Origin of the sequence: Chromobacterium sp. Beijing (genome assembly GCF_021496765.1) — a bacterium.
In the GTDB taxonomy this organism is placed as follows: domain Bacteria; phylum Pseudomonadota; class Gammaproteobacteria; order Burkholderiales; family Chromobacteriaceae; genus Chromobacterium.
The window spans coordinates 3,445,971-3,556,954 of sequence record NZ_CP053750.1 but is presented as its reverse complement, the minus strand read 5'-3'; the positions used below and the strand labels follow the sequence as shown (position 1 = coordinate 3,556,954).

The 110,984-nt window shown below is 64.3% G+C and carries 107 protein-coding genes, 3 tRNA genes and 1 riboswitch (2 of these 111 cut by a window edge); of the genes, 61 read left to right on the top strand and 49 right to left on the bottom strand.

Features of this window, described 5'->3' with window-relative positions; translation table 11 throughout:
* The 9 genes from murG to moaC all read left to right on the top strand — a co-directional run.
* Positions 1-338, top strand: the final stretch of a protein-coding gene (murG, locus tag HQN78_RS16505; RefSeq protein WP_235084969.1) for an undecaprenyldiphospho-muramoylpentapeptide beta-N-acetylglucosaminyltransferase. The gene continues 745 nt to the left of window position 1, outside the view; the window shows 338 of its 1,083 coding nt (coding positions 746-1,083); the start codon falls outside the window, past its left edge; it ends in the stop codon at positions 336-338.
* Between the two features lie 37 nt (positions 339-375).
* Positions 376-1,767 (top strand): UDP-N-acetylmuramate--L-alanine ligase, encoded by a 1,392-nt coding sequence (gene murC, locus HQN78_RS16500; protein ID WP_235084966.1) that lies wholly within the window; start codon positions 376-378, stop codon positions 1,765-1,767.
* Between the two features lie 23 nt (positions 1,768-1,790).
* Complete coding sequence (locus tag HQN78_RS16495) at positions 1,791-2,702, top strand: D-alanine--D-alanine ligase (RefSeq protein ID WP_235089845.1); 912 nt, start codon at positions 1,791-1,793, stop codon at positions 2,700-2,702.
* Positions 2,692-3,417: a cell division protein FtsQ/DivIB gene (locus HQN78_RS16490; protein WP_019102324.1), complete on the top strand. Its 726-nt coding sequence runs from the start codon at positions 2,692-2,694 to the stop codon at positions 3,415-3,417. The genes HQN78_RS16495 and HQN78_RS16490 overlap by 11 nt, the downstream gene beginning before the upstream one ends.
* Before the next feature lie 46 nt (positions 3,418-3,463).
* Positions 3,464-4,675: a cell division protein FtsA gene (gene ftsA, locus HQN78_RS16485; RefSeq protein ID WP_197081372.1), complete on the top strand. Its 1,212-nt coding sequence runs from the start codon at positions 3,464-3,466 to the stop codon at positions 4,673-4,675.
* 90 nt (positions 4,676-4,765) lie between these two features.
* Positions 4,766-5,956 carry a cell division protein FtsZ gene (gene ftsZ / locus HQN78_RS16480; protein WP_039755403.1) on the top strand — a complete coding sequence of 397 codons (1,191 nt, stop codon included), beginning with the start codon at positions 4,766-4,768 and terminating at the stop codon, positions 5,954-5,956.
* Between the two features lie 111 nt (positions 5,957-6,067).
* Positions 6,068-6,979 carry a UDP-3-O-acyl-N-acetylglucosamine deacetylase gene (gene lpxC / locus HQN78_RS16475; protein WP_199225982.1) on the top strand — a complete coding sequence of 304 codons (912 nt, stop codon included), beginning with the start codon at positions 6,068-6,070 and terminating at the stop codon, positions 6,977-6,979.
* Positions 6,980-6,981: 2 nt separating this feature from the next.
* Complete coding sequence (locus HQN78_RS16470; RefSeq protein ID WP_019102328.1) at positions 6,982-7,164, top strand: hypothetical protein; 183 nt, start codon at positions 6,982-6,984, stop codon at positions 7,162-7,164.
* Positions 7,165-7,331: 167 nt separating this feature from the next.
* Complete coding sequence (gene moaC / locus HQN78_RS16465; protein ID WP_107797824.1) at positions 7,332-7,811, top strand: cyclic pyranopterin monophosphate synthase MoaC; 480 nt, start codon at positions 7,332-7,334, stop codon at positions 7,809-7,811.
* A 34-nt stretch (positions 7,812-7,845) separates the two neighbouring features.
* Here the strand turns inward: moaC and HQN78_RS16460 are convergent, their stop codons facing one another.
* Positions 7,846-8,799 (bottom strand): bile acid:sodium symporter family protein, encoded by a 954-nt coding sequence (locus HQN78_RS16460; protein ID WP_235084964.1) that lies wholly within the window; start codon positions 8,797-8,799, stop codon positions 7,846-7,848.
* A 169-nt stretch (positions 8,800-8,968) separates the two neighbouring features.
* Between HQN78_RS16460 and dsdA the strand changes: the two genes are divergently transcribed.
* From dsdA to HQN78_RS16440, 4 genes are all read left to right on the top strand, one after another.
* Positions 8,969-10,327 carry a D-serine ammonia-lyase gene (dsdA, locus tag HQN78_RS16455; protein WP_235084961.1) on the top strand — a complete coding sequence of 453 codons (1,359 nt, stop codon included), beginning with the start codon at positions 8,969-8,971 and terminating at the stop codon, positions 10,325-10,327.
* Between the two features lie 14 nt (positions 10,328-10,341).
* Positions 10,342-11,268, top strand: coding sequence for a DNA-binding transcriptional regulator DsdC (dsdC, locus tag HQN78_RS16450; RefSeq protein WP_235084958.1), 927 nt, complete (start codon positions 10,342-10,344; stop codon positions 11,266-11,268).
* 98 nt (positions 11,269-11,366) lie between these two features.
* Positions 11,367-12,068, top strand: coding sequence for a glutathione S-transferase family protein (locus HQN78_RS16445; protein ID WP_235084954.1), 702 nt, complete (start codon positions 11,367-11,369; stop codon positions 12,066-12,068).
* A 195-nt stretch (positions 12,069-12,263) separates the two neighbouring features.
* The gene (locus HQN78_RS16440; RefSeq protein ID WP_235084952.1) at positions 12,264-14,282 is read left to right on the top strand and encodes a M13 family metallopeptidase; all 2,019 of its coding nucleotides are present in this window, start codon (positions 12,264-12,266) and stop codon (positions 14,280-14,282) included.
* Positions 14,283-14,308: 26 nt separating this feature from the next.
* Here the strand turns inward: HQN78_RS16440 and HQN78_RS16435 are convergent, their stop codons facing one another.
* The gene (locus HQN78_RS16435) at positions 14,309-15,085 is read right to left on the bottom strand and encodes a helix-turn-helix domain-containing protein (RefSeq protein ID WP_235084949.1); all 777 of its coding nucleotides are present in this window, start codon (positions 15,083-15,085) and stop codon (positions 14,309-14,311) included.
* 94 nt (positions 15,086-15,179) lie between these two features.
* Between HQN78_RS16435 and HQN78_RS16430 the strand changes: the two genes are divergently transcribed.
* Both HQN78_RS16430 and HQN78_RS16425 read left to right on the top strand, forming a co-directional pair.
* Entirely contained in the window at positions 15,180-16,352 is a 1,173-nt protein-coding gene (locus HQN78_RS16430) for an MFS transporter (protein WP_235084946.1), read from the top strand.
* Between the two features lie 69 nt (positions 16,353-16,421).
* Positions 16,422-16,793, top strand: coding sequence for a cupin domain-containing protein (locus tag HQN78_RS16425; protein WP_235084944.1), 372 nt, complete (start codon positions 16,422-16,424; stop codon positions 16,791-16,793).
* Positions 16,794-16,851: 58 nt separating this feature from the next.
* Here HQN78_RS16425 and HQN78_RS16420 read toward each other — a convergent pair whose 3' ends face one another.
* Both HQN78_RS16420 and HQN78_RS16415 read right to left on the bottom strand, forming a co-directional pair.
* Positions 16,852-17,388 carry a YfaZ family outer membrane protein gene (locus HQN78_RS16420; protein ID WP_107797835.1) on the bottom strand — a complete coding sequence of 179 codons (537 nt, stop codon included), beginning with the start codon at positions 17,386-17,388 and terminating at the stop codon, positions 16,852-16,854.
* 91 nt (positions 17,389-17,479) lie between these two features.
* On the bottom strand, positions 17,480-18,121 hold the full coding sequence (locus HQN78_RS16415) for a YceH family protein (protein WP_107797836.1): 642 nt from the start codon (positions 18,119-18,121) through the stop codon (positions 17,480-17,482).
* 173 nt (positions 18,122-18,294) lie between these two features.
* On the opposite strand from HQN78_RS16415, the gene HQN78_RS16410 reads away from it, so the two are divergent.
* Positions 18,295-19,041, top strand: coding sequence for a TlyA family RNA methyltransferase (locus HQN78_RS16410; RefSeq protein ID WP_107797837.1), 747 nt, complete (start codon positions 18,295-18,297; stop codon positions 19,039-19,041).
* Between the two features lie 60 nt (positions 19,042-19,101).
* On the opposite strand, the gene HQN78_RS16405 is transcribed toward HQN78_RS16410, so the two are convergent.
* Entirely contained in the window at positions 19,102-19,578 is a 477-nt protein-coding gene (locus HQN78_RS16405; protein ID WP_107797838.1) for a universal stress protein, read from the bottom strand.
* A 169-nt stretch (positions 19,579-19,747) separates the two neighbouring features.
* On the opposite strand from HQN78_RS16405, the gene HQN78_RS16400 reads away from it, so the two are divergent.
* The gene (locus tag HQN78_RS16400) at positions 19,748-20,068 is read left to right on the top strand and encodes a hypothetical protein (protein ID WP_146176546.1); all 321 of its coding nucleotides are present in this window, start codon (positions 19,748-19,750) and stop codon (positions 20,066-20,068) included.
* A 68-nt stretch (positions 20,069-20,136) separates the two neighbouring features.
* On the opposite strand, the gene HQN78_RS16395 is transcribed toward HQN78_RS16400, so the two are convergent.
* The 7 genes from HQN78_RS16395 to HQN78_RS16365 form a co-directional block, all read right to left on the bottom strand.
* A complete protein-coding gene (locus HQN78_RS16395) occupies positions 20,137-21,486 on the bottom strand; it encodes a glutamine synthetase family protein (RefSeq protein ID WP_235084942.1) in 1,350 nt (449 codons plus the stop codon).
* Positions 21,487-21,789: 303 nt separating this feature from the next.
* Entirely contained in the window at positions 21,790-23,397 is a 1,608-nt protein-coding gene (locus HQN78_RS16390; protein WP_235084938.1) for a methyl-accepting chemotaxis protein, read from the bottom strand.
* Between the two features lie 188 nt (positions 23,398-23,585).
* Entirely contained in the window at positions 23,586-24,977 is a 1,392-nt protein-coding gene (locus tag HQN78_RS16385; RefSeq protein WP_235084936.1) for a DUF2252 domain-containing protein, read from the bottom strand.
* Positions 24,978-25,280: 303 nt separating this feature from the next.
* Positions 25,281-25,664, bottom strand: a complete 384-nt coding sequence (locus HQN78_RS16380) for a hypothetical protein (RefSeq protein ID WP_107797843.1) — start codon at positions 25,662-25,664, stop codon at positions 25,281-25,283.
* A 127-nt stretch (positions 25,665-25,791) separates the two neighbouring features.
* Positions 25,792-26,214, bottom strand: coding sequence for a DUF2214 family protein (locus tag HQN78_RS16375; protein WP_235084933.1), 423 nt, complete (start codon positions 26,212-26,214; stop codon positions 25,792-25,794).
* Between the two features lie 95 nt (positions 26,215-26,309).
* Positions 26,310-26,786 carry a WbuC family cupin fold metalloprotein gene (locus HQN78_RS16370; RefSeq protein WP_235084931.1) on the bottom strand — a complete coding sequence of 159 codons (477 nt, stop codon included), beginning with the start codon at positions 26,784-26,786 and terminating at the stop codon, positions 26,310-26,312.
* A 112-nt stretch (positions 26,787-26,898) separates the two neighbouring features.
* The gene (locus HQN78_RS16365) at positions 26,899-28,158 is read right to left on the bottom strand and encodes a glutamate-5-semialdehyde dehydrogenase (protein WP_235084927.1); all 1,260 of its coding nucleotides are present in this window, start codon (positions 28,156-28,158) and stop codon (positions 26,899-26,901) included.
* Positions 28,159-28,402: 244 nt separating this feature from the next.
* Here HQN78_RS16365 and HQN78_RS16360 point away from each other — a divergent pair, with 244 nt between their 5' ends.
* Genes HQN78_RS16360 through HQN78_RS16345 form a run of 4 tightly spaced genes read left to right on the top strand, consistent with a single transcriptional unit; the run spans position 28,403 to position 32,228 of the window.
* Positions 28,403-29,395, top strand: a complete 993-nt coding sequence (locus HQN78_RS16360) for a sulfate ABC transporter substrate-binding protein (RefSeq protein ID WP_235084925.1) — start codon at positions 28,403-28,405, stop codon at positions 29,393-29,395.
* 7 nt (positions 29,396-29,402) lie between these two features.
* Positions 29,403-30,257, top strand: coding sequence for a sulfate ABC transporter permease subunit CysT (cysT, locus tag HQN78_RS16355; protein WP_048408327.1), 855 nt, complete (start codon positions 29,403-29,405; stop codon positions 30,255-30,257).
* Position 30,258: 1 nt separating this feature from the next.
* Positions 30,259-31,155, top strand: a complete 897-nt coding sequence (gene cysW, locus HQN78_RS16350; RefSeq protein ID WP_048408326.1) for a sulfate ABC transporter permease subunit CysW — start codon at positions 30,259-30,261, stop codon at positions 31,153-31,155.
* Entirely contained in the window at positions 31,152-32,228 is a 1,077-nt protein-coding gene (locus HQN78_RS16345) for a sulfate/molybdate ABC transporter ATP-binding protein (RefSeq protein WP_107797848.1), read from the top strand. The genes cysW and HQN78_RS16345 overlap by 4 nt, the downstream gene beginning before the upstream one ends.
* Positions 32,229-32,390: 162 nt before the next feature.
* Here the strand turns inward: HQN78_RS16345 and HQN78_RS16340 are convergent, their stop codons facing one another.
* From HQN78_RS16340 to HQN78_RS16330, 3 genes are all read right to left on the bottom strand, one after another.
* A complete protein-coding gene (locus HQN78_RS16340) occupies positions 32,391-32,840 on the bottom strand; it encodes a hypothetical protein (RefSeq protein WP_235084922.1) in 450 nt (149 codons plus the stop codon).
* A 927-nt stretch (positions 32,841-33,767) separates the two neighbouring features.
* Entirely contained in the window at positions 33,768-35,426 is a 1,659-nt protein-coding gene (gene acpA / locus HQN78_RS16335; protein ID WP_235084920.1) for an acid phosphatase, read from the bottom strand.
* 72 nt (positions 35,427-35,498) lie between these two features.
* Positions 35,499-36,386 carry a phytanoyl-CoA dioxygenase family protein gene (locus tag HQN78_RS16330; RefSeq protein ID WP_235084918.1) on the bottom strand — a complete coding sequence of 296 codons (888 nt, stop codon included), beginning with the start codon at positions 36,384-36,386 and terminating at the stop codon, positions 35,499-35,501.
* Positions 36,387-36,624: 238 nt separating this feature from the next.
* Between HQN78_RS16330 and HQN78_RS16325 the strand changes: the two genes are divergently transcribed.
* Positions 36,625-38,235 (top strand): FMN-binding glutamate synthase family protein, encoded by a 1,611-nt coding sequence (locus HQN78_RS16325; protein ID WP_107797853.1) that lies wholly within the window; start codon positions 36,625-36,627, stop codon positions 38,233-38,235.
* A 2-nt stretch (positions 38,236-38,237) separates the two neighbouring features.
* On the opposite strand, the gene HQN78_RS16320 is transcribed toward HQN78_RS16325, so the two are convergent.
* From HQN78_RS16320 to HQN78_RS16300, 5 genes are all read right to left on the bottom strand, one after another.
* The gene (locus tag HQN78_RS16320; RefSeq protein ID WP_235084915.1) at positions 38,238-38,642 is read right to left on the bottom strand and encodes a hypothetical protein; all 405 of its coding nucleotides are present in this window, start codon (positions 38,640-38,642) and stop codon (positions 38,238-38,240) included.
* A gap of 57 nt (positions 38,643-38,699) precedes the next feature.
* The gene (locus tag HQN78_RS16315; RefSeq protein ID WP_048413534.1) at positions 38,700-39,125 is read right to left on the bottom strand and encodes a DUF721 domain-containing protein; all 426 of its coding nucleotides are present in this window, start codon (positions 39,123-39,125) and stop codon (positions 38,700-38,702) included.
* A gap of 83 nt (positions 39,126-39,208) precedes the next feature.
* A complete protein-coding gene (locus HQN78_RS16310; protein WP_235084913.1) occupies positions 39,209-40,432 on the bottom strand; it encodes an AAA-associated domain-containing protein in 1,224 nt (407 codons plus the stop codon).
* A 99-nt stretch (positions 40,433-40,531) separates the two neighbouring features.
* Positions 40,532-42,271 carry an ABC transporter permease subunit gene (locus HQN78_RS16305; RefSeq protein WP_235084911.1) on the bottom strand — a complete coding sequence of 580 codons (1,740 nt, stop codon included), beginning with the start codon at positions 42,269-42,271 and terminating at the stop codon, positions 40,532-40,534.
* A gap of 357 nt (positions 42,272-42,628) precedes the next feature.
* Entirely contained in the window at positions 42,629-44,668 is a 2,040-nt protein-coding gene (locus tag HQN78_RS16300; protein WP_235084909.1) for an alkaline phosphatase, read from the bottom strand.
* A gap of 435 nt (positions 44,669-45,103) precedes the next feature.
* Here HQN78_RS16300 and secA point away from each other — a divergent pair, with 435 nt between their 5' ends.
* Positions 45,104-47,815: a preprotein translocase subunit SecA gene (secA, locus tag HQN78_RS16295; RefSeq protein WP_227106503.1), complete on the top strand. Its 2,712-nt coding sequence runs from the start codon at positions 45,104-45,106 to the stop codon at positions 47,813-47,815.
* A gap of 247 nt (positions 47,816-48,062) precedes the next feature.
* Complete coding sequence (locus HQN78_RS16290) at positions 48,063-48,587, top strand: DUF2087 domain-containing protein (protein ID WP_107797859.1); 525 nt, start codon at positions 48,063-48,065, stop codon at positions 48,585-48,587.
* A 45-nt stretch (positions 48,588-48,632) separates the two neighbouring features.
* Here the strand turns inward: HQN78_RS16290 and HQN78_RS16285 are convergent, their stop codons facing one another.
* Positions 48,633-49,109, bottom strand: a complete 477-nt coding sequence (locus HQN78_RS16285) for a TlpA disulfide reductase family protein (RefSeq protein WP_107801581.1) — start codon at positions 49,107-49,109, stop codon at positions 48,633-48,635.
* 122 nt (positions 49,110-49,231) lie between these two features.
* Between HQN78_RS16285 and HQN78_RS16280 the strand changes: the two genes are divergently transcribed.
* The 7 genes from HQN78_RS16280 to HQN78_RS16250 all read left to right on the top strand — a co-directional run bounded on the left by HQN78_RS16280 (position 49,232) and on the right by HQN78_RS16250 (position 55,653).
* Positions 49,232-50,176 (top strand): carbohydrate kinase family protein, encoded by a 945-nt coding sequence (locus HQN78_RS16280; protein ID WP_107797860.1) that lies wholly within the window; start codon positions 49,232-49,234, stop codon positions 50,174-50,176.
* Between the two features lie 139 nt (positions 50,177-50,315).
* Positions 50,316-51,605, top strand: a complete 1,290-nt coding sequence (gene gshA, locus HQN78_RS16275) for a glutamate--cysteine ligase (protein ID WP_107797861.1) — start codon at positions 50,316-50,318, stop codon at positions 51,603-51,605.
* The gene (locus HQN78_RS16270) at positions 51,602-52,222 is read left to right on the top strand and encodes a hypothetical protein (protein WP_235084907.1); all 621 of its coding nucleotides are present in this window, start codon (positions 51,602-51,604) and stop codon (positions 52,220-52,222) included. Before gshA ends, HQN78_RS16270 begins: the two co-directional genes overlap by 4 nt.
* Positions 52,223-52,224: 2 nt before the next feature.
* The gene (gene gshB / locus HQN78_RS16265) at positions 52,225-53,184 is read left to right on the top strand and encodes a glutathione synthase (protein ID WP_107797863.1); all 960 of its coding nucleotides are present in this window, start codon (positions 52,225-52,227) and stop codon (positions 53,182-53,184) included.
* A gap of 122 nt (positions 53,185-53,306) precedes the next feature.
* Complete coding sequence (locus HQN78_RS16260; RefSeq protein ID WP_043635597.1) at positions 53,307-53,678, top strand: diacylglycerol kinase; 372 nt, start codon at positions 53,307-53,309, stop codon at positions 53,676-53,678.
* Positions 53,679-53,722: 44 nt separating this feature from the next.
* Positions 53,723-54,103, top strand: coding sequence for a DUF1622 domain-containing protein (locus tag HQN78_RS16255; protein WP_235084904.1), 381 nt, complete (start codon positions 53,723-53,725; stop codon positions 54,101-54,103).
* Between the two features lie 263 nt (positions 54,104-54,366).
* The gene (locus HQN78_RS16250; protein WP_235084902.1) at positions 54,367-55,653 is read left to right on the top strand and encodes a hypothetical protein; all 1,287 of its coding nucleotides are present in this window, start codon (positions 54,367-54,369) and stop codon (positions 55,651-55,653) included.
* Positions 55,654-55,721: 68 nt separating this feature from the next.
* Here HQN78_RS16250 and topA read toward each other — a convergent pair whose 3' ends face one another.
* From topA to HQN78_RS16230, 4 genes are all read right to left on the bottom strand, one after another.
* Entirely contained in the window at positions 55,722-58,022 is a 2,301-nt protein-coding gene (gene topA, locus HQN78_RS16245) for a type I DNA topoisomerase (RefSeq protein WP_235084899.1), read from the bottom strand.
* A 265-nt stretch (positions 58,023-58,287) separates the two neighbouring features.
* Positions 58,288-58,746, bottom strand: a complete 459-nt coding sequence (locus HQN78_RS16240; RefSeq protein ID WP_048413521.1) for a DUF494 family protein — start codon at positions 58,744-58,746, stop codon at positions 58,288-58,290.
* A gap of 34 nt (positions 58,747-58,780) precedes the next feature.
* On the bottom strand, positions 58,781-59,860 hold the full coding sequence (gene dprA, locus HQN78_RS16235) for a DNA-processing protein DprA (protein WP_235084897.1): 1,080 nt from the start codon (positions 59,858-59,860) through the stop codon (positions 58,781-58,783).
* Positions 59,857-60,891, bottom strand: a complete 1,035-nt coding sequence (locus HQN78_RS16230) for a LysM peptidoglycan-binding domain-containing protein (RefSeq protein ID WP_235084894.1) — start codon at positions 60,889-60,891, stop codon at positions 59,857-59,859. The genes dprA and HQN78_RS16230 overlap by 4 nt, the downstream gene beginning before the upstream one ends.
* 149 nt (positions 60,892-61,040) lie before the next feature.
* Between HQN78_RS16230 and def the strand changes: the two genes are divergently transcribed.
* The 8 genes from def to HQN78_RS16190 all read left to right on the top strand — a co-directional run bounded on the left by def (position 61,041) and on the right by HQN78_RS16190 (position 69,660).
* Positions 61,041-61,544 (top strand): peptide deformylase, encoded by a 504-nt coding sequence (def, locus tag HQN78_RS16225; RefSeq protein WP_107797869.1) that lies wholly within the window; start codon positions 61,041-61,043, stop codon positions 61,542-61,544.
* A gap of 37 nt (positions 61,545-61,581) precedes the next feature.
* Positions 61,582-62,502 (top strand): methionyl-tRNA formyltransferase, encoded by a 921-nt coding sequence (fmt, locus tag HQN78_RS16220; RefSeq protein WP_235084891.1) that lies wholly within the window; start codon positions 61,582-61,584, stop codon positions 62,500-62,502.
* Between the two features lie 35 nt (positions 62,503-62,537).
* Positions 62,538-63,395, top strand: a complete 858-nt coding sequence (gene htpX, locus HQN78_RS16215) for a zinc metalloprotease HtpX (RefSeq protein WP_227106518.1) — start codon at positions 62,538-62,540, stop codon at positions 63,393-63,395.
* A 95-nt stretch (positions 63,396-63,490) separates the two neighbouring features.
* On the top strand, positions 63,491-64,741 hold the full coding sequence (gene rsmB, locus HQN78_RS16210; RefSeq protein WP_235084889.1) for a 16S rRNA (cytosine(967)-C(5))-methyltransferase RsmB: 1,251 nt from the start codon (positions 63,491-63,493) through the stop codon (positions 64,739-64,741).
* Positions 64,728-65,300 carry a DUF4390 domain-containing protein gene (locus HQN78_RS16205; RefSeq protein ID WP_233246632.1) on the top strand — a complete coding sequence of 191 codons (573 nt, stop codon included), beginning with the start codon at positions 64,728-64,730 and terminating at the stop codon, positions 65,298-65,300. Before rsmB ends, HQN78_RS16205 begins: the two co-directional genes overlap by 14 nt.
* Positions 65,300-67,408: an ATP-binding protein gene (locus HQN78_RS16200; RefSeq protein WP_107797874.1), complete on the top strand. Its 2,109-nt coding sequence runs from the start codon at positions 65,300-65,302 to the stop codon at positions 67,406-67,408. Before HQN78_RS16205 ends, HQN78_RS16200 begins: the two co-directional genes overlap by 1 nt.
* Positions 67,408-68,676, top strand: a complete 1,269-nt coding sequence (locus HQN78_RS16195) for a sigma-54 dependent transcriptional regulator (protein WP_019100015.1) — start codon at positions 67,408-67,410, stop codon at positions 68,674-68,676. The genes HQN78_RS16200 and HQN78_RS16195 overlap by 1 nt, the downstream gene beginning before the upstream one ends.
* Positions 68,677-68,904: 228 nt before the next feature.
* Positions 68,905-69,660 carry a molybdopterin-synthase adenylyltransferase MoeB gene (locus HQN78_RS16190; protein WP_235084887.1) on the top strand — a complete coding sequence of 252 codons (756 nt, stop codon included), beginning with the start codon at positions 68,905-68,907 and terminating at the stop codon, positions 69,658-69,660.
* 49 nt (positions 69,661-69,709) lie between these two features.
* Here HQN78_RS16190 and HQN78_RS16185 read toward each other — a convergent pair whose 3' ends face one another.
* The 5 genes from HQN78_RS16185 to HQN78_RS16165 form a co-directional block, all read right to left on the bottom strand.
* On the bottom strand, positions 69,710-70,195 hold the full coding sequence (locus tag HQN78_RS16185; RefSeq protein WP_235084885.1) for a TlpA disulfide reductase family protein: 486 nt from the start codon (positions 70,193-70,195) through the stop codon (positions 69,710-69,712).
* A gap of 55 nt (positions 70,196-70,250) precedes the next feature.
* The gene (locus tag HQN78_RS16180) at positions 70,251-70,664 is read right to left on the bottom strand and encodes a thioesterase family protein (RefSeq protein WP_107801583.1); all 414 of its coding nucleotides are present in this window, start codon (positions 70,662-70,664) and stop codon (positions 70,251-70,253) included.
* Between the two features lie 70 nt (positions 70,665-70,734).
* Positions 70,735-71,103 (bottom strand): VacJ, encoded by a 369-nt coding sequence (locus HQN78_RS16175; protein WP_107797877.1) that lies wholly within the window; start codon positions 71,101-71,103, stop codon positions 70,735-70,737.
* A 20-nt stretch (positions 71,104-71,123) separates the two neighbouring features.
* Positions 71,124-71,984: an energy transducer TonB gene (locus tag HQN78_RS16170; RefSeq protein WP_107797878.1), complete on the bottom strand. Its 861-nt coding sequence runs from the start codon at positions 71,982-71,984 to the stop codon at positions 71,124-71,126.
* Positions 71,985-72,124: 140 nt separating this feature from the next.
* On the bottom strand, positions 72,125-72,592 hold the full coding sequence (locus HQN78_RS16165) for a Dps family protein (RefSeq protein ID WP_107797879.1): 468 nt from the start codon (positions 72,590-72,592) through the stop codon (positions 72,125-72,127).
* A 101-nt stretch (positions 72,593-72,693) separates the two neighbouring features.
* Here HQN78_RS16165 and HQN78_RS16160 point away from each other — a divergent pair, with 101 nt between their 5' ends.
* Positions 72,694-72,990, top strand: coding sequence for a DUF167 domain-containing protein (locus HQN78_RS16160; protein ID WP_107797880.1), 297 nt, complete (start codon positions 72,694-72,696; stop codon positions 72,988-72,990).
* Here the strand turns inward: HQN78_RS16160 and HQN78_RS16155 are convergent.
* Complete coding sequence (locus tag HQN78_RS16155) at positions 72,984-73,421, bottom strand: FxsA family protein (protein ID WP_107797881.1); 438 nt, start codon at positions 73,419-73,421, stop codon at positions 72,984-72,986. The genes HQN78_RS16160 and HQN78_RS16155 overlap by 7 nt on opposite strands.
* 257 nt (positions 73,422-73,678) lie before the next feature.
* On the opposite strand from HQN78_RS16155, the gene HQN78_RS16150 reads away from it, so the two are divergent.
* The 6 genes from HQN78_RS16150 to HQN78_RS16125 all read left to right on the top strand — a co-directional run bounded on the left by HQN78_RS16150 (position 73,679) and on the right by HQN78_RS16125 (position 75,604).
* Positions 73,679-73,754: transfer RNA gene (locus HQN78_RS16150), tRNA-Lys, on the top strand.
* Positions 73,755-73,791: 37 nt separating this feature from the next.
* A tRNA-Lys gene (locus HQN78_RS16145) sits at positions 73,792-73,867 on the top strand.
* 25 nt (positions 73,868-73,892) lie between these two features.
* Positions 73,893-73,968 (top strand) — tRNA-Lys (locus tag HQN78_RS16140).
* A gap of 246 nt (positions 73,969-74,214) precedes the next feature.
* Positions 74,215-74,796, top strand: coding sequence for a biliverdin-producing heme oxygenase (locus HQN78_RS16135; RefSeq protein WP_235084882.1), 582 nt, complete (start codon positions 74,215-74,217; stop codon positions 74,794-74,796).
* Positions 74,793-75,239, top strand: a complete 447-nt coding sequence (locus tag HQN78_RS16130; protein WP_199225783.1) for a YbaN family protein — start codon at positions 74,793-74,795, stop codon at positions 75,237-75,239. Before HQN78_RS16135 ends, HQN78_RS16130 begins: the two co-directional genes overlap by 4 nt.
* Positions 75,240-75,274: 35 nt before the next feature.
* Entirely contained in the window at positions 75,275-75,604 is a 330-nt protein-coding gene (locus HQN78_RS16125; protein ID WP_227106531.1) for a hypothetical protein, read from the top strand.
* Here the strand turns inward: HQN78_RS16125 and HQN78_RS16120 are convergent, their stop codons facing one another.
* Positions 75,605-76,198: a DUF4124 domain-containing protein gene (locus tag HQN78_RS16120; RefSeq protein WP_235084879.1), complete on the bottom strand. Its 594-nt coding sequence runs from the start codon at positions 76,196-76,198 to the stop codon at positions 75,605-75,607.
* On the bottom strand, positions 76,198-76,842 hold the full coding sequence (gene pyrE, locus HQN78_RS16115; RefSeq protein ID WP_235084877.1) for an orotate phosphoribosyltransferase: 645 nt from the start codon (positions 76,840-76,842) through the stop codon (positions 76,198-76,200). The genes HQN78_RS16120 and pyrE overlap by 1 nt, the downstream gene beginning before the upstream one ends.
* A 74-nt stretch (positions 76,843-76,916) precedes the next feature.
* Here pyrE and HQN78_RS16110 point away from each other — a divergent pair, with 74 nt between their 5' ends.
* Together HQN78_RS16110 and HQN78_RS16105 are read left to right on the top strand one after the other, a co-directional pair.
* On the top strand, positions 76,917-77,693 hold the full coding sequence (locus tag HQN78_RS16110; RefSeq protein WP_235084874.1) for an exodeoxyribonuclease III: 777 nt from the start codon (positions 76,917-76,919) through the stop codon (positions 77,691-77,693).
* A complete protein-coding gene (locus tag HQN78_RS16105; protein WP_235084872.1) occupies positions 77,693-78,286 on the top strand; it encodes an alpha/beta hydrolase in 594 nt (197 codons plus the stop codon). Before HQN78_RS16110 ends, HQN78_RS16105 begins: the two co-directional genes overlap by 1 nt.
* A gap of 2 nt (positions 78,287-78,288) precedes the next feature.
* Here the strand turns inward: HQN78_RS16105 and HQN78_RS16100 are convergent, their stop codons facing one another.
* Together HQN78_RS16100 and HQN78_RS25895 are read right to left on the bottom strand one after the other, a co-directional pair.
* Positions 78,289-79,125: a sulfurtransferase gene (locus tag HQN78_RS16100; RefSeq protein WP_227106539.1), complete on the bottom strand. Its 837-nt coding sequence runs from the start codon at positions 79,123-79,125 to the stop codon at positions 78,289-78,291.
* A 39-nt stretch (positions 79,126-79,164) separates the two neighbouring features.
* On the bottom strand, positions 79,165-79,830 hold the full coding sequence (locus HQN78_RS25895; RefSeq protein ID WP_370646562.1) for an HIT family protein: 666 nt from the start codon (positions 79,828-79,830) through the stop codon (positions 79,165-79,167).
* Between the two features lie 178 nt (positions 79,831-80,008).
* On the opposite strand from HQN78_RS25895, the gene HQN78_RS16090 reads away from it, so the two are divergent.
* From HQN78_RS16090 to HQN78_RS16075, 3 genes are all read left to right on the top strand, one after another.
* Positions 80,009-81,307, top strand: a complete 1,299-nt coding sequence (locus tag HQN78_RS16090) for a hemolysin family protein (RefSeq protein WP_235084870.1) — start codon at positions 80,009-80,011, stop codon at positions 81,305-81,307.
* Between the two features lie 174 nt (positions 81,308-81,481).
* Positions 81,482-81,739: an acid-shock protein gene (locus HQN78_RS16085; protein ID WP_107797890.1), complete on the top strand. Its 258-nt coding sequence runs from the start codon at positions 81,482-81,484 to the stop codon at positions 81,737-81,739.
* A 574-nt stretch (positions 81,740-82,313) separates the two neighbouring features.
* A complete protein-coding gene (locus HQN78_RS16075) occupies positions 82,314-83,876 on the top strand; it encodes a glycosyl hydrolase family 18 protein (RefSeq protein WP_304502820.1) in 1,563 nt (520 codons plus the stop codon).
* A gap of 48 nt (positions 83,877-83,924) precedes the next feature.
* On the opposite strand, the gene HQN78_RS16070 is transcribed toward HQN78_RS16075, so the two are convergent.
* On the bottom strand, positions 83,925-84,473 hold the full coding sequence (locus HQN78_RS16070; RefSeq protein WP_235084868.1) for a cysteine hydrolase family protein: 549 nt from the start codon (positions 84,471-84,473) through the stop codon (positions 83,925-83,927).
* Positions 84,474-84,641: 168 nt separating this feature from the next.
* Entirely contained in the window at positions 84,642-88,493 is a 3,852-nt protein-coding gene (locus HQN78_RS16065) for a DUF3683 domain-containing protein (RefSeq protein ID WP_235084866.1), read from the bottom strand.
* Positions 88,494-88,810: 317 nt separating this feature from the next.
* On the opposite strand from HQN78_RS16065, the gene HQN78_RS16060 reads away from it, so the two are divergent.
* Genes HQN78_RS16060 through HQN78_RS16050 form a run of 3 tightly spaced genes read left to right on the top strand, consistent with a single transcriptional unit; the run spans position 88,811 to position 90,760 of the window.
* Positions 88,811-89,413, top strand: a complete 603-nt coding sequence (locus HQN78_RS16060) for a LemA family protein (protein WP_235089840.1) — start codon at positions 88,811-88,813, stop codon at positions 89,411-89,413.
* Position 89,414: 1 nt separating this feature from the next.
* Positions 89,415-90,254: a YgcG family protein gene (locus HQN78_RS16055; protein ID WP_235084864.1), complete on the top strand. Its 840-nt coding sequence runs from the start codon at positions 89,415-89,417 to the stop codon at positions 90,252-90,254.
* Positions 90,254-90,760 carry a TPM domain-containing protein gene (locus HQN78_RS16050; RefSeq protein ID WP_227106546.1) on the top strand — a complete coding sequence of 169 codons (507 nt, stop codon included), beginning with the start codon at positions 90,254-90,256 and terminating at the stop codon, positions 90,758-90,760. Before HQN78_RS16055 ends, HQN78_RS16050 begins: the two co-directional genes overlap by 1 nt.
* A gap of 1 nt (position 90,761) precedes the next feature.
* Here HQN78_RS16050 and pdxA read toward each other — a convergent pair whose 3' ends face one another.
* From pdxA to HQN78_RS16035, 3 genes are read right to left on the bottom strand one after another with little or no spacing between them, the layout of a single operon-like run.
* The gene (gene pdxA, locus HQN78_RS16045; RefSeq protein WP_235084862.1) at positions 90,762-91,742 is read right to left on the bottom strand and encodes a 4-hydroxythreonine-4-phosphate dehydrogenase PdxA; all 981 of its coding nucleotides are present in this window, start codon (positions 91,740-91,742) and stop codon (positions 90,762-90,764) included.
* 1 nt (position 91,743) lies between these two features.
* Complete coding sequence (locus HQN78_RS16040) at positions 91,744-93,033, bottom strand: peptidylprolyl isomerase (RefSeq protein WP_235084859.1); 1,290 nt, start codon at positions 93,031-93,033, stop codon at positions 91,744-91,746.
* 9 nt (positions 93,034-93,042) lie between these two features.
* Positions 93,043-95,316, bottom strand: a complete 2,274-nt coding sequence (locus HQN78_RS16035) for an LPS-assembly protein LptD (RefSeq protein WP_235084856.1) — start codon at positions 95,314-95,316, stop codon at positions 93,043-93,045.
* A 74-nt stretch (positions 95,317-95,390) separates the two neighbouring features.
* Between HQN78_RS16035 and amgK the strand changes: the two genes are divergently transcribed.
* The 5 genes from amgK to HQN78_RS16010 all read left to right on the top strand — a co-directional run bounded on the left by amgK (position 95,391) and on the right by HQN78_RS16010 (position 99,234).
* Entirely contained in the window at positions 95,391-96,422 is a 1,032-nt protein-coding gene (amgK, locus tag HQN78_RS16030) for an N-acetylmuramate/N-acetylglucosamine kinase AmgK (protein WP_235084854.1), read from the top strand.
* A gap of 2 nt (positions 96,423-96,424) precedes the next feature.
* Entirely contained in the window at positions 96,425-97,132 is a 708-nt protein-coding gene (gene murU / locus HQN78_RS16025; RefSeq protein ID WP_235084852.1) for an N-acetylmuramate alpha-1-phosphate uridylyltransferase MurU, read from the top strand.
* A gap of 4 nt (positions 97,133-97,136) precedes the next feature.
* Positions 97,137-97,688 carry a crossover junction endodeoxyribonuclease RuvC gene (ruvC, locus tag HQN78_RS16020; protein WP_227106553.1) on the top strand — a complete coding sequence of 184 codons (552 nt, stop codon included), beginning with the start codon at positions 97,137-97,139 and terminating at the stop codon, positions 97,686-97,688.
* 38 nt (positions 97,689-97,726) lie between these two features.
* Complete coding sequence (gene ruvA / locus HQN78_RS16015) at positions 97,727-98,320, top strand: Holliday junction branch migration protein RuvA (protein WP_107797902.1); 594 nt, start codon at positions 97,727-97,729, stop codon at positions 98,318-98,320.
* A 104-nt stretch (positions 98,321-98,424) separates the two neighbouring features.
* A complete protein-coding gene (locus HQN78_RS16010) occupies positions 98,425-99,234 on the top strand; it encodes an ABC transporter substrate-binding protein (protein ID WP_227106555.1) in 810 nt (269 codons plus the stop codon).
* A 158-nt stretch (positions 99,235-99,392) separates the two neighbouring features.
* Here the strand turns inward: HQN78_RS16010 and HQN78_RS16005 are convergent, their stop codons facing one another.
* The 5 genes from HQN78_RS16005 to ribB form a co-directional block, all read right to left on the bottom strand.
* Positions 99,393-100,028, bottom strand: a complete 636-nt coding sequence (locus HQN78_RS16005) for a BON domain-containing protein (RefSeq protein ID WP_235084849.1) — start codon at positions 100,026-100,028, stop codon at positions 99,393-99,395.
* Positions 100,029-100,328: 300 nt separating this feature from the next.
* On the bottom strand, positions 100,329-101,678 hold the full coding sequence (locus HQN78_RS16000) for a sigma 54-interacting transcriptional regulator (RefSeq protein ID WP_107797910.1): 1,350 nt from the start codon (positions 101,676-101,678) through the stop codon (positions 100,329-100,331).
* Positions 101,675-102,205: a hypothetical protein gene (locus HQN78_RS15995; RefSeq protein ID WP_235084847.1), complete on the bottom strand. Its 531-nt coding sequence runs from the start codon at positions 102,203-102,205 to the stop codon at positions 101,675-101,677. Before HQN78_RS15995 ends, HQN78_RS16000 begins: the two co-directional genes overlap by 4 nt.
* On the bottom strand, positions 102,202-103,611 hold the full coding sequence (locus HQN78_RS15990) for a HAMP domain-containing sensor histidine kinase (protein WP_235084845.1): 1,410 nt from the start codon (positions 103,609-103,611) through the stop codon (positions 102,202-102,204). Before HQN78_RS15990 ends, HQN78_RS15995 begins: the two co-directional genes overlap by 4 nt.
* A 52-nt stretch (positions 103,612-103,663) precedes the next feature.
* A complete protein-coding gene (gene ribB, locus HQN78_RS15985; protein ID WP_227106561.1) occupies positions 103,664-104,323 on the bottom strand; it encodes a 3,4-dihydroxy-2-butanone-4-phosphate synthase in 660 nt (219 codons plus the stop codon).
* Positions 104,324-104,448: 125 nt separating this feature from the next.
* A riboswitch (FMN riboswitch) is annotated at positions 104,449-104,595 on the bottom strand.
* Positions 104,596-104,683: 88 nt separating this feature from the next.
* Here ribB and ruvB point away from each other — a divergent pair.
* Positions 104,684-105,718: a Holliday junction branch migration DNA helicase RuvB gene (gene ruvB, locus HQN78_RS15980; protein WP_107797913.1), complete on the top strand. Its 1,035-nt coding sequence runs from the start codon at positions 104,684-104,686 to the stop codon at positions 105,716-105,718.
* 117 nt (positions 105,719-105,835) lie between these two features.
* Positions 105,836-106,243, top strand: coding sequence for a hypothetical protein (locus HQN78_RS15975; RefSeq protein WP_107797914.1), 408 nt, complete (start codon positions 105,836-105,838; stop codon positions 106,241-106,243).
* A 48-nt stretch (positions 106,244-106,291) separates the two neighbouring features.
* On the opposite strand, the gene HQN78_RS15970 is transcribed toward HQN78_RS15975, so the two are convergent.
* The 4 genes from HQN78_RS15970 to HQN78_RS15955 form a co-directional block, all read right to left on the bottom strand.
* Positions 106,292-107,230 carry a PotD/PotF family extracellular solute-binding protein gene (locus tag HQN78_RS15970; RefSeq protein WP_235089838.1) on the bottom strand — a complete coding sequence of 313 codons (939 nt, stop codon included), beginning with the start codon at positions 107,228-107,230 and terminating at the stop codon, positions 106,292-106,294.
* 213 nt (positions 107,231-107,443) lie between these two features.
* Positions 107,444-108,562, bottom strand: a complete 1,119-nt coding sequence (proB, locus tag HQN78_RS15965; RefSeq protein WP_107797916.1) for a glutamate 5-kinase — start codon at positions 108,560-108,562, stop codon at positions 107,444-107,446.
* A 189-nt stretch (positions 108,563-108,751) separates the two neighbouring features.
* Positions 108,752-110,254 carry a hypothetical protein gene (locus HQN78_RS15960; RefSeq protein ID WP_235084843.1) on the bottom strand — a complete coding sequence of 501 codons (1,503 nt, stop codon included), beginning with the start codon at positions 110,252-110,254 and terminating at the stop codon, positions 108,752-108,754.
* Between the two features lie 102 nt (positions 110,255-110,356).
* Positions 110,357-110,984: the end of an adenosylmethionine--8-amino-7-oxononanoate transaminase gene (locus HQN78_RS15955; RefSeq protein ID WP_235084841.1), read on the bottom strand. The gene runs 725 nt beyond the window's last position; only the last 628 of its 1,353 coding nucleotides appear in the window; its start codon lies beyond the right edge, outside the window; it ends in the stop codon at positions 110,357-110,359.

The window sequence follows — 110,984 nt, the reverse complement described above, 5'->3', positions numbered from 1 at the left end:
ACGATATGCCGCAGCGCCTGGCCGAATGCGATCTGGTGATCTGCCGCGCCGGCGCGATCACGGTCAGCGAATTGTGCGCGGCCGGCGTGCCCAGCGTGCTGGTGCCGCTGGTGGTGTCCACCACCGGCCATCAGCGCGACAACGCTGAGTGGATGGCGCAGGCCGGCGCGGCCTGGCATCTGCCGCAGAAAGAATTGAACGCCGACGGGCTTGCGGGCCTGCTGGCGGGTTTGGATAGAGAGCAGTTGCAGGACAAGGCCGAACGCGCGCGCGCGCTGGCGCGTTCCGGCGCGGCCGGCCGGGTGGCCGACCTGTGCCAGCAGCTGGCCCGGGAATGACAGAGCGTCATACGAGCGCTCAAGCAGAGACACAGACATGAAACACAGGGTCAAACACATACATTTCGTCGGCATCGGCGGCGTGGGCATGTGCGGCATCGCCGAGGTGCTGCACGGCCTGGGCTTTACCGTGTCCGGCTCCGACATGGCGGAAAGCGCCACCAGCAAGCGGCTGATCGATCAGGGCATCCGCGTGTTCTACGGCCACGACGCCACCTATATGCACGGCGCCGACGTGGTGGTGACCTCCACCGCGGTCAAGGCCGACAATCCGGAAGTGCTGGAAGCGCGCGCCAACAAGATCCCGGTGATCCCGCGCGCGCTGATGCTGGCGGAACTGATGCGCTTTAAGCAGGGCATCGCCATCGCCGGCACCCACGGCAAGACCACCACCACCAGCCTGACCGCTTCGGTGCTGGGCGCGGCCGGCCTGGACCCCACCTTCGTTATCGGCGGCAAGCTGACCGCGGCCGGCACCAACGCGCGCCTGGGCTCCGGCGAGTTCCTGGTGGCCGAGGCCGATGAATCGGACGCCTCCTTCCTGCATCTGACTCCGGTGATGGCGGTGGTGACCAATATCGACGCCGACCACATGGACACCTACGACCACAGCTTCGACAAGCTCAAGCAGGCTTTCGTCGACTTCCTGCAGCGGCTGCCGTTCTACGGCCGCGCGGTGCTGTGCGTGGACGATCCCCATGTGCGCGAGATCCGCGGCCGCATCACCAAGCCGGTGACCACCTACGGCCTGGACGACTCCGCCGACATCTACGCCGAGAACGTCCGCGCCGCGGCCGGACAGATGCATTTCGACGTGGTGGTGAAGAACGGCAAGGAAGTGCGTTTCCCGGTGGTGTTGAACATGCCGGGCCGCCACAACGTGCTCAACGCGCTGTCCGCCATCGCCATCGGCCTGGAGTGCGGCGCCAGCGTGGAAGCGATCCAGCAAGGCCTGGCCGAGTTCGCCGGCGTCGGCCGCCGCTTCCAGCGTTACGGCGAAGTGCCGGCCAAGGACGGCGGCAGCTTCACCCTGGTGGACGATTACGGCCATCACCCGGTGGAAATGGCCGCCACGCTGGCCGCGGTGCGCGGCGCCTTCCCGGACAAGCGTCTGGTGCTGGCCTTCCAGCCGCACCGCTACACCCGCACTCGGGACCTGTTTGAAGACTTCGTCAAAGTGCTGTCCAGCGTGGACGCCCTGCTGCTGTCCGAAGTCTACGCCGCCGGCGAAGCGCCCATCGTGGCCGCCGACGGCCGCGCCTTGGCGCGTGCGGTGCGTGTGCAGGGCAAGGTGGAGCCGGTGTTCGTCGAGGACATCGCCGAGATGCAGCAGACCATTTTCGATCAAGCTCGCGACGGCGACGTGGTGGTGACCATGGGCGCGGGCTCCATCGGCGCGGTGCCGGCCAAAGTGGCGGCGGGCGCGTGATGATGAATGACAAGGACAAGGCAATGAAGCAGTACGGCAAGGTGGCGGTGATGATGGGCGGCAGTTCCTCCGAGCGCGAAGTGTCGCTGATGAGCGGCGCCGGCGTGCTCAAAGCCCTGCAATCCCGTGGCGTGGACGCTTACAAGTTCGATCCGTCGGAACAGCCGCTGAGCGCGCTGAAGGACGAGGGTTTCGACCGCGTGTTCAACATCCTGCATGGGCCCTTCGGCGAAGACGGCACCCTGCAGGGCGTGCTGGAAAGCATGGGCCTGCCGTATACCGGTTGCGGCGTGATGGCGTCGGCGATCTGCATGGACAAATGGCGCACCAAGCTGCTGTGGCAGGGCGCCGGCCTGCCGATCCCGGCCTTCGAACTGCTGGACGAGAACAGCGACTTCGCCGCGGTGGAAGCCAAGCTGGGCCTGCCCATCTTCGTCAAGCCGGCCACCGAGGGCTCCAGCATCGGCGTGACCAAGGTCAAGCAGCCGGGCGAACTGAAGGCGGCGTTTGAAGAGGCGCGCAAATACGACAGCATCGTGATCGCCGAGCGTTTCATCGGCGGCGGCGAATACACCTGCGCGGTGATCGGCGACACGGCGTATCCGACCATCAAGATCGAACCGGCGACCGAGTTTTACGACTACGACGCCAAGTATTTCCGCGACGACACCGTCTACCGTTGCCCGTCCGGCCTGAGCGAAGACGTGGAGACGCGCGCGCGCGAACTGTCGCTGGCGGCTTTCCGCGTATTGGGCGGCCGCGGCTGGGGCCGGGTGGATTTCCTGATGGACGAAGCCGGCGGCATTTACCTGTTGGAAGCCAACACCAATCCGGGCATGACCAGCCACAGCCTGGTGCCGATGGCGGCGCGGGCGATGGGCATCAGTTACGAGGATTTGTGCCTCAAGGTGCTGGATATGGTGCATGTGGGATAACCATCGGCTGCTTAGAGGCCTGGCCAATCTGATGCTGGCCGCCGCAGCGCTGATGTTGCTGTATGCAGGAGGGTTCTGGTTGACGCACGCTCCGGTGTTTCCGGTGAAGAAGATCCAGATTCGCGGCGACATGAAACGCGTGACGCCGGAACAGCTGAAGTTCATTGCCGAGCATGAGCTGTCCGGCACCTTCTTCACGCTGGACATCGACAAGACGCGGGCGGCCTTCGGCAAATTGCCGTGGGTGCGGGATGCCCAGGTGCGGCGGCGCTGGCCGGACGCGCTGGACATCTCGGTGGAAGAGCATGTGGCGCTTGCGCGCTGGGGAGAGAACGGCCTGGTCAATACCCGAGGAGAGCGGTTCGACGCCGCCAGCGACCAGGACCTGCCGGTGTTTTACGGGCCGGCGGGGGCAGAGAAGGACATGAGCGAAATGCTGGGAGGGCTGCGGCAGGATCTGGCCCCGGCGGGCGTCAAGCCGGCGGCGCTGTGGCTGTCCAGCCGCCGCGCCTGGAAAGTGGGGCTGGACAACCAGGTGCAGCTGGAGCTGGGACGCAACGACGTGAGTCCGCGCGCCCGCCGCTTCGCCCAGTACTGGAAGAGCAAATTGGCGGCGTTGCCGTATCACGTGGAATACGTGGATATGCGCTACCCGAATGGATTCGCCGTGCGGATGCCCGATTACAAGGCGCCGCCGGCCAAGGGAAACAAGTAATTAGCAGTTGGAGCGACAGGTGAGCAAACCAAAGGAAAGCAAGAACATGCTGGTTGGCCTCGACATCGGCACATCCAAGATCGTGGCGATCGTCGCAGAAGTCCTGGAGGACGGCCAACTCAATATCGTCGGCATGGGCCACACCCCGTCGCGCGGTTTGAAGCGCGGCATGGTGGTGAACATCGAATCCACGGTGCAGGCCATCCAGCGCGCGCTGGAAGAGGCGGAACTGATGGCCGACTGCAAGATTCACGAAGTGTTCGCCGGCATCGCCGGCAGCCACATCAAGAGCGTGAACTCGCACGGCATGGTGGCGATCAAGGATCGCGAAGTCACCAAGATGGACATCGACCGCGTGATTGAAACCGCGCGCGCGGTGACCATTCCGCCGGACCATCAGGTGCTGCACATCCTGACCCAGGAATACAGCATCGACGGTCAGGAAGGCGTGCGCGAACCGCTGGGCATGAGCGGCGTGCGGCTGGAAGCCAAGGTGCACATCGTCACCGGCGCGGTGTCCGCCGCCCAGAACGTGACCAAGTGCGTGCGCCGCTGCGGTCTGGAAGTGTCCGACCTGGTGCTGCAACCGATGGCCTCCGCCATCGCGGTGCTGTCGGAAGACGAAAAAGATCTGGGCGTGTGCCTGATCGACATCGGCGGCGGCACCACCGATATCGCGGTCTACGCCAACGGCGCGATCCGCCACACCGCGGTGATTCCGATCGCAGGCGATCAGATCACCAACGACATCGCCATGGCCTTGCGCACCCCGACCAAGGAAGCCGAGGACATCAAAATCCAGCACGCGGTGGCGCTGGTGGCGATGGCGGACCCGAGCCAGATGATAGAAGTGCCGGGCGTGGGCGAGCGCGGGCCGCGGCAGATGTCGCGCGCCACGCTGGCCGAAGTGGTGGAGCCGCGGGTGGAAGAGCTGTTCCAACTGGTGCAGCAGGAGCTGCGCCGCAGCGGCTTCGAGGATTTGCTGTCCTCCGGCATCGTGCTGACCGGCGGCGCCAGCCTGATGCCCGGTATGGTGGAGCTGGCGGAGGAAGTGTTCCACATGCCGGTGCGCGTCGGCGTGCCCAAGTATGTGGGCGGCCTGGCGGAAGTGGTGAAGACCCCGCGCTTCTCCACCGGCGTCGGCCTGCTGTTGTACGGCAAGGATCAGATTCAAACGCATGCCGGCCCCAAGGTGGAGACGGCGGGTGTGGGCCAGATGTTCACGCGCATGAAGGCGTGGTTCGCTGGCAATTTCTAAGCGCTACGCGGCCGGCGCACTCGCTGGCCACGATAGCGATCGGGCAGATGTATATGAAGTCGGTAGCTCATCTTTATTGAGGAGAGGAAAATGAGCGGAATGGTCTTTGAAGTTATGCAAGAAACCGCCAATGTGGCGATCATCAAAGTCATCGGCGTCGGCGGCGGCGGTTGCAACGCCATCGACAATATGATCGACGGCAATGTGCACGGCGTGGAGTTCATCTGCGCCAACACCGACGCTCAGTCGCTGCTGCGCAACAAATCGCCGCAGAAGCTGCAGCTGGGCAACAATCTGACCCGCGGCCTGGGCGCGGGCGCCAATCCGGAAGTGGGCCGCAGCGCGGCGCTGGAAGACCGCGAACGCATCGCCGAGATGCTGCGCGGCTCCAATATGGTGTTCGTCACCGCCGGCATGGGCGGCGGCACCGGCACCGGCGCGGCGCCCGTGGTGGCCGAAGTGGCCAAGGAAATGGGCATCCTGACCGTGGGCGTGGTCACCCGGCCGTTCGAGCACGAAGGCAAGCGCATGAAAGTGGCGCAGAACGGCATCGAGGATCTGAAAAAGCACGTCGATTCGCTGATCGTGATCCCCAATGAAAAACTGATGGAAGTGCTGGGCGACGATGTGACCATGCGCGAAGCCTTCCGCGCCGCCGACGATGTGCTCAAGGGCGCGGTGGCCGGCATCGCCGAGGTGATCACTTGCCCGGGCCTGATCAACGTCGACTTTGCCGACGTGCGCACCGTGATGAGCGAAATGGGCCTGGCGATGATGGGTTCCGCCTACGCCTCCGGCATCGACCGCGCTCGCGTGGCCGCCGAACAGGCCGTGGCCAGCCCGTTGCTGGACAACATCACGCTGGAAGGCGCGCGCGGCGTGCTGGTCAACATCTCCACCGCGCCTGGCTGCCTGAAGATGAGCGAGTATCGCGAAATCATGGGCATCGTGCGTCAGTACGCGGACGAAGACGCGCAGATCAAGTTCGGCACCGCCGAAGTGGAAGACATGCCGGAAGACACCATCCGCGTGACCTTGATCGCCACCGGCCTGGGTCAGAAAAAGACCGCGCGCAATACCGAGGAGCGTCCGGAATACATCAAGATCGTCAAGACCGGCACCGACGACCGCGCGGTGGAAGTGGTCAGCTACGACGACTTCGACACCCCGGCCATCATGCGCCAGGGCCGTCGCCGCGCCGCGCCGTCCATGGACTTCTCCAACCCGGAAGTGAGCGAAAGCTACGACATCCCGGCCTTCCTGCGCAAGCAGGCGGACTGAGGCGGAGCCGCTATAGAAGAAAGCTATTTAATACTGCAAATCAATCAATAAAGTGCGGTTTTTGACTGTGCTAGAATCGGGCATTCCCATTCGTTCGAGAAGCCCGACATGATATTGCAGCGCACGCTGAAACAAGCGATAAGCGCCACGGGTGTGGGTTTGCACTCCGGCGAGCGGGTGAAGCTCACCCTGCTGCCGGCCGCGCCCGACACCGGGATCGTCTTTCGCCGCACCGACTTGCCCGAGCCGGTGACGGTGAAAGTGGATCCATCGCTCGTCAACGACACGCGACTCTCCTCCACGCTGGTGACAGACACCGGCGTGCGTGTCGGCACGATCGAGCATTTGATGTCGGCCCTGGCGGGCTTTGGCATCGACAACCTCGTGATTGAGGTCACGGCGGCGGAGATCCCCATCATGGACGGATCCGCCGCCCCTTTCATTTACCTGTTGCAGACCGCGGGCGTGGTCGAGCAGCACGCCAAGAAGCGCTTCATCCGCGTCACCCAGACGGTGGCCGTGGAAGAGCGCGGCGTGTGGGTGAAGCTGGAGCCGCACGAGGGCTTCAAGGTCACCCTGTCCATCGACTTCAACCATCCGGCCTTCAATCTGGCGCCGCAGACGGTGGCGGTGGATTTCGCGCGTCATTCCTATACCGACGAGATCAGCCGCGCGCGCACCTTCGGCTTCATGCACGAGGTGGAGTACATGCGCAACCATGGCCTGGGCCGCGGCGGCAGCCTGGACAACGCCATCGTCATCGACGACGAATACGTGCTGAACCCGGAAGGCCTGCGTTTCCCGGACGAATTCGTTCGCCACAAAATCCTGGACGCCATCGGCGACCTCTACATCATCGGCCACCCGTTGATCGCCGCCTTCTCCGGCCACAAGTCCGGCCACGCGATGAACAACAAGCTGTTGCGCAAGCTGCTGGAGACGCCGGAAGCCTGGGAATACGTCAGCTACGACGACCCGCTGGACGCGCCGTCCAGCTTCCACCGGCTGCCGGAGGTGGCCTAGCGGTGTTTGGTTTCTGGCGCCTGTGGCTGCTCGTCACCATCCTGCTGCTGGGCTGGGCAGGCGTCTGTTACCTATTGACCCGCAATCCGCTCTACCTGCGCTATCTCGGCCGCATCGCCCGCTGGAGCGGCGGCCTGGTGGTGCTGGTCAGCGCCTTCTGGCTGATTTACCGGCTGCTGTCCTAAGAGCCTGTTCAAGGTCTTGCGAGCAAGGGCGAGACAAGGCGAAAACGAGCGAAAAAGCGGAATGTACGAGTGGTACATGAGCATTTTGAGCTGGTTTTTAACGCCGTATCGCTGAAGCGCAGCAGACTTCGAACAGGTTCTAAGCGGGCCGGAGGAGTAATGAACCCATGTCAAAATTGACTCATTTCGACGCCGGCGGCCAGGCCCATATGGTCGACGTCGGCGCCAAGGCGCACAGCCGCCGCCGCGCGGTGGCCGAAGGCCGCATCCGCATGTTGCCCGCCACCTTCGCGCTGGTGAAGGACGGCGGCCATAAAAAAGGCGATGTGCTCGGTATCGCCCGCATCGCCGCCATCATGGCGTCCAAGAAGGCCGCGGACCTGATCCCGCTCTGCCACCCGATCGCGCTGACCCGGGTGGCGGTGGACTTCGAACTGCTGGAGGCCGACAACGCCGTGCGCATCGAGGTCACCGCCGAATGCAGCGGCCAGACAGGGGTGGAGATGGAGGCGCTGACCGCGGCCAACGTCGGCCTGCTGACCATTTACGATATGTGCAAGGCGGTGGACCGCGGCATGGTCATCGACGGTGTGCGGCTGCTGGAGAAAGAGGGCGGCAAGAGCGGGCATTGGCGGGTGGAAGGCTGATCCTGCTCGGTTTTGCAAGCCGCGTCATGCGTCGTTACAAGCTTTGCTGCGTGCCGGCCCGCGACGTTTGACGCCTCCGCTCGGCGGGCTTGTCCCGCCAATAGCCGGCCAAGAGCGAGCCGGAAATATTGTGCCAGACCGAGAACAGCGCGCCGGGCAAGGCCGCGAGCGGGCTGAAGTAGGCCTTGCCCAGCTGGGCGGCCAGGCCGGAGTTCTGCATGCCCACCTCGATCGCCAGCGTGCGGCACACCGATTCGTCGAAGCCCAGCAAGCGTCCTCCCCAATACCCGCCCAACAGGCCGATGGCGTTGTGCAGCATCACCGCCAGAATGGTCAGCCCGCCCACCGCGGCGATATGGTTCTTGCTGCCGGCGACGATGGCGGCGATCAGCGCGACGATGGCCAGCATCGACAACAGCGGCAGCAAGGGCTCCAGCCGGCGGACCTGGGGCGCGAAGAAACGATGGGCCAGCAGGCCCAGGCTTATCGGCAGGATGACGATCTGCAGAATGCTCAGCAGCATCGCCGCCACTTCCACTTTGATCGCCGCGTCCACGTACAGCCGGGTCAGCAGCGGCGTGGCTATCACCCCAACCAGCGTCGACAGCGAGGAAATGGTGACCGATAGCGCCACGTCGCCGCGCGATAGATAGATGATCACATTGGACGCGGTGCCGCTGGCGACGCTGCCCACCAGAATCATGCCGATGGCCAGCTGCGGCGGCATCTGGAACAGCCGCGCCAGCGCCCAGGCCGCCAGCGGCATCACCAGATAGTGCAGGCCCAGTCCGGCCAGCACCGGCGCCGGCCGGCTCAGCACCCGTTTGAAATCGTCCAGCGTCAGCGTCAGCCCCATCGCGAACATGATCACCGCCAGCAGCAGACCGGTATGCGGCAGCAGCGGGGTGAACGCCGCCGGCCGCTGGTAAGCGACGGCGGACAGCAGCAAGGCCCATAGCGGGAACAGACGGGTGATTGTGGCGAGCACGGCGACTCCTGGCGGCGGACGATGCGCCCATCATAGGCGATGCGCCCCGGTGTCTGGCAAGTCTGCGCGCGCATGGCTGATCCAGCGTCAGCCGTCGGCTGCGCAATCGTCTTTTGCCAGCGGCGGCGCGGCGCGGTTTAATCGGGTCTTCGATTCCATGGAGCGCGCGATGCAAGCGACGATTGCCGGCAAGACCGTGGCCGACTGGCAGGCCAGCCACCCCTTATTGACGCCCTTGATGGCCTTGCAGCCTTTGAGCTGGTTCAACCCCGCGCTGGCGCCGGCGGCGGAAGCGCTGGCCGACGTGGGCCTGAGCCGGGCCGACGTCGCGGACGCCGATGCGCGCTTGCGCCGCTTCGCGCCCTATCTGGCGCGGGTGTTTCCGGACGCGGCCGCCAGCGGCGGCGTCATCGAATCGCCGCTGCTGCCGCTGCCGGCGATGCGCGCGGCCTTATGGGCCGAGGCCGGGTTGGCGGACGGCGGCGGCCTGTGGCTGAAGGCGGACAATCTGTTGCCGATTTCCGGCTCCATCAAGGCGCGCGGCGGCATCTACGAGGTATTGAAGCACGCGGAAAGCTTGGCGCTGAGTCATGGCCTGCTGCGGGAGGGGGACGACTATGCCGGACTGGACAGCGCCGAGGCGCGGGCCTTCTTCGGCGGCTACCGGGTAGCGGTGGGCTCCACCGGCAACCTGGGCCTGTCCATCGGCATCATCAGCGCCAAGCTGGGCTTCCAGGCCAGCGTGCATATGTCGGCGGACGCGCGACAGTGGAAGAAGGACTTGCTGCGCAGCCATGGGGTCGAGGTGGTCGAGTATCCGTCCGATTACAGCGTGGCGGTGGCCGAAGGCCGCAAACAGGCGGCGTCCGATCCGCGCTGTCATTTCGTCGACGACGAGAATTCAGTCAATCTATTCCTTGGTTATGCGGTGGCGGCGGAGCGTCTGCGCGGCCAATTGGCGGAGCAGGGCGTCCGGGTGGACGCCGAACACCCGCTGCTGGTGTATCTGCCCTGCGGCGTCGGCGGCGGGCCGGGCGGGGTCGCTTTCGGCCTCAAGCTGGCTTTCGGCGACGCGGTGCATTGCCTGTTCGCCGAACCTACCCACGCGCCCTGCATGCTGCTGGGCGTTTACACCGGGCTGCATGATGAGGTGGCGGTGCAGGATTTCGGCATCGACAATCTGACCGCCGCCGACGGCCTGGCGGTGGGCCGACCGTCCGGCTTCGTCGGGCGCGCGATGCAGCGGCTGATAGACGGCTATTACACGGTGGACGATGGCGAGCTTTACCGCTTGCTGGCCATGCTGGAGCGCGAGCAGGGCTTGCGGCTGGAGCCGTCGGCGTTGGCCGGCATGCCGGGGCCGCTGCGGGTGTTGAGCGAGACCCAGGGTTACCGCCAGCGGACGGGCTTGAGCGCGGAGCGGCTGTCGCGTGCCAGCCATCTGGTGTGGGGCACCGGCGGCGGCATGGTGCCGCCGGCGGAAATGGACGCCTATCTGGCGGAAGGCCGGCGGCGGCTGTCGGCGTGAACGATGCTGGCGATATGCTGAATCTTCCCCCGCGCGCCGGCGTCCGGCTGGACGGCGCGCAATGGTCCAATCTGCACACCTTCGCGGCGGCGGCGCGGCATCTGAGCTTCGCCCGCGCCGCCGAGGAACTGTGCCTGAGCGCCAGTGCGGTCAGCCATCGCATCGCCCGGCTGGAACGGGCGCTGGGCACCCGCCTGTTCCTGCGGCTGACCCGCAGCCTGAGGCTGAGCGAGGACGGCGAACGCATCTATCAGGCCTGGCTGGCCGGCCAGACGCGGCTGGAGGCGGCGCTGAATCCGCAGGAAGACGCCGAGCCGGCCGGCGCGGTGGCCTTGTATGCGCGGCCCTCGCTGGCGCAATGCTGGCTGGCGCCGCGGCTGGCGGATTTCGCCGCGCGCTATCCGCGCATTGCGCTGGACATCCGCAGCGGCAACGAGATGGTGGACTTCCGCGCCTGGAATATAGACCTGGCGCTGTATTACTCGGCCGGCGAGTTTCCCGGCCTGGACGCGCAGCGTCTGATGGACGAGCAGGTGGCGCCGGTGTGCAGCCCGGAGTACGCGGAGCGGCACGGCCTGCGCGACAATCCGGCGGCCCTGGCCGCATGCCTGCTGCTGCACGACGCCCAGGCCTGGGAACGGGCGGCTCACGACGCCGAATGGCGGGAGTGGGCGCGGCGGCAGAACGTGGTCTTGCCGCCGCGGGGCATCAGCTTCGACCGTTCCGACCTATGCGCGCAGGCGGCCGCGCATCACGCCGGCGTGGCGCTGGGACGGCGGCGGCTGGTGCAAGCGTTGTTGGATCGCGGCGAACTGATGCTGCCGCTGGGGCCGTTTCAACCGTTGGGACCGCAGGCTTATTACCTGGTGCGCCCGTTGCAGGCGCCATCGCCGCGGGTACGCGCGGTGATGGACTGGCTGCGGGCTTGCGCAGCGGATTAGGCGGCCTTCCCCCTTTTCGCGGCCGCCCCTCGCGCGCCTTCCCGGCGGCGTGCTAGTCTGCTTCAGTTCAATGTCATGTCTGCCGCGGGAGGCGCTTGATGATCACCCTGTATCAGTTCGGCCCGGCCATGGGCTTGGTGGACCCCAGTCCCTTCGTGATGAAGGCGGACCTGCTGCTGAAGCTGTCGGGCCTGTCCTACCGCCGCGTGCGCGGCGATATGCGCAAGGCGCCCAAGGGCAAGCTGCCTTATATCGACGACGACGGCCAGATCGTGGCGGACTCCACGCTGATCCGCCTGCATCTGGCGGACAAGCACGGCCTCACGCTGGACGCCGGTCTCAGCGAGGCGCAGAAGGCGCTGGCCTGGAGCGTGGACTGCATGCTGGGCGATCATTTCTACTGGGGCATCGTGCATGAACGCTGGATGGTGGACGAACACTTCGCGCGCGGGCCCAGCGTGTTTTTCAAAGGCGTGCCGGCCTTGCTGCGCGGCTTGGTGACGACACTGGTGCGGCGCAAGGTGCGCGCCAATCTATGGGGGCAGGGCATGGGCCGTTTCAGCGCGGCGGAGCGCCTGCGGCTGCTGGAGGCGGACGTGGCGGCGCTGTCGGCTCTGCTGGGCGACAAACCCTATTTCATGGGCGAGACCGCCACCTGGATAGACGCCAGCGTTTACGCCTTCGTCAGCGGCGCCTTGACCGATGCGATGGGGGAAACCCCGTCGCGGGCGTTGATGCTGGCAAGGCCGAATCTGGCGGCCTACGCGGAAAGACTGAGGGCCGAGTTTTACAGTGGATAGGCCGGCTGGGTCCGCCGCGCCGCAGTAAGAACCTGTTTACGATCTGCTGCGCGTCGTGAAGCGTTGCGCGGTGAGGACAAGCTCAAAATGCTCATGTACCACGTGTACATTCCGCTTTTTAGCTCGTTTCGGTCTTGTCTCGCCTTAGCTCGCGAGAGCGTAAACACGTTCTAAGACAAAAACAAAGGGGAAAACATGAAGATGAGCAGACTGCTGCCCTTGGTGGCCTTGCTGTGCGCGGCCGGCGCCTGGGCGGACGGCGGCCTGGATTATGGCCGCTACGGCATTGATTTGAACGGCATCGATCCGGCGGTGAGAGTACAGGACAATCTGTCGCTGCACGCCAATGGCCGCTGGATCCAGCGCACGGTGATTCCGGCCGAGCGTTCCTCGGCGGGCGTGGCGGAGGCCTTGGCGGACCGCAATCTGGAACGGCTGCGCCAGTTGATCGAACAGGCCGGGCAGGGGACGGATGCCGAGGCGGGGCAGATCGCCGCGCTGTATCGCAGCTTCATGGACGAGGACGTCGTCGCCCGGCGCGGGCTGGAGCCGCTGCGCGAATCGCTGCGGGCCGTGGCCGGTCTGGGCACGGCGGCGGAGGCGGTCCGCTATATGGGCCGCCTGCAGGATCAGCCGGTGGATACGCCGTTCCGCTTCTATGTCGGCCAGGACCCCAAGGATTCCGCCGCCTACCTGGCCGGCGTCGGCCAATCCGGTCTGGCGATGGACCAGGACTACTATCTGGGCAAGTCCGCCGACTTCGCCGCCGCGCGTAAGGCCTATTTGAGTTATCTGGAGCGGCTGTTCGCGCTGGCGGAACTGGACCAGCCGCAAAGCCGCGCCCGCGACGTGCTGGCTTTCGAGACCCGGCTGGCGAAAATCCAGTGGACCAATGTCGAGAACCGCGACATCCAGAAAACCTACAACAAGCTGAGCCTGGCCGAGTTGGCGCGCCGGCAGCCCGGCTACGATTGGCCGGCCTTGCTGGCCGACGCCGGCCTGGACGCCGCCAAGCAGTTGAATCTGGACCAGCCCGGCTATCTGAGCAAGCTGGCGCCGCTCTTGCGGGCCGCGCCCGCGTCCACGCTGCGCAACTACCTGCTGGCGCGCACGCTGGACGCTTACGCGCCCAGCCTGACGCCGGCCTTCGTCGACGCCCACTTCGACTTCTACGGCAAGACCCTGGAAGGCCGCAAGCAGAACCGCCCGCGCTGGAAACGCGGCGTGGGCATGGTGGAAAGCGGCCTGGGCGAGGCGCTGGGCAAACTCTATGTGGCGCGTTATTTCACGCCGGAGGCCAAGCGCCAGGCCGACGAACTGGTGCGCAATCTGCTGCAGGCCTACGACCAGTCCATCGACACCCTGGACTGGATGAGCGCCGCCACCAAGCGCCAGGCCCATATCAAGCTGTCCAAGTACACGCTGAAGATAGGCTATCCGGACAAGTGGCGCGATTACGGCGGCCTGCAGCTGGCGCCGGACGATCTGGCCGGCAATGTGCGGCGCATCGCGGTGTTCAACTACCGCTATATGAGCGGCAAGCTGGGCCAGCCGGTGGACCGCAAGGAATGGAGCATGACGCCGCAGACGGTGAACGCCTATTACAATCCGGCCAATAACGAGATCGTGTTCCCGGCCGCGATTCTGCAAGCGCCGTATTTCGACCCCGGCTTCGATCCGGCGGTCAACTACGGCAGCATAGGCGCCACCATAGGCCACGAAATCAGCCATGGTTTCGACGACCAGGGCAGCCAGTTCGACGGCGACGGCAATATGCGCAACTGGTGGACCGCCAGCGACAAGGCGCGCTTCAAGGCGGCCACGCGCAAGCTGGTCAAGCAATACGGCCGCTACCAGCCGGTGCCCGGCCACCATGTCAACGGCGAACTGACCCTGGGCGAGAACATCGCCGACAACGCCGGCCTGGAAGTGGCCTACAAGGCCTATCATCTGGCGCTCGCCGGCAAGGACGCGCCGGTGCTGGACGGCATGAGCGGCGACCAGCGTTTTTTCATCGCCTTCGCCCAATCCTGGCGCAGCAAGAGCCGCGACGAAGCCACGCTCAAACAGCTGGTGTCGGACCCGCACACGCCGGACCTGTGGCGGCCCATCGGCACCGCCAGCAATATGGAGCCGTTCTACCAGGCCTTCGGCGTCAAGCCGGGCGACAAGATGTATCTGTCGCCCAAGCAGCGCTTCCATTTGTGGTGGTGAGCCATTCCCAGATCGTAAACCGGTTCTCAGACTGAGCGTTTGAGCTGGCCGGGCGTAAGCCCGGCATGGCGGCGGAACATGGCGATGAAGGCGCTGTCCTGCGCATAGCCCAGTTCCGCCGCCACCCGGCTGACGCTTTCCCCCTCGGCCAACAGTCGGCTGGCCTCCATCATTTTCAATTGCCGCCGCCAGGCGCTGAAGCTGAGCCCGGTCTGTTGCTGGAACAACCGGTTGACGGTGCGGGCGCTGGCGCCGGCCTGGGCGGCCAGATGCTCCAGCGTGGCCTCGTCGCCGGGCTGTTGCAATAGCTGCTCGGCAATGCGCAGCAGCCGCCGGTCTTGCGGCAGCGGCAGGCTCAGCGCCTGCTCCGGCGCGCGGCCGGCCTCGTCCAGCAACACCTCCGCCAGCCGTTCTTGCTCAGGCTCCAACGGCGACAGCGGCCATTCCGCCACCCGCACGATCAATTCCCGCAACAGCGGGCTGACGGCGATGATCTGCGGCCGCCGCGGCAGCGCGGGATAGACGACCGGATCGAAGTACAGGCTGCGATAGGCGAAAGGCTTGCCGGTTTCGGCCTGATGCCACAGCCCCGAGGGAATCCAGGCAGCCATTGTCGGCGGCAGCACGCAGCGGGTGTGGCCGATGCGGATTTGCAGCACGCCGCTGACCGCGTACATCAGCTGCGCGCGGCGATGGCGATGCAGGCCGGAGTCATGCGGCGCCGGCGCGTCTATGGCCATGCCGACGATGGGATCGGCGAGCTGGTCCGGGTCCGGCGCCGTGGCGGGCAGGTAGCGCGGCATCTTGTCCGATTCTCAATGTTTTATGGCTATCCATCGATAATAGGCGTGCCTTCATCCTCCTACAATCCCTGTTCGTTGTTTTTAGGAGGACAAAATGAAAACCGCGATCCGGGCGGCGCCGCTGGCGCTGCTGATTGTATTGCTGGGTTTCCCGCAATTGAGTGAAACCATTTACGCGCCGGCCTTGACCGAGATCGCCCAGGCTTACCATGTCAGCGCCGGTCAGGCGCAGTTGACGATGAGCGTCTACTTTCTGGCTTTCGCCTTCGGCGTGGTGTGCTGGGGCCGGCTGGCCGATCTATACGGACGGCGGCCGGCCTTGCTGGCCGCCCTGGCCTGTTACGGCGCGGGCGCGGTGCTGGCGGTGATGAGCCGCGATTTCGCCGCACTGCTGCTGGCCAGGCTATTGCTGGCCTTCGGCGCCAGCGCGGGTTCGGTGGTGGTGCAGACCATGTTGCGCGACCGCTATCAAGGCCCGGCCTTGCTGACGGTGTTCGCCACCGTCAGCGCGGTGTTGTCGCTGTCGCCGGCCTTGGGCCCGCCGCTGGGCGCCGTGCTGGTGGCCGGTTTCGGTCATCAGGGCGTGTTCGCCGCCTTGTGCGGCTTGGCGGCGCTGTTGCTGCTGTTGTCCTGGAAGCTGGCCGGCGAAACCCGGCCGGCGGACCTGCCGCCGCCGGCGGCCTTGGGCGCGGTGGCGGCCAGGATGGCGCGAGATCCGCGGGTGCTGGCCACGGTATGGCTGGTGGCCGGCTTCAATCTGCTGTTGTTCGGCTTTTACACGCTGGCCCCGTTCACGCTGCAATTGCTGGGCATGCCGGCCTGGTTGTTCGGCCTCAGCGGTTTGCTGGTGGCCGCCGGCGGCCTGTTCGGCGGCGCGGTCAATCGCCGGCTGGCGGCGCGAGGCGGCGCGGAACGCTTGCCGCGCCTGGCCTTGATGGCCGCCGGCGCGGCGGCCCTGGTGCAGTTGCTCAGCGGCTGGCCGGGTCTGCCGCCGGCCGCGGCCGTCGGCGTGCTGTTGCTCAGCCAACTGGCGATTTCCGCGGCCTTCGGCTGCGCGATTCCGCCGCTGCTGGCGGGGGCCTTGAGGGATTACCGCCAAGTGCAGGGCACGGCCGGCGCCTTATTGGGCCTGATGTACTACCTGCTGATCGCCGGCGGTCTGGGTTTGCTTGGCGCGGCTTATCAGCCGTATGTCTTGTACCAGCCCATGGCCATGGCGCTGCTGTGCGCGGCGATGTGGCCGGCGGCGCGGCGATTGAATCGGTAGGGAGTTGAATATTCTGTCTGCTTCATGGCATTGTGTTGAAAATTTCAAACAGCCATGGAGAGCAGAGCGATGAAACAGGCCAGCGATATCATTGTGTTCCAGCGTCACGACGTGGCGCTGGAATCGTTTGTGGCGGCCGAGGATCGCCGCGTCGCCGGCGAATGCCGGCAAAGCGTGGCCAACCATTATTCCGATCCCAGCGGGCAGTTCCACGCCGGCATCTGGAGCGGCGGGCTGGGCTGCTGGAAAGTGCGCTACAGCGAACACGAGTTCTGCACGCTGTTGCAAGGACGAGTGAAGGTCAGCGACGAGGCCGGGAACAGCGTGGAGTTGAAGCAGGGCGATCACTTCGTGATCCCCGCGGGCTTCGTTGGCACCTGGCAGGTGCTGGAGCCGGCGTGCAAGACTTACGCGGTGTTCGAAGCGCGACAGGCCGAGTGAGCCGCGACAAGCAACAGCCCCGCATTGCGGGGCTGTTTTTCGTGGCGGCGGGCCGGGCTTAAAAGGTGAAGCCGGCGCCGATATACATGCCGTCGGCAAGACGACGATTGCGGTTGTTGTCCTTGCGCTCGATGTCGAAGTAGCGATAGCCGGCTTCCACGGTGAACGGTCCAATGGGGTTCCAGCGCACGCCGGCGGCCAGGTCGCTGACGTTTTTGACGCTGCCGCTGGCCATGCTGTCGCCGGCGTAATAGGCCTGGCCGTAGAGGCTGAGCTTGGGCGCCAGCTGGATGTTGGCGCGGCCGCCGAGCAAGGCGGCGGTGCCGGAACCGCTGTCCGGGTTCAGGCCCATCAGCTTGCCGCCGCCGGCCAGGGTGACCGGGCCCAGCGGAATCGCGAACTCCAGGCCGGCGCCGCCGGCGTTGCCCTTGTGGTCGCTGTTCAGGTAGTCGATGGAAAGCCCCAGGCCCAGGCCCTGCGGGGTGCGGCTGAATTGCTGGAAGTCCTTGCCGGCGATAAAGCTGTAATCGGCGGCGTGGGCGGCCGCGGTCAGGGCGAGCAGCGCGGCGGCGGCGCTCAGATGCAGAGTTTTCATGGGTCACTTCTCTTGGGTGAGTTAGACAACAAGGGAAGTGACCGCTTTTTAAGTAACAAGTTCGGCGAACCGCCAAATATTCGAGTGTGAATTATTCACTGGCCAGCAAATTCTCCAGCTCCAGCAGCCGGGTTTTGAGGGCGGCCACTTCCGCTTCCAAGGCGGCGACGCGGCCGGCGATGCCCACCTCGATCACGCCGCAGCCGTTGTCGCCGGCGGCCGGCAGCGATTGCGGCTCGCCGCTGAGCAGATGGGCCCAGCGCGCCTCGCGCTCGCCGGGCTGGCGCTCCAGCTTCAGCACCAGCGGCGGGTATTTGTCGGCCAGCGCGTTGAGAGCGGTTTCCACTTCCTCCACGCCGCTGAAGCCGTAGATGCGGCCGGAACGGGTGCGGATTTCCGCCGAGGTTTGCGGTCCGCGCAACATCAGCAGGGCCAGCGCCGCCAGCCGCGCGCCTTCGATATTCCATTCGTAATTGAGCCTGTGCTCGTATTTGGCCACCCGGCTGCCGGCCGGCAGCCGCTCGCTCGCCAGCTTCTTGGCGATCAGGCTGTCCAGCGCCGCGCTGATGTCCGCTTCGGACAGCTGCATCACCGGTTCGCGGCTGGTCAGCTGGTTGCAGGCCGAGGCCAGGCCGTTCAAGGTCATCGGGTAGGCGTCCGGGGTCAGCGCCTGTTTTTCCACCAGGGCGCCCAGCACGCGCACTTCATGCGCTTCCAGTTGATGTGTATCCATCCATGTCTCCGCTTGAGGCTGCCGACGCCGGGGGCGACGGCTGGCCGGATTGGCATTTAGCGATTCTAGCGCGGTTGGCGGGCCCTACGCACGGTGAGATCATGGTCTTGGCTTGACAGCGGCCGGCGCGCTTGCCACGCTGTGCGGTTTTTGTCGATGGTGGGGAGGGTGCGATGACGCGAGTGGACGTGTTGCTGGTGGAACTGGGCCTGGCGGCTTCGCGCACGGCGGCGCAGAATCTGATCGCCGCGGGGCGGGTCCGTTGCGACGGCGCGCCGGTGAGCAAGCCCAGCCAGAAATGCGCGCCGGGCAGCCGCTTCGAGATCGCCGCCGATCCATCCGATCGTTTCGTGTCGCGCGGCGGCTTGAAAATGCTGGGCGCGCTGGAGTCGTCCGGCCTGGACCCACGCGACGCGCTGGCGCTGGACGTGGGCCAGTCCACCGGCGGTTTCAGCGACTGCCTGTTGCAGCAGGGCGCGCGGCGAGTGGTGGGCGTGGACGTGGGGCACGATCAATTGCATCCGCGGCTGCGGACGGACGCGCGCCTGCGTTATTTCGAAGGGGTGAACGCCAGGGCGCTGGACCACGCGGCCCTGTTGGCGGCCAACGAGGGCTTGCCTTTCGACCTGATGGTGTGCGACGTGTCCTTCATTTCGCTGACCCTGGTGCTGCCCTCGGCGCTGCCCTTGATCCGTCCCGGCGGTCACCTGCTCAGCCTGGTGAAGCCGCAGTTCGAGGTGGGGCGCGAAGGTTTGGCCAGGGGCGGCATCGTACGCGACGAGAGCCTGTACCCGCGCGTGCGGGACAAGATCAGCGAGGCGGTGCGGGAGCAGGGCTTTGAGCTGCTGAAGTGGTTCGACAGTCCGATCACCGGCGGCGACGGCAACCGCGAGTTCTTCATCTACGCGCGCAAGCGCTGAGCGGCGCGAGGCGACGCCTTGTTATGATGAAGGCATCGCCAGGGCCGCGCGTCGCGGTTATTATTCCGCTTGGCCGAACTCGCTTTGCTCGCTGCGCAGAACCATGACGGGACAGTTGGCGCGGCGCAGCAGGTTCTGGGCGAAGCTGCCCAACAGCAGATGGGCGATGCCGCTGCGGCCATGGGTGCCGAGCACGACCAGGCCGGCTTTGTGGCTGTCCGCGTAGCGCACCAGCAGTTCCGCCATGTCGGCGCCGCCGTCCCAGCTTTCCGCCATGTGGATCTGCACCTGTTCCACGCCGGCTTCCACCGCCTGTTTGCGCGCCTGTTCCAGCACGCGGTTGCCGTCGCGGAAGGCTTGATCGTGCAGTTCGTGGGTGCCGAGCAGGCCGACGCCTTCCACCGCCAGATCGCGCAGGCTGGCGATGTGGAACAGGGTCAGGCTGGCTTTGCAGAACTTGGCGACGCGGATGGCTTCCAGCAGCGCCTTGTCCGAATTGCTGCTGCCGTCCAGCGCGGCGATGATGTGTTGGTACATGTCCGATGTCCTTTATGGCTGGTGAGACAGGAGGATTATCGTGACAGCATATCGCGGCGGGCGGCCCAGGCCAAGCCGGCATGGACCGGGTTTGACCTGGCGCAAGGCGTTGACGGCGGGGCGAGGCGGTGTTTTACAATGACATCCTCAGTTAAAGGTTTGATTTGAAATGTTTGTTTTTCTATTGATCGTGGGCGCGTGTTTGCTGGCTTTGCTGGGGTGGATTGTGTACTCGCGCCGCGCGCCGCGCCAGGTCACGAGGACGCGCGCCGAGGACAAGGTGTACGCCTTGAATACCCAGATCCGCAGCGTGGAGCCGCCTGAGCATTCCACCGGAGCGGCCTTCGGCGTGTTGCTCAAGGCCGCGCGCGGCGACCGCGCCGCGGTGGAAAAGTGGATCGTGGCCGAGCAATACCGCGGCAGCGTGCCGGTCAGCCGCGAGGAGGCGATCGAACTGCTGGCGCGGCGGCTGCTGTTGAGCCGCAACTGAGGCGCTTGGCGCGAGACAATGCAAACAGGCCCGCATCAGCGGGCCTGTTTGCATTGGTCAATGGGTTCTCAGGCCAGCAGACCCAGGTATTGACGCTCCCACGGCGTGATCTGGCTGTGGTAGTGAGTCAGTTCCACCTCCTTCACCGCCAGATAGGCGGCGCTGAACTCCGCGCCGAACAGCTGCGCGGCGGCGTCGCCGCCGGCCATCGCCTCGCAGGCGGCGTCCAGGGTATTGGGCAGGCTGGCGCGTTCGCTCTTGAACACATTGCCGGTGGCGGGCTCGCTGGGCTGCAAGCGGCCTTCTATGCCCAGCAGGCCGGCGCCCAGGCTGGCCGCCAGCGACAGATAGGGGTTGGCGTCGCAGCCGGGCAGCCGGTTTTCCACGCGGCGGCCTTCCGGGCCGGACACCGGCACCCGCAGCCCCACCGAACGGTTGTCCAGGCCCCAGCTCAGATTGACCGGCGCGGCCATGCCTTTGACGAAGCGGCGGTAGGAATTGGGGCTGGGGCAGAACAAGGGCATCAGTTCCGGCAGATAACGCTGCAGGCCGGCGATGAAGCCGTAGAAGGTTTCCGAGGCTTCGCCGTCGGCGCGGCTGAAGACATTGTCGCCATGCTGGTCCACCACGCTTTGGTGCAAGTGCATCGAACTGCCCGGCTGGCCCGGCAGCGGCTTGGCCATGCACACCACGCTGAGGCCGTGGCGGTTGCCGATCTCCTTAAGCGCGGTCTTGAACAGGAAGGTTTGGTCGGCCAGCGCCAGCGCGTCGCCGTGTTTGAGGTTGATTTCAAACTGGCTGGGGCCCATTTCGTGGACGAAGGTGTCGGTGGCGATGCCCAGCATTTCGCAAGCGCGGTAGAGATCGTCGAAATAGGCTTCCAGATCGTTGAGCGAGGAGAAGCTGAAGGAGTCGAAGCCGGCTTCGCGGCGGCCACTGCGCAGCGTGGGCGGCTGAAACGGCTGCTGCGGGTCGCCGTGGGCGGCGAAGATGTAGAACTCCAGCTCCGGCGCCACCACCGGTGTCCAGCCGAACGCCGCGTAGCGCGCCAGCACTGCTTTCAGCGCCGAGCGCGGCGCCAGCGGCGCCAGGCTGCCGTCGTGGTCCACGCAGTCGCAGATCACGCTGGCGCGCGGGGTCTTGGCCCACGGCACCTGGCGCAGGGTGGCGAAATCCGGAACCAGGGTGACGTCCGGATCGTGCTCGCCGTAGTAGCGGTAGTCCGGGAATTCGCCGATGCAACTTTGGATGGGCACCGCCCGCGCGATGCGCAGCGGCTGCCCCTTGATGAAGGCCTTGGCCGGCAAGGTTTTGCCGCGGGCAAAACCGTGCACGTCGGCGAAAGCCAGTTCTACGTCACGAACATTCTGTTGAATCAGCCATTCGGCCAAGTCCGCCGGGATGGTGGCCTGGGACATGAATCTCTCCCGATGCGCTTGCGCATTATTGTTTGCATGTTTGGGTCTGTCTGTCCGTGGCTTTGTTTTATTTTTGGAGCGTTTGCTCTGCGCACATTATGCCATCAGGCAGGGGCGGGAGGGCAAGCCCGGAATGAAGGCGGCAAAAAGCCCCGGCGGAGCGGGGCTTGGGGAAGGCTGGGAAGGGGTTTACGATCGCGAGCTAGGGCGAGACAAGGCGTTGCGGCCGAGAAAGCGGAACGTACTCGTGGCGCATGAGTACTTCGACTTTGTTTTCAACGCCGTATCGCCGCCAACAGGCTCTTAGAGGCGGAAACGGCCCACGGTCTGTTGCAGGGTGTCCGCCTGCTGATCGATGGCGCGAACCGCCCCCACCGCGTTGCTGACCGAATTCTGGGTTTCCTCCACCACGCCGGCCACCTGCTCGACGTTGCCGGCGATATTGGTGCCGGCCTGGCTCTGCTCGCCCATCGCCACCACCACATTGTGCACATGCTCCAGCGCCTGGCTGGCCTGTTTGCTGATGGCGTCCAGCGTCTGGGCCGCCTGCTGCACCTGCTCTACGCCGCCTTCCACCGCCGGGCGGATGTCGTCCATCTGGCTGGACACGCTGCCGGTTTCGCTGACCACCGCCTGCACAATGGTGGAGATCTCGTCGGTGGCGGAGGCGGTGCGCTCGGCCAGCTTGCGCACTTCGTCCGCCACCACCGCGAAGCCGCGGCCCATCTCGCCGGCGCGCGCCGCTTCGATCGCCGCGTTCAGCGCCAGCAGATTGGTCTGGTTGGCGATGTCGCGGATGGTTTCGGCGATGCCGCTGATGTTGCGGGTGCGTTCGGCCAGCTTGCCCACCATATCGCTGGCGCTATGCACTTGGCCGGCGATGTTGCGGATGCCCTCGGCGGCCCGCGCCGCCAGCGCTTCGCCCTGGCGCGCCAGCTCCACGGTGTCGCGCGAGCCGGATTCGGTGTCGCGGGCGCTGGCGGTGACGTGGTCTATGCTCACCGACAGCTGCTCGATAGCGGCGGCGGCGGAACTGGTGGAGGAGCTGGCCACGCCGGAAACGTCGTGCACCTTGTCCATATCGCTGGACAGCTGACGGCTGGCCTGGTTGATATTGGTGGCGGCGAGGCTAATCTCCTCGATCATCTGGCGCAGTTTCAGCTGCATTTCGCGCATTGCCGCCAGCAGGCTGTGCGGCGGGCCCTGCACCACGATGTCGGTGCCCAGATCGCCGTCGGCGATGGCCTTGACCACCTGAGCCGCGTAGTTGGGATCGCCGCCCAGAGACTGCATGATGCTGCGCGAGACCAGCAGGATCAGGCCGGCCAGCGTGATCACGCCGATGGCGGCGATGATCAGCAGCGTGCGCGCCTGGCTCCAGAACAGCTGGTCGATATCGTCGATGAAGATGCCGGTGCCCACCATCCAGCCCCAGGGCTCGAAGCGCACCACGCCGTTGAGTTTGGGAAACTCCTCCTTGCTGCCCTTGCGCGAGGTCTGGATGGTCACCAGGCCGTAATGCTCTTTCTGCAAGGCCTCTTCATAGACCGCCACCGTGGTGCGGCCGTCCGGCAGCGTGCTGCCCATGTCCACCTTGCCCACCCGGTCTTTGTTGGGGTGGAACATCACCACGTTTTGCGGATTGCGGCCGAAGAAGTAGATGTCGTCCACCTTGAGCGCGTTGAGGGCGGCGATGGCTTGTTTTTGGGCGTCGGCACGCGGCAGGCCTTTTTCCTCCAGTTTCTGGAAGTGGCTCATGGTGCCTTCCGCCATGCGCAGCAGGTGGGTGATTTGCTCGCGCTTTTCCTGGCCCAGCGTGGCGCGGGTGGAGAGCAGCGCCACGGCCGCGATGCTGAGCAGCGCCAGCAGGCTGGCCGCCATGATGATGAACAGTCTGGTATTGACCCGCATGATGTTCGCTTTTCGAAGGTGGATGTCTGATTGTGGGCTGTCGGCCCTGTCTTTGCCGGCGGCAAGGACAGGGCCGGGATTATCGCCTGTTCTAGTATGGTTTTATGACATTACAAGCAACAAGATCAAGGGTTTGGTATTAATACGGAAGGATGAACGCCGCCGGCGGCGGCGTTGCGACGGGGTTTTCAGTCGTGGACTTGCAGCCGGCCGCTGGCGATGGCGGCCTTGAACACCTGGTAATCGGCTTCCACCTGGTCGGCGTAGGCCAGCGCGTAGCCGGCGATGGCCTGGTCCAGCTTGTCGCTGTCGCCCACATAGCCGGCCAGTTGGGCGGCTTGGCCGCCGGATTTGGAGTGCGCGCGCGCCAGCGCCCAGGCGCAGGCCTGGCCGTAGGCGGTCAGCGCTTCCGGCGTGGCGAAGGCTTCCAGCGACGGCGCCGCCTTCATGTCGCGCAACTGGCGCACGTAGAAGTGACGGCCGGCCGGGCCGGTGGTCCAGCCCAGGAACAGATCGCTGGCCGCCTGCATCAGGCGCTGGCCGAACACCACCCGCTTGCCCTGGTGGCCGTGCACGCAGGCCTGGGTGTAAGGCTCCAGCACCGAGGGGCGCGCCTCCTTCAATTGCAGGAACAGCGGCTGGTCGAAGTTGTCCTGCAACAGCATCACCAGACAGCGGGTGCCCACGCTGCCCACGCCCACCACCTTGAACGCGCAATCCACCAGCCGGAAGCGCTCCAGCAACTGACGACGGTCTTCCTTCAAGGTGTCGATGTAGTTGTCCAGCATCGGCTTGACCAGGGCCTCGGCGTCGTCGGCGGACAGCCAGCTGTCGTCGTTGTCCAGCAGGGTGTTCTTGTCGTGCAGATGGAAGATCACCGGCGGGTTGTCGCGCAGCCGCAGGGTACCGTCCTCCAGCTCCGTCATCTTGGGCAGCAGTTTTTCCTGGGTCTGGTGTCTGGCCTTGTCGGACAGCTTGAGCATTTGCTGGCGGATGGCGTCGGTGGGCGCGCGCTCCAGCAATTGTTCGAAGCCCACCTTGGTGTACCACAGCTCCAGTTGTCCCATGCGGGCGTATTCGTTGACGCGGCGGCGGTAGACCTCGCTGGCGCGGCACACCATGTCCCGTGCCTGGCTTTCGCTGAAGCCCTGGCCGCGCGCGGCCAGCACCAGGCTGACCGCCAACCGTTTCAGATCCCATTCCCACGGACCGTGGTGGGTTTCGTCGAAGTCGTTGATGTCGAAGATCAGCTGCCGTTCAGGGGAGGCGAAGAAGCCGTAGTTCATCAGGTGGGCGTCGCCGCAGATCTGCAGCTTCAGGCCGCTGGAGGGATTGGCGGCCAGATCGGCGGCCTGGATCATGGCGAAGCCGCGGAAAAAGGTGAAGGGCGAAACCTGCATCCGGCTGTAGCGCAGCGGAATCAGGCCCTGCACCCGGCCCTGCGAGGTGTGTTCCACCATGGCGAGGATGTCGCGCGGCGCGCTGAGCCGGTTTTCGGCTTGCAGCGTGCGGGAGCAGGTTTGGCGCAGCGCCTTGCCGGCGGCGTAGTGCAGTTCGTACTTGGCGTGGTAATTGGACATGCGGGCTCCTGGACGAAGATCTCTTGTCCAGTGTAACCGCTGGAGAATTTTTGTCAGCGGGACTGGCTGTCAAACGCGGGCTCCGCTTATCCACAAGCTTGTCCCCGTTTCATCCACATTACACACAGCGCGCCGTGGGTTTCAAAAGTTGTGCACAAGCGGAAAAGGCAAGCGGACGCAATCAAACCGGGGGTCTGCCGGAGGCTTTTTAATGTTATCCACAGTTTTGTGCACAGTTTGCGCACACTTTCCACAGCCGCGGGGCCGCGGCCGGCGCTGTCCACAGCCCGGCCGGGGAGGGACTCAGGCGCGCTGGGCGCAGTCCGTGACCAGCTTGCGCCATGCCTTGCTGTAACTGAGGCCATGGGTGTTCACCGTCAGCTTGCTGGCGTCGCCGTCCGGGCGGATGAGGATTTCCAGCCCGTCTTTCTGGGTGGCCGGATTGGTCAGACGCACGGTCTCGCCGCCATCTCGGCCGCGTTCGCGTTCGATGTATTCGCTGGGAATGCGCAGCTTGCGCATGCGTTCGTCCAGGCAGCTGGCCACGGCGGGCGGCGAGGCCTTGGCCTTCAGCGTGGCGACGGGGTCGCTCAGGTTGGCGAGCGCAGGCATGACCGCGCAGCTCAGGGCGACGCCCAGCACGGTTTGAAGCAATAGGGATTTGCAGTGTTCGATCAGAATGGGCATGGCGTTCTTGCGTCGGGACGGGATATGGGGTTGGAAGCCCGGTGCCGTGCGCAAGTTCGAGTTAGGCCGGTTGCAGGTGTTAAGGAGTTTGAGACGGCGGAGCCGCGGCGGACTGGGCGCCGTTTATTCAGCCATGCAGCGCGGCGGATTCGCCGACGATGGCGAGCAGCAGCCAGATTTGCCAATAACTGCTGCGGGCTAGCGAGTCGGCGCCGCGCAGTTCCAGACTGCGCTGGATGCGCAGCTGGCTTTGCCAGCGCATCAGGCCGCGCGAAGCGCGGACTTCCAGCAGCAGCAGCGGGGCCAGGGTCAGCAGTTTGAGCATGAACAACGGTTGTTGCAGCCGGGCGGGGTCCAGCGAGAGCAGGCCCAGGCCGCTGACGGTCCACAGCGTCAGCGCCAGCAGCCACCAGCGGTGGCAGCGAAACAGCTGCGGGGTCTGATTGGGGAATTGCTGCTGGCGCAGCAGGCCGGCTCGGCTCCAGAGGGCGGCCAGGCCGGCGCCCAGAGCCAGTAGATGCAAGCTTGCCAGCAACCAATGCCACAACATGGTCCGACTCCCGCCCCCAAGAGATGCCCTACACGGTAAACAGGGGCGAGGCGGCTGGCAAGCTTATTCGGCTAGCCGTTTGACCGGCGCGGGGCTCAGCCGTCGAAGCGCTGGCTGGCTTGAGCGCGGCGCAGGAAATCCAGCATCGCCGGCACGCGCTCGGAACCTTCGACCGGGGACCAGGCGGCCAGGTTCTGGTCCTGCAGCGGCAGATACGGGCCGTGCTTGACTTCGAACACCACGCTGCCCGGTTGCAGCGACACCACCGAGTGCCAGGTGTTGGCCGGCATTTCGAAGACGCGCGCGCCGTCCGCGCCCAAGCGATGGCGGCCTTGCACCACGCCGGCCTCGTCGAAAACGATCACTTCAAAGGCGCCGCTGAGCGCGATCAGCATTTCCCAGCTGTGGTCGTGGCGGTGCGGGCGGACATAGGTGTCCGGCTCCATGGCGATGGCCAGGCGCTGGATCGGGTCTTCCAGCTGGACGTGGAAATTCTGATTGGCGCGCAGGCGCGGCGCACAGGCGGCTTTGGCCGACAGCGCGGCCAAGTCTTGTTGGTTCAGGGTCAGCATGGAATCGCCCGGTATGGAAGCAAAGCAGCGATTATCAATGAAAACGCCGCCGGCAGCGAGGCCGGCGGCGTAGCGAAAGCCGCTCAAGCAAGCGGCCTTCGATGCGGCGGGATCAGGAACGGATATGGCCGTCGCCCAGCACGATCCACTTTTGGCTGGTCAGACCGGTCAGGCCCACCGGGCCGCGCGCGTGGATCTTGTCGGTGGAAATGCCGATTTCCGCGCCCAGCCCGTATTCAAAACCGTCGGCGAAGCGGGTGGAGGTGTTGACCATCACGCTGGCGGAGTCCACCTCGCGCAGGAAGCGGCGGGTGCGGCCGTAGTCTTCGGACACGATGGCGTCGGTGTGGTGGCTGCCCCAGTGGTTGATATGTTCGATGGCTTCGTCCAGATCCTTGACCACCTTGACGGCCAGGATGGGCGCCAGGTATTCGCTGGCCCAGTCCTCTTCCCCGGCCGGACGCACCTTGTCGCCCAGGATGGCGCGGGTGCGTTCGCAGCCGCGCAGCTCCACGCCTTTTTCCCAATAGGCCGCAGCCAGGCGCGGCAGGATGAATTCCGCGAAGGCGGTGTGCACCAACAGAGTTTCCATGGTGTTGCACGTGCCGTAGCGATGGGTCTTGGCGTTCAGCGCGATGTCGAAAGCCTTGTCCGGGCTGGCGGTGTCGTCGATGTAGACATGGCAGTTGCCGTCCAGATGCTTGATCACTGGCACCCGCGCCTCGGCGCTGATGCGGGCGATCAGGCCCTTGCCGCCGCGCGGCACGATCACGTCCACGTATTGCGGCATGGTGATCATCTCGCCCACCGCGGCGCGGTCGGTGGTGGCCAGCACCTGCACCGCCTCGGCCGGCAGGCCGGCTTCGCGCAGGCCCTCGTGCACGCAGGCGGCGATGGCCTGATTGCTGTGGAAAGCCTCGGAGCCGCCGCGCAACAGCGCGGCGTTGCCGGATTTCAGGCACAGGCCGGCGGCGTCGGCGGTGACGTTGGGGCGGGCCTCGTAAATGATGCCCACCACGCCCAAGGGCACTCGCATCTTGCCCAGCTGGATGCCGGAAGGGCGGTAGGCCATCTCGCTGACCTCGCCCACCGGGTCCGGCAGCGCGGCGATTTGGCGCAGGCCTTCGGCCATGCCGGCGACGGTATTCTCGTTCAAGGCCAGGCGGTCCAGCAGCGCCGGCTCCAGGCCGGCCTTGCGCGCGGCCTCCATGTCCAGGGCGTTGGCGGCCAGCAGCTGCGCCTGCTCGCGCAGGATGGCGTCCGCCATCGCCAGCAGCGCGTGGTTCTTCTGCGCGGTGTCGGCGCGGGCCAGTTCGCGGCTGGCTTTGCGGGCGGCCTTGCCCGCCTGTTGCATATAGTCTTTGACGTTCATCGTGGAAACTTCCGAGAGCCAGAATAGAGGATTGACTCTGAGAGTAAACCAAAGCGGGGAGGGCGGCCAGAGCGGTGCGCGCGCCGCTGGAGCGCGCGGGAATGCGAAGAGGGTGGGGCGGGCTTGTTAGATGATTGAGGGATAAGAGTATTTCACAATATTATTTATGGATATAACAGTCCTTGGGTATAGTCGGGAACATCTCGGGAACATCGCCGATCATCCATTCAGAAAAGGTCTGTCCATGAAGCTCCGTCTCGCCCTGGCCGCCCTGTTGCTGGCCGCGTCAGGCTCCGCGCTGGCCGACGCCACATTGCTCAACGTGTCCTACGACGTGATGCGCGACTTCTACAAGGACTACAACCCGGCCTTTCAGAAAGCCTATAAGGCCAAGACCGGCGAAACCGTCACCCTGCAGCAGTCGCACGGCGGCTCCAGCAAGCAGGCGCTGGCGGTGGCCAACGGCCTGGCCGCCGACGTGATCACCATGAACCAGGCCACCGATATCGACCTGCTGGCGGGCAAGGGCCTGGTGCCGTCCAACTGGGCCAGCCGCCTGCCCAACCACGCGGTGCCGTTCACCTCCACCATCGTGTTCCTGGTGCGCAAGGGCAATCCGCAGCAAGTGCGCGACTGGAGCGATCTGGCCAAGCCGGGCCTGAAAGTGGTGATTCCCAATCCCAAGACTTCCGGCAACGGCCGCTACAGCTATCTGGCGGCCTGGGGCTATGCGCTGAAACAGCCGGGCGGCAACGAGGCCAAGGCCCAGGATCTGGTAGGCCGCATCTTCAAGAACGTGCCGGTGCTGGACGGCGGCGGCCGCGCCGCCACCACCACCTTCATGCAGCGCCAGATTGGCGACGTGCTGGTGACCTTTGAGAACGAGGCGGAAATGATCGCCCGCGAATTCGGCCGCGGCGGCTTTGAACTGGTTTACCCCAGCGTGTCCGTGCTGGCCGAGAACCCGGTGTCCGTGGTGGACAAAGTGGTGGACCGCAAGGGCAGCCGCAAGCAGGCGGAAGCCTATCTGCAATATCTGTGGAGCCCGGAAGGCCAAAAACTGGCCGCCGACAACTACCTGCGGCCGCAAGACCCGGCGGTGGCCAAGCAGTTCGCCTCCCGCTTCCCGGCGGTGAAAACCTTCACCGTGGCCAGCGTGTTCGGCTCCTGGACCGCGGTCAATCAGAAGCACTTCGCCGACGGCGGCAGCTTCGACCAGATCTTCAGCAAGAAATGAGCGCGTGATGGCGGCCAGCGGCTTCAATCTGATCAATAAGCGCCACTCGGTGCTGCCCGGCTTCGGCCTGTCCTTCGGCATCACCCTGTTCTGGCTGGGCCTGATCGTGCTGCTGCCCTTTGCCGCGCTGCTGTGGTCGGCGCACGGCATGGGTTGGGCGGCCTTCGTCGACGCGGTGGCCCATGAGCGCGTGGCCGCCGCCATCCGCCTGTCCTTTGTTTCCGCCGGCATCGCCGCGCTGATCAATCTGCTGTTCGGTTTCCTGGTGGCCTGGGTGCTGGTGCGCTACCGCTTTCCCGGCAAGCGGCTGATAGACGCGCTGGTGGACCTGCCGTTCGCGCTGCCCACCGCGGTGGCCGGCATCGCGCTGACCACGCTGTACGCGCCCAACGGCTGGATAGGCCAATACCTGGAGCCGCTGGGCCTGAAAGTGTCGTTCACCCCGCTGGGCATCATTGTGGCACTGACCTTCATCGGCCTGCCCTTCGTGGTGCGCACGGTGCAGCCGGTGCTGGAAGACCTGGAGCGCGAGCTGGAAGAAGCCGCCACCTGTCTGGGCGCCGGACGCTGGGACATTTTCCGGCGCGTGATCTTCCCGGCGGCGTTGCCGGCCTTGATCACCGGCGGCGCGATGGCCTTCGCCCGCGCCACCGGCGAATACGGCTCGGTGATCTTCATCGCCGGCAATATCCCGATGGTGTCGGAAATCGCCCCGCTGATCATCGCCGCCAAGCTGGACCAGTTCGATCAAAACGGCGCGGTGGCGGTGGCGCTGGTGATGCTGGCCATCTCCTTCCTGTTCCTGTTCGCCATCAACCTCATCCAATGGTGGGCCGCGCGCCGCCACGGCGCGGGTAAATGATATGCAAAGCCTGACCACTGAATCGCGCACGGTGCGCTATCTGCTGACCGGCCTGGCACTGGCCTTCTTGTTCCTGTTCCTGCTGGTGCCGCTGCTGGCGGTGTTTTGGGAAGCCTTCCGCAAGGGCTGGGACCTGTACCTGGCCGCGCTGGTGGAGCCGGACGCATGGGCGGCCATCAAGCTGACGCTGACCGCCGCCGTCATCGCCGTGCCGCTGAACCTGGTGTTCGGCGTGGCGGCGGCCTGGGCCATCGCCCGTTTCGAATTCCGCGGCAAGAGCTTCCTGACCACGCTGATCGACCTGCCGTTCGCGGTGTCGCCGGTGGTGGCCGGCCTGATGTACGTGCTCTTGTTCGGCGTCAACACCGCGCTGGGCGGCTGGCTGCAACAGCACGGCCTGCAAGTGATCTTCGCCGTGCCCGGCATCGTGCTGGCCACCGTCTTCGTCACCTTCCCCTTCGTGGCCCGCGAACTGATCCCGCTGATGCAGGCCCAGGGCGCGGACGAGGAGCAGGCGGCGCTGGTCTTGGGCGCCTCCGGCTGGCAGACCTTTTGGCGCGTGACCCTGCCCAATGTCAAATGGGGCCTGCTCTACGGCGTGATCCTGACCAATGCCCGCGCAATGGGGGAATTCGGGGCGGTCAGCGTGGTGTCCGGCCATATCCGCGGCCAAACCAATACCATTCCGCTGCATGTGGAAATCCTGTACAACGAGTACAACTTCGTCGGCGCCTTCGCCTGCGCTTCGCTATTGGCCTTCCTCGCCCTGGTCACCCTGGGCGTCAAGAGCCTGGTGGAGTGGCGGATGGCGCGACAGAGCGACGCCGCCGCGGAACGCAGCGCGGCCGCTCGCCTGGCCGCCGCCGGCCGCGCCATAGCCAAGGACCAGCCCGCATGAGCATAGAAATCCGCAATATCCGCAAACAGTTCGGCGATTTCGTCGCGCTGGACAATGTCAGCCTCAACGTGGAAGCCGGCGAACTGCTGGCGCTGCTGGGGCCGTCCGGCTGCGGCAAGACCACCTTGCTGCGCATCATCGCCGGCCTGGAACAGCCGGACGCCGGGCAGGTGCTGTTTTCCGGCGCCGACGCCACCCACACCCATGTGGCCGAGCGCGAAGTGGGCTTCGTGTTCCAGCATTACGCGCTGTTCCGCCACATGACGGTGTTCGACAACGTGGCCTTTGGCCTCAGCGTCAAGCCGCGCAAGAGCCGGCCCGGCAAGGACGAGATCCGCGACAAAGTGATGCAGCTGCTGAAAATGGTGCAGCTGGACTGGCTGGCGGACGCCTATCCCGGCCAGCTGTCCGGCGGCCAGCGCCAGCGCATCGCCTTGGCGCGTTCGCTGGCGGTGGAGCCCAAGGTGCTGCTGCTGGACGAACCCTTCGGCGCGCTGGACGCCAAGGTGCGCAAGGACCTGCGCCGCTGGCTGCGCGATCTGCACAACGATATGCACATCACCAGCGTGTTCGTCACCCACGATCAGGAAGAAGCGCTGGAAGTGTCGGACCGGGTGGTGGTGATGGACCACGGCCACATCGAGCAAGTGGGCCGCCCGGACGATATCTACGAAAACCCGGCCACGCCCTTCGTCACCCAGTTCCTGGGCGATGTGAACCTGTTCCACGGCCGCATCGAGCGCGGTCAGCTGCAGATCGGCGGCTACGCTCATGCATTGGAAGGGCTGACGCTGGCCAGCGGCGACGAGGCGGTGGCCTATGTGCGCCCGCATGATCTGGACCTGTCGCGCCAGGCCGACGGCGCGCTGGCGCAGGGCACGGTGGAGCATATCCACGCGGTGGGGCCCATTGTGCGGGTGGAGCTGGTGCAGGCCGATGGCCGGAGCATTGAGGCGGCGGTGAGCAAGGAGCGTTACCGCGAGTTGGGCGTCTTGCCTGGCGACAGCCTGTATGTGACGCCGAAGAAGCTGTCGGTGTTCGCCAAGCAGGAAGGTCAGGATTACGTGATTTGAGCGCTTGTCGCTTCCATTCAAAACGCCCCGGAAGTCGGGGCGTTTTTTTTTGCAAGATGGCTGGGTCTAGCTTGTTGGTGGGTATCGCCTATCGGCTCCACCCACCCTACAAACCGCCTGCCGTAGGGTGGGTGGAGCGCAGCGATACCCACCGCAAGACGCTTAGCGGTTTCGCAGGCGGATGCGGCGGAAGCGCGCTTCCAGGCTGAAGCGCTGTCCCAGCGCCAGATAGATCTGGTGTTGGCTATCGACATGGCGGTAAACCCGGACCCGGTCGGCCCCCAGCAGCATCATGATTTCCAGATAGTTGAAGAAACCCATCCACTGGCCGCGTCCGTCGCGGTCGTCAAAATCAATGTCGCGCGCCACGCGGCTGAGCAGGCCTTTACCGACGTATTCCCGATTGTCCTTCATCCATTGCAACAGGTGAGCCGCGCATTCGCGGCCATAGGCGTGGTCGGCGAGGAGATCCTTGCTGGGTGTGGGCATTTGCCAGTAATGCGGGTAGGTGTGGCCGGGGCAGAAGCGGACGAAGGGGAGCAGTGCGCTCTGTTGTTCCAGAGCGTTCAATTTGTAGCGACGGCGCGGGGGAAAGTTTTGAGGGTGTTGCATGGTGTTTCTCCTGTAATGACACAAGATGAAGCACCTGATCCCAAAGCAGAGGGAACAGGATTGGCGTCTAAACAAATCAAATAGTTGAAAATGGAGGCTTATAGCCCACCATGCGTCTGCCAAGTAGCACGCTCATGGTAAAACCAAGCTCACACCGGAAAGTGTGAGCCCTCTGTCAACTTACGGGACGCCAATCCCGTGTGCCGTTATTGTCGACACCGGGCGATTGTTGCTGAGGGGGCGGCTGGGGTCAAGGTGGGGTGGTTGCTTTGATTGAGCGGGGCTTAGTTGTTGAGTGATCTGGTTTTGAATCCGCTACGCGGATATTAATTTAGGTGCCGCTTTCCGCGCTGACCGAGCGAGGCAAGCGCAGCGTCGCGAGGGAATAAGACGGGGAGGGGGCGGGCCGCCGCCCCTTCCATCCCCTCGTCCCCAGGACGCGAAACCCGGAGCGCGCGCCGAGGGGACACTTGGTTACTACACGAGGTGGTCAATTTTCGAGATAGGGGATGGTTGATTCGCTGCCTAGGCCGCTTTGTGGGTAACTTTGCTTCACTACCCTTGTCTGTGGATAAGTCTTATTCCATAAAGGAAACCACGTATTCGACGCGCCCCTAGTCCCTTCAAGCCTGCCGACGGGTGGCAGGTCCGAGGTCTTAAGCGGCTGCCTGTTCGAGCACCGCGACGTTAGCGCGGTGCGAGTTCAGCCGCGCCTCGGGCCTGACGGGCCCGGCGGGAAGCCACAGGCCAGGCTTGCAGGGCGGCCTTTGGGGTGAAGGGGAATTTGGCCGAGCAAATTCCCCTTCCTGCCCGCCGGGCAGCCCCGGCAATGAAAATCATTATCCGCGTAGCGGATTCAAATTCCTTAGACACTAGCCCTAAGCAAGTGTAGGGCTGCGAAGAAGCAAACCCTACTCACCAAGCCCCTCACGCAAACGCCAAAGCCCCGGTCAAATCCCCGGCGGCTGCGCGCCGCGCGCGCGGAAGGCCGCATTGCGCGCGCTCACCCCTCCAGCTCCGGCAAATCGTGCAGCCGGCTGATGAAACGGATGATGGACGTGGTGTCGTAAAAGGTGTGGTCCACATGCCCGCGCTTGGCGAACGGCGAGGCGATGATCGCCGGAATCCGCGAGCCCGGCCCCAGCGGTCCCCCTGCGGCGGCGCCACATGGTCCCACCAGCCGCCGTTCTCATCGTGGGTGATCACCACCAGCATATGCTTCCACTGCGGCCCGCTCATCAAATGCTGCAACACATTGGCCACATGACGGTCGCCGGACTCCACGTCGGAATAACCGGCGTGCATGTTCAGATTGCCCTGCGGCTTGTAGAAGGCCACCGCGGGCAGTTTGCCGGCCACAGCATCGGCGATGAAGCGGTTGGAAATCGGGCTGTCGCCCAGGCCTCCGTCCAGCAGATGGCGCTCGCGGGCGGCGCTGCCGGGCGCGAACTGGCGGAAGTAGTTGAAGGGCTGGTGGTGGTACTGGAAGTTGGGCGCGTCGCCGCCGCCCTTGCCGTCCAGCGCCGCCTGCCAGCTGCCGCCGTACCAGGCCCAGTCTATGTGCTTCTCGGACAAGAGGTCGCCTATGGTGCGGTAGCTTTGCGGCGGCAGGGTGCTGGGGTCTTGCGGGTCGGCGTAGCGCTTGTCGCCGCCTTCCGCTGGCCGCACGAAGCTGGGCTGGTAGGGCGGGGCCATGGTGTTGACCGCGTAGCCGTCCGGGGTGATGGCGCCGTTGTTGACGAATTTGGGCGGGCCGTCCAGCGCGGAGGCCGGGGATTTGGGGTCCAGCGCCAACTGGTGGCCGGTGGGCCCGTCGGCCAGTACGGCGATTTTCTTCTTGGCCGGGGTCTGGGCGGCGTTGAAGTATTCCGGGGTGCGCGCGGAGATCAGGAATTGGTGGTTGAGGTAGGAGCCACCGAAGGCCGCCATGAAGAAGTTGTCGCACAGGGTGAAGCGGCGGGCGATCTGCCATTGGTTGAGCGTGCGAGCAGTGTCCGGGTAGTGGCCCATCACCAGCGCGCCGGAATCGGCCCAGGCGACGAACTGGTCGTTGCGGCCGTCGTTGATCTGCATCTGGTTGTGATAGAACAGATGACAGAGATCGCGGGTGATCACCGCCTCCGGCAGCGGCTGGCCTTCGGCGTCCTTTAGCGGGAAGGGCGCGTTGGGCAGGCCGTGGATGTCTTTTTCTTCGATGAAATAGCGCTTGCCGGCCACGGTCTGGCCGGTGGGCACCAGGCCGCCCCAGATCTTGGGCAGGCCGGACAGCGGCTGACCGTCGCGGTCGCGTTGCTGCGCCTGTTCCGGCTTGACCGCGCTCAGCGGCTGGGCCACGCCGGGGAAGTTGCCGTAGAGGTTGTTGAAGCTGCGGTTTTCCAGGTAGATCACCACCACGTTTTTGATATTGGCCTTGAGCAGCGCGTCCAGCTTGCCGCGGCGCGGGTGGCTGCTGGGCGCGGCGGCGGCGGGCAAGGCGCAACTGGCGCCGATGGCGGCCAGGCCTTCGAACAGGCGGCGGCGGGAGGGGTCTTGCGGGGCGTCCGTTTCGGCTGGCAACGAGCTGTCCTGTTCATCGGCGGCGGTCATGATGCGTCCTTGTCTGAGAGCGTGCGGTGTGGTCCATCATCCCGCCGCCGTGTTGCGGCAGGATGTCGGCGTTTAGTCGGCGCGCAGCGCGGCGGCGCGCGCTTCCGCCAGCGGCTGGCGAATTTCCTCCGGCAGGAATTCGCGGAACAGCGTGTCCGCCGGCGGCTGATCGCGCAGCAGCTCTATCGGGTCGCGGCCGTCTATGCTGCCGAGATTGGGCGCGTGAACGAAGTAGCCCAGCAGCCGTTGCAGCCGCGGCGGCAGCGTGCGGGCCAGTTCGCGGGAAACGGCGAGATATTGGTTTTCCGCCTGGCGCAGCCAGCCCAGGTTGTAGCTGATGACCACGCCGGTGCGCGCTTGGTCGCTGTGGTTGGCGCCGCCGCAGTGGGTCAGCGAGCCCAGGTAGATCAGCACCGAGCCGGCGGGCATGGCGGCGCTGATGACTTCTTCCGGACGGGCTTCGCGCGGCTCGGGCCAGCGGTGGCTGCCGGGCACGACGCAGGTGGCGCCGTTCTGTTCGGTGAAGTCGTCCAGCGCGTACATGCAGTTGATCATTTTTTCCGATCCGGGCGCGGTGCCGGGGAACATCAGATCGTCGCTGTGCAGGAATTGGCGCGGTTCGCCGGGGCCGATGCTGATGGCCTGGGTCAGATTGAGCTGGTATTCGCGGCAGCCGCGCAGCAGGAAGGCGTCCATCACTTGCAGGATCAGCGGATGGGCGGCGAGTTCGCGGGTGACGGGCACGCGTTCGATCAGACCGCTGATCCTGCGCGTGGCGTAGCCGTAGAAATCGCCCTGACAGGGGGCGGAGCGGTCCAGCAACGGTTGCAGCTGGGCGCGGAACTGGGCCAGGCTTTCCGGGGTCAACAGCTGTTCTATCACGATGCCGCCGTCTTGTTCTAGCGCGGCGATCAGGGTTTCCGGCGCGGTGTCCGGGCGGAAGCGTTGCAGGCTGGGCATGTGGTGGATTCCATCGTTTTATCTAATGAACCGGCGGCCGGGCCGCGGCGGTGTGGATGTCGAGCGATGTTATCTTCCGGATAGTCGTCGTGTTTGTGGAGCCGGCCTTTAGATCAGGTGGCGGACTATCTATGTAGTGAATGTATTTATTAATGTGAATGGGCGCTTGCCGCGGCTTGTGCGCGGCGGGGCGTCACCTTACCCTGGGCCTTCTCCGCCACCTAGTTTTGGAGTCCACATGAGTGTGTCTTTGTTGAGTCGTTACGCTTTCTTCTCCTGTTGCCTGTTGTTCACCTTGTTCAGCCTGCCTTTCGTCCATTACGAGTGGTTGTGGCCGTTCACGCTGGCGGCGGCCGCGCTGACGCTGCTGGGGGTGTTCGATCTGCTGCAAACCCGTCACGCGGTGCGGCGCAATTACCCGATCCTGGGCAATATCCGCTACCTGGTGGAAAGCATCCGTCCGGAAATCCGCCAGTATTTGCTGGAGTCCGACCGCGAGCAGCTGCCGTTTTCGCGCGCGCAGCGCTCTCTGGTGTACGCGCGGGCCAAGAACGAGGGCGCGGACAAGCCGTTCGGCACCTTGATCGATGTGTACCAGCCGGGCTTCGAGTTCATCAGCCATTCGATGAGGCCGGCGCCGCTGAGCGATCCGGCCGGTTTCCGCGTGGAGATCGGCGGTCCGCAGTGCGCGCAGCCGTATTCGGCGTCTCTGTTCAATGTGTCGGCAATGAGTTTCGGCGCGCTCAGCGCCAACGCCATCCGCGCCTTGAACCAGGGCGCGCAACGCGGCGACTTCTATCACGACACCGGCGAGGGCAGCATCAGCCCTTATCACTTGGAACATGGCGGCGCGCTGGTGTGGGAGCTGGGCAGCGGCTATTTCGGCTGCCGCGACGCGGCCGGCGGTTTCGACGCGGAGCGCTTCGCCGAGCAGGCGCGCAATCCGCAGGTGAAAATGATTGAGATCAAGCTGAGCCAGGGCGCCAAGCCCGGCCACGGAGGCATTCTGCCCAAGCACAAGGTGACGCCGGAAATCGCCGCAACCCGCGGCGTGCCGCTGGGGCAGGATTGCGTGTCGCCGTCGCGCCACAGCGCATTTTCCACGCCGATCGAACTGATGCGCTTCATCGCCCGGCTGCGCGAGCTGTCCGGCGGCAAGCCGGTGGGCTTCAAGTTCTGCTTGGGCCACCCGTGGGAGTTCATGGGCATCGCCAAGGCGATGCTGGAAACGGGGATTCTGCCGGATTTCATCGTGGTGGACGGCAAGGAGGGCGGCACCGGCGCGGCGCCGCTGGAGTTCACCGACCACATCGGCGTGCCGCTGCGCGAGGGCCTGCTGTTTGTCCACAATGTGCTGGTGGGTCTGAATCTGCGCGACAAGATCAAGATAGGCGCCAGCGGCAAGCTGGTCAGCGCCTTCGACATCGCCAGCGTGCTCGCCATAGGCGCGGACTGGGCCAATTCCGCGCGCGGCTTCATGTTCGCCATCGGCTGCATCCAGAGCCAGAGCTGCCACACCAACCGCTGTCCCACCGGGGTGGCGACGCAGGACGCGCTGCGCCAGCGCGCGCTGGTGGTGCCGGACAAGGCGGACCGGGTGTTTCATTTCCACCGCAACACCATGAAGGCGCTGGCGGAGATGCTGGCCTCGGCAGGGCTGGAACATCCGTCGCAGCTGCGACCGCATCACTTGGTGCGCCGCGTCAGCGATACCGAGATCCGCCTGTTTTCGCAGCTGCACGTCTTTTTGCAGCCGGGCGAGTTGTTGGAGCCGGAGATCAAGGCGGCCTTTTACGGCCGCATGTGGCAGATGGCGCGGGCGGACAGCTTCGAGGCCCAGCCGGCCTGAGCCTATTGCGGGGCGGAGGCGGCGCCGCTTTCTTCGTCGTCCGCGTCCTTGGGCGGCGGTACGATGCGCCATTGGCCGTCCTGGCGGCTGAAGCGCATCCGTTGTTCGCGCTCCACCGGCTTGCCGGTGAGCTTGCGGGCCTGATAGCTGACTTCGCAGTCCAGCGTGGCGTTTTCCTCGTCGTTCTGGCAGTCGTTCACCGCGGTGACGCGCAGGTCTTTGAGCGTGGACTCCACCATGGAGCGCATCAGCAGGGTGTGGGTGGATTCCGGCTTGGAATCGAATGAGGCGAGCGCCTGGGTCTTGAAAGCGGCTTCCGCCTCGGCCGGCGTCGGCTGTTCCGTCGACGCGGCTTGGGCGAAGCCGGCGGCGAGACCGGCGATCAATATGATGATGTGTTGTTTCATGCCGCGACTTTAAGCCGGTTTGGCCGGCGGCGGCAAGCTGGGCGGCGGTCTCGGTCTTTACTTGCGGTGGTGGGCGATCAGCTTGGCCAGCGCAGCGCTGACCAGCGGATTGCTGACGCTGGCGGCGGCTTCTTCCATGCCGTCCAACGCGTTCTGGCTGATTTTCAGCTTTTTTTCACGCGGCTTGCGCGCCAGGCGGACATCCACCTTGACCCGGGTCTTGCCGGCGATGAAACCTTGCTTGGCCAATTGCGGCAACAGGCCGGGGGCCAGCATGCGCAAGCGGGCGGCGATGATGCCGGTGTCGGTGTAAATCACCAGCTCGTCGTCGCGGATGCGCACGGCGCGGCAGCTGCCGACCAAGAGCGGCGGCAGCAGTTTCTGAAAGGCGCGGTCCAGCTTCATCAGCTCTTTGGCCTCGGCGGTGAGCCGGGTCAGGGTGCTGTCTTTGCTGGCGATGTCGTTGAATTGGCGTCCGAACATGGCGGGCAGTCTAGTGAAAACAGTCCATTGTAGCCGCTGAGGGGGGCGCTTGGGGAGCCTTGGGCCGGCGGCGCCCCCAAGTCTTACTGTCCGCCTTCCACATCCTCCAGACTGAAGGTTTCGCTGTGGTCGTTGTAGGAGAAGATTTCCGCGTAGCGCCCCCAGCTGATCACGGTGTCCAGCGTCTCTTCGGCGGTTTCGTCGGACAGGGAGTCTTCCAGCTCCTGGGCGAAGCGCAGCCGCGGCGCGCGCTGGCCCGGGCGTTCCTGCAGCACTTTGCGGATGTGGGCGGCCATGGGCACGTGGCGCAGCAGGTGTTCGGCGAACTGCACTTTGCGTTCCTGGGTGCCGTAGTCGGCGAACAGCTTGCCGGCGGCGGTGAGCAGGATGTCGCCGTCCTTCAGTTCGGCGAAGCCCAGGTGTTCCAGGATTTCCGCCACCGGGAACAACTCGTCCACTTCCAGCCGCAGCTTTTCCGCGATTTCCGGCATGTCCGCCTTGCCGTGATACGGCGCTTGCGCCACTTCCTCGATCAGGCCGGCCATCAGGTTGGTGGAGACCTCGCTTAACTGGCTGCCGATTTCCAGCGGCAGCTTGTGCAGGGTATGGGCGCTGCGGCGCGCGGTCATCAGCGCGTAGATGTCGTCCACCATTTTGCGGAAGGCCGGGTCCAGCCGGTTGCGGCGGTGCGGGAAGGGCACCTTGATTTCCGCCACCACGCGGCCGGGATTGGACGACAGCACCAGGATGCGGTCGCACATGAACACGGCTTCTTCGATATTGTGGGTGACGATGAGCACGGACTGGATGGGCAACTGGCCTTCGCTCCATAGATCCAGCATATCGGTGCGCAGCGTTTCGGCGGTGAGCACGTCCAGCGCGGAGAAGGGCTCGTCCATCAAGAGCAGGGTGGGGTTGACCACCAGGCCGCGGGCGAAGCCGACGCGCTGGCGCATGCCGCCGGACAGTTCGCGCGGGTAGGCGTTTTCAAAGCCGTCCAGGCCGATCAGATCGATGGCGGCCAGCGCGCGGCGGCGGCGTTCCTTGGCTTCCACGCCCAGCGCTTCCAGGCCGGCCTCCACGTTTTGCAGCACGGTCAGCCAGGGGAAGAGCGCGAAGGTCTGGAACACCATGGCCACGCCTTCGGCCGGGCCGGTCAAGGGCTTGTCGTGATAGCGGACGTCGCCGCTGCTGGGCTTGATCAGGCCGGCGATGATGCGCAGCAAGGTGGATTTGCCGGAGCCGGAACGGCCCAGCAGGCCGACGATCTCGCCTTCGCGCAGCGTCAGGTTGACGTCGTCCAGCACCTGGATTTCGTCATTGCCCTTGTTGAAGCCGCGGCAGACGTTTTTCAGCTGGAAGATTTCCCGCCCGGGGTGGTGGTGTCTAGTGTCATGGTTGCCCCCTTAGCTGAGACGGAGTTTGTTTTCGGCGATGGCGTACAGCGGACGCCACAACAGGCGGTTGAACAGAACGACGAAGATGGACATCACGGCGATGCCGAGCAGGATCTTGGGGTAGTCGCCGGCGGCGGTGGTCTGGGCGATATAGGCGCCCAGGCCGTGGGCGGCCAGTTTGTCGTCGCCCCAGGACACGTATTCGGACACGATGCTGGCGTTCCAGGCTCCGCCCGACGCCGTTATCGCGCCGGTGACGTAGTAGGGGAAGATGCCGGGCAGCATCACTTGCCGCCACCATTGCCAGCCGCGGATGCGGAAATTGGCCGCGGCTTCGCGAAAATCGTTGGGGAAGGCGCTGGCGCCGGCCACCACGTTGAACAGGATGTACCACTGGGTGCCCAGCACGATCAGCGGCGACAGCCAGATGTCCGGATTGAGCTTGAAGTGGACGATGAAGACCACGAACACCGGGAACAGCAGATTGGCCGGGAAGGCGGCGAGGAACTGGGCCAGCGGCTGGATTTTTTCCGCCAGCGCCGGGCGCAGGCCGATGTGCACGCCCAGCGGCACCCAGATCAACGAGGCCAGCAGGATCAGCAAGGTGACCCGCAGCAGGGTGATCAGGCCCAGGCCCAGCACGCGCAGCACTTCGGCCGGGCCCACTTCGGTATGGATGAAGGTCAGCAGCTTCCAGCTGGCCAGCAGGCCCAGCGCCGCCACCAGCAGCCACCAGACCACGTCGATGCCGCGCGACACCGGCGTTTGCGCCTCCGAATGCAGGCCTTGCGGCAGGCTGTAGTTGAGGCGCAGCCGGGCGGTTTTGCGCAGCAGTTTGCCAAAGGGCTTGAGCAGCAGCTGGATGGCGCGGGTGCGCTGGATCAGCTTGAGCACCCAGGATTCCGGCGCGGATTGGCTGGAGGTGTCTTCCAGGCGGAATTTGTCGGCCCAGGCCACCATGGGGCGGAACAGGAACTGGTCGTAGACGACGATGACCACGGTCATGGTCAGGATCACCCAGCCCACCGCGGCCAGATCCTTGTGCTGGATGGCCATGGCCAGATAGGAGCCGACGCCGGGCAGGGTGACGGTCTTGTCGCCCACGGTGATGGCTTCCGAGGCCACCACGAAGAACCAGCCGCCGGACATGCTCATCATCATGTTCCAGATCATGCCGGGCATGGAGAACGGCACTTCCAGCTTCCAGAACTTCTGCCACGGCGTCAGCCGCAGATTGACGGAGACTTCCTCCAGATCGCGCGGCACGGTGCGCAGCGACTGGTAGAAGCTGAAGGTCATGTTCCAGGCCTGGCTGGTGAAGATGGCGAAGATGGCGGCGAACTCCGCGCCCAGCACCCGGCCGGGGAACAGCGCCAGGAAGAAGGTGACGGTGAAGGAGATGTAGCCCAGCACCGGCACCGATTGCAGGATGTCCAGCATGGGCACCAGCAGCAGACCGGCGCGGCGGCTCTTGGCCGCCAGCGTGCCGTAAACCAGGGTGAAGACCAGCGCGGCGGCCATCGCGGCCAGCATGCGCAGCGTGGTGCGCAGCGCGTATTCCGGCAGATTGGCCGGGTCCAGCGTGATGGGAACGGTTTGCAGCGCGGTCAGCGGCGCCCAGGTTTCGCGGATGCCGGTGGTGGCCATCAGCAGGAAGCCGAGCAGGAGCGGAAACGCGATCAGGTCCCAGCGGTTGGGAATCAGCCGCTTGGCCGTGGCGGGCATGAAATGGCGGACAACGGCTGTCATCGGGCCTCTCCGGTTTATCGCCGCCGACGCCGGCGGTGTGTAGTCTGTTTTGTCCGGGCGGAGTTGCGGCGGAAAGCCGGCCCGACGATCTGGGGTTGCGGCGCGACGCGCGGCCGGGATCGGCCCGCCTGCCTTCACAGCATAGGCCAGCATCAGGGACGGCGGGCTGTCGCGGAGGCTGGTTTGCGGCGGGAAAATGCGCGTGGCGTAGGCGCTGGATACTAGCAGAGTTGCGTGGACGGGAATGTTACCGGCGCCGCAGATTTGTTGGGCTTTTGTGACGGATTGTACTGTTTGAAACTGAGTGGCGTTTCGCCACCCGCTCCCGGCGTTCCGAGCGGGCGGCGGCGCCAATGCTTACAAGACGTTGACGGCGGGGCTGCCGGCCGCCACTTCCACGGTTTTGACGCTGGCGGTGGCCGGGTTGGGCGCCGCGCCGCCGTTCAGCGCGCCCACCTTGTGGAAGGCGCAGCTGAGTTTGGCCGGCGTCAGCGTGACCAAGGCGTAACCCTGGGCGTCGCTGTCCACGTATTTGAGCCAGCTGTTGAAGCTTTGCAGGGTGTTGGTGAAGGTGTTGACCACCTGGCCGCTGACCGTGGTGTAGATCAGCGGTTTGGCCTTGGAGAAGGCCGGCACGGTGTCCACCACGTTTTTGAAATAGCTGAACAGCGAGTTGCTGGACACGCCGGCGGTGACCAGGTCCACCATCACCGGTGCGGGGCTGGCGGCGTCGTAGTCGTCCATCACCGGGCCGGCGAAGAAGGCGTGGATGTCGCCGGTGAGCGCCACCACATTGGCGATGCCCTGGGCTTTCAGATAGGCCATCAGCGCTTTGCGTTCGGCGTTGTAGCCGTCCCATTGATCGGCGTTGAGGATGAATTTATCGAAGAACATCGACGGCGGCAGGCTGGCGTCCAGGCCGGGCTTGATGGCGGCGTTGAACACGCCGGCGGAGATCGCGCCGCCGCTGAGGGTGTTCAACAGCGGCTGGGTATTGGCGTAGCTGACCACAGGGGTGGAGCCGCTTGTGTTGGCGGCGGCCAGGTCCAGATAGAGCGCGCCTTGCAGCTGGGCGATCTGCGGCTGGGTCAGAGTCAGGCCCATGCCGGCCAGCTGCGGCGCCAGGCCCTGGGTCAGCAGCGAGGCCACCGCGACGGTGCCGTCAAAGCCCATGCGCAGCAGCGAGACTTCATTGCCCCACAGCTTCCAGGTGGTGGCGGCGGACTTCATCTGAGTCTGCCACCAGGCGCGCTGCGTCTCGCCCAGGATGGAGACATTGAGCAGATTGCCGCCGGTGGAGGCCATCTTGGCGGCCTCCACCTGGGCCAGGGTGTTTTTCTGCACGAAGTAGCGGCTGCCGATTTCGCCGCCGGCCTGGGTCTCCGGGATGATGTGGTCGCTGCGGTACAGGCGCTCGTCGGTCATCACCAGGGTGGCCAGGTCGCCGAAGGTGAAGCTGCGGTAGATCTGGATGTTCTGGAACGAGGGGTTGTTCAAGTCCAGCCGTACGTCGGCCGGCATGTTTTCGAACCAGGCCTGGCTGGCGCTGCGGCGGCGTGCGGTTTGCGGCGAGCTGTCGTCGGTGGCGGTGTATTCCTGGCGGTCCTGCCAGCAGTCGTCGGAAAACTCGTGGTCGTCCCAGATCGCAATCATCGGGAAGCTGGCATGCAGTTTCTGCAGGCGGGCGTCGTTGCGGTAGGACTTGTACAGCGCGCGATAGTCCGCCAGCGTGGTGGCGTAGCGGGCGCCGTCGGCGCGCAGGGTGCCGTTGGGCAGGCTCAGCGCCGGGTGGCGGGTTTCGTTGCCGCCGCTCTGGAAGCCGGCGCCGACGGTTTCGTAGATGTAGTCGCCCAGGTGGACGATGAAGTCCAGATCCTGATTGGCCAATTCCTCGAAAGCGCCCCAGTGGTTGACGCTCCAGTCCTGACAGGAAATGAAGGCGAACTTGAGCTGGGACAGCGGCGCGCCGGCGGCCGGCGCGGTCTTGGTGCGGCCGGTCATGCTGACCGCCGGGCCGGTGAGGAAGCGGTAGTAGTAGGTGGCGGCGCTGCCAAGGCCGGTGACCTTGTGGCGTATGGTGTAGTCCCAGTCAGGCTGGGCGCTGAGCGCCACGTTCACCAGCAGGGTGGAGAAGTCCGCGCGGTCGGACAATTGCAGCGTGACTTTGACGTTCTGGCCGCCGTCGCCGCCGTCGACACGGGTCCACAACACGATGCTGTCCGGCTTGGGGTCGCCGGAGGCCACGCCCTGGCTAAAGCCGCTGCCGTTGACGCCGATCGCGGCGCCGGAGCCCCCGGGCAGGCTGCCCGCGCCCCCGCCGCCGCATGCGCTCAAGCCGCCGGCGGCGACGGAGGCGGTCAAGAAGCCGCTCCACTTCAGAAACTGTCTGCGATCCATCGATGTCTCCCCTCTATTGTCCTGCGTGCTTGTGTCTGAATCGGGCCGTGGGCGGCCCTTGTCGGAAAGGCGCTATTGTTTGAGGGATTATTAAAGTGGCATGACAGCGGGTGTCAATTTAATTGAGTGTTTGCTCGAATTTGTCAGGGAAACGTGGGTTAAAACCAACACTTGTTTGAGTTTGATCCGCTTCCGCCCGCCAGCGCCACGCCGGGGCGGCGCGCTTTGGGACGCGGCCGCGCCGCGGCGGGCGGTTTTCGCGCGCGCATCCGGCGGCGGCCGGGCGCGGAGGAAAATAAAGGCCGCGCGCAGCGCCTGCCCCCTTGATACAGCGCAAGCGCGCCCCCATAAAATAAGACTGCTAATGTGCTACACTTTCAGGCATTTTTGCGGACACCTTACCTAAACAGCCCGCTGGTCTCTGGATTCGATTACATGATTTCTTCTTTGCTTAAAAAAGTATTCGGCAGCCGCAATGACCGGCTTCTGAAGCAATTCCACCAGACGGTGGTGCGCATCAATGCTCTGGAAGAGGGCTTGAAAGCGTTGTCCGACGAGGCTTTGGCGGCCAAAACCGATGAGTTCAAGCAACGTCTGGCCAAGGGTGAGACGGTGGACGGCCTGTTGCCGGAAGCCTTCGCGGTGTGCCGCGAAGCCTCGCGACGGGTACTGGGCATGCGCCATTTCGACGTGCAGCTGATCGGCGGCATGGTGCTGCACTACGGCAAGATCGCCGAGATGCGCACCGGCGAGGGCAAGACCCTGGTGGCCACGCTGCCGTCCTATCTGAACGCGCTGACCGGCGACGGCGTGCACGTCGTCACCGTCAACGACTACCTGGCCAGCCGCGACGCCGGCATCATGGCCAAGCTGTACAACTTCCTCGGCCTCTCCGTGGGCGTCAACCTGTCCCAGATGCCGCACGACGAGAAGCAGAGCGCCTACGCCTGCGACATCACCTACGGCACCAACAACGAATTCGGCTTCGACTATCTGCGTGACAATATGGTGTTCAGCGTGGAAGAGAAGGTGCAGCGCAAGCTGGCCTACGCGGTGATCGACGAGGTGGACTCCATCCTGATCGACGAAGCGCGCACCCCGCTGATCATCTCCGGCCCAGCCGACGACAATATCGACATGTACCAGCGAATGAACGCGGTGCCGCCGATGCTGAAGCGCCAGGAAACCGAAGAGGGCGAGGGCGATTACTGGGTGGACGAGAAAGCCAACTCGGTAATGATGTCCGAAGCGGGCCACGAGCACAGCGAAGAAATCCTGACCCGTCTGGGCCTGCTGAAGGAAGGCGACAGCCTGTATTCCGCCACCAACATCACGCTGATGCACCATCTGATGGCCGCTCTGCGCGCCCACTCGCTGTTCCACAAGGACCAGCACTATGTGGTGCAGGACGGTGAAGTGGTGATCGTGGACGAATTCACCGGCCGCCTGATGTCCGGCCGCCGCTGGTCCGAAGGCCTGCACCAGGCGGTGGAAGCCAAGGAAGGCGTGGAGATCAACCGCGAGAACCAGACGCTGGCCTCGATCACCTTCCAGAACTACTTCCGTCTGTACGGCAAGCTGGCCGGCATGACCGGCACCGCCGACACCGAAGCTTACGAATTCCAGAGCATTTACGGCCTGGAAACCGTGGTGATCCCGACCAACCGGCCCATGGTCCGCAAGGACGCGCAGGACAAGGTCTACCGCTCCGCCAAGGAGAAGTACGACGCCATCCTGGCCGACATCAAGGACTGCCACGAACGCGGCCAGCCGGTGCTGGTGGGCACCACCAGCATTGAAAACTCCGAACTGATCGCCAATCTGCTGCAAAAGGCCAAGCTGCCGCACAATGTGCTGAACGCCAAGGAACACGCGCGCGAAGCCGACATCGTGGTGCAGGCCGGCAGCCCTGGCGTGATCACCGTGGCCACCAATATGGCCGGCCGCGGCACCGACATCGTGCTGGGCGGCAATCCGGAGCCGGAGATCAAGGGCGTCGAATCCGACGACAGCTTGTCCGCCGAGGAGAAGCGCGCCCGCATCGAGAAGATCCGCGCCGATTGGCAAGTGGTGCACGATCAGGTGCTGGCCGCCGGCGGCCTGCACATCGTGGGCACCGAGCGCCATGAATCGCGCCGTATCGACAACCAGCTGCGCGGCCGTTCCGGCCGTCAGGGCGACCCGGGCTCCTCCCGTTTCTACCTGTGCCTGGAAGACCCGCTGCTGCGCATCTTCGCCTCCGATCGCGTCGCCGCGATCATGGACCGCCTGAAAATGCCGGAAGGCGAGGCGATTGAGCACCCGTGGGTGTCCCGCTCCATCGAGAACGCCCAGCGCAAGGTGGAAGGCCGCAACTTCGACATCCGCAAGCAATTGCTGGAATACGACGACGTCGCCAACGACCAGCGCAAGGTGATCTACCAGCAGCGCAATGAAATTCTGGTGGAAAGCGATGTGTCCGACGTGGTGGTCAATATGCGTGAAGGCGTGTTGTCCGACCTGGTGGACCTGCACCTGCCGCCGGAATCCATGGAAGAACAGTGGGATCTGCCGGGCCTGGAGAAAACGCTGGAAGCCGAATTCCTGCTGCCGATCAAGGTCAGCGAATGGCTGAAGGCCGAGCCGGCGCTGGACATCGAAAGCATCCGCGAACGCATCATCGAGCAAGCCGCCGAGACCTATCAGGCCAAGGTGGAGCTGGCCGGCGACGGCGTGATGCGCCAGTTCGAGCGCAGCCTGGTGCTGCAGATGCTGGACAATCACTGGCGCGAACATTTGGCGGCGATGGATCACCTGCGTCAGGGCATCCACCTGCGCGGTTACGCGCAGAAGAACCCTAAGCAGGAATACAAGCGCGAAGCCTTCGAACTGTTCGCCGACATGCTGGAGCGCATCAAGCGCAGCGTGGTCAATGTGCTGATGACGGTGCAGATCCGCAGCCAGGAAGACGTGGACGCGGTGGAGCCGCATCAGGTGGGCGAGTACGAAATGCAGCACGCCGCGCCGGGTTCGGCGCTGGGCGAGGACGAGGACAATCCGCTGTCCCCGGACGCGCTGGCGGCGCAGGGCCTGCGCATCGGCCGCAACGACGCCTGCCCATGCGGCAGCGGCAAGAAGTACAAGCAGTGCCACGGCCGCCTGGAGTGATCCGGTAGCCGCAGGGCCCAAAGCCGACGCGCGAGCGTCGGCTTTTTTCATGCCCGCGCGCTTTGCAAGCGGACGGCGCGGTGTTAGCATCGTCGCGGGTCAACAGTTCACCCAGGCGTCGCCGGTGCCCTCACCACGCTAAACCTGTCTTGGCTAGATTCATCCCGCTTGGCTCGAACCCGTGCCAGGCCGTAATGGCGACCGCGGCAGTCCCTCCCGACCTTGGCACGACGACAGGATTCGAACCATGTCTCGTACGCTTTATCCCTTTTATTGCAGCGACATCTCCGCGCTGGCGCGTTCGCTCAAACAGCAATGGGCGCAGGAAAGCGCTCCGCCCAGCCATGTGCACATCCTCAATATGCTGGCGCGTTCCGCCGGCTTCCAGAACTTCCAGCACTGGCGGGCGGAATGCGAACGTCCGGCGCCGCCGGCCGGCCTGTCCGCGGCGACGACGCGGCTGTTGCGTCATTACGACGCCGAGGGCCGCTTGACGCGCTGGCCTAAGAAATTCAGCGAACAGCGCGTCTGCCTGTGGGTCTTGTGGGCCAGCCTGCCGGGCGGGGAGCAGTGGTCCGAGCCGGAGGCGAACGCCTTGATCCGCGCCGAAGAAGCCTTTGGCGACCATGTGTTGCTGCGGCGCGAGCTGGTGGAGCAGGGCTTGCTGGGGCGGACGCCGGATTGCCGGCGTTATTGGCATGTGGCGCAGGCCTTGCCGGCGGAGGCCGAGGCCTTGGCGGCGGAAGTGGGCCGGCGCAGAGCCGGCCGCTGAGGAGGCTTGGGCGGCGGCCGGCGTCAATGGCCGTCGCCGAGCGGTTTACAACTGGGCTTTGATCGCCGCTTCCAGTTTTTTCTCGTCCAAGAGGCCGGTGAGCTTGGCGGCGATCTTGCCCTTGCGGTCCAGTATCAGGGTGTAAGGCAGGCCGCCGGTGGCGTTGCCCAGGCTGCGCATCAGGTTCAGCGTGTCGCTGTCGCCCAGCAGGATGGGATAGCTTATCTTCAGCTGGCCGACGAAGGCGCTGACTTCTTCTTTATTGTCCAGCGCCACGCCCACCACTTCCACGCCCTTGGGCGCCAGCTTGGCGCGCAGGCGGTTCAGCATCGGCATTTCCTCGCGGCAAGGCCCGCACCAGGTGGCCCAGAAATTCAGCACCGTGACCTTGCCCTTATAGGCGGCGATGGTGGCGTCGCCGCCTTGCAGTTTGGTGAAATGGGTTTGTTCCAGCGTGGGCGCGGCCATGGCGGAGAGCGGCAGCAGCGCGATCAGCGCGGGGGCGAGCAGTCGTTTCAGCATCTTGTTGAGCTTCCGGTAGGTGTTTGAAGTGTATTGGATATCCGACAAGGTCAAAGTTCTCGACGTGAACCAAACAAATGTTTCATGTTAAAATGGTCGATTGACCTTTTTGCGGAGTGGGCATGTCTATCCTCGTCTGCGGGGCCCTCGCATACGATACCCTGTTCTCGTTTCATGGCCGTTTTGACAGCCAGATCCTGCCGGATCAGCTGCACAAAATTTCCACGACCTTCCTGGCCCCGACCATGCGCCGCGAATTCGGCGGCATGGCCGGCAATATCGCCTACAGCCTGTGTCTGTTGGGCGAAACCCCCATCGTCATGGGCGTGGTGGGTGAGGATTTCGAGCCGTATCGCCAACATCTGAAACGCGCCGGCGTGGACGACCGCTTCATTCGCTTGATCCGCAAGCAGTATACCTCGCAGTGCTTCGGCATCGCCGACAAGGATGGCAATCAATTGATGGCCTTCCATCCCGGCGCCATGGATTTTGCCACCGAAAACCACATATCGGATATTCCGGGGCCGATCGAACTGGCGATTCTGTCGCCCGGCGGCTACAGCGCCTTCCTGCAGCATTCCAAGGAATTGGCCGCGGCCGGCATTCCCTTCATCTTCGACCCGGGCCAGGAGCTGCCGCTGTTGTCGCGCGACGAGATCCACGAGATCGTCGAACTGGCCAGCTATGTGGCCATCAACGACTACGAGAGCGAGCTGATGCGCGAACGCGCCGGCCTGTCGGTGGAGGACTTGCGCAAAAAGGTGGAGGCGCTGATCGTCACCCGCGGCTCCAAGGGCGCGGAGATTTACGTCGGCGACACCGTGCACCTGATCCCGCGCGTGCAAATGCCGATCAAGCCGGTGGATCCGATGGGCTGCGGCGACGCTTTCCGCGCCGGCCTGCTCTACGGCATCAGCCGCGGCCTGGACTGGAAGATCACCGGCCGCCTGGCCAATGTGATCGGCGCGATCAAGGTCACCACGCCGGGCTGCCAGAATCACTTCTTCGACTGGGACTCGCTGAAGGACTTGTATCAGCAGGCTTACGGCGAACCCTGGCCATTGTGACGATGCGGCCCGCGGGCCAAACCGACAAGGACGCGCAAGCGTCCTTTGCTTTTTGACGGTCCCAACACAACAAGTCTTGAATTCATCCCGCGCCACCCCCACCATTAGCGAATTCAATTCGAAAACCCAAGGGGATTCCATGCCGCCCGTTCCGCATCTGGCAACCGCACTGACCGGCCCGCTTTACGAACTGGAAAGCCGCATCCTGACTGCCCAGCCTCAGATCGAACACTGGTTCCGCAGTCAGTGGCATAACCACGCGGCGCCGTTCTACGGCTCGGTGGACCTGCGCAACAGCGGTTTCAAGCTGGCGCCGGTGGACATGAACCTGTTTCCCGGCGGCCACAACAACCTGAACCGCGACTTTCTGCCGCTGGCGGTCCACGCCGCGCAAAGCGCGGTGGAAAAAGTGTGTCCGGAAGCGCGCAGCGTGCTGCTGATACCGGAAAACCACACCCGCAACACCTTCTACCTGCAGAACATCGCCGCGCTGGTGCATATTTTCGAACAGGCCGGCCTCAAGGTGCGCCTGGGCTCGCTGAACCCGGAAATCACCGAGCCGACCGAGCTGCAATCGGCCAACGGCGACATCGTGCGCTTGGAGCCCATCGAACGCCGCGGCAACCGCCTGGTGCTGGCGGACGGCTTCAACCCCTGCGTGGTCCTGCTCAACAACGATTTGTCCGGCGGCATTCCCGACCTGCTCAAAGGCCTGGAGCAGAACCTGCTGCCGCCGCTGCACGCCGGCTGGGCGGTGCGCCGCAAGAGCAACCACTTCGCCGCCTATGACAAGGTGTGCGAGGACTTCGCCCGCTTGATCTCCATCGATCCCTGGACCATCAATCCCTATTTCGCCAGCTGTAGCGGCCTGGATTTCCACGCCCGCACCGGCGAGGAGCAATTGGCGGACGAGGTGTCGCGGATGCTGGACAAGATTCGCGTCAAATACCGCGAATACGGCATAGACAACGATCCCTTCGTCATCGTCAAGGCGGACGCTGGCACCTACGGCATGGGCGTGATGAGTGTGAAGAGCCCGGACGAGGTGCTGGGTCTCAACCGCAAGGCGCGCAACAAGATGTCGGTGGTCAAGGAAGGCCTGGAGGTGTCCGAGGTCATCGTGCAAGAGGGCGTGTACACCTTCGAAACGGTGGAGGACGCGGTGGCCGAGCCGGTGGTCTACATGATGGACCGCTACGTGACCGGCGGTTTCTACCGTGTGCACACCGGCCGCGGCATCGATGAAAACCTGAACGCGCCGGGCATGCACTTCGTGCCGCTCTCGTTCGAAACCGCCTGCCTGCCGGACAAGCAGGGTACGCCGGACTGTGCGCCCAACCGTTTCTACGCCTACGGCGTGATTTCGCGGCTGGCGCTGCTGGCCGCCTCGCTGGAGCTGGAAGCCACCGATCCGGACGCGGACGAATGAAAGCCTGGCTGAGCCTGGCGCTGTTGGCGGCGACGGCCTCGGCGGCAGCCGACGAAGCCTTGACGCCGCAGGCGTTGGAGGAACTGGTGCAGTGCGCGTCGTTCGAGCGCTACCAGGCCTTGCAGCCGGCCTTGCTGGACGTGGTGTTCGACAAGGGGCCGGACTGGATACGCAAGAACGAGCAGGCCAGCACGCTGGGCGTTTACGCCTATGATCTGAAACGGCCGATCCGGGTGTTCGGCGCGGAGACGACGCGGCTGGCGTTGCACAAGGAGTTCGTGTCGGTGCCGCTGCCGTCCGCTTGGACAATGGCCGAAGCCGCGTCCCGGCTGCGGCTCAAACGCGCGCCGATCCGGGCGACGGAGCAGTATTACCGCTTCGTCGGCGCGGAAGGACCGATGCTGTCCGCCTACGAGATGTCCGCCAATCCCTTGGCGGCGCTGCTGGGCGCGCCGCAGCAGGGCGAAGCGCTGCGCTACCTCGGCTGCTCCTATAATGGGGCCGACGAGCCCACTTTCCTTTCTGTCGCCGCACAGGCCGACGAGATGATGCAAACGGCGCGCAGCGGCATGGAACGCATGCTGCGCGACGCCGCCAAGCCAAGCGAGGACCGATAATCATGCGCATCCTGTTCATTGCCGATCCGCTGGATCACTTCAAGCTTTACAAGGACACCACCTTCGCGATGATGCAGGAGGCCGCCGCGCGCGGCCATGCCCTGAGCTTCGCCCAGGCCCATCAATTGTCGGTGGAGGGCGGCCGCGTGCTGGTGGACGCGCGCGATCTGAGCCTGACCGGCCAGTACGAGGGCGAACACCCGGCCTGGTTCAAGCTGGGCGAAGTGCATCGCCAGCCCTTGCAGTCCTTCAGCGCCACCGTGATGCGCAAGGATCCGCCCTTCGACATGGAATACCTGTACGCCTCTCAGCTGTTCACGCTGGCGGAGGCGCAGGGGGCCAAGGTGTTCACCAGCGGCCAGGCGCTGCGCGATTTCAACGAGAAGCTGGCCATTCTGCAGTTCCCGGAGCTGACCGCGCCCACGCTGATCACCGGCGAGGCGCACCGCCTGCGCGCCTTCATCAACCAGCATCAGGACGTGATCCTGAAGCCGCTGGACAGCATGGGCGGCGACAGCATTTTCCGGCTGCGCCCGGACGACGCCAACCTGTCTGTGATCATTGAAACCATCACGCTGCGCGGCAAGCGCACGGTGATGGCGCAGCGCTACATTCCGGAGATCCGCGACGGCGACAAGCGCATTCTGGTGATAGACGGCGAGCCGGTGGAGTGGTGCCTGGCGCGCATTCCGGCGGCGGGGGAGACCCGGGGCAATCTGGCCGCCGGCGGTCGCGGCGAGGCGCGGCCGCTGACCGAGCGCGATCGCGAAATCGCCAGGACGGTGGGACCGGAGCTGAAAAAGCGCGGCATCCTGTTGGCTGGGCTGGACGTGATCGGCAACTATCTGACCGAGGTCAACGTCACCAGCCCCACCTGCTTCCGCGAAATCATGGACCAGACCGAGATCAAGGTTGCCGGCCTGTACATCGACGCCTTGGAGCGGCGTTGCCAGCCGCACTGACGCTGGGCTTTCTCCATTTCGCCACGGCCGGCCGCGACGCCGGCCGTTTTATTTTTTATTGGCGTCATCTTGGTCTGGCATGCTGGGGCGCCGGCCGTTGCGCCAATCTTACGGACTCCTCCATGAAAGAAAGTCCTTTCAAAGGCAAAACCGGGATCACCCGCCTGATCAACGCCTTCGGTTACTCGCTGGACGGCCTCAAGGCGGCGTTCCGGCATGAGGACGCCTTCCGCCAGCTGGTGCTGCTGGCGGCGGTGCTGATCCCGCTGGCCTTCGTCATCCACGCCCAGCCGCTGGAGCGCGCCTTGCTGGTGGCCAGCTCGCTGGCGACGCTAATCATCGAACTGCTGAACTCCGCGATCGAGGCGGCGGTGGACCACACCTCGCTGGAGCGGCATCCGCTGGCCAAGCGCGCCAAGGACATGGGCAGCGCCGCTCAATTGCTGGGCCTGATCAATCTGACCGCGGTGTGGTGTCTGGTGTTGTTTGCCTGAAGCGGGTAAGGTGACGGCTGCCTGAACCCAGAGGGAGCCGTCCGATGATGTCGCCAGTGGAATCCGGAGTCGAGGAGTGGGTGTTGAACATCGTGCTCTGGCTCAAGTTGGGCGTGGAAGCGCTGGGCGCGCTGGTGATAGGCGTCGGCATCCTGGCCCTGGGCGTCCGCTATGTTCGCCGCTGCCTCAGCGCCAACCATGACGATTACAACCAGGTGCGGCTCAGCTTCGCCCGCTTCCTGGCGCTGGCGCTGGAGTTGCAATTGGCGGCCGACATCCTGTCCACAGCGGTGGCGCCCAGTTGGGACCAGATCGGCAAGCTGGGCGCCATCGCGGTGCTGCGCACCGCGCTCAATTACTTTTTGGGCAGGGAAATTCGCGAAGCCGAGGCGGCGCGTCAGTCTAGTGATCTCCCTATCCACTGAGTCAATCCCGGTTTGGTGGCGCCTGCTGCGTGCCTGGCGCTTCTGCTTCTCCCTAATGCCTTTCCTGATCGTTCGGTCAGTTTGATCTAAGCGCAGTCAATTCTTGCTGGTGATATGTGGCGTAAGGTATATGCTTATGCCATACAAAAGCGAGGTCAAGGATGCCGCGGCTGGCTGGCGTGGTGAATCTACTTTTCCCGCGTGCCATGCCTGTTATCGGGTGAGTGTTTTCTCTTAAATCCGTGTGAATAGGAGTTTAACTCATGAACGATAAAGTAAACGAGGCAATAGTTTCTCCCGCCAAAATTGTTGATATGGATACGCTGTGGCAGACGGCGATCCACTATCGCCTGACTGGAATCAATGATATTCAGGCGATGGAGAATATCTATGAGGCACTGCCTGCAAGTTTGGGGTTTCAGGAAATTGCAAACGTCTTCAGCGGTGTTTACTGTGACACCTATTGGGAAACTGATCGTGAGAAACCGCTAATTCTTGCTCAGCATATGACCCAGGCTTTGGCTATTCCCCTGACTTCATCCACGCAATACGCAAATAAAGCGATGCAACAGTGGCGAGGTGTTTTGTGCCGTAAGAACTTTGGCGATAATGGTGTGATTCCAACTATCGGAGCTTATACCGACTCCCCAGATATTGTTTGCAACCAAGATGTGGAGTTGTCGCCGGCAATGTTGATTGATAATTGGAATTCTGAATTCTGGAAAGTGCCCAAGGTTGGGAAAAACTATATTTATACTCGCTGTCAGAATAAGTCGTTTTTCGGCAAGATTAATGATGCCAAGGTAAGAATGTACTACGTCAATGGGGGATTCAACCAGCCGCCGTCTTCTTGGATGCAGTGCTATACGGTGAATGGCAAGAACAAGGATGGTAAGGTTTTGAATCGGGAGGGCAAGAATGCGCTCCTGACTGTGGGCGAGCGCGCAGTCTCTGAAGCCTTCATGCTGGATTTGAAATCTCAGCAGCATGTTTGCCTGATAGCCACCGTTGCCTATCCCTTCTTCACTGAAAATAATCCCTTGCAATTTTCCGAGGGTAACTGGAATTCCGTGCAATGGATTCTTTATAACGGCGCCGGGGCATGGCGTAATGTGACACCTGTATCCAAGAGCGGGGGAGAGGAATCCCTGACGTTCCATAACCAGGATTCCACGCCTGAGCAGTTCAGCTTCAGCATGAGGTGTCGCCGGGTGCCGGAAGGCTCCACCTTGCGGATGTATTCCGACGACCCCGCCGCCGCTTTCGACACCCGGCGCGTGAAAGTACTGAGAAGCAGCCAGGAGCTCAATATTGCGGTTCAACTGCCGCCGCACTACGCCGGTCACATCAAGGTGCAGCTGGAGGGGCCGGACGGCAAGCCTTTGCCCAGCAGCGCTGCGGTGCAGATTTGCATGCATTGGTGCGTGCCGCATTCGAGTCCCCATTATCTGCGGGCGGCGGCGATGTTGGGGGCCTTGGAGGCGGTGCCGACCTTGCAGAGCCTGCAGTTGCCGGTGGGATACTTCACGTTTGTCGGCGCAGGAGACTAGACTCGCGCAATAAACAACAGCCCTGCACGGAAAACCGTGCAGGGCTGTTGTCGCAAGCGCGGGCCGTGTTAGCCCGGCTCGGCTTCCTTGCCTTCCGGCGGCGCGATCACCTCGCTATAGCCGCATTCCTTCTGCGGGCAGACTTTCTCGGTGCCGCGGCGCTTGGTGGTCTTGATGGTCAGGATCGGCCAATTGCACTTCGGGCACGGTTCGGCCACCGGCGGGTTCCAGGTGGCGTACTTGCACTTGGGATAGGTGTTGCAGCTGTAGAACAGCTTGCCGTAGCGGCTCTTGCGCTCGATCAGCTGGCCGGCCTTGCATTCCGGGCATTCCACGCCGGTTTCGCGCGGCTTTTCCAGCGGCTCGATGTGCTTGCACTTCGGGTAGTTGGCGCAGCCGATAAACTTGCCGTAGCGGCCCTTCTTGATGTGCAGCTCGCCGCCGCACTCCGGGCAGCTGCGGCCTTCGATCACCGTCGGCGCTTCCGCCTCTTCCGCAGCTTGTTCGGCGGTTTCGCCCATATTGCGGGTGTAATCGCAGTCCGGATAACCGGTGCAGGCGATGAAGCGGCCGCGCTTGCCGAACTTGATGGACAAGGGCTTGCTGCATTTTGGACAGGCTTCGTCCAGGCTCTCGGTGGTGACCTCGGCGCGGGAGATGCTTTCCTTCTCCGCGATTTGCTTGGAGAAGTTCTTCCAGAAGCTGTCCATCACCGGCACCCATTCGCGCTGGCCGTTGGCCACTTCATCCAGCTGGTTTTCCAGCTTGGCGGTGAAGTTGTAGTCCACGTATTGCGCGAAGTGCTCGGTCAGGAATTTGTTGACGATGTCGCCGGTGTCGGTGGGCAGGAAGCGCTTCTTGTCCAGCACCACGTATTCGCGGTCTTTCAGCGTGGAGATGATGCTGGCGTAAGTGGACGGCCGGCCGATGCCGAATTCTTCCAGGGCCTTCACCAGCGAGGCTTCCGAATAACGCGGCGGCGGCTGGGTGAAGTGCTGGGTGCCGTAGAGCTTGTCCACCGGCAGGGTCTCGCCCTCGTCCAGCAGCGGCAGCTTGGCGTTGTCCTCGTCCTCGGCGTCGTCCACGTCTTCTTCATACACGGCGAGGAAGCCGGCGAAGGTCTGCACCTGGCCGGTGGCGCGGAAAACGCCTTCGCCGACGGCGATGTCTATGCTGGTGGTGTCGAACTTGGCCGGCGCCATCTGGCAAGCCAGCGTCCGCTTCCAGACCATGTCGTAGAGCTTGAACTGATCCGAGGTCAGGAAGGGCTTGACCATGTCCGGGGTGCGCAGGATGGACGTGGGGCGGATCGCCTCGTGCGCTTCCTGGGCGTTCTTGGACTTGTTCTTGTAGGCCACCGGGTTCTTGGGCAGGTAGTCGCCGTCGAATTTCAGGCCGATATAGCCGCGGATTTCCTCCATCGCCTCGCCCGCCAGCGCCACCGAGTCGGTACGCATATAGGTGATCAGACCGACGGTGCCCTGGCCGATGTCTATGCCCTCGTACAGCTGCTGCGCGGTGCGCATGGTGCGGTCGGTGGTCATGCCCAGCTTGCGCACGGCTTCCTGCTGCAGCGTGGAGGTGGTGAACGGGGCGGCGGGGCTGCGAGATTTCTTTTTCTTCTCGATGCTGCTGACCACCGCCGGGTGGCCTTCCAGCCGCGCCAGTATGCTGGCCTGCTCGGCCTCGTTGGGGATGTCGAACTGTTCCAGCTTCTTGCCGGCCATCGAGGTCAGCTTGGCGCCGAACTTGGTGCGGCCCTTGTGGCTGTCCAGATGCACAGACCAGTATTCCTGCTCGACGAAGGCGCGGATTTCGTTCTCGCGCTCGCAGATCAGCCGCAGCGCGGGGCTTTGAACCCGGCCGGCGGACAGGCCGCGGCGGATCTTCTTCCACAGCAGCGGAGACAGGTTGAAGCCCACCAGATAGTCCAGCGCGCGGCGGGTCTGCTGTGCGTCCACCAGGTTCTGCGCGATTTCGCGCGGGTTCTGGATCGCTTCCAGCACCGCGTTCTTGGTGATCTCGTGGAAGACCACGCGCTGGGCGGTCTTGTTCTTCAGCAGCTTCTTGCCGTTGAGGATCTGCACCAGATGCCAGGAAATGGCCTCGCCTTCGCGGTCCGGGTCAGTCGCCAGATAGATGTGTTCGGCGTCGCCCACCGCTTTGACGATGGCGTCGACGTGTTTGCTGTTGCGCGCGATCAGCTGGTATTTCATCGCGAACCCTTTTTCAGGGTCCACTGCGCCGTTCTTGGGCACCAGATCGCGCACATGGCCGTAGGAGGCCAGGACTTCAAAGTCAGGGCCTAGGTATTTCTTCAGCGTTTTCGCCTTGGAAGGCGATTCGACGATCAAGAGACTGGTGGGCATATTATCTTTTCTATGTGCAATCGCCGGCATGCCGGCCGATCCGTCCGGACCGGGCGTTTCTGCCGCGCGGCAGAAGGGCGCCAGGCCCGTGCGTGGGCTGCTGCGTTCCCGTCGACAAGGAGGATGAAGGCTTCACCCTGAAAATTTCGCGTCGACAGAAAATATATTCGTCAAATAAAACAAGAGCGCAAGAGCGCTCTTGGATCGGCCGCCGGAACCGGCGGCCAAGGGCGGCATGTTAAGCCCGCTCCATGAGGCTGACAAGTCATTGCATGGTGGGTTCGCCATGCACGGCATCCAACAGCGCTTCGCCCAGCAGAATGGGCAGTTCCGCCTGTTGCGCCCACAACACCATCAAGGCCACCAGCTTGGCGCTGCCGACGTTGATGTCGTCGCCGTGCAGTTCCATCAGGCGGTCGATGACCATTTCGCGCTGCGCGGGCGTCAAGGCGCCGTGATCCTCCAGGAACTGCAGCAGGCCGCGCACGTCGGCGGGCAGGTGCTCCAGCTCGTCTTCGGCGTAAACGCGCATGCCGCTGGCTTCGTTGGCGCCGACGTAGCCGCTGTCGTCCAGGCCGCTGATGCCGTCCAGCCAATCCAGCGCGTCGTTGATCTCCTCGTCCTCGAAACCGGCGGCCTCCAATTGGCGCATCAACGCGCCGCGGTCGCCGAAAGCGTCCGGATCGCGGAATTGTTCAAACAGGAAGGCGAGTACGTCAAACATCAATCTATCTTCTTAAAGTGCGGGTTAGCGCGGTTCAGCCCGGTTTCAGGCGCTGAAAAAGCCCGCCGGGATGGCTGGCCACCAGGCCGGCCAGCTCAAGTTCGAGCAGCATCGCGTAAAGCTCCCCCACAGTCAACCCGAGCGTGGTCGAAAGCGCATCCATACTGATGGGGTCGAATCCCATGGCTTCAAGCAGCGGCGATTCCGCCGCGGGGGCCGCCGGCTTGGCGCTGGGGCGTTTGCGTTGCAGCCTGCCCACTTCGTCCAGCACGTCGTCCACGGTTTCCACCAGTTTGGCGCCGTCCTTGATTAGCCGGTGACAGCCGCGAGACTGCGGATTGTGGATGGAACCGGGGATGGCCATCACTTCGCGGTTGTTCTCCATCGCCAGCCGCGCGGTGATCAGCGAGCCGGAGCCGATATTGGCCTCCGCCACCAGACAGCCGCGGCTGAGGCCGGCGATGATGCGGTTGCGGCGCGGGAAATGGCCGGCCAGCGGTCCCATGCCCAGCGCGAACTCGGACAGGATCAGGCCTTCCTCGGCGATGCGGTGCGCCAGCTGGCGGTTGCTGGCCGGGTAGACGCGGTCTATGCCGGTGCCGACCACGGCGATGGTGGAGGGCTGCTGTCCGAGCGCGCCGTGGTGGGCGGCGGCGTCGATGCCGCTGGCCAGGCCGCTGACGATGCAATAGCCGTGTTCGGCCAGTTCGCGGGAAAAGCTTTCCGCGTTCTGTCTGCCCTGCGGCGTGGCGGCGCGGCTGCCCACGATGGCGAGCATGGGCTGGGTCAGCAGCTCGCGCCGGCCGCGGGCGAACAGCAGCGGCGGCGGCGAGTTGGATTCGGCCAGCTGCGGCGGGTAGTCGTCGTCCAGCAGCGACAGCAATTGGCAGCCCGGCGTTTGCGCCCATTCCAGCGCCGCCTCGGCGGAGGCGGCGGCCTCGCGCCGCTGCAGGGCTTCGGCCGCTTCTTTGCCGATCAAGGGTTCGGTCTGGCGGCTGTTGGCGTTCAAGGCGGCGTCGGCGCCGCCGAAGGCGTCGATCAGCCGTAAAAAGCCGGCCGGGCCGATGCCGGGGGTCAGTGCCAGCAACAGCCAGTCATGCGGCGGAGCCTTCATTCTTGTTCGGGGCTGGCCACGCCGTCGCCCACGTAGATCGGGCCGCGGCTGTCCAGCACCAGCGCGTAGGACACCTTGTCGAACACGCGGTAGACGAAGGCGTTGCCGGCGCGCTCCGCCGGCAGCGTCACCGTGCGCTTACCCTGCTCATCCTTGATTTCCAGCGGGCGGCCTTTTTTGAACAGGCCGAACACATGACCGTTTTCGACGCCCTGCGACTGGCCCAGATTGAGTACAATAGTGGAGTATTGGGCCGCGCCGTCCACGCCGTTGTAGACCGAGACCACCTTGCCGCTCAGATGAGCGTCGGCCGGATGCGGGGCGTAGTTGTTGAAGTTTTGCTGCGGCGCGCGCATCAGATGGTCGCCCACCAGGATTTCCTCGCTGACGTTTCTGACTTTCAGCGTCTGAACGTCGCCTTGGGGCTTGTCTGCGGTCAGGTCGCCGCTGTAGGTCGCTTCTACGCCCAGCACCTTCTTGGTGTCCGGGTCCAGCAGCGGCTTGCCCAGCCGGTAAGCCTGCCAGGTGCCGGCCTCGTTGACGCCGGTGGCGTAGACGCGGTCCCCGGTGGCGACGGTGAGGTGTTCTTCCGGTCCGGCGATCAGCTTGGGCGATTGCAGGAACTGCGCCATGTCCACCACCAGCGGCCGTTTGAGGAAGGGCTCGATCGCCGAGGCGGGAATGCTGGCCACCGCCTGATCCAGCGTCTCGACGCGGGCCTGCGGCGAGAGTTTGACTTCGCGCTGCGCGCCTCGCGCCAGCGACAGCCGCGGCTGGCCGTCCACATAGTCCAGCGCCAGCACGTCGCCCGGATAGATCCAGTGCGGATTCTTGATTTCGCCCTGGTTCATCCGCCACAGACGCGGCCATTTCCAGGGGCTGCTCAGATAGCGTCCGGAAATGCTCCACAGCGTGTCGCCGCGCTTCACGGTGTAGCGGCTGGGCGCGTCAGCCTTCAACTGGAGATCGGCGGCGAAGGCGGGCGCGGCGAGCCCGAGGGCCAAGGCGAAGGATATAATGCTTTTACGCATGGGAAATGCCCCAATATGAAGGTGGACGGACACCTGCGGGGGTGGCCCGCATACAAGGAATCGCGTTTCGAACATGTCTATTATCGGCGTGCCGATCGCGATACGACAACTTGATGAGTGAATGAAACGACGGGGAGTCATTAAATCCGATGGCATTGTTGAATATTTTGCATTATCCGGATGAACGGCTGCACACCGTGGCCAAGCCGGTGGAGGTCTTCGACGAGGCCTTGCAGATCCAGATCGATAATATGTTCGAGACCATGTACGAGGCCAAAGGCATCGGCCTGGCCGCGACTCAGGTCGATTTCCACCACCGCCTGGTGGTGATGGACATTTCCGAGGAACGGAACGAACGCCGCGTGTTCATCAACCCGGAAATCCTGAGCAAGGACGGCGAGACGGAATATGAAGAAGGCTGTCTGTCCGTGCCCGGCATTTACGACAAAGTGACTCGCGCCGAGCGCGTCAAGGTGCGCGCGCTGGACCGCAACGGCAAGCCGTTCGAACTGGAGGCCGACGGCCTGCTGGCGATCTGCATCCAGCACGAGATCGACCATCTGGACGGCAAGGTATTCGTTGAATACCTGTCGCAGATGAAGCAGACCCGCATCAAGACCAAGCTGAAAAAGCGTGAAAAACAGAATATGTGACCGCGGCGCCGTGGGCGCCCCGTCCGGAATGGTTTGAATGAAATTGATCTTTGCCGGTACGCCGGAGTTTGCCGCCGCCGCGCTGCGCGAGTTGATCGCCGCCGGCCATGAAGTCGCCCTGGTGCTGACCCAGCCGGACCGTCCGGCCGGCCGCGGCATGAAATTGAAGCCCAGCCCGGTCAAGGAAGTCGCGTTGGCGCATGGTTTGCGCGTGGAGCAGCCAGCGTCCTTGCGCAACGACGAAGCGCAGCAGATGCTGCGCGACATCGGCGCCGACTTGATGGTGGTGGCCGCCTACGGGCTGATCCTACCGCAGGCGGTGCTGGATATCCCGGCGCGCGGCTGTCTGAACATCCACGCCTCGCTGCTGCCGCGCTGGCGCGGCGCGGCGCCGATACAGCGCGCCATCCTGGCCGGCGACGCCGAAACCGGCATCACCATCATGCAGATGGACGTGGGCCTGGACACCGGCGACATGCTGTCCATCCATCCTGTGGCCATCGCAGACGACGAAACCGCCGCCACGCTGCACGACAAGCTGGCCGTGGAAGGCGCGCGCGCCATCGTCTCCACGCTGGCCGGACTGGACGGGATCGCCCCGCTCAAGCAGCCGGAAGCGGGCGTCACTTACGCGCAGAAGCTGAGCAAGGCCGAGGCCTTGGTGGACTGGAGCCTGCCGGCGGAAGAAGTGGCCCGGGCCATCCGCGCCTACAACCCGGCGCCCGGCGCGCATACCTTGCTGGCCGGCGAAGCGCTGAAACTGTGGATGGCCGGCGCCGAAGCTGGCCAGGCCGAGCCGGGCGTGATCGTCGCCGCGGACGCGGACGGCGTGCTGGTGGGCTGCGGCTCCGGCCTGGTGCGCTTGAGCGTGCTGCAGGCGGCCGGCGGCAAGCGGCTGGCCGCGCGGGACTTCGTCGCCGGCAGAAGCCAGCTGGCGGGCACGCGGCTGGGCGTGTGAGCGGATAGACTGAGGCGAGAGGAAAGGGGGCGGCAATGACGGACAACTGGTTCAAGACCACCTTGCTGATGGCGGCGATTCTGGCGCTGTTCGCCGTGATCGGCGGCATGATAGGCGGCAAAAGCGGCATGATTCTGGCCTTGCTGTTCGGCGGGGCGATGAATGTGTACGCTTGGTGGAATTCCGACCAGATGGTGCTGCGCATGTACAACGCGCAGGAGGTGGACGCCCAGAGCGCGCCGGAATTCTACGGCATGGTGGCGGAACTGGCGCAGCGCGCCGGCCTGCCTATGCCGCGCGTCTACGTGATTCACGAAGAGCAGCCCAACGCCTTCGCCACCGGCCGCAGTCCCGAGCACGCGGCGGTGGCCGCCACCAGCGGCATCATGCGCATGTTGGACTATCGCGAGCTGCGCGGGGTGATGGCGCATGAACTGGCCCACGTCCAGCACCGCGACACCTTGATCTCCACTATTTCCGCCACCATGGCCGGCGCGATATCCGCGCTGGCCAACTTCGCCATGTTCTTTGGCGGCCGCGACGAAAACGGCCAGCCGGTGGGCTGGCTGCCGCGTCTGGCCATCGCCCTGCTGGCGCCGCTGGCGGCCAGCCTGATACAGATGGCGATTTCCCGCGCGCGTGAATTCGAGGCCGACCGCGGCGGCGCCGAGATTTCCGGCGACCCGCTGGCCTTGGCCTCCGCCTTGCAGAAGATCGAGTACTATGCGCAGGGCATTGTAATGCCCACCGCCGAGGCGCACCCGGAAACCGCGCAGATGATGATCATCAATCCCTTGTCCGGCGGCGGCGGGATGGGCGATCTGTTCCGCACCCATCCGCAGACCGCGGACCGCATCGAACGGCTGCAAGCGATGGCGCGCGGCGTATATTAATTGAAGAGCGTCGGGCGGCCGCGCGCCGCCTTGATCGCGCAAGGCCAATGCCGGAGGGCATTGGCCTGTTTGTTATGGTTTGATAGAAAGCACCCATGCATCATATTCAGCAATTGGCCGCCAATATTCTGTTGCGCGTCGAATCCGGAACCAATCTGACCGAGGCCTTGGCCGAGGCTCAACGCAAGGCGCCGGAGTTGACGCCGTCCGAGCGCGGCGCTTTGCAGGATCTGGCCTACGGCAGCCTGCGCCACTTGGCGCGGCTGCGTTTCTACCTGCGCCAACTGGTGGCCAAGCCCTTGCCCGAGCCGGTGCTGGAGCGGGTGCTGATCGTGGCCTTCTATCAGCTCTCGCACACCCGCGCCGCCGAGTACGCGGTGGTGAACGAGGCGGTGACCCTGGCCAGCCGGCTGGCCAAGGGCAATTTCAAGGGCCTGGTCAACGGGGTGCTGCGCAACTTCCTGCGCCAGCGCGCCGCCTTGGAACGCGTGGCGGAAAAGGACATAGAGGCCAGCTTCAACCACCCGCTATGGTGGATCAAGGGCTTGCAGCGCGCCTATCCGGACGCCTGGCAAGCCGTGTTGGACGCCGACAACGGCCATCCGCCGATGACTTTGCGCGTCAATCGCCGCCATGGCGACGCCGCGGCCTATCTGGAGCGGCTGCGCGCCGCCGGGCTGGACGGCGAGGCTTTGGACGGCGGCTCGATCACGCTGGCGCGGCCGGTCAATGTGCGAGACTTGCCGGGCTTCGCCGACGGCGAAGTCTCGGTGCAGGATTGGGGCGCGCAGCAGGCCGCGCACTGGCTGGACCTGCGCGCCGGCCAAAGGGTGCTGGACGCTTGCGCGGCGCCGGGCGGCAAGACCGGCCATATTTTGGAGAGCGCCGATGTCGACGTGACCGCGCTGGACATCGACGAACAGCGGCTGCAGCGCGTGGCCGACAATCTGGAGCGCATCGGCGCGACCGCGCGGCTGCATGCGGCCGACGCCGGCCAGCCGGACGGCTGGTGGGACGGCCGGCCCTTCGACCGCATCCTCGCCGACGTGCCCTGTTCCGCCAGCGGCGTGGTGCGTCGCCATCCGGACATCAAGTGGCTGCGCCGCCCCGGGGATTTCGCCGCGCTGGGCGTGCAGCAGGCCGCCATGGCCGACGCGCTGTGGCCTTTGCTCGCCTCGGGCGGCAAAATGCTTTACGCTACGTGCTCCATTTTCCCCGAAGAGAATCAGCAACAGCTAGACTCCTTTCTGAATCGCCATGCGGATGCCGCGTGCCTGAGACAGGAGCAGTTGCTTCCTTGTGAGCGTCATGACGGCTTTTATTACGCGTTGCTTGAAAAACGTTAGCCTGCTGCTGTGCTTGCTGGCCGGTCTCGCCATGGCGGCGCAGGCCGAAACCATCAGCTCGCGTCGGGCTGAGGCCGAGGTGACGGCGGACGGCCAGTTGTCCGTCAGCACCCGGTTTCAGACGCGCTTGACGCCCAGTCTCAGCGACGCGCTGGAACAGGGCGTGGTGCTGCCGTTCCGGCTGGAGTTCCAGCTGACCAAGCCGCGTTTGACCGCTTACTATCTGAATTTCAGCGAGTGGTTCGATCCGCACGCCCAGTTGGGCTTCAAGCTGTCCTATCAGTCCTTGACCAATCGCTACCGCGTCACTATCGGCAATCTCTCCAACTACTACCCCACCTTGCGCGAAGCGCTGGGCGCGGTGGGCGCTATCCAGGGCTGGCGCGTGCTCAATTCCGGCACCCTGGACCCGCGGGCCTCGGGGCGCGTGGCCGGCCAGGTGCGGCTGTTGCTGGACATCGGCGAACTGCCCAAGCCCTTTCAATTGAACGCGCTGGGCTCGTCGGACTGGTCGCTGTCGTCCGACTGGGTCAAGCTGGACGTGAAGGACGGCGGCTGATGCGTTACGCGGTGATTGCGCTGGCGACGCTGGGCGCCATCCTGCTTTATCTGCTGGCCTTGGCCACCGGCAACGCATCCAAACTCAACGAATACTACTGGTGGGTGTTCGGCCTGAACGGCCTTCTGCTCGCCACGCTGCTGGGCGTGGTGGCGCGGCAGCTGCTGCGCCTGCGTCAGCGGGTGCGGCAACGGGTGTTCGGCGCCAAGCTGACCCAGAAGCTGGTGATGATGTTCGCGGTGGTGGCCCTGGTGCCGGGCATCCTGGTGTTCACCGTTTCCGCCCAGTTCCTGACCCGCAGCATCGAAAGCTGGTTCGACGTCCGCGTCGAGTCGGCGCTGGACCGCAGCCTGGGCTTGGCGCGCAACTCGCTGCAGTACGTGCAGGAAGACCTGGGGCGCCGCACGCGTTCGGTGCAGGACGATATCGAGTCCTTGCCGGAAGGCCTGCTGCCGGCGCGGCTGGAGCGCTTGCGCGAGCAACTGGGATTGCGCGAGCTTGCTGTCTATAGCCGCAGCGGTCAGCTGCTGGCCTTCGCCGGCGGACTCAGCGAGCGAGTGCCTCCTCCGCTGTCGCGCGAGAGCATAGGCAAGCTCAAACCGCGCCAGACGCTGGACAGCTTCGAGAACGACGGCGGCAGCGGCCTGGTGCTGAAGTCGCTGCTGATTTACCGCAATCTGGACAGCCAGCAACGCGTGTTGCAGGCCCTGCAATCCGCTCCCGGCCGCATCGCCCAGGACGCGGAGCAGATCGAGACCGCGCGCGCGGAGTACCGCCAGCTGCTTTTGGGCCGCGAGGGCCTGACCACCTTCTACATGCTGACGCTGGCGCTGTCCGCGCTGCTGGCGTTGACCGCGGCGCTGGCCTTCGCCTTATTCCTGTCAGAGCGCCTGTCGGCGCCCTTGTCCGAGCTGGCCGCCGGCACCCGGGCCGTGGCGCAGGGCGACTTTTCCAAGCGCCACCCGGTATACCGGCGCGACGAGCTGGGCATGCTGACCACCTTGTTCAACCGGATGACGCAGCAGCTCGAGGACGCGCGCCACGCCGCGGACCTTAGCCGCAGCGAACTGGAAAGCAGCAAGCTTTACCTAGAAAGCATTCTGGCCAACCTGAGCGCCGGGGTGATCGCCTTCGGCGCCGATTGGCAGCTGCGCGCCGCCAATACCAGCGCCTCGCGCATTCTGGGCGTGGATTTCGCCGAGGTGTCGGATCAGGATTTCCCGCACTGGGCCACCTCGATTCCGGCGGTGGCGCCGCTGGTGGAGTGCGTGCTGGAGTACGCGTCCAAGAACAGCGACAGCGACTGGAAAACCCAGCTTAACTATTTGACGGTGCAGGGCGAGCGCACCTTGCTGGTGCGCGGCGCCCATCTGCCGGAGGCGTCTGCGGTGGGCTATGTGGTGGTGTTCGACGATATCACCGAACTGGCGCGCGCCCAGCGCGACGCGGCCTGGGGCGAGGTGGCCAAGCGGCTGGCGCATGAGATCCGCAACCCGTTGACGCCTATCCAGCTATCGGCGGAACGGCTGGCGATGAAGCTGCAGGACAAGCTGGCGGGCGCCGACGCCGACATGCTGCGACGCTCCACCGACACTATCATCAAGCAGGTGGGCGCGCTCAAGGCCATGGTGGACGCCTTCCGCGATTACGCGCGCGCGCCGCGCACCAAGTTGACCGAATTGGACCTGAATCAAGTGGTGCGGGAGGTGATGGCTCTTTACGAATCCAACTCTGCTGTTAAGATGGCGCTTGATGAAAGGCCGTTGATGATCATGGCGGATGCGGCATTGTTGCGGCAGGTTTTACATAACCTGATTCAGAACGCGCAAGATGCGGTCCTTGACGTTGACATCCCGATGATTCAAATTAGCAGCCGAAAAGAAGAAGGCTATGCGCTCGTTTGCGTGGAGGATAACGGTCCGGGCTTTGCTCCGGAGATCCTGCAACGCGTGTTCGAACCCTATGTGACCAGCAAGACCAAAGGTACCGGTCTTGGCCTGGCGGTGGTCAAGAAGATTCTTGAAGACCATCACGGGCAGATCAAAGTGGGTAATCTCGAACCGAATGGCGCGCGCATCCTTCTCTCCCTGCCATTGCTGGAGGCCTAATGCGTAGCAGCGATATTTTGATTGTTGACGACGAGATCGGTATCCGTGAATTGCTCTCCGAGATACTGCAGGATGAGGGGTACACCGTCGCGCTGGCGGAAAACGCCGAGGTAGCCAGACAGTTGCGCAACCAGACGCGTCCGGCGTTGGTGTTGCTGGACATTTGGATGCCGGATTGCGACGGCGTGACTTTGCTCAAGGAATGGGCCAAGTCCGGTCAGCTGAACATGCCGGTGGTGATGATGTCCGGTCACGCCAGCATAGACACCGCGGTGGAGGCGACTCGCATCGGCGCTTTCGACTTCCTGGAGAAGCCGATCGCGCTGCAAAAGCTGCTGACCACGGTGCAGCGGGCGCTGAAATACGGCGATATGCAGGCCAACACCTCGCTCAATCTGGACAAGCTCGGCCGCAGCGAGCCGATCCAGGAGCTGAAGCGGCAGCTGGAACGCGTGGCCAAGGTCAAGTCGCCGGTGCTGCTGACCGGCGAACCGGGTTCCGGCTTCGAACTGGTGGCGCGCTTCTTCCATCAGGGCAACACCCCGTGGGTGACGCCGGCCAAGCAGGAGCAATTGGCGGACGCCCCGCTGGAGCTGCTGCAAAAAGCCAATAACGGCGTCTTGTTCCTGCCGGAGATCGGCCAGTACGGCCGCCGCGTGCAACAAGGGCTGCTGTTCCTGCTGTCCAAGCTGGACCGCTTCAATGTGCGGCTGCTGTGTTCCTGCAGCCGCCCGTTGCAGGAACTGCTGGTGGATCCCGAGTGCGACAACCGCCTGCTGACGGCCTTGTCCAGCGTGATTGTGCCGATTCCGCCGCTGCGAGAGCATTCCGAAGACATCATCTTCATCGCCGAGCAGATCCTGACCGAGCTGGTGGAGTCCAAGCAGGTGCCGGCCCGCAAGCTGACCACCGCCGCGCTCAATGCGCTGCGTCAGTACGACTGGCCTGGCAACCTGGAGCAGCTGCGCAGCATCATCAAGAGCCTGGCGCTGACCTCGGAGTCGGACGAGGTGGACGCCGGCGAGGTCAACAAAGTGCTGGCGCAGTTCCGCCATGAGAAGCCGGTGGAGGAGTCCGGTTTCGACTTCAACATGCCCTTGCGCGAGTTGCGTGAACAGCTGGAGCGTCGTTACTTCGAGTACCATATCTCGCTGGAGAACGGGAATATGAGCCGGGTGGCGCAGAAGGTGGGCCTGGAGCGCACCCATCTGTACCGCAAGCTCAAGCAGCTGGGCATCAAGTTCGCCCGCAAGACGGTGGAAGAATAAGTCCGCGTTTCCGTTAGAACCGTTCAAAGTCTCGCGAGCAAGAGCGAGACAAGGCGAAAATGGCTGAAGAAGCGGAATGTACATACGGTACATGAGCATTCTGAAGGTATTTTCAACGCCGTATAGCTGAAGCGCAGCAGACTTTGAGCATAAGGCCAGCCCGGATACGGCTGGCCTTATGCTTTTGGGTGATGGCGCGGTGGCGGCGTTCGGATTAGGCTAGCAATCATGATTGAACTCAACGACGAGGCGCTATTGCGCTACAGCCGGCATATTCTGCTGCCGGAAATCGACATCGCCGGCCAGCAGCGCTTGAGCCGGGCGCGCGCGCTGATCGTCGGCGCCGGTGGGCTGGGCTCGCCGGTGGCGCTGTACCTGGCGAGCGCCGGCGTGGGGCGGATCAGCATCGCCGACGACGATGTGGTGGAGCTGTCCAATCTGCAGCGTCAGATCGTTCACGACAGCGATAGCCTGGGGCGTTTGAAGGCCGAGTCCGCCGTCGTGAGAATGCGCCGCATCAACCCGGAGGTGGATGCGCGGCCGCTGGCGCGGCGGCTGGACCAGGCGGCCCTTGAGGAATTGGCGGCCGACCATGATCTGGTGCTGGACTGCAGCGACAATTTCGCCACCCGTCACGCGGTGAGCCGCGCCTGCGTCGTCGCCGGCACGCCGCTGGTGTCCGGCGCCGCGGTGCGTTTCGCCGGCCAGCTGGCGGTGTTCGATCCGCGCGACGCGGCGTCTCCCTGCTATCACTGTCTGTTTCCGGACGAGGGCGAGGCCGGCGACGGGCCGTGCGCGACTTTCGGCGTGCTGTCGCCACTGGTGGGGGTGATAGGCAGCCTGCAGGCGGTGGAGGCGGTCAAGCTCTTGGCCGGCATCGCGCCGCGTTTGGGCCGGCTGACTCTGTACGACGGGCTGAGCGGAGAGTTCCGCCAGATCAAGGTGCCGCGGGATCCCGCTTGCGCGGTGTGCGCCGCGCGATGAAAAACGCCCCGTTTGACCGGGGCGTTGGTTTTGCCGGGGCGAGCGGGCATCACAGATGCTGTTGCACCAGCTTGCGTACTTCCTTGAAGTCCATCACGCCGACGTAGCGCTTGATGATCTTGCCCTGTTTGTCGATCAGGAAGGTGGTCGGCGCCAATTGGATGTCGCCGAAGGCCTTGGCGATCTCGCCATTGCCGTCCAGCGCGACGAAGAAGGGCAGCTGGTATTTGTCCACGAAGCTCTTCACGTAATTGGGCGGATCGTAGCTCAGCGCCACCGCGATGGTTTCATAGCCCTTGCTGGCGAACTCCTGATGCATTTTCTTGATTTCCGGCATTTCTTCAACGCAGCCCGGGCAGCTGGTGGCCCAGAAATTGACCAGCACCACCTTGCCCTTCAGCGATTCGGTGCTGGCGGTCTGGCCGCTGAGCGAGGTGTAGTTGACCTGGGGCGCCGGCGAGCCGGCGAACAGCGTCATATAGGCGACGACGGCGACCAGCGCGATGCCCAGCAGCGCGAGCAGACCTTTCTTCATTTCCTTATCCTGCGGTAAGGTCCGGGCGCGGCCCGGACGGTTCATGCCATGGCGATCAAGCCTGTTCGGCCAGCATTTGTTCCAGTAGTTCCTTCAGCTTGCCGTCCAGCGCCACCGCCTTGCCTTGTTTGGCGTCAAACACTGCGAAAGTGACGTCGGCCTCGGCCACCAGCTTGCCGCTGCCGACCAGGGTGACGCGTTGATGCATCACCGCGCTGCGGGTGCCTATCGATTTGACGCCGGTGTCGATTTGCAGCTCGTCGCCCATGGTGGCCGGGTAGCGGTAATCGATATTGATGTTGACGACCACCAGCGCCAGGCCGGACTGCAGGAACCAAGGCAGGTCGCCGCGGCTCTCGAAGTAGTTCCAGCGCGCCTCCTCCAGAAACTCCAGATAGCGGGCGTTGTTGACATGGCCGTACAGGTCCAGATGATAGCCGCGCACTTTGATCTTGGTATTGTGCTGCATGATGGTGTTTTCCCCTTTGCTCGTGATGGCGCGCTGCGCCGCCATGGACGGCGACGCTGCGGCGCCCATGTTATTCGCCCAGTTCCAGCGGCACGAAGGCCTCGCGCTCCAGCGCCTCGTCCACCAGATCGGTGACGATGGAATGGATTTCCAGCGAGAACCATTGCTGGAACAGTTCCAGCGACAGCTCTTCCGGCCACAGGCTGTCGTCGTCGCACCAGTCGGACAGCTCGGCTGCGAATAATTGCTGGTAACGCTCGAAAACAAAGGCTTGGGCGTCGGCGTAATCTTCCGCCGCCGGGATCAGCAGCGCGTTGCAGTCCTGGCCCAGGTGCTGCAGCGAGATTTCCTCGTCCAAGCCGCCGGGCAAGGATTGCAGCCAGGCGTGGAAGGGGGCGAGGGGGCGGATCAGGGCGATGCTGCGATTGACTTCGTACATGGAGATTCCTTGATGATGTGTCAGCGACTGGACAGTTGATTGTCGCGAGTGAAAACGAATTTCTGGCGGATGCGTTGCGAGCTGGATTGCTCCGCGAGCGAGGCCGGGAACGGCGCGTAGGGCGCGGCCAGTTCCACGATGCGGCGTGCGGCTTCGTCCAGCACGTCGAAGCCGGAGCTGCGCAGCACGCGCACGTCGCGCAGGCCGCCGTCGGCTGCAATCAGCACTTCCAGCGTCACGGCGCCGTGAATGTTCTGGCGGCGGGCGGCTTCCGGGTAATTGAGGTTGCCGATGCGCTCCACTTTCAGCCGCCAGTCTTCTTGGTAGCGGGCCCAGGGGTAGCCGCGGGCGCTTTCGGCCAGCTTGCCCTGTTTGCCGCCGCTTTCCTGCTCCTTGTCGGTCAGGCCGCTGTCGCCCAACTGCCGGCTCAAGTCGCCGACCTGGGCCAGCAGGCTGCCGGCGCTGACATGTCCGACCGTGCCGGACTGCGCGGCCGGCAGCGCCGGTTTTTTGCCGGCGTCAGGCGGTCGGGCCATGGTTTGTTGCCGCGGCGATGCGTCGGCGGGTTCGGGCGTGCCGGGCTCCGCCGGCGCGGCGACCGGCTTCGCGCGATGACTGGCCAGCTTGTCGCTTTGAGCGCTATTGCCGGCCCCTAGATTGTTCTGCTCCGCCAGCCGGCGGGTTTTGGGCGTCTGGCGGCTGGGCGTCTGGTTCAACTGCACATTGATGATCTGGGCGGAGACGGGCGCGGGCGGGCTGGAGCGTGGACGAATCTCCAGGCTGAACAACAGCGCATGGACCAGCAGCGAAGCGAGCAGCGTCAAGCCCAGCGGCAGCATGGTGGCGCTGGAAGTCGAGGGCGAGAGCGGACTAGTGGACATGGATGGCTGTTGTGTTGGCTTTCACCGGGTAAGCGGAGTTCGCCGCGGGCGGAACCGGGCGCAGCTGAAAGTGTAGCACGGCGGCCAGTAAAAACGCCGCGCTGAGCGCGGCGTGGCGATGCATCAAGCGTGCGGGCGTATTATTTTTCCAGCAGGCTGCGCAGCATCCAGGCGGTTTTCTCGTGAACTTGCAGACGCTGGGTCAGCAGGTCGGCGCTGGGCTCGTCGGCGGCGCGTTCCACCACGGCGAAAATGCTGCGCGCGGTGCGACATACGGTTTCATGGCCGTCCACCAGCTGGCGGATCATCTCCTCGGCCTTGGGCGGGGCGCCGGCGGCTTCCTGGATCGCGGTCAGCTTGGCGTAGTCGGCATAACTGCCCGGCGCGTGGTGGCCCAGCGCGCGGATGCGTTCAGCCACGGCGTCCACCGCCAGCGCCAGTTCGTTGTACTGGGTTTCGAACATCAGGTGCAGGGTGTTGAACATCGGCCCGGTGACGTTCCAGTGGAAGTTGTGGGTTTTCAGATACAGGGTGTAGGTGTCGGCCAGCAGGCGGGACAAGCCATGAGCGATTTCCTGGCGGTCTTGTTCGTTGATTCCAATATCCATCGCGATATCCTCATAAGTGAAGGGAGAGCGGAAGCCTCCCGTCGGCTGACGCCGGCGCGGCGGCTTTTGGACTACACTCTCCCGTTTTGCGGGAAAAAATCATGAAACCTTGGCTGGACTGCCGCAACGGCGCTGTCCGTCTGACGCTGCATGTGCAGCCCGGCGCCAGGAAAACCGAGGCGGCGGGCGAACACGGCGACTGCCTGAAAATACGTTTGGCGGCGCCGCCGGTGGACGGCAAGGCCAATGCCGCGCTGTTGGCCTGGCTGGCGCAGCGCTTCGCCGTGGCCAAGCGCGACGTTCAACTGCTGTCCGGCGACAAGAGCCGGCACAAGGTGGTCTTGCTTCAGTGCGAGATCACCGAGGAAGACGCGCTGCGGCGGCTGGACTTTCAGTGAAGGCGCCGGTCGGGCGGCGTGGTTTTGTCCACCCGGGTATATTCTCCATCGATGATGTCGGGGTCGGCGGCGGCTCCGGGTCCGGTCGCCGCGCGAGCGTTGACGGCAATGCTGGGGCCTTTGAAAGGCAGCAGCAATAGTACGGCGGCCAGGTCGCTGATGACGCCTGGTATCAGGAACAGCACGCCGGCCAGCAAATAACGCAGCGGCCAGAGCAAGGAATACAGCGATACGCGGTCGCCCTGGCGCATCACGCTGCCCAGGGTGAACAAGGCGCCGATCTGCTGGTTGCGCAACATCCACAAGCCCAGCAGCGAAGACAGCACGACGAAAACGAAGACGGCGAGCCCGCCGAAGTGGTCCGCCAGCGCCACCAGGGCGGCGATTTCAGCGAAGGGGTACAGCAACAGCAGGATGAGGAAGGTGCGCATGGGCAACTGAATCCGGTAAGTGGGTTTCGCGATCAGGCGGCGGACGCGTAAACCTGATCCCTTGTTGTACACATGGGTATGGCTTGGCGGCTTTCAAGGCCGGTCTGGAATTATCGTTCGGGCTTAGATGATATCGCGGCGCTTCGGTTCCCGTTTCAAGCGGGCTTTTCCGCCCGTGCCGCTGTCATTGTCATGAAAAAAAATGCAAAAACCCGTTGACGACCCTGAACTGTTTCATTATAGTTGCGCTCTCTCTTGGGTCGTTAGCTCAGCTGGTAGAGCAGCGGACTTTTAATCCGTTGGTCGCAGGTTCGAATCCCGCACGACCCACCAGTTTCCGATACCGGAAATTGCCAAGAGTTTTGTTTGGGGGTCGTTAGCTCAGCTGGTAGAGCAGCGGACTTTTAATCCGTTGGTCGCAGGTTCGAATCCCGCACGACCCACCACGACAAACTCTTAGCGCCCAGGATCGGGTCGTTAGCTCAGCTGGTAGAGCAGCGGACTTTTAATCCGTTGGTCGCAGGTTCGAATCCCGCACGACCCACCAAATATATAGCAATCAGGCCAGTTCGCGAGAACTGGCCTTTTTGTTTTCTCTCGCTTCCCGTGTTTCCCTCTGCTTTAGCGTTTGCCGGTTTTCCCGGGTCTTTCTCGCGGACATGTCTTTGTCGTGGTAAATTTGATAATGATTGTAAGAATCATTCGCATTATAATGGCGAGTTATTCGCCTCTTCCCGGCGTCCGCGCCGCCGCGCGTAGGCGCTGGGATCGCATCAAACAGGAAACACAGAGCATGACTACCGTTGTCGAGAAAACCCGCACCCAGGACTTGAAGGCCCGCACCCACGAAACCCACGACGCGCTGGACCAGCGCATCATGGCGAATCAGCCGTTCGCCACCCGTGAAAACTATGTGCGCTTCCTGCTGGCGCAATACCGCTTCCTGCGCGACGCCGACGCGCTGTACGACAATCCCGAGCTGGCCCGCCTGTTCCCGGACCTGGCCGAGCGCCGCCGTTACGACAGCATCGCCGCCGATCTGCGGGATCTGGACCGCCCGCTGCCGGAATTGCGCGAAGCGCCGATCAGCAGCACGCTGGACGTGGCCAGCGCGATGGGTTGGCTCTACGTGGTGGAGGGCTCCAAGCTGGGCGCGGCCATTCTGTACAAGCTGGCCGGCAAACTGGGCCTGGACGAGCATTGCGGCGCCCGCCATCTGGCCGGCCACCCGGACGGCCGCGCCCGCCACTGGCGCGCGTTCACCGCGGCGCTGGACGGTCTGCAGCTGGACGAGGCGGCCGAGCAACGCGTCACCGCCGGCGCGGTGGCCGCTTTCGCCTGCATGAACAGCCATCTGGACCAGGTGTACGCTTGAGTCAGCGTTTGCGGCACCCCGCGGTGCGCTGGCTATACCTGTGCGCCGGCGTGGCGATGCTGGCCTTGGGCGTTATCGGCGCCTTGCTGCCGGTGATGCCGACCACGATTTTTCTGATTTTGGCCTTGGCTTGCTTCAGCAAGTCCTCTCCGCGGCTGGAGCAGCGGCTGCTCGCGCATCCGCGTTACGGGCCGGGCCTGCGCCGCTGGCGCGAGCACCGTGTGGTGCCGGTCAAGGCCAAGTGCTTCGCCGCCATGGGCATGGGCGCGGGTTTCGCCGCCTTGTTGCTGGCGCGGCCTCCGCACTGGGTGCCGTGGCTGGTGGGGGCGATCGAATTGAGTGTCTTGCTGTACTTGCTGTCGCGGCCTTCGCAGGCGATCGAACCGGCCGGGACGGCCGCGGCGCCCCAGCCGGATTTAGCCAAAACCCCGCCGCCGCGTTAAGCTTGCGCATCGACACCGAAAACGGGAGCTGTGTGATGAGGGTAAACGGAATCGTCGCGGCCTTGGCCGCCCTGGCCTTGCCTGCCTTGGCTGTGGCGCAGACGGCGGACGAACAGTTGCTGGCGGCGCAGATGTACTACCAGCAAGTGCGCGGCGCGCAGCAGAAGGCGGACGCGCGTTTGACGCAGGCCGAGTCCGACAAGCTCAAGGCGGAGCAGCGACTGAGCGAGGCTCAGGCGGGCTTGAGCGGCGCCACGGCGGAACTGGAGGCGGCCAAGTCGGCTCAGGCTGCGGCGGCGCAGACCAGCGAGGCGGCCACCAAGGCCTTGAACGAGGCTTGGCAGCGCAAGGACGGCGGGCAGTAGTTAGCCGCCGCGCAATTGCCGGTAGCGGTTGAGGTCGTTCTGAGTCTTTTGGCGGAAGGCGGCCAGCTCCTGCTGCTTGGCGGCGATTTGCCTGGCCAGTTCGGCTTGCTCCGCCTGTAGCACGTTCAGATTGCGCTGACTGTTTTGCGGAGGGGCTTGTTTGTTGCGGCGGCTTTGCGCAATGTCTTGCTGAATGCCTTGAATTTGCAGCGTCAGGCCGCGAGAGCGCTGTTGCAGCGCGTCCAGCGCGCTTTGCAGCACGGCCTGCTGTTTGGCGCGCTCGGCCTGCAGTTGCTGCAGATTGGCGTAGCTTTCCACCAGCGCGTTGTCGCGGCGGGTGTTTTCCAATTGCTGGGCATCGCGTTGTTTTTGCGCGGCCTCGGCGGCTTCGCGCGCCTGGCGGGCGGCGGGGCTTTCCGCCGGTTTGGTGACGGCGCCCTGCTTGGAAAGCTCGGCGACGCCCTGCTGCTGGCTTTGCAGCGGCGGGGAGTCGCTGTAATGCACCTTGCCGGATTCGTCCACCCACTTGTAGAGGCCGCCGGCGTAGACGGCGGTTCCCAGTATCAGCAGCGCGAGTCCGGCAAGCGGTTTCATCAGTCGTTGACTCCGTATTGCGCCCGGTAGGCACGCACCGCGTCCAGGTGCGCCGCCAGTTCCGGGCTGTGTTCCAGGAAGCCGAGCAAATCTTTCAGCGTGGCGATGGCGATGACCGGCAGGCCATGTTGCTGGGCCACTTCCTGCACCGCCGACAATTCGCCGCTGCCGCGTTCCATGCGGTCCAGCGCGATGGCCACCCCGGCCGGTTCGGCGCCGGCGGCGCGGATCAGCTGCACCGATTCGCGCACCGAGGTGCCGGCGGAGATCACATCGTCGATGATCAGGACCTTGCCTTGCAGCGGGGCGCCCACCAGGGTGCCGCCTTCGCCGTGGTCCTTGGCTTCCTTGCGGTTGTAGGCGAAGGGCACGTTGCGACCCTGTTCCGCCATCGCCATGCAGGCGCCGGCGGCCAGGATGATGCCTTTATAGGCCGGGCCGAACAACATGTCGAATTGCACGCCGCTTTCCAGTATCGACTTGGCGTAGAAGCGCGACAAGTGCAAAGTGGACAGACCGTCGTTGAACAGGCCGGCGTTGAAGAAGTAGGGAGACTTGCGGCCGGCCTTGGTGATGAACTCGCCAAACTTCAAAACCTGCTTGTCGAGCGCAAAACGAATAAAATCCTGACGGAAATCGCTCATCATTACTCCTTATTAACTGTTAACTGTTTGAACGGCTGAAAAAATTGCCGGCAAGCATATCACGGGAGAGTCCTTTGCTTCGAATCGTTTCCGCCAATCTGAACGGCATCCGCTCCGCCGATAAAAAAGGCTTTTTCGACTGGTTGGCCGGCATAGACGCCGACTTCGTCTGCGTGCAGGAACTGAAGGCCCAGGCCGGCGACCTGTCCGAGCGCATGCGCCAGCCGGACGGGATGACCGGCTATTTCCATTACGCGGAAAAAAAGGGCTACAGCGGCGTAGGCCTGTATACCCGTCATCAACCGGATGCGGTGGTGGAGGGGCTGGGCGTCGACTGGATCGACGCCGAAGGCCGCTTTTTGCAACTGGATTTCGGCAATCTCAGCGTGATTTCGCTGTATCTGCCGTCGGGCTCCAGCAGCGATGAACGCCAGCAAGTGAAATTCGATTTTCTCGACGTGTTCATGCCGCATCTGGAAACGCTGCGCGCGGCCGGCCGCGACATCGTGATCTGCGGCGACTGGAATATCGCCCACAACGAGATCGATCTGAAGAACTGGAAGGGCAATCTGAAGAACTCCGGTTTCCTGCCGGAAGAGCGCGCCTGGATGACGGACTTGCTGAGCCGCGTGGGTTGGTGCGACGCCTGGCGCCGCCTGTACCCGGACACGCCGGGCTACACCTGGTGGAGCAACCGCGGCCAGGCTTACGCCAAGGACGTGGGCTGGCGCATCGATTATCACATCGTGACCCCGTCGCTGATGGAGCTGGCGCGCAAGGCCTCGGTATACAAGGACGAGAAGTTTTCCGACCATGCGCCGCTGATCGTCGATTACGAACGGAGCCTGTGATGTTGGACGAGGACGACGTCACCTTGATCACGGTGCCGGGCTGGGGCAATTCCGGCGCTGAGCATTGGCAGACCAGTTGGGAGCGCTGCTACCCCTTGGCGCGCCGGGTGGAGCAGGACGATTGGCTGTACCCGGAGTGCGAGGCCTGGGTGGACGGCATCCGGCGCACGCTGGAGCAGGTGCCGGGCCGCTGGATGCTGGCGGCGCACAGTCTGGGCTGCCATGCGGCTGCGGCCTGGCTGCGGACCTTGTCCTTGCGCGAACAGAAGCGGCTGCAAGGGCTGCTGCTGGTGGCGCCGCCGGCCTTGCCCATCAGCGAGGCGCGGGCGCGCGCCAGCGGCGAACTGCCGGAGGACGCGCCCTTGCCCGCTTTCGCCGGCTTCAACGCGCCGACGCTGCGCTTGCCGGCGCCGGCCTTGCTGGTGGCCAGCCGCGACGACTTGTTCTGCGACATGGCCGAGGCCGAGGCGATGGCGCAAGCCTGGGGCTGTCCCTTGGTGGACGCCGGCGCGCATGGACACCTGGGCAGCGCCGCGCGCCTTGGGCATTGGCGCTTCGGCCAGGATTTGCTGCAGGAACTGATGCTGGCCTGAGCCTAGCGCGCCACCGGCCTTGCCGGGTCGCTGCACCATTCGCTCCAGGAGCCGGGGTAGAGCCGGCTGCCTTCGAAGCCGGCGTGGCGCAGCGCCAGCAGATTGTGGCAGGCGGTGACGCCGGAGCCGCATTGATGAACGATGGACGCCGGATCGAGGTCGCCGAGCGCCGCTTGCCATTCGGCGCGCAGCTGTTCCGCCGGCTTGAAGCGGTTGTCGGCGTCGACGTTGAGCATGAAGAAGCGGTTGGCCGCGCCGGGAATATGGCCGCCCACCGGATCCAGCGTTTCGCCTTCGCCGCGGAAGCGCTCGGCGGAACGGGCGTCCACCACGGTGAAGGCCGGCTGCTCGATATTGCTCAGCACGGCGGCGGCATCGACGGTGTCTTCCAGTGCGGGCTTGATCGAGAAACGGCAGGGACGGCGTTCCGCCGTTTGCTGGTCGAGGGCGCGGCCGGTCCGGGTCCAGGCCTGGACGCCGCCGTCCAGCACCGCGACCGCGGAGTGTCCCAGCCAGCGCAACAGCCACCAGGCGCGGGCCGCGTATTGTCCGGCGGCGTCGTCGTAGGCGACCACCTGGGTGTCCGGAGTGATGCCGATCGCGCCAAGGTCCACCGCCAAGCGGCTGCCGTCGGGCAGCGGATGGCGGCCGTTGGCGCCGGTCTTGCTGCCGGAAAGATGGTAATCCAGGTTCAGGTAATGCGCGTTCGGCAGGTGGCCGGCCTCATAGGCGGTCAAGCCATAATCTGCTTGTTCCAGCCGGAAGCGGCAATCCAGAATCACAAGGCGTTCTGTCGGCAGAGCCGCCAGCTGTTCCGCGGAGATCAAGGTTTGGTGCATGGCATTCCTCTTTCTTGATGGATGGCCGAGGGCGGGCGCTTAGCGCAGCCGTCCGGCCTGATAAGGATGCGGGCAGGGCAGCAGTCGGTAGCTGCCGGGCTCCAGGCGCAGGCTGTCCACTTGTTCAGTGCCGTCAGGGCCGCAGCGGCGCAAGGCCAGCCAGTGCCGGCCGTCGGCGTCCACGCTGTCGACCGGCCAGCTCAGGCCGGATTCGGCGAAGAAGCGGTAGCAGGCCAGATCGGCGCCTTCCAACCCGTCCGGAACCTGGTCCACCTGGATTTGATAGTCCAGCCAGCAATGAGTCTGGGCGGCGGCGAGCTGTCGGCGCAACTGCTCCGCCAGTTGCGGCCAGGCGCGCGGAGCGCTTTGGCGGCGGGCTGCGGCCCAGATCGGGGCGGGAAAATGAGCGTCGTCGGCGAAGCGGGGAATCACGTGCCAGTGCAGGTGGGGCACCATATTGCCGAGGCTGGCCAGGTTGATCTTGTCGGCTTGCATGCAGCGCAGCAGCGCGGCTTCCACGTAATGGACCCAGTCCAGCAGGTGCAGGCGGTCGCAGGCGGACAGGTCCGTCATTTCCTTGACGTGGGCCTTCCAGATCACGCGGCAGAAACCGGGGTAGCCTTCCTCGTCCACCAGCAGGACTTTGAGATGATCGTCTTCGTGCAATACTTGCCCGGCCGGGGCCTGGCACAATTCACAATCCATGATGGCGGCCTTTTGAAATGCGGAAACCTTATTGTAACGGTTGCCGCGGGCTTCGGCTAAAGCCCGGTTCGCTGCTATCATTACAGAAATTATGATTTGAACTATTTATCATGCCTTCTGCCGTATGCCGTCGCCTGTGCGGTGTTCAGGCGCAGCGGCGGGCACAATGGAGAGCTTGATGACGGATATGATGATTATTCTGGCGCTGATTCTGGCCAGCGCCTTTTTCTCGGTGTCGGAAATATCGCTGGCGGCTTCCCGCAAGATCCGCTTGCGTCAGATGATGGACGAGGGCAACGTCAATGCCGGCAAGGTGCTGGCTTTGCAGGAGCATCCGGGACATTTCTTCACCGTGGTGCAGATAGGCGTCAATGCGGTGGCCATCCTGGGCGGCATTGTCGGCGAGGCGGCGTTCACGCCCTTCTTCGCCCGCGTGTTGGGGTTTTTCCTGTCCCCGGATCTGGCTCAGAGCCTGGGTTTTCTCGCGTCCTTCCTGCTGGTGACCAGCCTGTTCATCCTGTTCGCCGACTTGACGCCCAAACGTCTGGGCATGGTGGCCGCGGAGACGGTGGCGGTGCGCATTGTGCGGCCCATGCTGTTCATGGTGTTGCTGTTCAAGCCGCTGGTGTGGCTGTTCAATGAATTGTCCGGCCTGCTGCTGCGGCTGGTGGGCATGCCGACCAGCCCGCGCGACGAGATCACCAGCGACGACATCTCGGCGATGATGGACGCGGGCGCGGAAGCCGGCGTGCTGCACCGGCAGGAACATCAGGTGATTGAGAACGTGTTCGAGCTGGAAAGCCGGCTGGTGCCGTCGTCGATGACGCCGCGGGAGAGCATCATCTATTTCACGCTGGACGAGGCGGAGGACAGCATCAAGTCCAAGGTGGCCGAGCAGCCGCATTCCAAGTTCCTGGTCTGCGACAACGGCATCGACAATGTGGTCGGCTACGTCGATTCCAAGGATTTGCTGCGCCGGGTGCTGGCCGGCCGGGCGATCTCCTTGAAGGAGCCCGGCTTGTTGAAGACGGTGCTGTTGATTCCGGACTCCTTGACCTTGTCGGAGTCGCTGGATCAATTCAAGGGCACGCGCGAGGACTTCGCGGTGATCTTGAACGAATACGCTTTTGTCGTCGGCCTGATCACGCTCAATGACGTGATGTCCACGGTGATGGGCGATCTGGTGGGCCAGGGACAGGAGGAGCAAATCGTCAAACGCGACGAGAATTCCTGGCTGGTGGACGGCATCACCCCGGTGGAAGATGTGCTGCGGGTGTTGGAGATCGACGAATTGCCGGACGATCAGAACTACGAAACCGTGGCCGGCTTCATGATGTATATGCTGCGCAAGATTCCACGCCGCACCGATTGCGTGCAATACGCGGGCTACAAGTTCGAAGTGGTGGACATCGATAATCACAAGATCGATCAGATCCTGGTGACGCGGGTGGCGGCCAAGGAGCCGGCGCCGGTCTGAGAAGGTTTGACTCCGCTCGCGTGGAGAGGCGCGGCGCTGAGGCCTTGTACGATCGGTTACATGATTTAACACAGGCCTCACAGACTGCGGCGAGGCGGCTTGCATATGATGAATTCAAGGACGCACCAGGACGGTGCCCTGACAACCGATAAGTCGCAGACTTGGAGAAACATCATGAAAAAGATCACCGCACTGATCCTGGCTTCCGTAATCGGCCTGACTTCCGCCGCCGCCTTCGCCGCCGACGCCTCCGGCCCGGCCGCCAAAGCCGCCGCTCCGGCGCACGCCAAGAAGCATCACGCCAAGAAACACCATCACAAGAAGCACGCCAAGAAAGCGGCTTCCGCTCCGGCCGCGCAGAAAGCCCAGGCCGCCAAGAAGCACGTTAAGAAGCATCACCACAAAAAAGCACAGGTGAAAAAAGCGGCTTGATTCTGCGGCTACAGGCAGGGTATCGGGAGGAGGCCAAGGCCTCCTCTTTGCGTTTCTGGCCGGTTGCGGCATGCGTTTGGCCTGCGATTGAAAACGTAATGGTTTTGTAGTGGCATGGTTTTGTGAAGCCCATGCTTTTGCTGTGAAGTTTTGTCTCAAATTGCCAACAGGCATTTCTCCTGTGCTTAAGCGGCTTTCTCACTGAAGAAATAGACATCGCCAAGTGCGCTGTTTATCTCCTTTTCTTGGCTATTTGCGCGATAAATTCGCCTAAATTCGCGTAAACCTGAACTTTCCCGCATTTTTGAGCCACAGCTGCGCCCTTGTCGGCGTAAGACAATCCTTTTGACCTGTTTTAACTGTTATTAAGGACAGGTTGGTGAAATTTGGGTTGGCAGCAGTGGAGTGATTGCTCGAATCTGATACCACTGTAATACCACATGTCCGAACTAAAACGCCGGCTTGCGGTGCTGCAGCGGGGACAGCATGACGCTGCCGTGATCACTGACAGAATTGAGGAGGTCCGAATGTCGAAACTTTCGTTGACGTTGTCGGCGCTGTTTGGGGGGCTGGCTTGTTGTTGAGCAGCGCGGCGGCGTTCGCCGCGCCGGCCTGCAGTGCGTGGAGCAATGCGCAGACCTATAACGGCGGCGATTACGCCTTGTACGCCAACAAGACCTGGCGCGCCAAGTGGTGGACGCAGAACAATCAGCCGGGCGCGGATCAATGGGGGCCGTGGGAAGAGCGGCCTGCCGGCGAATGCACGCCGGGCGGCGGCGATCCCGGTCCCGGACCGGGCACCGGCGTGCCGCCGGAACCGACGCCGACCGTGGGTCGTCATGTCGGCTCTTATTTTGCGCAATGGAGCATTTACGGCCGCAATTACAAGCTGCGCAATCTGGTGGACGCCGGCGGCGACAAGAAGCTGACCTTCCTGAACTACGCCTTCGGCAACGTCTACGCCGACGGCAAGTGCGGCATGGTGACCCGCGCCGAGAACGGCAACGGCGACGGCGGCGACGCTTGGGCCGATTACCAGAAGTCCTTCGGCGCCAATGAGTCGGTGGACGGCAAGGCCGATGCCTGGAGCGATCCGCTGCGCGGCAACTTCAATCAGCTGCGCAAGCTGAAGCTGGCCAATCCTTCGTTGAAAGTGCTGATTTCGCTGGGCGGCTGGACCTGGTCGAAGAATTTCGGCAAATTCGCCGCCACCGACGCCGGCCGCAAGACCATGGTCGCGTCCTGCATCGATCTGTACCTGAAAGGCAATCTGCCGGTGGGCGAGAACGCCGGCGGCGCCGGCGCGGCCAAGGGCGTGTTCGACGGCATCGACATCGATTGGGAATACCCGGGCGGCGGCGGTCTGCCGACCAATAGCGTGGATCCCAACGATAAGCAGAACTTCACCTTGCTGATGGCGGAATTCCGCAGCCAGCTGGACGCGCTGACCGCGCAGAACAAGCGCCGCTACTACCTGACCGCGGCGATTGGCTCCGGCGTCGACAAGATCCGTCAGACCGAGCCGGCCAAGTACGCGGCCTATATGGACTGGATCAATGTGATGACTTACGACTTCAACGGCGGCTGGGATGCCAAGGGGCCGACCAACTTCCAGTCCAATCTGTTCCGCGACCCGGCGGCTCCGGTGACCGGCGACCGCGTCTACTACAACGTCGACGACTCGATCCAGACCCTGGTCAAGGGCGGCGTGCCCAAGGCCAAGCTGAACGTGGGCATCCCGTTCTATGGCCGCGGCTGGGCCGGCGTGGCGGCCGGGCCCAAGGCCGATGGTCTGTACCAAGTGGCCACCGGTGCGGGCAAAGGCACTTACGAAGCCGGCATCGAGGACTACAAGGTGCTGAAGAGCCGTTCCGCAAAGCAGTTCGTGCATCCGGTCAGCAAGCAGCTGTGGACTTACGACGGCAACGAGTTCTGGAGCTACGACGACCCCGCCACCATCCGCACCAAGCTGGATTACGTGCGTCAACAGCAGCTGGGCGGGGTGTTCAGCTGGTCCTTGGATGGCGACGACGCTCAGGGCACTTTGTTGAAGACCACCAGCGAAGTCCGTCAGGACGCCGCCGCGGCCAAGAAGAAGGCGGCCGCCAAGGCCTCGGCCGCATCGCCGTTGAAGTAAAACGGAAGCCGCAAAGAAAAACCGCCGGGCGTGCCCGGCGGTTTTTGTTTAGGCCGCGCCGCTTTCCAGTTCGGCGATGTTGCACACGCGTAGGGGCTTGGGTGTTTCGTCCAGATTGGACCAGACCCAGTTGAAGTGATCGATCACCTGTTCCGCGTTCAGCCGCGGCCGCGGTTTGCAGGTGTGGGCGTCGGCGATCAGGGTGACAGCGTATTCCTGCGACATCGCCGAGCGCAGCGTGCTGTCCACGCAGAACTCGGTGGCGGAACCGGCCAGCCACAGCTCGTCGACATCGCCGCCGCGCAGCAGCTCGGTCAGCGCGGTGCGCTGGAAGCTATCGCTGAAGCGTTTGTGCACCACGGCGTCGCCGTCCTGCCGCGCCAGCGCCGGATGCAGCTGCCAGGCCTCGCTGTCGCGCGCCAGATCGCTGCCGGGGCCGCTGTCGTGCTGGATGAAAATCACCGGCATGTCTTGGCGGCGCGCCAGCGCGATGGCGCGGTTGAGATTGGCCAGCACGGCGTCGGCGCGGCCGGCGCGGGGTTGGCCTTCAATCTGGCCGTATTGCACGTCGATGATGATAAGCGCTTTGTTGCCCATGGGTTGTTCTCCAACCTTAGAACGTGTTTACGATCTTGCGAGCTCAGGCGAGACAAGGCGGAAACGAGCGAAAAAGCGGAATGTACAGGTGGTACATGAGCACTGAGCTTGGTTTCAACGCCCATTTCTATCCATCCCGCCGACGCGCAGCAGATCGTAAACAGGTTCTTACAGCAGCACGCGTTCGATGCCGCCATCGCGCGCCTGGTCCACATACTGTTTCAACCAGTTCGGCCCCAGCACATGCTTGGCGATTTCCACCACGATGTAGTCGGCCTCGGTGCCGGTGTCCGGGCCGTAGCGCGACAAGCCTTGCAGGCAGGACGGGCAGGAGGTCAGGATCTTCACCGGCTGGGCAGGCTTGGCGCCGCCGGTCAGCGCCTGCAGGTTCTTGTTGATTTCCTCTTCCTTGCGCGAGCGCACCTGGGTGGCGATGTCCGGCCGGCTGGCGGCGAAGGTGCCGGATTCGCCGCAGCAGCGGTCCGACAGCGCCACGCCGCCGCCCAAGAGCTCGTTGACCACCTTCATCGGCTGATAGGCCTTCATCGGCGTGTGGCAGGGGTCGTGATACAGGTATTGCTGGCCGCCGACGCCGTCCAGCTTGACACCCTTCTCCATCAGGTATTCATGGATGTCGATGATGCGGCAGCCGGGGAAGATGTCTTCGAAGCGGTATTGCGACAATTGGTCGTAGCAGGTGCCGCAGCTGACCACCACGGTCTTGATGTCCAGGTAGTTCAGCGTGGTGGCCACGCGGTGGAACAGTACCCGGTTCTCGGTGGTGATGGCGTCGCCCTTGTCCTGATAGCCGGCGCTGGTCTGCGGATAGCCGCAGCACAGATAGCCGGGCGGCAGCACGGTCTGCGCGCCGACATGCCACAGCATGGCCTGGGTGGCGAGGCCGACCTGGCTGAACAGGCGCTCCGAGCCGCAGCCGGGGAAGTAGAACACCGCTTCCGCGTCTTCCGACAGCTTGGGGTTGCGGATGATGGGCACGATGCTGGCGTCTTCCACGTCCAGCAGCGCGCGCGCGGTTTTCTTGGGCAGGCCGCCGGGCATGGGCTTGTTGATGAAGTGGATCACCTGCTCCTTGACCGGGGCCTTGCCGACGGTGGCCGGCGGCTGCCGGGTCTGGGAGCCTATCAGTCCCAGGCGCTTGCCCACCGCGTTGCCCAGCCGCTGCGCCTTGTAGGCGACGCCGACCAGGCCGGTGCGCAAGGCCTTGATGGTGGCCGGGTCCTTGGCGGTGAGAAAGGCCATGCCGACGGCGGTGCCGGGGTTGAAGCTCTTGTTGCCGGTCTTGCGCAGGAAGTTGCGCATCGCCACCGAAACGTCGCCGAAGTCGATCTTGACCGGGCAGGGTTTGACGCAGCGATGGCAGACCGTGCAATGGTCGGCGACGTCGGACAACTCCTCGAAATGCTTGAGGCTGACGCCGCGGCGGGTCTGCTCTTCGTAGAGGAAGGCCTCGGTCAGCAGGCCGACGCCGAGGATCTTGTTGCGCGGCGAGTACAGCAGATTGGCGCGCGGCACATGGGTGGAGCACACCGGTTTGCACTTGCCGCAGCGCAGGCAGTCCTTGATCGAATCGCTGATCGCGCCGATGTCGGATTGTTCCAGGATCAGCGACTCCGCGCCCAGCAAGGAGAAGGACGGCGTATAGGCCATGGCCAGGTCGGCGCCGGGCAGCAGCTTGCCGCGGTTGAAGTGGCCGTTGGGGTCCACTTGCTGCTTGTAGGCGCGGAAGGGGGCGATTTCTTCTTCGCTGAGGAATTCCAGCTTGGTGATGCCGATGCCGTGCTCGCCGGAGATCACGCCGCCCAGCGCGCGCGCCAGCGCCATGATGCGCTCCACCGCCTTGTGCGCGGTCTGCAGCATCTCGTAATCGTCGGAGTTGACCGGCAGGTTGGTGTGGACGTTGCCGTCGCCGGCGTGCATGTGCAGCGCGACGAAGACGCGGCTGCGCAGCACTTTTTGCTGGATGGCGCGGATGGCGGCCAGGATGGGGCCGTCGGTGTTGCCGGAGAACAGCTGCTCCAGCTCGGCCTGCATTTCGCGCTTCCAACTGACGCGCACGACCATATCGCGCAGCGCGTGAAACACCGAGGCCGGCGTCGCCGCGGCGTCTTCCAGCGGCGCGTGCGGCCAGCGTTCGCGGTATTCGTGAAAGGGACGGTCAAGGTGTTCCAACAGCCATTGCCAGCGGTCGCGGGTGATGGCGAGCTGGGACAGCGCCGAGGCGCGGCGGTCGCCGATCAGTTCTTCCGACGGCAGATTGGTGTCCAGCTTGTCCACCGGCAGCCGGCCGTGGAAATACTCGGTCAGGGTGTCGAGCAAGCGCAGCTTGTTCTGGATCGACAGTTCGATATTGATGCGTTCGATGCCGTCGCTGTAATCGCCCAGCCGCGGCAGCGGGATCACCACGTCTTCGTTGATCTTGAAGGCGTTGGTGTGTTTGGCGATGGCGGCGGTGCGGCTGCGGTCCAGCCAGAAGCGTTTGCGCGTTTCCGGGGTGATGGCGATGAAGCCTTCGCCGTGGCGCGCGTTGGCCAGCCGCACCACCTGGCTGGCGGCTTCCGCCGCCGCGTCCTCGTGGTCCGACACCAGATCGGCGATCAGCACCATCTTGGGCCGGCCCTTGCTCTTGGCCTTGGTCACATAGGACACCGCGCGAACATAGCGCCAGTCCAGGTGTTCTAGGCCGGCCAGCTGCACGCCGGCGGCGAGGCCGGCACCGCCGGGTTTGAACAGGTCGGTGATTTCGACGATGGCCGGCGTGGCCTCGGCCACGGTGCCGAAGAATTCCAGACAGACGGTGCGGATGTGCTTGGGCATGCGGTGCAGCACGAAGCGGGCGCTGGTGATGATGCCGTCGCAGCCTTCCTTCTGCACGCCGGGCAGGCCGGCCAGGAATTTATCGGTGACATCCTTTCCCAGGCCCACTTTGCGGAAGGCGCTGCCGGGGATGTCCAGCTGACGGCTGGACACCACGGTCTGGCCATCGTCCTTGAGTTGGCTGACGCGGAAGCGGGCGATGTCGACGTCGTGGATCTTGCCGTAGTTGTGGCCCAGGCGTTCGATGAACTGCCATTGGCCGTCGGCGTCCACCATTTTCCAGCTGGCGAGGTTGTCCAGCGTGGTGCCCCACAGCACCGCCTTCTTGCCGCCGGCGTTCATCGCGATATTGCCGCCGATACAGGAGGCCTCGGCCGAGGTGGGGTCCACGGCGAACACCAGGCCGGCCGCCGCCGCGGCCTCGGCGACGCGGGCGGTGACCACGCCGGCGCCGCATTGTATGGTGGCGCGGGGGCCGTCCAGGCCGGGCAGTTCCACCTGTTCGACACCGAGATGGCGGTCCAGCTTCTCGGTGTTGATCACCGCGCTCATGCGGTCCAGCGGCACCGCGCCGCCGGTGTAGCCGGTGCCGCCGCCGCGCGGAATGATGGTCAAGCCCAGCTCGATACAGGCGCGCACCAGCGGCGCGATTTCGGCCTCGCTGTCCGGGCTGAGCACCACGAAGGGGTATTCGACGCGCCAGTCGGTGGCGTCGGTGACGTGGGCGACGCGGGACAGGCCGTCGAACTGGATATTGTCGCGGCGGGTGAGCCGGGACAGCTTCTTCAGAATCTTGGCGCGCAGTTCGCGGGTATCCTCGAACTGCTCGGCGAAGCGCTCGACGGCGGCGCGGGCCGCCGTCAGCATCTTGCCCACCTTGTCGTTGCCCTCACGGCGTTTTTCCACTTCGGCCAGCCGGTGGCGCATCGCGTCCACCAAGGCGGCCAGCCGCTTGGGATTGTCCAGCAGGTCGTCGACCAGATAGGGGTTGCGGTCCACCACCCAGATATCGCCCAAGACCTCGAACAGCATGCGGGCGGAGCGGCCGGTCTTGCGTTCGGCGCGCAGTTCTTCCAGCAGCTTCCACATCGGCGCGCCCAGCAGGCGGATGAAGATTTCGCGGTCGGAATACGAGGTGTAGTTGTACGGGATCTCCCGCACACGGGCTTGGGTGGTGGTGGTCATTGTCCGTGCAGCTGTCATTATTGGAAAAACGTCCACCAGTGTAGCCCAATTGTTGCGTTGCGAAAAACCCGTATTCACTAGGGATTTCCCTCTTTACTTCAAGATATTGGCGCAAATTGTATATTGTTGGGCAAGGTGGACCGGGGGCGGAGCGCGCCGGTCTTGCCGGTCTGGTCGCGCAGGGGAGGGAATGGTGCGCGCTATTCCATAGGCGGGGCGAAAACTGCTGGTTTTATGCTTTTTATGGGTAAACTGAAGCTCGAACGCGTTGCGCTGATCGGGATGGCGCAGCCACGACGGGAATGGAGAACAGGATGATGTGGAAGAAGTGGGCGATGGCTTTGTTATTGGCGGCGTCGCTGAGCGGCTGCGGTTACAACGCGATGCAGACTCAGGACGAGGCGGCCAACGCGGCCTGGTCCGAGGTGATCAATCAATACCAGCGGCGCGCGGATCTGATTCCCAATCTGGTCAAAACGGTGCAAGGCTACGCCAAGCATGAAAAAGAGGTGCTGACCCAAGTCACCGCCGCGCGGGCGCGGGTGGGCAGCATCCAGATGGATGCGTCGATGGCGACGGACGAGAAAAAGCTCAATGATTTCGCCGCGGCGCAGAATCAGCTGGGCTCGGCCTTGTCCCGCTTGCTGGTGGTGTCGGAAAACTATCCGCAGTTGAAGGCGGATCAATCCTTCCGCGATCTGCAGGCGCAGCTGGAAGGCACCGAGAACCGCATCGCCTTGGCGCGCAAGCGTTATATCGATTCGGTGCAGGCGTACAACAGCACGGTGCGGACCTTTCCCAATAATCTGACCGCGATGATGTTCAGCCTGAAGACCCGGCCGAATTTCACCGTGGAGAACGAGAAGGCCATTTCCACCGCGCCGCAGGTCAGCTTCGGCGAGCCGGAGGCGAGCAAATAAGATGAGGGCGCTATGGCGTTGCTTGGGCATCGCGTTGCTGCTGTGCGCGCAGATGGCGCGGGCGGAACTGGCGGTGCCGCCGCCCAGTTCGCCGGTGGTGGATCTGGCCGGTTTTTTATCGGCGGACGAGCGCGGACAATTGGAACGGCAATTGCTGAGCTTTCATCAGCGCAAAGGCAGTCAGCTGGCGGTCTTGATCGTGCCGTCGGTGGAGCCGGAAACGCCTTTTGACTACGGCACCCGGGTGATGGACGCCTGGAAGCTGGGGCGCAAGGGGGTGGACGACGGCGTGCTGCTGCTGATCGTGGCGGATCAGCACAAGACCCAGTTGTTGGTGGGCCGCGGCCTGGAGGGCGCGATTCCCGACATCTACGCCAAGCGCATTCTGCAGGACACGCTGAGGCCTCTGTTCAAGCAGGGTTTGCGCTTTCAGGGCATTCAAGCGGCGGCGTCGCAGCTGGAAGGCCTGATCGACGGCGAAAAGCTGCCCCCGCCGACGCGGACTCAGCAGCAGGGCTGGGAAGACAGTTGGCCGGCGCTGGCGTTCGCGGTCTTGTTCGGCGCCGGCGTCGTCAGCCGCCTGTTTGGACGCTTGATCGGCAGCCTCATTATGGGCGGCCTGGGCGTCGCCGCGGCCTTGCTGCTGGGCGCTGGCGTCGTGTTCGCCTTGTTGGCCGGGGCGGTGGCGGCGCTTCTGTGCCTGGTGATCGGCGCCCACGGCTTGTCGTTCGGCGGCGGTGGCGGCGGGAGTTGGCGCGGCGGAAGCAGCGGCGGCCGCGGAGGCGGCTGGTCCGGCGGCGGCGGGGGATTTGGCGGCGGCGGCGCTTCGGGAGATTGGTGATGTGGAAATCATGGCATAGAGCGCTGCGTCATCTGGCCAGCACCGGCTATTTGGCGCGACGGCGTTTTCCCGCCGCGGAACTGGCGCGTCTGCAGCAAGGCATCGCGGCTTCGGAACGCGAACACGCTGGTCAGCTGCGCTTTGTGGTGGAGTCGGCGCTGGATTGGCGCGACGCCTGGCGCGGCATGAGCGCTCGAGAACGGGCGCTGGAGTGGTTCGGTCTGCTGAGGGTATGGGACACCGAGGAGAACACCGGCGTGCTGGTGTATGTGCTGCTGGCGGAGCGCCGCATTGAAATCGTCGCCGATCGCGGCATAGACCGGCGGGTGCCGTCGCGGGCCTGGGAGGAGATTTGCGCCGAAGTCGGACGCGCGATGGCGGAAGGCAAGCGAGTGGCCGGCCTGGAGGCCGGCTTGTGGCGGATACACGCTTTGTTGATCGAGCATGCGCCGCTCCGAGGCGGGCCCAGCGTCAACGAGTTGCCGGACGAGGTGATCGTCCGCTGAGTCAGTTCGCGGCGGAGGCGGCCAGTTGCGCCGCCAGCTGCACGGCCTCGAACAGACTGCCCGGGTGGGCCTGACCGCTGCCGGCCAGATCCAGCGCGGTGCCGTGGTCGACCGAGGTGCGGACGATGGGCAGGCCCAGGGTGATGTTGATGCCGGCGCCGAAGCTGGCGTGTTTGAGCACCGGCAAGCCTTGATCGTGATACATCGCCAGCACCGCGTCGCAGCGCCGCAGCTTGTCGGGGTTGAACAGGGTGTCGGCTGGCAAGGGGCCGATCAGGTCCATGCCCTCGCCGTGCAGCCGCGCCAGCAGCGGTTCGATGATTTCGATTTCCTCGCGCCCCAGATGGCCGCCTTCGCCCGCGTGCGGATTCAGGCCCGCCACCAGCACGCGCGGCGCGGCGATGCCGAACTTGGCGCGCAGATCCCCGTGCAGGATGCGGATGACCTGCTCCAGGCTGTCCGCGGTGATGGCGTCGGCGACGTCCCGCAGCGGCAGATGGGTGGTGGCCAGCGCCACGCGCATGCCGCCGCCGGCCAACATCATCACCACCTTGGGCGTGTGCGTGCGTTCGGCCAGGTATTCGGTGTGGCCGGAGAAGGCGACGCCGCCGTCGTTGATGACGCCCTTGTGCACCGGCGCGGTCACCATGGCGGCGAATTCGCCGCTAAGGCAGCCGTCGATGGCGCGGTCCAGCGTCGCCAGCACATAGCCGGCGTTGGCCGGGTCCAGCCGGCCGGGAACGGCCGGAACCGCCAGCGGCACATGGCAGACCTCCAACCCCTGTGCCGGCGCGGGCGTGTCCGGCGCGTAATCGTACAGCGAAAGCGAGAGACCCAGCTGCCGCGCGCGCGCGGCCAGCAAGGTCTTGTCGCCGATCAGCACGCAGCGCGCGCCGACGCCGGCCTCCGTCAGCCGCAGCGCCAGATCCGGCCCCACACCGGCTGGTTCTCCGGTGGTGACGGCCAATACGGGGAGGTTCATCTTACTTCTCGTCCAGCCGTTCTTCGACGAAGGCGGAGTCGCGCAGCTGGCGCACCCAGTCGGCGTACGCCTGTTCGATCTTGCGGGAGCGGATCTGTTGTTTGACCGCCAGCCGCTCGCGGTCGCCGGACACGTCTTGATTGCGCTTGCCTTCCACCAGGATCAAATGCCAGCCGAAGGGCGTGCGCACCGCCGGCGACAATTGGCCGATAGGCAGTTGCGTCATCGCGCTCTCAAAATCCGGCACCAGATCGCCCAGATTGACCCAGCCCAGATCGCCGCCCTTGGCGTTGCTGCCGTCTTCGGAGTAGAGCTTGGCCATGTCGGCGAACTTGGCGCCGCGCTGGATGCGGTCGCGCACCTGTTCGATACGGGTTTTGGCGTCGTTGGCCGATACCGCCTCGTTGGTGCGGATCAGAATGTGGCGCACATGGTATTGCTCCACCATCATCGGCGCGCCGCTCTCGCGTTTGTCCTGCAATTGGAAGATGAAGAAGCCTTGCTGGGTGCGGATCACATTGGTGTGCTGGCCGGTTTTCAGCTGTTCCAGCATCTGCACGAACTCAACCGGCAGCGATACCGCGCTGCGCCAGCCCATGTCGCCGCCTTTCAGCGCATTGGGAGCGTCGGAGTAGCTGGCCGATACCTTGGCGAAGGCTTGGCCGGCCTCCAGCTCCGTCAGCGCTTTCTCGGCCTTCTTCGACAGCGCGTCGATCTGCTTGGCGTCGGCGCGTTCGGGCACGTTGATCAGGATGCTGGCCAGGTGGTATTCAGCGCGGTTGCCGCTCTGCGCGCTTTTCAGCACCTGATCGACTTCGGTCTCGTTGACGTTGACCTTGGCGGCGACTTCGCTGTCGCGCAGGCGCGCGATGGTCAGTTCCTTGCGCACTTCGGCGCGCAGCTTGTCGAAGGCCAGGCCTTCCTTGGCCAGCTGGGCTTTCAGGCCGGCCACGTCCATCTTGTTCTGCTTGGCCAGATTGGCCACCGCCTGATCCACCGCGGCGTCGTCGATGCGCAGGCCGCCGCTGGCGGCGTACTGCAGCTGAACCTCCTCGGTGATCATCTGTTCCAGCATCTGTTTTTCCAGCACGGCGCGCGCCGGCGGCGTCACTTTCTGCGCTTGCAGCTGTTTGATGGCTTCGTCGACGCGGGATTGCAGATCCAGCCAGGTGATCACGTTCTTGTTGACCACCGCGACGATGCGGTCCACTTCTTTGACCGGGGCGGCGGGAGCGGCGACGGCGCCTTGCAGGGCGCCGGCCAGCAGCAGGGCGAGCAGAGTCTGTTTCATGATCATCGCTTATAAATCGTTAGTCTTGCTATAGCCGGGAATCGCCAGCTTCAGCGTGTTGAGCGGATTGTTGCCGAAGCCGCCAAGGCCCTTGAATTCCAGCTGGAAATAAATGGCGTTCTTGGTGGTGATCAGGTCGCTGACATAGCGCTGACCGACCAGGCGCGCCGACCAGCAACCGTCGTTGTACTCGAATCCGGCCAGTTGTTCCAGCGGCTTGCGGTCGGCCAGCGAATAGTTGTAGCGGCCCAGCGCATACCATTTCTTGGCGATAGGCCATTGAGCGCCGATATCGACCTGGCGCAAGGGGCCGTACAAGGTGGAGTTGTCCAACTGCTCGTAGCGGCCGTAGCGGTAACGGGCGCTGAGTACCTTGCCGGGCGCCGGGTTGTAGCGCAGCTGGGCATTGTAGCGTTCGGTGGTTTTCAGCGCCTCGTTCCATTCATAGGAGCTGTCCAAGCGCCAGCCCTGGGCCAGATCGCCGCTGGCGCCCAGCAGCAGATTGGAGCCGCTGACGGTGCGTTGTTTCGGCACTCCATCCAACTGGATGTCGTCCTGGTTGAAATAATAGCGCTTGCCCACGGTCAGCCGGATCCGTTCCAGGCCGTTTTCCTGGCTGATCAGGCGGCTGGTCAGCGCCGTGGTCAGCTGATTGGCGCCGTTGACACGGTCGGAGCCGGAGAAACGATTCTCGGTGAACAGCTGCGCAAAGTTGAAATCGTTTAGCGAAGTGTCGAAGTTGGGAAGGTTGTTCTGATTGCGGGTTGGAATATTGACGTAGAACAGGCGCGGCTCCAGCGTCAGCAGATGATCCTGGCCCAGAAACTCGGTATCGCGGTCGAAATAGAGGCCGGCGTCGGTGCTGAAAATAGGCAGGCTGCGCGACACCGAACGGCTCTGCTGGCCGGGCAGCGCGTCCAGATTATATTCGGTCAGGTGCAGGCCAAGCTTGGGACGCAGAAAGCCCCAACTCTTGTCCAGACTCCACGTCAGGCTGGGGTAGGCGACCAGGCGGTCGCCGGTTTGCAGAGTCGGATGGGAGAAGCGGGTCAGTTCGCTTTGCAGATTGGCGCTGAAGCCCTGCGACAATTGCTGGTTGGCCGTGAAAGTCAGCTGCGGCAGCCGCGCATAGGGAATATCCCCTGACGTCGGCTTTTCCAACAGGGTCTGGTAGCGCTGAGCGCGCAAAGTGGCGTTGGCCGAGCCGCCCTGCCAGCCGAAGCCGTAGCTGAGCCAGGCCTCGCGCACCAGGTTGACGTTGGCGGCGATGCTGAGACGGTCGCCGAAGTCCTTGAAGTAGTTGGGGTCGGAGACGTAGTTGGCGTTGTAGCCGAAGGTCAGGCCCGGGGCCAGCGTCTGGTTATGGGTCGCGTACCAGGCGTAGCGGTTCTTGTCGGTGACCTTGTCCTTGGGCAATTGTTCGGTGTAGATCGAGCCGGCGTAATTGGGCTGCAGATAGCGGAATTCCGCGCCCAGCATGGTGCCGTGCTTGTCGTTGAAATGCGGGGTGATGGTCGCGTCGTAGTTGGGCGCGATATTCCAGTAATAGGGCAGCGCGACTTCGGTGCCGTTGGTGCCGGTCTTGAAAGTGGGCGGCAGGAAGCCGCTCTTGCGGTTGCCGTTGAGCGGGAAGTCCATCCACGGGGTGTACAGGATGGGCACGCCGTAGAAGTTCAGCCGCGCGTTGCGGGCGACGCCGACGCCGTTGTTGTAGTCGAGGTCCAGCAGCGAGGAGTTCAGATACCAGGAGTCGTCGCCGGGTTCGCAGCTATTGATGCGGCTGTTGTAGACCCGGTACTCGTTCTGGCCGCGGAAATCCACTTGCTGGCCGTCGCCGCGCATCGGCACCGTGCTCATCGGACGGGTGGCGGCCGGCGTGCCCTTGGCGGCGGGCGCCGGCTTGCCCATGGCGAACACCGGGTTCATGCCGGTGCCGCTGTAGTTGGCGACGTTGTAATCCAGCGTGGTGCCGGTGACCACGTCGACGCCGCGCGTCATCTTGAAGCGGTCGCCGGCCTTGACCCGGTCCTTGTTCTGGTAATAGTCCAGCCAGTCGGACTCCAGTTTCTGGTCGTCGCGGGTGACCACCACATTGCCGCGGGCTTTCAGCTCCACATTCATCTCGCCGTCCATATCGTCGGCGGTGACGTGGGTCTGGCCTTCGGCCTTGGGCGGGGTGGGCAGGGCGATAGGGGCGTCTTCATCGGCCAGCGCCAGCGCCGGCTGCAGTGAGAACGCGGCCGCCAGCGCCAGGGCCAGCGGATTGGGTTTGATTCTGGGCATGCACAAAGCCATATCTAAGGGGCGGCGGGGCAGTATAAAATCAGCCAATTCTATCAGCACCAAGACGAAGCGACATGCATAGACAGGAACTCATCAAAAAATGGCTGGCGGATTTGTACCCGGGACAGGACATCGGGCTCGAATTCGCCGCCGCGGATGCCGACTTCCGGCGCTACTTCCGTGCGACCTGGCCGGACGGCGCGAGTTGCATCGTGATGGACGCGCCACCGGAAAAAATGAGCACCGACGCCTATGTGCAAGTGCGCGACGTTTTCGCCATGGTCAATGTTCCCAAGCTGCTGGCGCGGGATAGAGGGCAGGGCCTGCTGCTGCTGGAGGACCTGGGCCGGGTCACCTATCTGGCCGCCTTGGAGCATGATGGGCGCGAACAGGTGCGGCGCCATCTATTGCTGGAGGCGCTGGACACCCTGGTGGAGATCCAGTCTGCCAGTCAGCCGGGAGTGTTGCCGGAATACGACGAAGCGCTGCTGACGCGCGAGTTGAACCTGTTTCCGGAGTGGTTCTGCGCCAAGGAATTGGGTCGGCCGCTGGATTTCGCGCAACGCCAGCTGTGGGACGCCGGGGTCAAGGCCTTGCTGCCGGTGTTGTTGGCCCAGTCCAAGGTGTTCGTGCACAGGGATTTCATCGTGCGCAACCTGATGCTGACGCCGGGCAAGCCCGGGGTGTTGGATTTTCAGGACGCGGTGTACGGTCCGGTCAGCTACGACATCGTCAGCCTGCTGCGCGACGCTTTCATCGAGTGGGACGAGCCCTTCGTGCTCGATATCGCGATCCGCTACTGGGAAAAGGCGCGCGCCGCCGGCCTGCCGGTGCCGGCCGAATTCGACGTCTTCTACCGTGATTTCGAATGGATGGGCGTGCAGCGCCACCTGAAAGTGACCGGCATCTTCGCGCGTCTGTTCCATCGCGACGGCAAGGACAAGTACCGCGCCGAGATTCCGCGTTTCATCAAGTATCTGAAACGGACCACCCGCCGTTACCAGGAACTGGCGCCGCTCTATCAGCTGTTGCTGCAGTTGGTGGGCAAGGACCAGACCGATGACGAGCTGCAATCGACCTACCCGGCCTTGAGCTACAAGGGATGAGCATGCCGATAGCCATGATTCTGGCGGCCGGCCGCGGCGAGCGGATGCGGCCGCTGACCGACCATGCGCCCAAGCCCTTGCTGGAGGTGGGCGGCAAGCCCCTGATCGTCTGGCAGATCGAGCGCCTGGTGGCGGCCGGTTTCGCCGACATCGTGATCAATCACGCCTGGCTGGGCGCGCAGATAGAACAGGTGCTGGGAGACGGCGGCCACTTTGGCGCGCGCATCGCCTATTCCGCCGAGGGCGAGCCCTTGGAAACCGCAGGCGGCATCGCCAAGGCCTTGCCCAGTTTGCGGGCGGGACGGGAGCGCGCTTTTCTGTGCGTGGCGGCGGACATTTATACCGATTACGACTACGCAAGCCTGCTGCCGCGGCTGGACGCGCTGGAGGGCCTTGAGGAACCGGGCATGCACCTGGTGATGACGGACAATCCGGCTTTCCACGCGGGCGGGGATTTCGCCTTGGAGCCGGACGGCGGCCTGCGCGCCGACGGCGAGCGCAAGCTGACCTTCTCCAGCATCGGCCTTTACGATACCCGCATGTTCGCCGGCCTTTCCGCAGGCCGCTTCGCGCCGATGCGTCCGTTTTACGACGCCGCGATCGCGGCCGGACGGGCCAGCGGCGAGTATTTCAACGGCGTCTGGCACAATGTGGGCACGCCGCAGCAATTGCGGCAGTTGGATGCGCAATTGCGCGCCGTCCCGGGCTGAGGCGATGTCGGCTCAGCTTCTTCCCGGCGCGCGCCGCATCCTCGGCATCGACCCCGGCAGCCGCATCACCGGCTTCGGGGTGATCGACCTGGTCGGTCAGCAACGCCATTACGTGGCCTCCGGCTGCATCCGCACGCCGCCGGGCGCGCCTTTGAGCGATCGCATCCGCGTGATCGTCGACGGCCTGTTCGGCGTGATCGATACCTACCAACCACAGGCGGCGGCGATCGAGCAAGTGTTCGTCAACGTCAATCCGGCGGCCACGCTGATGCTGGGTCAGGCGCGCGGCGCCTGCATCAGCGCGCTGGTGTTGCGGGACCTGCCGGTGGCGGAATACACCGCGCTGCAGGTCAAGCAGTCCGTCGCCGGTCACGGCAAGGCCGCCAAGGAGCAGGTGCAGCACATGGTGGTGCGGATGCTTAATTTGTCCGGCACGCCCCAGGCCGACGCCGCCGACGCGCTGGCGGTGGCCTTGGCGCACGCCAATCTCAGCGCCGGCGCCTTGGGCCAGCTGGCGCAGAGCGGCCTGAAAATTCGCGGCGGCCGGCTGGTCTAGCCGACGCGCCTGTAATCGCTTGAAGAAAGAACCGGAACATGATTGGACGCCTGAGCGGCAATCTCATCGAAAAACTGCCCCCGCAAGTGGTGCTGGACGTCAACGGGGTCGGCTATGAAGTCGATGTGCCGATGACCACTTTTTATCAATTGCCGGCCTTGGGTCAGAAAACCACGCTGTTCACCCATCTGGTGGTGCGGGAAGACGCCCATCTGCTGTTCGGCTTCGCCAGCAAGGAGGATCGCCAGACCTTCCGGCAACTGGTCAAGGTGACCGGCATCGGCGCCAAGATCGCCCTGGCCATCCTGTCCGGCATGACCACCGATGAACTGGCGGTGGCGGTGGCCAGCGAAGACATCAAGCGCTTGTCCGCGGTGCCGGGCATAGGCAAGAAGACCGCTGAGCGTCTGGTGCTGGAGCTGCGCGGCAAATTGGCCACCGGCAGCACGCTGACCGCGCCGGGGGGCCTGGCTTTCGCCGCCACGCCGGATGAGAAGGGCGACATCGTCAACGCGCTGCTGGCCTTGGGTTACAACGAGAAGGAGGCCGCGGCCGCCACCAAGGGTCTGCCGGCCGAGGTGACGGTGAGCGAGGGCGTGCGTCTCGCCCTGAAGAGCCTGATGAAGTTCTGAAAACGCGAGCCGGCTCTTAAAGCCGGCGGCGCTTTGCCTATAGTGGGGAGTGCCGTGCGCTGGGCATGGCGATGAATCCGGCATGGCCGGGAGGCGTACCCACCGTGAAAACAGGACTGGCGCGAGCATGTCTGTTGCTGGCGGCCTGCTGGGCCGGCGGCGCTCATGGCGGCGTGTCGTGTCCGCAACGGCCGATCCGTTTCGCTTTTTACGAGATCGGCCAGTTCTACAGTGCCGGCCGCGGCTTGGATCGAGACGTGGCGGAGGAATTGCGGCGGCGCAGCGGTTGCGAGTTCGAGTTCGTGGTGATGCCGCGGGCTCGCATCTGGCAGGAACTGGAGGCCGGCTCGCTGGATATGACCGGTTCCGCGATCGAGACTCCGGAACGCAGCAAAATCTATTGGTTTTTCAACTACATCCAGCTGCGTCAGTACGCGATTTTATCGATAGACGTGCCCGACTCCATCCGCTCGATGGAGTCCTTCATCCAGGATGCTCCATCCAGCCGCTGGGCCATCGTGCGCAGTTACAGCACCAGCCGTTATTTCGATCCCTTGGTCTTGCAATTGGGCGTGCAGCGCCGTTTGGTGGAAGTGGCGGAGGAGGATGTCCTGTTCCGCATGCTGGACCAGCGCCGCGTTGCGGGCATTTTCTCCACGCCCATGGTGTATCGGCAGAAAATCAGACAACACGGTTTGGAAGACAGAGTGAAAGTGGCGGACTGGGAGAAGGACGACGCGCCCAGCCCGCGCAGCCTGGTGTTGACCAAGCGGGCTTTCCCCGACAGCGAAGCCAGAGCCTGGCGCCAGTTGGTTGACGGCATGAACCGCGACGGCACCATGCTGCGTCTGATCAACCGCTATATGAGCAGGGACGAAGCCGCTGCAGCGGTGTGGGCCGGCGGAAAACGATAGCGCCCGCGAATAAAAAAAGGCCGCCCAGAAGGGCGGCGAATGGAGGCGGGCACACTTGCGTGCGTTCCTTGGGACGACTCCGGGTAAAGCGAGGGTCGGCGCTGCTGTACTCAGGGCAAGCGAGCCAGACGGGCAGCGCGCCGACGAACTAGAGGGGTTTAGCCTGCGGCTTTGAGGGTGACGTTGGTGCGAACCGCGGTCACGCCCGGCACGCGGGAGGCTTCTTCGGCTACGCGGCGCAGCGCTTCTTCGCTGGGCGCGGTACCGCTCAGGGTGACTTCGCCGGCCTTCACGCTGGTCTGGATATTGGCACCAACCTGGGCTGCGGCTTTGGTCACGGCTTCCTGAACCGCCTGATTCAGGCCGGCGGCGGCGCTCGGCGCGGCTTCGGCGATCAGGGCTTCAGCCGCGCTGGCGTCGCCTTTGGCGGCGGTGGCGCGTTGAGCTTGTTCGGCCGGAGCGCTGGCGTCGCCTTTGGCGGCGGTGGCGCGTTGAGCTTGTTCAGCCGGTGCGCTGGCGTCAGCCTTGGCGGCGGTGGCGCGTTGAGCTTGTTCGGCCGGTGCGCTGGCGTCGCCCTTGGCGGCGGTGGCGCGTTGAGCTTGTTCGGCCGGGGCGCTGGCGTCGCCTTTGGCGGCGGTGGCGCGTTGAGCTTGTTCGGCCGGGGCGCTGGCGTCAGCCTTGGCGGCGGTGGCGCGTTGAGCTTGTTCAGCCGGAGCGCTGGCGTCTTGAGCCGCCCAGCTGGCGCCGGCGAACAGGGAAGTCATCAGAGCAATGGCAAGAGTGGATTTCTTCATGGGATTAACCTTTTCGAGAGAGTGAGTCACATCGCTTGCGCTTGAGTCTGCCGCGCTTCGATCATTTGCGCTTTCCCTATGGCAAAAGGCGTGCCAGCTTTAGTTTTTTCTTATTTTTCAAAGCCTTGCGTTTTTTGTGGCTTGAGTTCGCTTGCAGGAAGCGGCCATTCTGTCGCCGTTAGGCGACAGAATGTCGGTGGAGATGGACAGGGCTTTGATTTGCTTGGGGTTTTGCCTGTCGCCGATCGGCGACAGGCGTAGAGGCGCTCCGTTTCCGTCAGGCCAGTCGCGTCGCCGCGCTTATTCCAGCTTGAAGGCGGCCGGCGTCAGTTCGTGTTTTTGCAGCAAGCGGTAAAACTCGGTGCGGTTGCGGTCCGCCAGGCGCGCGGCGTCGCTGACATTGCCGCCGGTCAGCCGCAACAGGCGTTCCAGATAGTCGCGTTCGAATTGCCGCTTGGCTTCCGCCAGCGTTGGAATCGCGCTTTCTTCACTGGCGACGGCTTTCTGTACTTGCGCCAGCGTTACCAGAGAGCCGGTGGTCAGCACGCAACATTGTTCAACCACATTGGCCAATTGTCGGATATTGCCCGGCCAGGGCGCCGCGCTCAGGTATTCCAGCGCGTCGGCGGCGAAACCGCTGACGGCCTTTTGATAGCGGGTGGCGATTTTTTCCAGGAAATGCGCGGCCAGCAGAGGAATGTCTTCGCGGCGTTCCGCCAGCGGCGGCAGGCGCAGCGACACCACGTTCAGGCGGTAGAACAAATCCTCTCGGAAGCTGCCTTCCTGAATCAGCGCTTCCAGCTCGCGATGCGTGGCCGACACCAGACGGATATCCACCGGGGTCGCCCGCGTCGCGCCGACCGGACGCACCTCGCGCTCTTGCAGCACGCGCAGCAGTTTGACCTGCAGCGGCGGCGGCATATCGCCGATCTCGTCCAGGAACAGGGTGCCGCCGTCCGCCTGTTGGATCAGGCCGGTCTGGCGCGCGTTGGCGCCGGTGAATGAGCCTTTTTCATGGCCGAACAGCTCGCTTTCCAGCAGATTGTCCGGAATCGCCCCGCAGTTGACCGCGATGAAGGGCTGGCCGGCGCGCGGGCTGGCCAGGTGGATGGCCTTGGCCAGCACTTCCTTGCCGGTGCCGCTTTCGCCGCGCAAGAGCACGCTGGCGCCGGTGGCGGCGACCATGCGGGCCTCGGCCAGCAGTTCCTCCATCGCCGGGCTGCGGCTGACCAGGCCGGAGCGCCAGCCGGCCGCGGCCTGATCGACCGCGCGTCCGGGTCCCGCCAGCGATAGCCCTTGGGCCACCTTGTCCAGCAGCGCCTTGCCGTCGAAGGGTTTGACCAGATAGCCGAACACGCCGCGGCTGACCGCTTCCACGGCGTCCGGCACCGTGCCGTGGGCGGTCAGCAGAATCACCGGCATCGCGGGGTAGCGCTGGCGGACTTGCTCAAACAGTTCCAGACCATCCATGCCGGGCAGGCGCCAGTCCGTCAGCAGCAAGTCGGCGCGGCGGGCCGCCAGCGCGTTCAAGGCCGCTTCGGCGCTGTCCAGCGCTTCGACCTCGTAGCCGGCGGCGCCGAGGCGAAGGCCGAGCAAGCGCAACAGATCGGGATCGTCGTCCACCAATACGATGCGGGCGATGGCGCTCATGGTTGGCCTCCTTTGGTTTTGCTGGGTTTCAGCTGGAGTTCGCGCTCGACTTCGCGCAAGGCGTTGAGCTTGCCGTTCAAGTCGTCGTAGCGTTTTTGCAGATCGCGGTTCTGCGCCTGCTGTCGTTCCAGCGCTTCCGCCAGCTTGCGTCTTTCCTGCAGCTGTTGAAGCGGTAGCCGCGCAAGACCCTGGCTGGCCGGGTCCAGATTATCGGTTTTGGCGAGCAGACTTTCCAATTGGGCCTGCAGTTTTTGAACATCGGCGCGGCTCTCCGCCGCCTGCGCCTGTTGCAGCAGAGTCAGCAAGCGGGCGCTGCCGCAGCTTTCCCGTCCGGCCAGGCTCAGCGCCTGGATTTCCCGCGTCTGGCTCAGCAGCAGCAGGATCTGGTTGGCGTCCGGGCAACGGATGATGGGCGCGGCGGGCACGGCGACCGGCTGGCCTTGATGAGCGCAGGCGCTCAGGGCCAGCAGGCCGCACAGCCAAAGCAGCCGGCGCGCGTTGAGGGCCCAAAAGCGAGATGTCTTCATGTCTTGTTCTCCGGTTCCGGCCACTGCAGGCGGAAGCAGGCGCCGGCCTGAGGTTTGGATTCCAGCGTCAGTTCGCCGCGCATCAATTGGGCGAAGCCGCGCGCCATCGCCAGGCCTAGCCCGGTGCCGGGCAGTTCGCCCGGCGGCGGCGAGCCGCTCCAGAACGGTTCGAAAATTTTTTCCCGATAGGCGTCCGGCACTCCGGGGCCTTGATCGCGGATTTCCAGCCAGACGCCGCCGGCGTCGCGGCCGTGGCGCAGGCTCAAGGCGCTGCCGGCGGGGCTGTGGCGGATGGCGTTGATCAATAGATTGTCCAGAATGGTTTCCACTTTGGAGCGGTCGCCGTTGACCCGGTCCGCATCGCCCTGGACGTCGGCGGCAAGGCGTTTGGCCTGCAATAGCGGACGGCTGGCCTGCAGCCGCTCCGCAATCAGCGCCGGCAGGTCGAAGGTTTCCACGGTCAGCGTCTCGGACAGCCATTGGCCGGCATCATAGCGCAATAAGGCTTCCACGCGCTGACGCAGGGTTTGCGCATTGTTTTGCAGGATGGCGACGATCTCCTGCTGCTGCGCGGACAGCTGTCCTATCACTTCTTCGCGCAGCAACGCGGCGGCTTCGTGGATGGCGGCCAGCGGCGTTTTCAGCTCATGGGACGCTTGGCGGAAGAAACGGCCTTTCTGTTCTTCCAGCGCCGCCAGCCGGCGGTCTAGCTGGGCCAGCTCGCGCGCCAGACGCTGCAGGTCGGCGGGGCCGGACTGGCGCCAGTCCTGCAGCCGCGCGCCGTCGCTCATCCGCGCGATCTTGGCTTGCAGCTTGCGCAGCGGCCAGCTGATCAACAAGGTCATCGCCAGCGCCAGCGCCAGCGCGGAGGCCAGCGACAGCCAGGCCAGGCGGTCGGCGGTGCGGCGCATTTCCGTGATCGAGTCCTGCCATTGGCGCTGGCTTTGTTCCAGTTGGCGGTTGATCAATTGGCCTTGCGCGGTCAGGTGCAGGTCCAGCTGGCGGAACAAGCGGTCGCGTTGCGCGCCGGCGCGCGCCGGCAGGGCCTGGAGTTGCGGCTGGATCGCCAGAATGGCTCGGGCGCTGAGCGTCAACTCGTCGTCGTCGCCGCGTTGCAATTTGCGTTGCGCCAGCTCGATCTCCTGCCAGGCGCCGGCGGCGGTTTTGGCCAGCGCGCGGTCTTTCAGGATTTGAGCCTGGCGGGTGGCGCGTTCGAATTGAATGGATTGCTCGCGCGACACGCGGTTGGCGTCCAGCCATTCCTTGGCTTGCTCCTGATGCGAGCGCAGCGTGGAGGCGGCGTGTCCCAGCTCGTTGCGCAGCTGGATCAGCACGGCCGAGGGCACGACGGCGACGATCAGAAAGCTGGCCAGCAACAGGCTGCGGAATGAAACGAAACGAAGCATGATGGGGTCGGCGTCGACGCCGCGGGCGCAGGCCCGCGGCTAAGGGCAAAGATCAAGCAGACAGCGGAGCGGCGGCTAAGTTCTGGCGGGAAATCCATTCAGCCAGTTCGGCCACGCTCAGAACGGGCAGCGCGTGCGTTTGAGCGTAGTCCGCGATTTGCGCGCCGCGCATCATGCTGCCGTCGGGGTTCATCAGCTCGCAGAGCACGCCGGCGGGCTGGAAGCCGGCCAGGCGCGCCAGTTCCACCGCGGCCTCGGTATGGCCTCGGCGGCTCAGCACGCCGCCGGCGGCGGCCACCAGCGGGAAGACATGGCCGGGGCTGACCACGTCATCCGCCTGCGCTTGCCGGTGGACGGCGGCCTGGATGGTGCGCACCCGGTCGGCGGCGGACACGCCGGTGGACACGCCCTGGGCGGCTTCTATGCTGACGGTGAAGGCGGTGCCGTAGCGGCTGCCGTTGCGTTGCGTCATCGGCGGCAATTGCAGCCGGGCGGCGTGCTCGGCGGTCAGGCACAGGCAGACGATGCCGCTGCAATCGCGGATCAGACGCGCCATTTCGGCCTCGCTCAGCGCGTCGGCGGCCAGGATCAGGTCGGCCTCGTTCTCGCGGTCGTGATCATCGGGAACAATGACCGGCAGGCCGCGGCGCAAGGCGTTAAGCGCCGCTTCTACGCGTTGGGACAAGATGTCAGGGTGTGTGGCGATACTCATGGAAACGGTCCTCGGGTCGTTTGAGAAACAGGTTCCAGGGCGTGAAAAGGGCCGGCGCAAGCCAACCCGCGCGCACCAGCGCGCAGCGAACACGCCGCGGCCGCGCGTAGCGCGGCAGGCGGTCATGTCGTCTTCTCTCATCCGGACTATTACCGTCGGCTCTGGCCTGTCACCAGATCTGCTGACCTTCCGCCGGGAAGCGGAAGCGCTCGCGGGCTCGATCTTGCGATCATACCGCCGGTGGGGAATTGCACCCCGCCCTGAAGACGTTGCGTTGGCCCGCGATGATGGGCGGGCCAGCGGCGATTATAGCGCGGTGGTAAGATTGGGCATTCGTTTTTTTGGCCGGCGGCTGACACCATGATTGAAACCGACAACCTGTACGGCGGCGCGCCCGAGCCGCGCATCGTCACCCAGCAAAGCCTGTCCAGCCAGGAGGAGGCGCTGGAGCGCGCCTTGCGGCCCAAGCAGCTGGACGAGTACGTCGGCCAGAAGAAGGCGCGCGAACAGCTGGAGATCTTCATCGAAGCGGCCAAGCGCCGCAGCGAAGCGCTGGACCACGTGCTGCTGTTCGGCCCGCCCGGCCTGGGCAAGACCACGCTGGCGCACATCGTCGCCCGCGAAATGGGGGTGAATTTGCGCCAGACCTCGGGGCCGGTGCTGGAGCGGGCGGGCGATCTGGCCGCCTTGCTGACCAATCTGGAGCCGCACGATGTGCTGTTCATCGACGAGATCCACCGGCTGAGCCCGGTGGTGGAGGAAATCCTCTATCCGGCGCTGGAGGATTATCAGATCGACATCATGATAGGCGAGGGGCCGGCGGCGCGTTCGGTCAAGATCGATCTGCCGCCGTTCACCCTGGTGGGGGCCACCACCCGCGCGGGCATGCTGACCAATCCGCTGCGCGACCGTTTCGGCATCGTCGCGCGGCTGGAGTTCTACAACGCGGAGGAACTGACCCGCATCGTCAGCCGTTCCGCCGGCTTGTTGAACGTCAAGCTGGCCGACGACGGCGCGTTCGAAGTGGCGCGCCGCAGCCGCGGCACGCCGCGCATCGCCAACCGGCTGCTGCGCCGGGTGCGGGATTACGCCGAGGTTCGGGCCGACGGGGTGGTCAGCGCCCAGGTGGCGGACGCCGCGCTGGCGATGCTGGACGTGGACCCGGCCGGCCTGGACGTCATGGACCGCAAACTGCTGCAGGCCATTCTGGAGAAGTTCTCCGGCGGGCCGGTGGGGCTGGACAACGTCGCGGCCGCCATCGGCGAATCCACCGACACCATAGAAGACGTGATCGAGCCCTTCCTGATTCAGCAAGGCTATCTGCAGCGCACTCCGCGCGGCCGGATGGCGACGGCGTTGGCCTATCAGCACTTTGGGCTGCCGTTGCGGGATTGACGCGCCGGCCGGCGCTGTCGCTTGCGCGCAGCAGCATGGCCATCCCTTGATCGCCGCCGCCGCCGCGCGGGCGTACAATGCCTGCTTTCACGCATTCCGCTGCGGCGGGGGATGATTATGTTCTACGCTTTGTTCGGCCTGACCTTGGCGGTGGCGATCGCCACTTCGATTTTCACCGCGCGCTTTTTCGATCCGGCGGTCAACAAGATTCTGGCGCGAGTCCTGGGACGGGATTTGACCGATGCCTGGCGCAAGTACATTTTCTTCGCCATCGTGGTCACCGGCGTGTCCGGCGGCGTGCGGCAGTGGGCGCTGGAGAAGTACCTGCCGCCGGCGGCGGGCAAGGGCAGCACGGTGATGGAGCTGACCGGCGAACGCTGGTTGCTGGAGCTGTTCAATACCTTCATCGACACCCTGCGCTCGATTGCCTGGGTGATGTTGTTGTTCTTCCTGTGCGCGATGCTGGCCTATGTGATCATGAAGGCGGTGGAGATGCGCAAAGGCGAGCAGGCCTCCGACGAATGAAAAAATCCCGGTCATGGACCGGGATTTTTCTTTGAAGCGCGGCGCGGCTCAGCGGCCGATCTTGATTTGCGACCACAAGCGGTTCAGATCGCGGCGGGATTTCACGTCCAGATCTTTCAGCGCCACGTATTTGCCCTTGGCCGGCTCCAGCATGATCACCGGATTGGCCTTGATCTGCGGTTTGAAGAAGGCCTCGGCCGCCTTGACCGGATTGGTCGCGCCGATCTGGTTGGAAATCTCGGCGGCGTTCTTGCCGTCCAGCATGAAATTGATGAAGCGGTGCGCCAGGTCCGGACGCGGGGCGTCCTTCAACACCACCATATTGTCCACCGCCAGGATATTGCCTTCTTTCTGCGGCTGGTAAGCCAGCTTGAATGGGCGTTTGGCGTGCTGCGCGTCCTGCTGCGCCTGGAACAGATCGTTGGAATAGCCGTGTGCCACCCAGATATTGCCGACGGTCAGCTCTTTGATATAGCTCTGGTTGTTGAAGGCGGCCCAATAGGGCTTGGCTTTGCGGATCACGCCGGCCGCGGCCTTCCAGTCTGCTGGCTGGACGGAGTTGGCGTCCTTGCCCAGATAGAGCAGGGCGGCGGACATCAGTTCGCGCTGAGAATCCAGCACGGTGACCCTGCCCTTGATCTTGGCCAGCACCGCGGGATCGAAGATCAGCGCCCAGCTGTTGGCCTGCGGCAGCACGCCGGCTTTTTGCAACTGGGTTTCGTTGTAGCCTAGCAAGGTCAGCGACACCACGGTGGGCGCGGCCACCTTGTTGCCGGCGTCGAACGGCGCGTTCAGGCTCAGATAGCCGGCATTGAGGTTTTTCCAGTTGGGCAGCAGCGCCTTGTTCAGCGGCTGGGTCTTGCCCTGCTTGATCAGCGTGCTGACGGCGAAGGCGGTGGGAAACACCATGTCGTAGCCTTTGGCGCCGGCGGCCAGCTTGGCCAGCATTTCCTCGTTGTCCCGTAATAGTCCTGCACCAGCCTGCATTTGCACGATTGTTCGAAACGCTTGGCGGTGTCTGCGGACAAGGCGTTGTTCCAGTTGTAGATATGGAGTACGTCCTCGGCCATTGCCGAGCCCCAAGTCAGAGCCAGAAGCGCCGAAAGGGCCAGCTTTTTCATACGCGTGAATCCTTAAGTTCAAAGAATGGGAGGGTAAAAAGGGAAGCGGAGCGAAGGCGCCGCGGCGCCTCCGCCTCCGTCACAGCGCGACCATATTGTCGCGATGGATCAGTTCCGGTTCGATCATATAGCCCAGCGCGGCCTCGATCTCGCGGGTGGGTTTTTGCATGATGGTGCGCGCTTCGCTGGAACTGTAGTTGACCAGGCCGCGCGCCACTTCCTTGCCTTCCTGATCGACGCAGGCCACCGCCTCGCCGCGGAGGAAATCGCCTTCCACTGCGCAAACGCCGATAGGCAGCAGGCTGGTGCCGCGTTCCCGCACCGCCAGCGCCGCGCCGGCGTCCAGCACCAGACGGCCGGACAGCTTCAGATGATCCGCCAGCCATTGCTTGCGCGCCGCCATGCGGCTGGTGGGCGGCAGCAACTGGGTGCCGATGCCTTCGCCGTCCGCCAGGCGCGACAGCACTTGATGCTCGCGGCCGCAGGCGATCACGGTGGCCGCGCCGCTGCGCGCCGCGCGCTTGGCGGCGAGAATCTTGGTGATCATGCCGCCGGTGCCCACGCTGGAGCCGGCGCCGCCGGCCATCTCTTCCAGCCGGGCTTCGCCGGCGACGGCTTCGTGGATGAATTCCGCGTCCGGGTGTTTGCGCGGGTCAGCGCTGTACAGGCCTTGCTGATCGGTGAGAATGATCAGCGCGTCGGCCTCGATCAGATTGGTCACCAGCGCGCCCAGGGTGTCGTTGTCGCCGAAGCGGATTTCGTCGGTGACCACGGTGTCGTTCTCGTTGATGATGGGCACCGCGTTCAGGTTCAACAGGCTGGTCAGCGTGGAGCGGGCGTTCAGGTAACGGGTGCGGTCGGCCAGGTCCTCGTGGGTCAGCAGGATTTGCGCGGTTTGCAGGCCAAAGCCGCGGAAGGCGGTTTCGTAGGCCTGGCACAGGCCCATCTGGCCGACCGCCGCCGCGGCCTGCAATTCGTGCACGCCCTTGGGGCGCACGGTCCAGCCCAAGCGTTGGCAGCCCTCGGCGATTGCGCCGCTGGAAACCAGCACCACCTGTTTGCCGCGCCGCTTCAGCTCGGCGATCTCCGCGGCCCAGCGATCAAGCGCCGCCCTGTCCAGGCCCTTGCCGTCATTGGTGACGAGACTGGAACCCACCTTGACCACAATCCGGTCTGCGGCGTGAATAACCGAGCGCATCCAAAACTCCATAAGTCGAAAACGATAGATGCGGGGGAGTGTACCCGAAAAAACGGGGGGCGGACCGTCTCCAGCGGCGAGGGCGTCCGCCGGCGGCCAAGCGATGGCGCCAGCCCGTTGATTACAAGGGCTTTGATCCGGGCAGCGGCATCCGGCCGGCCAGGCGGCACGATAAAAGCTTGATCTGGATCAGAAATGCTCGCTGTCGCGGTATTCCATGATCTGGAACAGCGGAGTCTGCGCGTGCAGACGCGACACCCGGATCAGGCTTTCCCCTTCGCCGTCGTGCAGGCGGAATTCGCGCAACTGGCTATACGGGCGTCCCGCCATCAACAGCAGTTTGGGCGCGCCGGCAGGCGTGGCCAGCAGCAAGACGAACTGAAAGCTGTCGCCGGGATGGGTAATGCTGGGCACGGCCAGCGCGGGCTGGGGCGGCCCGCCGATGAACTCCACGCCGCATTCGATCTCCCGCCCGTCCGCGCGCAACGCGACCCAGCGAGCGATGCCCAGCTTGGCGTTTTCCGGTTGATTGGGCGGCGTGACCAGTAGCAACTCGCCGGCGCGCAAAGATTGATCGCGCGGTTGGCCGTGCAGCAGCAGGCCGTTGTCGCTCTGGTTGGAAATAGCCAGCAAGCAGGGCGGCGGCGGAGGGCGTTGGCGCGGCGTGTCCTCTTCCGCGGCGATGCCGGGTAACTGCCAGCTCAGATCGTTGCGATGGAACCAGATGCCCGGCAGCGCGGCGACGATTTCAATAATGGTTTGGGTCTTGAGCCGCGGGTGGCGGCGGCGTTTGGGCTGATGCCATTCCTCCACCAAAAGGGACAAGAGCTGCAACTCGTCTATCATCAGGCCTTGTTGGCGATTGTTCTGCGCCTTTTGCAGCGCTTCGCGGCTTTTCTCCAGAATGTCGCGCAGCGGCTCCAGATCCAGCAGAAAGCAGCCGGGGCCCAATTTGCTTGCGGAAATCGGCAGAAAGCGCGGCGGGGAATCGATCTGTTGGTCCACCAGATAGCCGTGCACCGGCTGAGTCAAGGCTTCCACCGGGATCAGCCGGGCCTTGGCGGCCAGGTCGAAGATCAACTGCCGCGACAAGGCCTGCTCGGTGGGGGCGAGACGATTGCTGGGCGTCAGTCCCATCAGCAGAATTTGCAGATAAATGGTCTGGATGGAGTCGTCGTTGGCCAGACCCTTGTCCTGCCAGCCGCGGCTGCTGGCGAAGATATGCAGCTGGTGGCAGTCATACCAGAAGTCCGGCGTGATCGGGCTATAACATTGCTGGCTGATGCTTAGCAACTGGCGCGCCGCCATCATGGTGTAGGCCATCAGCTCGATTTTCGGATGTTCGCGATCCAGCAGGCTGCGCTTGGCAAGGCGATCGTGCAGCGTCTGTTTGAAAGTGATGAAAATCATTGCAAACAGCTCGACGCTGAGCAAGGCCAGCTGTCGCACTTTTGGCGTGCCCAGGCTGTCGTGCTGACGAATCTCGTTTTCCAGCAGCGGGTAATAGCGGTCCACCGCTTTTAGATACAGCTTCAGCAGCTTGTGGCGCAAATGGCTGTCCAGCGGAACCCGGGACAGGTTTTGCAGGGACTGGCTCAATAAGCGTCCGCATTCGGGCAGGTCGGTGAAGGGCAGCCGCTCCAGCCATGCCGCCACACTATCCGGTTGAGTATCTATCAGCAGAGGATCCATAGTTTGTTCTGGCAGGATGAGCGGCGGCATGCAAGGCGATTCACAATGTAAATCTTGCCAAATCGCATGCTATGGGCACTCACCCCGCCATGGCAAGGAGGATCACGGCAAAGCGATGCTTTGGCCGTCGGCGGTGTTGGATGCGCGCGCCAGTTCCTCCAGCGTGGCTTCGGTGGCGGCGATCAGGAAGGCCATTTCCTCGTCGGTGATCGAGTAGGGCGGCATGAAGTAAACGGTGTTGCCGATCGGACGCAGCAGGCATCCGCGGCGCAGCATCGCGGCAAAGCAGGCCTGGGCGAAATCGGCTCGAGCGGTGTCGACCTCGAAGGCCCAGATCATGCCGCGGTGACGGAAATCCCTGACATCCGGCCGTGCCCGCAAGCCAGCCATCAGCGTGTTGAGGCGCTGGGCCTTGGCGGCGTTGACGGCCAGGACATCTTCCTCCGCAAAGATATCCAGCACCGCCAGGGCCGCGGCGCAGGCCAGCGCATTGCCGGTATAGCTGTGCGAATGCAAGAAACCGCGGGTGACGTCATCGTGATAGAAGGCCTGGTAAATCGGATGGCTGGTCAACACGCAGGAGAGCGGCAGGAAGCCGCCGGTAATGCCTTTGGACAGACAGAGAAAGTCCGGCGTGATGTCGGCTTGCTGGTAGGCGAACAGACTGCCGGTCCGGCCAAAGCCGACGGCGATCTCATCGGCGATCAAGTGCACCTGATATTGATCGCAC

Bases quoted from the DNA above. Each gene is read 5' to 3' on its own strand.
- HQN78_RS16425 (WP_235084944.1), top strand. From the start codon at position 16,422: ATGAAACAGGCCAGCGATATCATTGTGTTCCAGCGTCACGACGTGGCG.
- HQN78_RS16180 (WP_107801583.1), bottom strand. From the start codon at position 70,664: ATGCAGCACAATACCAAGATCAAAGTGCGCGGCTATCATCTGGACCTG.
- HQN78_RS16175 (WP_107797877.1), bottom strand. From the start codon at position 71,103: ATGTACGAAGTCAATCGCAGCATCGCCCTGATCCGCCCCCTCGCCCCC.
- murC (WP_235084966.1), top strand. From the start codon at position 376: ATGAAACACAGGGTCAAACACATACATTTCGTCGGCATCGGCGGCGTG.
- HQN78_RS16325 (WP_107797853.1), top strand. From the start codon at position 36,625: ATGAGTGTGTCTTTGTTGAGTCGTTACGCTTTCTTCTCCTGTTGCCTG.
- HQN78_RS16290 (WP_107797859.1), top strand. From the start codon at position 48,063: ATGTCTCGTACGCTTTATCCCTTTTATTGCAGCGACATCTCCGCGCTG.
- HQN78_RS16105 (WP_235084872.1), top strand. From the start codon at position 77,693: ATGTTGGACGAGGACGACGTCACCTTGATCACGGTGCCGGGCTGGGGC.
- ftsA (WP_197081372.1), top strand. From the start codon at position 3,464: ATGCTGGTTGGCCTCGACATCGGCACATCCAAGATCGTGGCGATCGTC.
- HQN78_RS16260 (WP_043635597.1), top strand. From the start codon at position 53,307: ATGAAAGAAAGTCCTTTCAAAGGCAAAACCGGGATCACCCGCCTGATC.
- amgK (WP_235084854.1), top strand. From the start codon at position 95,391: ATGCATAGACAGGAACTCATCAAAAAATGGCTGGCGGATTTGTACCCG.
- HQN78_RS16255 (WP_235084904.1), top strand. From the start codon at position 53,723: ATGATGTCGCCAGTGGAATCCGGAGTCGAGGAGTGGGTGTTGAACATC.
- HQN78_RS16405 (WP_107797838.1), bottom strand. From the start codon at position 19,578: ATGTACCAACACATCATCGCCGCGCTGGACGGCAGCAGCAATTCGGAC.
- fmt (WP_235084891.1), top strand. From the start codon at position 61,582: ATGAAATTGATCTTTGCCGGTACGCCGGAGTTTGCCGCCGCCGCGCTG.
- HQN78_RS16085 (WP_107797890.1), top strand. From the start codon at position 81,482: ATGAAAAAGATCACCGCACTGATCCTGGCTTCCGTAATCGGCCTGACT.
- HQN78_RS16240 (WP_048413521.1), bottom strand. From the start codon at position 58,746: ATGTTTGACGTACTCGCCTTCCTGTTTGAACAATTCCGCGATCCGGAC.
- HQN78_RS16340 (WP_235084922.1), bottom strand. From the start codon at position 32,840: ATGCAACACCCTCAAAACTTTCCCCCGCGCCGTCGCTACAAATTGAAC.
- HQN78_RS16385 (WP_235084936.1), bottom strand. From the start codon at position 24,977: ATGTCCAATTACCACGCCAAGTACGAACTGCACTACGCCGCCGGCAAG.
- HQN78_RS16230 (WP_235084894.1), bottom strand. From the start codon at position 60,891: ATGCGTAAAAGCATTATATCCTTCGCCTTGGCCCTCGGGCTCGCCGCG.
- HQN78_RS16065 (WP_235084866.1), bottom strand. From the start codon at position 88,493: ATGACCACCACCACCCAAGCCCGTGTGCGGGAGATCCCGTACAACTAC.
- HQN78_RS16300 (WP_235084909.1), bottom strand. From the start codon at position 44,668: ATGGATCGCAGACAGTTTCTGAAGTGGAGCGGCTTCTTGACCGCCTCC.
- HQN78_RS15995 (WP_235084847.1), bottom strand. From the start codon at position 102,205: ATGAAGACATCTCGCTTTTGGGCCCTCAACGCGCGCCGGCTGCTTTGG.
- HQN78_RS16000 (WP_107797910.1), bottom strand. From the start codon at position 101,678: ATGAGCGCCATCGCCCGCATCGTATTGGTGGACGACGATCCCGATCTG.
- ruvB (WP_107797913.1), top strand. From the start codon at position 104,684: ATGATTGAAACCGACAACCTGTACGGCGGCGCGCCCGAGCCGCGCATC.
- HQN78_RS15975 (WP_107797914.1), top strand. From the start codon at position 105,836: ATGTTCTACGCTTTGTTCGGCCTGACCTTGGCGGTGGCGATCGCCACT.
- HQN78_RS16055 (WP_235084864.1), top strand. From the start codon at position 89,415: ATGAGGGCGCTATGGCGTTGCTTGGGCATCGCGTTGCTGCTGTGCGCG.
- HQN78_RS15960 (WP_235084843.1), bottom strand. From the start codon at position 110,254: ATGGATCCTCTGCTGATAGATACTCAACCGGATAGTGTGGCGGCATGG.
- murU (WP_235084852.1), top strand. From the start codon at position 96,425: ATGCCGATAGCCATGATTCTGGCGGCCGGCCGCGGCGAGCGGATGCGG.
- HQN78_RS16430 (WP_235084946.1), top strand. From the start codon at position 15,180: ATGAAAACCGCGATCCGGGCGGCGCCGCTGGCGCTGCTGATTGTATTG.
- HQN78_RS16410 (WP_107797837.1), top strand. From the start codon at position 18,295: ATGACGCGAGTGGACGTGTTGCTGGTGGAACTGGGCCTGGCGGCTTCG.
- HQN78_RS16390 (WP_235084938.1), bottom strand. From the start codon at position 23,397: ATGCGGGTCAATACCAGACTGTTCATCATCATGGCGGCCAGCCTGCTG.
- HQN78_RS16375 (WP_235084933.1), bottom strand. From the start codon at position 26,214: ATGTTGTGGCATTGGTTGCTGGCAAGCTTGCATCTACTGGCTCTGGGC.
- HQN78_RS16250 (WP_235084902.1), top strand. From the start codon at position 54,367: ATGAACGATAAAGTAAACGAGGCAATAGTTTCTCCCGCCAAAATTGTT.
- HQN78_RS16035 (WP_235084856.1), bottom strand. From the start codon at position 95,316: ATGCCCAGAATCAAACCCAATCCGCTGGCCCTGGCGCTGGCGGCCGCG.
- HQN78_RS15990 (WP_235084845.1), bottom strand. From the start codon at position 103,611: ATGCTTCGTTTCGTTTCATTCCGCAGCCTGTTGCTGGCCAGCTTTCTG.
- topA (WP_235084899.1), bottom strand. From the start codon at position 58,022: ATGCCCACCAGTCTCTTGATCGTCGAATCGCCTTCCAAGGCGAAAACG.
- HQN78_RS16060 (WP_235089840.1), top strand. From the start codon at position 88,811: ATGTGGAAGAAGTGGGCGATGGCTTTGTTATTGGCGGCGTCGCTGAGC.
- HQN78_RS16090 (WP_235084870.1), top strand. From the start codon at position 80,009: ATGACGGATATGATGATTATTCTGGCGCTGATTCTGGCCAGCGCCTTT.
- HQN78_RS16125 (WP_227106531.1), top strand. From the start codon at position 75,275: ATGAGGGTAAACGGAATCGTCGCGGCCTTGGCCGCCCTGGCCTTGCCT.
- ribB (WP_227106561.1), bottom strand. From the start codon at position 104,323: ATGAGTATCGCCACACACCCTGACATCTTGTCCCAACGCGTAGAAGCG.
- HQN78_RS16155 (WP_107797881.1), bottom strand. From the start codon at position 73,421: ATGCGCACCTTCCTCATCCTGCTGTTGCTGTACCCCTTCGCTGAAATC.
- HQN78_RS16165 (WP_107797879.1), bottom strand. From the start codon at position 72,592: ATGGATATTGGAATCAACGAACAAGACCGCCAGGAAATCGCTCATGGC.
- HQN78_RS16420 (WP_107797835.1), bottom strand. From the start codon at position 17,388: ATGAAAACTCTGCATCTGAGCGCCGCCGCCGCGCTGCTCGCCCTGACC.
- HQN78_RS16305 (WP_235084911.1), bottom strand. From the start codon at position 42,271: ATGACAGCCGTTGTCCGCCATTTCATGCCCGCCACGGCCAAGCGGCTG.
- HQN78_RS16435 (WP_235084949.1), bottom strand. From the start codon at position 15,085: ATGCCGCGCTACCTGCCCGCCACGGCGCCGGACCCGGACCAGCTCGCC.
- HQN78_RS16040 (WP_235084859.1), bottom strand. From the start codon at position 93,033: ATGAAACAGACTCTGCTCGCCCTGCTGCTGGCCGGCGCCCTGCAAGGC.
- HQN78_RS16050 (WP_227106546.1), top strand. From the start codon at position 90,254: ATGTGGAAATCATGGCATAGAGCGCTGCGTCATCTGGCCAGCACCGGC.
- htpX (WP_227106518.1), top strand. From the start codon at position 62,538: ATGACGGACAACTGGTTCAAGACCACCTTGCTGATGGCGGCGATTCTG.
- HQN78_RS16285 (WP_107801581.1), bottom strand. From the start codon at position 49,109: ATGCTGAAACGACTGCTCGCCCCCGCGCTGATCGCGCTGCTGCCGCTC.
- pyrE (WP_235084877.1), bottom strand. From the start codon at position 76,842: ATGAGCGATTTCCGTCAGGATTTTATTCGTTTTGCGCTCGACAAGCAG.
- ruvC (WP_227106553.1), top strand. From the start codon at position 97,137: ATGTCGGCTCAGCTTCTTCCCGGCGCGCGCCGCATCCTCGGCATCGAC.
- acpA (WP_235084920.1), bottom strand. From the start codon at position 35,426: ATGACCGCCGCCGATGAACAGGACAGCTCGTTGCCAGCCGAAACGGAC.
- HQN78_RS16445 (WP_235084954.1), top strand. From the start codon at position 11,367: ATGATCACCCTGTATCAGTTCGGCCCGGCCATGGGCTTGGTGGACCCC.
- HQN78_RS16395 (WP_235084942.1), bottom strand. From the start codon at position 21,486: ATGTCCCAGGCCACCATCCCGGCGGACTTGGCCGAATGGCTGATTCAA.
- HQN78_RS16005 (WP_235084849.1), bottom strand. From the start codon at position 100,028: ATGAAGAAATCCACTCTTGCCATTGCTCTGATGACTTCCCTGTTCGCC.
- HQN78_RS16200 (WP_107797874.1), top strand. From the start codon at position 65,300: ATGCGTTACGCGGTGATTGCGCTGGCGACGCTGGGCGCCATCCTGCTT.
- HQN78_RS16135 (WP_235084882.1), top strand. From the start codon at position 74,215: ATGACTACCGTTGTCGAGAAAACCCGCACCCAGGACTTGAAGGCCCGC.
- secA (WP_227106503.1), top strand. From the start codon at position 45,104: ATGATTTCTTCTTTGCTTAAAAAAGTATTCGGCAGCCGCAATGACCGG.
- HQN78_RS16270 (WP_235084907.1), top strand. From the start codon at position 51,602: ATGAAAGCCTGGCTGAGCCTGGCGCTGTTGGCGGCGACGGCCTCGGCG.
- cysT (WP_048408327.1), top strand. From the start codon at position 29,403: ATGGCGGCCAGCGGCTTCAATCTGATCAATAAGCGCCACTCGGTGCTG.
- HQN78_RS16370 (WP_235084931.1), bottom strand. From the start codon at position 26,786: ATGCTGACCCTGAACCAACAAGACTTGGCCGCGCTGTCGGCCAAAGCC.
- HQN78_RS16280 (WP_107797860.1), top strand. From the start codon at position 49,232: ATGTCTATCCTCGTCTGCGGGGCCCTCGCATACGATACCCTGTTCTCG.
- moaC (WP_107797824.1), top strand. From the start codon at position 7,332: ATGTCAAAATTGACTCATTTCGACGCCGGCGGCCAGGCCCATATGGTC.
- HQN78_RS16365 (WP_235084927.1), bottom strand. From the start codon at position 28,158: ATGAACGTCAAAGACTATATGCAACAGGCGGGCAAGGCCGCCCGCAAA.
- HQN78_RS16185 (WP_235084885.1), bottom strand. From the start codon at position 70,195: ATGAAGAAAGGTCTGCTCGCGCTGCTGGGCATCGCGCTGGTCGCCGTC.
- cysW (WP_048408326.1), top strand. From the start codon at position 30,259: ATGCAAAGCCTGACCACTGAATCGCGCACGGTGCGCTATCTGCTGACC.
- HQN78_RS16190 (WP_235084887.1), top strand. From the start codon at position 68,905: ATGATTGAACTCAACGACGAGGCGCTATTGCGCTACAGCCGGCATATT.
- gshB (WP_107797863.1), top strand. From the start codon at position 52,225: ATGCGCATCCTGTTCATTGCCGATCCGCTGGATCACTTCAAGCTTTAC.
- HQN78_RS16320 (WP_235084915.1), bottom strand. From the start codon at position 38,642: ATGAAACAACACATCATCATATTGATCGCCGGTCTCGCCGCCGGCTTC.
- HQN78_RS16120 (WP_235084879.1), bottom strand. From the start codon at position 76,198: ATGAAACCGCTTGCCGGACTCGCGCTGCTGATACTGGGAACCGCCGTC.
- dsdA (WP_235084961.1), top strand. From the start codon at position 8,969: ATGCAAGCGACGATTGCCGGCAAGACCGTGGCCGACTGGCAGGCCAGC.
- HQN78_RS16490 (WP_019102324.1), top strand. From the start codon at position 2,692: ATGTGGGATAACCATCGGCTGCTTAGAGGCCTGGCCAATCTGATGCTG.
- HQN78_RS16360 (WP_235084925.1), top strand. From the start codon at position 28,403: ATGAAGCTCCGTCTCGCCCTGGCCGCCCTGTTGCTGGCCGCGTCAGGC.
- HQN78_RS16380 (WP_107797843.1), bottom strand. From the start codon at position 25,664: ATGCCCATTCTGATCGAACACTGCAAATCCCTATTGCTTCAAACCGTG.
- dsdC (WP_235084958.1), top strand. From the start codon at position 10,342: ATGCTGAATCTTCCCCCGCGCGCCGGCGTCCGGCTGGACGGCGCGCAA.
- pdxA (WP_235084862.1), bottom strand. From the start codon at position 91,742: ATGAACCTCCCCGTATTGGCCGTCACCACCGGAGAACCAGCCGGTGTG.
- rsmB (WP_235084889.1), top strand. From the start codon at position 63,491: ATGCATCATATTCAGCAATTGGCCGCCAATATTCTGTTGCGCGTCGAA.
- HQN78_RS16170 (WP_107797878.1), bottom strand. From the start codon at position 71,984: ATGTCCACTAGTCCGCTCTCGCCCTCGACTTCCAGCGCCACCATGCTG.
- HQN78_RS16100 (WP_227106539.1), bottom strand. From the start codon at position 79,125: ATGCACCAAACCTTGATCTCCGCGGAACAGCTGGCGGCTCTGCCGACA.
- HQN78_RS16195 (WP_019100015.1), top strand. From the start codon at position 67,408: ATGCGTAGCAGCGATATTTTGATTGTTGACGACGAGATCGGTATCCGT.
- HQN78_RS16160 (WP_107797880.1), top strand. From the start codon at position 72,694: ATGAAACCTTGGCTGGACTGCCGCAACGGCGCTGTCCGTCTGACGCTG.
- ftsZ (WP_039755403.1), top strand. From the start codon at position 4,766: ATGAGCGGAATGGTCTTTGAAGTTATGCAAGAAACCGCCAATGTGGCG.
- HQN78_RS25895 (WP_370646562.1), bottom strand. From the start codon at position 79,830: ATGGATTGTGAATTGTGCCAGGCCCCGGCCGGGCAAGTATTGCACGAA.
- HQN78_RS16345 (WP_107797848.1), top strand. From the start codon at position 31,152: ATGAGCATAGAAATCCGCAATATCCGCAAACAGTTCGGCGATTTCGTC.
- HQN78_RS16400 (WP_146176546.1), top strand. From the start codon at position 19,748: ATGTTTGTTTTTCTATTGATCGTGGGCGCGTGTTTGCTGGCTTTGCTG.
- ruvA (WP_107797902.1), top strand. From the start codon at position 97,727: ATGATTGGACGCCTGAGCGGCAATCTCATCGAAAAACTGCCCCCGCAA.
- HQN78_RS16315 (WP_048413534.1), bottom strand. From the start codon at position 39,125: ATGTTCGGACGCCAATTCAACGACATCGCCAGCAAAGACAGCACCCTG.
- HQN78_RS16070 (WP_235084868.1), bottom strand. From the start codon at position 84,473: ATGGGCAACAAAGCGCTTATCATCATCGACGTGCAATACGGCCAGATT.
- dprA (WP_235084897.1), bottom strand. From the start codon at position 59,860: ATGAAGGCTCCGCCGCATGACTGGCTGTTGCTGGCACTGACCCCCGGC.
- HQN78_RS16495 (WP_235089845.1), top strand. From the start codon at position 1,791: ATGAAGCAGTACGGCAAGGTGGCGGTGATGATGGGCGGCAGTTCCTCC.
- HQN78_RS15970 (WP_235089838.1), bottom strand. From the start codon at position 107,230: ATGCAGGCTGGTGCAGGACTATTACGGGACAACGAGGAAATGCTGGCC.
- proB (WP_107797916.1), bottom strand. From the start codon at position 108,562: ATGCGCTCGGTTATTCACGCCGCAGACCGGATTGTGGTCAAGGTGGGT.
- def (WP_107797869.1), top strand. From the start codon at position 61,041: ATGGCATTGTTGAATATTTTGCATTATCCGGATGAACGGCTGCACACC.
- HQN78_RS16440 (WP_235084952.1), top strand. From the start codon at position 12,264: ATGAAGATGAGCAGACTGCTGCCCTTGGTGGCCTTGCTGTGCGCGGCC.
- HQN78_RS16330 (WP_235084918.1), bottom strand. From the start codon at position 36,386: ATGCCCAGCCTGCAACGCTTCCGCCCGGACACCGCGCCGGAAACCCTG.
- HQN78_RS16415 (WP_107797836.1), bottom strand. From the start codon at position 18,121: ATGGATACACATCAACTGGAAGCGCATGAAGTGCGCGTGCTGGGCGCC.
- gshA (WP_107797861.1), top strand. From the start codon at position 50,316: ATGCCGCCCGTTCCGCATCTGGCAACCGCACTGACCGGCCCGCTTTAC.